At 50.9% G+C, this 115,343-nt stretch carries 102 protein-coding genes, 2 pseudogenes and 1 other annotated feature (2 of these 105 cut by a window edge); of the genes and pseudogenes, 43 read left to right on the plus strand and 61 right to left on the minus strand.

All coding sequences use genetic code 11. From position 1 onward, the window contains the following. The 3 genes from ACFQ88_RS34335 to ACFQ88_RS34345 form a co-directional block, all read right to left on the minus strand. Nucleotides 1-346, minus strand: partial view of a YhgE/Pip family protein gene (locus ACFQ88_RS34335; RefSeq protein WP_379461728.1) — the start only. 2,330 nt of this gene lie to the left of the window's left edge; 346 of the gene's 2,676 nt are visible here — the first part of the coding sequence; it begins with the start codon at nucleotides 344-346; its stop codon lies off the left edge, out of view. A gap of 171 nt (nucleotides 347-517) precedes the next feature. Beyond that, entirely contained in the window at nucleotides 518-2,431 is a 1,914-nt protein-coding gene (locus ACFQ88_RS34340; RefSeq protein WP_379461730.1) for a putative bifunctional diguanylate cyclase/phosphodiesterase, read from the minus strand. A gap of 150 nt (nucleotides 2,432-2,581) precedes the next feature. Beyond that, nucleotides 2,582-3,628: a hypothetical protein gene (locus tag ACFQ88_RS34345; protein ID WP_379461732.1), complete on the minus strand. Its 1,047-nt coding sequence runs from the start codon at nucleotides 3,626-3,628 to the stop codon at nucleotides 2,582-2,584. 200 nt (nucleotides 3,629-3,828) lie between these two features. Here ACFQ88_RS34345 and ACFQ88_RS34350 point away from each other — a divergent pair, with 200 nt between their 5' ends. Continuing rightward, entirely contained in the window at nucleotides 3,829-5,052 is a 1,224-nt protein-coding gene (locus tag ACFQ88_RS34350; RefSeq protein ID WP_239629924.1) for an MFS transporter, read from the plus strand. A 99-nt stretch (nucleotides 5,053-5,151) separates the two neighbouring features. Here ACFQ88_RS34350 and ACFQ88_RS34355 read toward each other — a convergent pair whose 3' ends face one another. From ACFQ88_RS34355 to ACFQ88_RS34365, 3 genes are all read right to left on the minus strand, one after another. Further along, complete coding sequence (locus ACFQ88_RS34355) at nucleotides 5,152-6,051, minus strand: metallophosphoesterase family protein (RefSeq protein ID WP_379461734.1); 900 nt, start codon at nucleotides 6,049-6,051, stop codon at nucleotides 5,152-5,154. 137 nt (nucleotides 6,052-6,188) lie between these two features. Further along, nucleotides 6,189-7,385, minus strand: coding sequence for an MFS transporter (locus tag ACFQ88_RS34360; protein WP_379461736.1), 1,197 nt, complete (start codon nucleotides 7,383-7,385; stop codon nucleotides 6,189-6,191). A 26-nt stretch (nucleotides 7,386-7,411) separates the two neighbouring features. Then, entirely contained in the window at nucleotides 7,412-7,849 is a 438-nt protein-coding gene (locus tag ACFQ88_RS34365) for a MerR family transcriptional regulator (protein ID WP_379461742.1), read from the minus strand. A gap of 229 nt (nucleotides 7,850-8,078) precedes the next feature. Between ACFQ88_RS34365 and ACFQ88_RS34370 the strand changes: the two genes are divergently transcribed. Together ACFQ88_RS34370 and ACFQ88_RS34375 are read left to right on the plus strand one after the other, a co-directional pair. Further along, nucleotides 8,079-9,209 (plus strand): DUF4062 domain-containing protein, encoded by a 1,131-nt coding sequence (locus ACFQ88_RS34370; protein WP_379461964.1) that lies wholly within the window; start codon nucleotides 8,079-8,081, stop codon nucleotides 9,207-9,209. Continuing rightward, a complete protein-coding gene (locus ACFQ88_RS34375; RefSeq protein WP_239629928.1) occupies nucleotides 9,206-9,391 on the plus strand; it encodes a hypothetical protein in 186 nt (61 codons plus the stop codon). Before ACFQ88_RS34370 ends, ACFQ88_RS34375 begins: the two co-directional genes overlap by 4 nt. 140 nt (nucleotides 9,392-9,531) lie before the next feature. Here ACFQ88_RS34375 and ACFQ88_RS34380 read toward each other — a convergent pair whose 3' ends face one another. Both ACFQ88_RS34380 and ACFQ88_RS34385 read right to left on the minus strand, forming a co-directional pair. Continuing rightward, nucleotides 9,532-10,272, minus strand: coding sequence for a class I SAM-dependent methyltransferase (locus ACFQ88_RS34380; protein ID WP_239629929.1), 741 nt, complete (start codon nucleotides 10,270-10,272; stop codon nucleotides 9,532-9,534). 213 nt (nucleotides 10,273-10,485) lie between these two features. Continuing rightward, on the minus strand, nucleotides 10,486-14,280 hold the full coding sequence (locus ACFQ88_RS34385; RefSeq protein ID WP_379461745.1) for an S-layer homology domain-containing protein: 3,795 nt from the start codon (nucleotides 14,278-14,280) through the stop codon (nucleotides 10,486-10,488). Nucleotides 14,281-14,668: 388 nt separating this feature from the next. Here ACFQ88_RS34385 and ACFQ88_RS34390 point away from each other — a divergent pair, with 388 nt between their 5' ends. Then, the gene (locus ACFQ88_RS34390; RefSeq protein ID WP_379461747.1) at nucleotides 14,669-15,256 is read left to right on the plus strand and encodes an MSMEG_1061 family FMN-dependent PPOX-type flavoprotein; all 588 of its coding nucleotides are present in this window, start codon (nucleotides 14,669-14,671) and stop codon (nucleotides 15,254-15,256) included. A 531-nt stretch (nucleotides 15,257-15,787) separates the two neighbouring features. Here ACFQ88_RS34390 and ACFQ88_RS34395 read toward each other — a convergent pair. Both ACFQ88_RS34395 and ACFQ88_RS34400 read right to left on the minus strand, forming a co-directional pair. Next, nucleotides 15,788-16,669: an arylamine N-acetyltransferase family protein gene (locus ACFQ88_RS34395; RefSeq protein ID WP_239635574.1), complete on the minus strand. Its 882-nt coding sequence runs from the start codon at nucleotides 16,667-16,669 to the stop codon at nucleotides 15,788-15,790. A 122-nt stretch (nucleotides 16,670-16,791) separates the two neighbouring features. Then, complete coding sequence (locus ACFQ88_RS34400) at nucleotides 16,792-16,992, minus strand: hypothetical protein (RefSeq protein ID WP_379461749.1); 201 nt, start codon at nucleotides 16,990-16,992, stop codon at nucleotides 16,792-16,794. Nucleotides 16,993-17,206: 214 nt separating this feature from the next. On the opposite strand from ACFQ88_RS34400, the gene cls reads away from it, so the two are divergent. Next, nucleotides 17,207-18,655: a cardiolipin synthase gene (gene cls / locus ACFQ88_RS34405; RefSeq protein WP_379461966.1), complete on the plus strand. Its 1,449-nt coding sequence runs from the start codon at nucleotides 17,207-17,209 to the stop codon at nucleotides 18,653-18,655. Between the two features lie 113 nt (nucleotides 18,656-18,768). On the opposite strand, the gene ACFQ88_RS34410 is transcribed toward cls, so the two are convergent. Further along, nucleotides 18,769-19,257, minus strand: coding sequence for a hypothetical protein (locus tag ACFQ88_RS34410; protein WP_379461751.1), 489 nt, complete (start codon nucleotides 19,255-19,257; stop codon nucleotides 18,769-18,771). Nucleotides 19,258-19,405: 148 nt separating this feature from the next. On the opposite strand from ACFQ88_RS34410, the gene ACFQ88_RS34415 reads away from it, so the two are divergent. Together ACFQ88_RS34415 and thiM are read left to right on the plus strand one after the other, a co-directional pair. Further along, nucleotides 19,406-19,843, plus strand: a complete 438-nt coding sequence (locus ACFQ88_RS34415) for a hypothetical protein (RefSeq protein WP_379461753.1) — start codon at nucleotides 19,406-19,408, stop codon at nucleotides 19,841-19,843. 122 nt (nucleotides 19,844-19,965) lie between these two features. Further along, complete coding sequence (gene thiM, locus ACFQ88_RS34420) at nucleotides 19,966-20,778, plus strand: hydroxyethylthiazole kinase (RefSeq protein ID WP_379461755.1); 813 nt, start codon at nucleotides 19,966-19,968, stop codon at nucleotides 20,776-20,778. A 265-nt stretch (nucleotides 20,779-21,043) separates the two neighbouring features. Here thiM and rpmG read toward each other — a convergent pair whose 3' ends face one another. Beyond that, the gene (gene rpmG / locus ACFQ88_RS34425; protein ID WP_379461763.1) at nucleotides 21,044-21,193 is read right to left on the minus strand and encodes a 50S ribosomal protein L33; all 150 of its coding nucleotides are present in this window, start codon (nucleotides 21,191-21,193) and stop codon (nucleotides 21,044-21,046) included. Nucleotides 21,194-21,517: 324 nt separating this feature from the next. On the opposite strand from rpmG, the gene ACFQ88_RS34430 reads away from it, so the two are divergent. After that, nucleotides 21,518-22,573 carry a hypothetical protein gene (locus ACFQ88_RS34430; protein WP_379461765.1) on the plus strand — a complete coding sequence of 352 codons (1,056 nt, stop codon included), beginning with the start codon at nucleotides 21,518-21,520 and terminating at the stop codon, nucleotides 22,571-22,573. A 215-nt stretch (nucleotides 22,574-22,788) separates the two neighbouring features. Here ACFQ88_RS34430 and ACFQ88_RS34435 read toward each other — a convergent pair whose 3' ends face one another. Together ACFQ88_RS34435 and ACFQ88_RS34440 are read right to left on the minus strand one after the other, a co-directional pair. Next, the gene (locus ACFQ88_RS34435; protein ID WP_379461767.1) at nucleotides 22,789-23,997 is read right to left on the minus strand and encodes an MFS transporter; all 1,209 of its coding nucleotides are present in this window, start codon (nucleotides 23,995-23,997) and stop codon (nucleotides 22,789-22,791) included. 285 nt (nucleotides 23,998-24,282) lie between these two features. Continuing rightward, nucleotides 24,283-25,146 (minus strand): SDR family oxidoreductase, encoded by an 864-nt coding sequence (locus ACFQ88_RS34440; RefSeq protein ID WP_379461968.1) that lies wholly within the window; start codon nucleotides 25,144-25,146, stop codon nucleotides 24,283-24,285. A gap of 219 nt (nucleotides 25,147-25,365) precedes the next feature. Here ACFQ88_RS34440 and pepT point away from each other — a divergent pair, with 219 nt between their 5' ends. Beyond that, nucleotides 25,366-26,598: a peptidase T gene (gene pepT, locus ACFQ88_RS34445; protein WP_379461769.1), complete on the plus strand. Its 1,233-nt coding sequence runs from the start codon at nucleotides 25,366-25,368 to the stop codon at nucleotides 26,596-26,598. Between the two features lie 549 nt (nucleotides 26,599-27,147). Then, nucleotides 27,148-27,894 carry a MerR family transcriptional regulator gene (locus tag ACFQ88_RS34450; protein WP_379461771.1) on the plus strand — a complete coding sequence of 249 codons (747 nt, stop codon included), beginning with the start codon at nucleotides 27,148-27,150 and terminating at the stop codon, nucleotides 27,892-27,894. 156 nt (nucleotides 27,895-28,050) lie between these two features. Here the strand turns inward: ACFQ88_RS34450 and ACFQ88_RS34455 are convergent, their stop codons facing one another. Both ACFQ88_RS34455 and ACFQ88_RS34460 read right to left on the minus strand, forming a co-directional pair. Then, complete coding sequence (locus ACFQ88_RS34455) at nucleotides 28,051-29,028, minus strand: SDR family NAD(P)-dependent oxidoreductase (RefSeq protein WP_379461773.1); 978 nt, start codon at nucleotides 29,026-29,028, stop codon at nucleotides 28,051-28,053. Between the two features lie 222 nt (nucleotides 29,029-29,250). After that, complete coding sequence (locus tag ACFQ88_RS34460; RefSeq protein ID WP_379461775.1) at nucleotides 29,251-30,414, minus strand: iron-containing alcohol dehydrogenase; 1,164 nt, start codon at nucleotides 30,412-30,414, stop codon at nucleotides 29,251-29,253. 489 nt (nucleotides 30,415-30,903) lie between these two features. On the opposite strand from ACFQ88_RS34460, the gene ACFQ88_RS34465 reads away from it, so the two are divergent. From ACFQ88_RS34465 to pdxA, 4 genes are all read left to right on the plus strand, one after another. Next, nucleotides 30,904-32,745, plus strand: coding sequence for a sigma-54-dependent Fis family transcriptional regulator (locus tag ACFQ88_RS34465; RefSeq protein WP_379461777.1), 1,842 nt, complete (start codon nucleotides 30,904-30,906; stop codon nucleotides 32,743-32,745). A 108-nt stretch (nucleotides 32,746-32,853) separates the two neighbouring features. Continuing rightward, on the plus strand, nucleotides 32,854-33,810 hold the full coding sequence (locus ACFQ88_RS34470) for a 2-keto-3-deoxygluconate permease (protein ID WP_239629943.1): 957 nt from the start codon (nucleotides 32,854-32,856) through the stop codon (nucleotides 33,808-33,810). Between the two features lie 65 nt (nucleotides 33,811-33,875). Beyond that, nucleotides 33,876-35,189, plus strand: coding sequence for a four-carbon acid sugar kinase family protein (locus ACFQ88_RS34475; protein WP_379461779.1), 1,314 nt, complete (start codon nucleotides 33,876-33,878; stop codon nucleotides 35,187-35,189). Beyond that, nucleotides 35,186-36,184 carry a 4-hydroxythreonine-4-phosphate dehydrogenase PdxA gene (gene pdxA / locus ACFQ88_RS34480; RefSeq protein WP_379461781.1) on the plus strand — a complete coding sequence of 333 codons (999 nt, stop codon included), beginning with the start codon at nucleotides 35,186-35,188 and terminating at the stop codon, nucleotides 36,182-36,184. The genes ACFQ88_RS34475 and pdxA overlap by 4 nt, the downstream gene beginning before the upstream one ends. 88 nt (nucleotides 36,185-36,272) lie before the next feature. Here the strand turns inward: pdxA and ACFQ88_RS34485 are convergent, their stop codons facing one another. The 11 genes from ACFQ88_RS34485 to ACFQ88_RS34535 form a co-directional block, all read right to left on the minus strand. Next, nucleotides 36,273-37,127 carry a protein phosphatase 2C domain-containing protein gene (locus ACFQ88_RS34485; protein ID WP_379461783.1) on the minus strand — a complete coding sequence of 285 codons (855 nt, stop codon included), beginning with the start codon at nucleotides 37,125-37,127 and terminating at the stop codon, nucleotides 36,273-36,275. A gap of 57 nt (nucleotides 37,128-37,184) precedes the next feature. Beyond that, nucleotides 37,185-38,345: an extracellular solute-binding protein gene (locus ACFQ88_RS34490; RefSeq protein ID WP_239629947.1), complete on the minus strand. Its 1,161-nt coding sequence runs from the start codon at nucleotides 38,343-38,345 to the stop codon at nucleotides 37,185-37,187. A 103-nt stretch (nucleotides 38,346-38,448) separates the two neighbouring features. Next, the gene (locus ACFQ88_RS34495; protein ID WP_239629948.1) at nucleotides 38,449-40,167 is read right to left on the minus strand and encodes an ABC transporter permease; all 1,719 of its coding nucleotides are present in this window, start codon (nucleotides 40,165-40,167) and stop codon (nucleotides 38,449-38,451) included. Beyond that, entirely contained in the window at nucleotides 40,154-41,254 is a 1,101-nt protein-coding gene (locus tag ACFQ88_RS34500; RefSeq protein ID WP_379461787.1) for an ABC transporter ATP-binding protein, read from the minus strand. Before ACFQ88_RS34500 ends, ACFQ88_RS34495 begins: the two co-directional genes overlap by 14 nt. A gap of 78 nt (nucleotides 41,255-41,332) precedes the next feature. After that, complete coding sequence (locus ACFQ88_RS34505) at nucleotides 41,333-42,388, minus strand: ABC transporter substrate-binding protein (protein ID WP_379461789.1); 1,056 nt, start codon at nucleotides 42,386-42,388, stop codon at nucleotides 41,333-41,335. Between the two features lie 161 nt (nucleotides 42,389-42,549). Continuing rightward, the gene (locus ACFQ88_RS34510; protein WP_239629951.1) at nucleotides 42,550-44,139 is read right to left on the minus strand and encodes a response regulator transcription factor; all 1,590 of its coding nucleotides are present in this window, start codon (nucleotides 44,137-44,139) and stop codon (nucleotides 42,550-42,552) included. Continuing rightward, nucleotides 44,132-45,952, minus strand: coding sequence for a sensor histidine kinase (locus ACFQ88_RS34515; protein ID WP_379461791.1), 1,821 nt, complete (start codon nucleotides 45,950-45,952; stop codon nucleotides 44,132-44,134). The genes ACFQ88_RS34510 and ACFQ88_RS34515 overlap by 8 nt, the downstream gene beginning before the upstream one ends. A 195-nt stretch (nucleotides 45,953-46,147) precedes the next feature. Next, the gene (locus ACFQ88_RS34520) at nucleotides 46,148-46,507 is read right to left on the minus strand and encodes a YolD-like family protein (RefSeq protein WP_239629953.1); all 360 of its coding nucleotides are present in this window, start codon (nucleotides 46,505-46,507) and stop codon (nucleotides 46,148-46,150) included. Between the two features lie 107 nt (nucleotides 46,508-46,614). Next, nucleotides 46,615-47,199, minus strand: coding sequence for a sulfite oxidase-like oxidoreductase (locus ACFQ88_RS34525; protein WP_379461794.1), 585 nt, complete (start codon nucleotides 47,197-47,199; stop codon nucleotides 46,615-46,617). A 50-nt stretch (nucleotides 47,200-47,249) separates the two neighbouring features. Then, on the minus strand, nucleotides 47,250-49,439 hold the full coding sequence (locus ACFQ88_RS34530) for a PAS domain S-box protein (RefSeq protein WP_379461796.1): 2,190 nt from the start codon (nucleotides 49,437-49,439) through the stop codon (nucleotides 47,250-47,252). A 60-nt stretch (nucleotides 49,440-49,499) separates the two neighbouring features. Continuing rightward, nucleotides 49,500-50,474 carry a Gfo/Idh/MocA family protein gene (locus ACFQ88_RS34535; protein ID WP_379461798.1) on the minus strand — a complete coding sequence of 325 codons (975 nt, stop codon included), beginning with the start codon at nucleotides 50,472-50,474 and terminating at the stop codon, nucleotides 49,500-49,502. Nucleotides 50,475-50,651: 177 nt separating this feature from the next. Between ACFQ88_RS34535 and ACFQ88_RS34540 the strand changes: the two genes are divergently transcribed. Next, nucleotides 50,652-51,215 carry a hypothetical protein gene (locus tag ACFQ88_RS34540; RefSeq protein WP_379461800.1) on the plus strand — a complete coding sequence of 188 codons (564 nt, stop codon included), beginning with the start codon at nucleotides 50,652-50,654 and terminating at the stop codon, nucleotides 51,213-51,215. Between the two features lie 221 nt (nucleotides 51,216-51,436). Here ACFQ88_RS34540 and ACFQ88_RS34545 read toward each other — a convergent pair whose 3' ends face one another. The 4 genes from ACFQ88_RS34545 to ACFQ88_RS34560 form a co-directional block, all read right to left on the minus strand. Beyond that, on the minus strand, nucleotides 51,437-52,453 hold the full coding sequence (locus ACFQ88_RS34545) for an aldo/keto reductase (RefSeq protein ID WP_379461802.1): 1,017 nt from the start codon (nucleotides 52,451-52,453) through the stop codon (nucleotides 51,437-51,439). A gap of 259 nt (nucleotides 52,454-52,712) precedes the next feature. Continuing rightward, a complete protein-coding gene (locus ACFQ88_RS34550; RefSeq protein WP_379461804.1) occupies nucleotides 52,713-54,296 on the minus strand; it encodes an anti-sigma-I factor RsgI family protein in 1,584 nt (527 codons plus the stop codon). After that, nucleotides 54,289-55,098: an RNA polymerase sigma factor SigI gene (gene sigI, locus ACFQ88_RS34555; protein WP_239629959.1), complete on the minus strand. Its 810-nt coding sequence runs from the start codon at nucleotides 55,096-55,098 to the stop codon at nucleotides 54,289-54,291. The genes ACFQ88_RS34550 and sigI overlap by 8 nt, the downstream gene beginning before the upstream one ends. Before the next feature lie 186 nt (nucleotides 55,099-55,284). Further along, on the minus strand, nucleotides 55,285-55,713 hold the full coding sequence (locus ACFQ88_RS34560; protein ID WP_239629960.1) for a hypothetical protein: 429 nt from the start codon (nucleotides 55,711-55,713) through the stop codon (nucleotides 55,285-55,287). 643 nt (nucleotides 55,714-56,356) lie between these two features. On the opposite strand from ACFQ88_RS34560, the gene ACFQ88_RS34565 reads away from it, so the two are divergent. Together ACFQ88_RS34565 and ACFQ88_RS34570 are read left to right on the plus strand one after the other, a co-directional pair. Then, entirely contained in the window at nucleotides 56,357-56,572 is a 216-nt protein-coding gene (locus ACFQ88_RS34565; protein WP_239629961.1) for a hypothetical protein, read from the plus strand. Nucleotides 56,573-56,894: 322 nt separating this feature from the next. Next, nucleotides 56,895-58,856, plus strand: coding sequence for a glycoside hydrolase family 15 protein (locus ACFQ88_RS34570; RefSeq protein WP_379461807.1), 1,962 nt, complete (start codon nucleotides 56,895-56,897; stop codon nucleotides 58,854-58,856). 80 nt (nucleotides 58,857-58,936) lie between these two features. Here ACFQ88_RS34570 and ACFQ88_RS34575 read toward each other — a convergent pair whose 3' ends face one another. The 4 genes from ACFQ88_RS34575 to leuB form a co-directional block, all read right to left on the minus strand. After that, entirely contained in the window at nucleotides 58,937-59,662 is a 726-nt protein-coding gene (locus ACFQ88_RS34575) for a bactofilin (protein ID WP_379461809.1), read from the minus strand. A gap of 386 nt (nucleotides 59,663-60,048) precedes the next feature. Beyond that, the gene (gcvH, locus tag ACFQ88_RS34580; RefSeq protein ID WP_239629964.1) at nucleotides 60,049-60,432 is read right to left on the minus strand and encodes a glycine cleavage system protein GcvH; all 384 of its coding nucleotides are present in this window, start codon (nucleotides 60,430-60,432) and stop codon (nucleotides 60,049-60,051) included. A gap of 91 nt (nucleotides 60,433-60,523) precedes the next feature. Continuing rightward, nucleotides 60,524-61,072, minus strand: coding sequence for a peroxiredoxin (locus ACFQ88_RS34585; protein WP_239629965.1), 549 nt, complete (start codon nucleotides 61,070-61,072; stop codon nucleotides 60,524-60,526). Nucleotides 61,073-61,301: 229 nt separating this feature from the next. Further along, nucleotides 61,302-62,381, minus strand: a complete 1,080-nt coding sequence (leuB, locus tag ACFQ88_RS34590) for a 3-isopropylmalate dehydrogenase (protein WP_379461812.1) — start codon at nucleotides 62,379-62,381, stop codon at nucleotides 61,302-61,304. Nucleotides 62,382-62,575: 194 nt separating this feature from the next. Here leuB and ACFQ88_RS34595 point away from each other — a divergent pair, with 194 nt between their 5' ends. Then, nucleotides 62,576-63,763 carry an aminotransferase-like domain-containing protein gene (locus tag ACFQ88_RS34595; protein ID WP_239629967.1) on the plus strand — a complete coding sequence of 396 codons (1,188 nt, stop codon included), beginning with the start codon at nucleotides 62,576-62,578 and terminating at the stop codon, nucleotides 63,761-63,763. A 508-nt stretch (nucleotides 63,764-64,271) separates the two neighbouring features. On the opposite strand, the gene ilvC is transcribed toward ACFQ88_RS34595, so the two are convergent. From ilvC to ACFQ88_RS34635, 8 genes are all read right to left on the minus strand, one after another. Next, on the minus strand, nucleotides 64,272-65,264 hold the full coding sequence (gene ilvC, locus ACFQ88_RS34600; protein ID WP_239629969.1) for a ketol-acid reductoisomerase: 993 nt from the start codon (nucleotides 65,262-65,264) through the stop codon (nucleotides 64,272-64,274). 197 nt (nucleotides 65,265-65,461) lie between these two features. Then, nucleotides 65,462-65,950 carry an acetolactate synthase small subunit gene (gene ilvN, locus ACFQ88_RS34605; protein ID WP_239629970.1) on the minus strand — a complete coding sequence of 163 codons (489 nt, stop codon included), beginning with the start codon at nucleotides 65,948-65,950 and terminating at the stop codon, nucleotides 65,462-65,464. Further along, nucleotides 65,947-67,689, minus strand: coding sequence for a biosynthetic-type acetolactate synthase large subunit (gene ilvB, locus ACFQ88_RS34610; RefSeq protein ID WP_239629971.1), 1,743 nt, complete (start codon nucleotides 67,687-67,689; stop codon nucleotides 65,947-65,949). The genes ilvN and ilvB overlap by 4 nt, the downstream gene beginning before the upstream one ends. Nucleotides 67,690-68,395: 706 nt before the next feature. Next, complete coding sequence (rplT, locus tag ACFQ88_RS34615; RefSeq protein WP_239629972.1) at nucleotides 68,396-68,755, minus strand: 50S ribosomal protein L20; 360 nt, start codon at nucleotides 68,753-68,755, stop codon at nucleotides 68,396-68,398. Nucleotides 68,756-68,800: 45 nt separating this feature from the next. Next, nucleotides 68,801-69,004, minus strand: coding sequence for a 50S ribosomal protein L35 (gene rpmI, locus ACFQ88_RS34620; RefSeq protein ID WP_079913557.1), 204 nt, complete (start codon nucleotides 69,002-69,004; stop codon nucleotides 68,801-68,803). Nucleotides 69,005-69,026: 22 nt separating this feature from the next. Then, nucleotides 69,027-69,542, minus strand: coding sequence for a translation initiation factor IF-3 (gene infC, locus ACFQ88_RS34625; RefSeq protein ID WP_239635578.1), 516 nt, complete (start codon nucleotides 69,540-69,542; stop codon nucleotides 69,027-69,029). An 88-nt stretch (nucleotides 69,543-69,630) separates the two neighbouring features. Further along, nucleotides 69,631-69,769: a sequence feature (ribosomal protein L20 leader region), on the minus strand. Nucleotides 69,770-69,824: 55 nt separating this feature from the next. Then, complete coding sequence (locus tag ACFQ88_RS34630; protein ID WP_239635579.1) at nucleotides 69,825-71,060, minus strand: glycosyltransferase family 2 protein; 1,236 nt, start codon at nucleotides 71,058-71,060, stop codon at nucleotides 69,825-69,827. Nucleotides 71,061-71,299: 239 nt separating this feature from the next. Continuing rightward, the gene (locus tag ACFQ88_RS34635) at nucleotides 71,300-72,484 is read right to left on the minus strand and encodes a glycosyltransferase family 4 protein (RefSeq protein WP_379461863.1); all 1,185 of its coding nucleotides are present in this window, start codon (nucleotides 72,482-72,484) and stop codon (nucleotides 71,300-71,302) included. Nucleotides 72,485-72,832: 348 nt separating this feature from the next. Here ACFQ88_RS34635 and ACFQ88_RS34640 point away from each other — a divergent pair, with 348 nt between their 5' ends. Beyond that, nucleotides 72,833-73,360, plus strand: a complete 528-nt coding sequence (locus ACFQ88_RS34640) for a phosphatase PAP2 family protein (protein ID WP_379461865.1) — start codon at nucleotides 72,833-72,835, stop codon at nucleotides 73,358-73,360. 73 nt (nucleotides 73,361-73,433) lie between these two features. Next, nucleotides 73,434-74,552, plus strand: coding sequence for an MGDG synthase family glycosyltransferase (locus tag ACFQ88_RS34645; protein ID WP_379461867.1), 1,119 nt, complete (start codon nucleotides 73,434-73,436; stop codon nucleotides 74,550-74,552). A 94-nt stretch (nucleotides 74,553-74,646) separates the two neighbouring features. On the opposite strand, the gene trmB is transcribed toward ACFQ88_RS34645, so the two are convergent. The 3 genes from trmB to ACFQ88_RS34660 form a co-directional block, all read right to left on the minus strand. Beyond that, nucleotides 74,647-75,393 carry a tRNA (guanosine(46)-N7)-methyltransferase TrmB gene (gene trmB / locus ACFQ88_RS34650; protein ID WP_239629976.1) on the minus strand — a complete coding sequence of 249 codons (747 nt, stop codon included), beginning with the start codon at nucleotides 75,391-75,393 and terminating at the stop codon, nucleotides 74,647-74,649. Between the two features lie 127 nt (nucleotides 75,394-75,520). Continuing rightward, entirely contained in the window at nucleotides 75,521-75,724 is a 204-nt protein-coding gene (locus tag ACFQ88_RS34655; RefSeq protein WP_239629977.1) for a hypothetical protein, read from the minus strand. Nucleotides 75,725-75,736: 12 nt separating this feature from the next. Further along, nucleotides 75,737-76,348, minus strand: coding sequence for a WGxxGxxG-CTERM domain-containing protein (locus ACFQ88_RS34660; protein ID WP_239629978.1), 612 nt, complete (start codon nucleotides 76,346-76,348; stop codon nucleotides 75,737-75,739). Between the two features lie 287 nt (nucleotides 76,349-76,635). Here ACFQ88_RS34660 and mnmL point away from each other — a divergent pair, with 287 nt between their 5' ends. The 4 genes from mnmL to ACFQ88_RS34680 all read left to right on the plus strand — a co-directional run bounded on the left by mnmL (nucleotide 76,636) and on the right by ACFQ88_RS34680 (nucleotide 79,847). Next, nucleotides 76,636-77,592 (plus strand): tRNA modification radical SAM protein MnmL/YtqA, encoded by a 957-nt coding sequence (gene mnmL / locus ACFQ88_RS34665; RefSeq protein WP_239629979.1) that lies wholly within the window; start codon nucleotides 76,636-76,638, stop codon nucleotides 77,590-77,592. Nucleotides 77,593-77,899: 307 nt separating this feature from the next. Continuing rightward, a complete protein-coding gene (locus ACFQ88_RS34670; protein ID WP_379461871.1) occupies nucleotides 77,900-78,115 on the plus strand; it encodes a hypothetical protein in 216 nt (71 codons plus the stop codon). Between the two features lie 98 nt (nucleotides 78,116-78,213). After that, nucleotides 78,214-78,789: a tRNA 5-(aminomethyl)-2-thiouridylate-methyltransferase MnmM gene (mnmM, locus tag ACFQ88_RS34675; protein WP_379461873.1), complete on the plus strand. Its 576-nt coding sequence runs from the start codon at nucleotides 78,214-78,216 to the stop codon at nucleotides 78,787-78,789. Nucleotides 78,790-78,881: 92 nt separating this feature from the next. Further along, nucleotides 78,882-79,847, plus strand: a complete 966-nt coding sequence (locus tag ACFQ88_RS34680) for a type I phosphomannose isomerase catalytic subunit (protein WP_379461875.1) — start codon at nucleotides 78,882-78,884, stop codon at nucleotides 79,845-79,847. Nucleotides 79,848-80,507: 660 nt separating this feature from the next. Here ACFQ88_RS34680 and ACFQ88_RS34685 read toward each other — a convergent pair. From ACFQ88_RS34685 to ACFQ88_RS34700, 4 genes are all read right to left on the minus strand, one after another. Beyond that, the gene (locus ACFQ88_RS34685; protein WP_379461877.1) at nucleotides 80,508-80,705 is read right to left on the minus strand and encodes a hypothetical protein; all 198 of its coding nucleotides are present in this window, start codon (nucleotides 80,703-80,705) and stop codon (nucleotides 80,508-80,510) included. 20 nt (nucleotides 80,706-80,725) lie between these two features. Then, on the minus strand, nucleotides 80,726-80,896 hold the full coding sequence (locus ACFQ88_RS34690) for a hypothetical protein (RefSeq protein WP_379461879.1): 171 nt from the start codon (nucleotides 80,894-80,896) through the stop codon (nucleotides 80,726-80,728). A gap of 446 nt (nucleotides 80,897-81,342) precedes the next feature. Continuing rightward, nucleotides 81,343-83,112, minus strand: coding sequence for a B12-binding domain-containing radical SAM protein (locus ACFQ88_RS34695; protein WP_379461881.1), 1,770 nt, complete (start codon nucleotides 83,110-83,112; stop codon nucleotides 81,343-81,345). Between the two features lie 107 nt (nucleotides 83,113-83,219). Further along, nucleotides 83,220-83,450: a hypothetical protein gene (locus ACFQ88_RS34700; RefSeq protein ID WP_379461883.1), complete on the minus strand. Its 231-nt coding sequence runs from the start codon at nucleotides 83,448-83,450 to the stop codon at nucleotides 83,220-83,222. A 302-nt stretch (nucleotides 83,451-83,752) separates the two neighbouring features. On the opposite strand from ACFQ88_RS34700, the gene rlmD reads away from it, so the two are divergent. The 4 genes and pseudogenes from rlmD to ACFQ88_RS34720 all read left to right on the plus strand — a co-directional run bounded on the left by rlmD (nucleotide 83,753) and on the right by ACFQ88_RS34720 (nucleotide 88,652). Beyond that, nucleotides 83,753-85,195: a 23S rRNA (uracil(1939)-C(5))-methyltransferase RlmD gene (rlmD, locus tag ACFQ88_RS34705; protein WP_379461885.1), complete on the plus strand. Its 1,443-nt coding sequence runs from the start codon at nucleotides 83,753-83,755 to the stop codon at nucleotides 85,193-85,195. Between the two features lie 236 nt (nucleotides 85,196-85,431). Then, nucleotides 85,432-86,339 (plus strand): annotated as a pseudogene (locus ACFQ88_RS34710) (SDR family oxidoreductase). Nucleotides 86,340-86,835: 496 nt separating this feature from the next. Next, nucleotides 86,836-88,017, plus strand: a complete 1,182-nt coding sequence (locus ACFQ88_RS34715; RefSeq protein WP_379461887.1) for a glycosyltransferase WbsX family protein — start codon at nucleotides 86,836-86,838, stop codon at nucleotides 88,015-88,017. 173 nt (nucleotides 88,018-88,190) lie between these two features. After that, complete coding sequence (locus ACFQ88_RS34720; protein ID WP_379461889.1) at nucleotides 88,191-88,652, plus strand: hypothetical protein; 462 nt, start codon at nucleotides 88,191-88,193, stop codon at nucleotides 88,650-88,652. Nucleotides 88,653-89,066: 414 nt separating this feature from the next. Here ACFQ88_RS34720 and ACFQ88_RS34725 read toward each other — a convergent pair. Next, nucleotides 89,067-89,363 (minus strand): annotated as a pseudogene (locus tag ACFQ88_RS34725) (winged helix-turn-helix transcriptional regulator); the annotation flags it as partial. Between the two features lie 146 nt (nucleotides 89,364-89,509). On the opposite strand from ACFQ88_RS34725, the gene ACFQ88_RS34730 reads away from it, so the two are divergent. Beyond that, nucleotides 89,510-90,019 (plus strand): dihydrofolate reductase family protein, encoded by a 510-nt coding sequence (locus tag ACFQ88_RS34730; protein WP_379461891.1) that lies wholly within the window; start codon nucleotides 89,510-89,512, stop codon nucleotides 90,017-90,019. 123 nt (nucleotides 90,020-90,142) lie between these two features. Here the strand turns inward: ACFQ88_RS34730 and ACFQ88_RS34735 are convergent, their stop codons facing one another. Genes ACFQ88_RS34735 through ACFQ88_RS34745 form a run of 3 tightly spaced genes read right to left on the minus strand, consistent with a single transcriptional unit; the run spans nucleotide 90,143 to nucleotide 95,456 of the window. Continuing rightward, nucleotides 90,143-90,367, minus strand: a complete 225-nt coding sequence (locus ACFQ88_RS34735; protein WP_239629991.1) for a hypothetical protein — start codon at nucleotides 90,365-90,367, stop codon at nucleotides 90,143-90,145. Nucleotides 90,368-90,395: 28 nt separating this feature from the next. Further along, a complete protein-coding gene (locus ACFQ88_RS34740) occupies nucleotides 90,396-90,659 on the minus strand; it encodes a DUF5132 domain-containing protein (RefSeq protein ID WP_379461894.1) in 264 nt (87 codons plus the stop codon). A 57-nt stretch (nucleotides 90,660-90,716) separates the two neighbouring features. After that, a complete protein-coding gene (locus tag ACFQ88_RS34745; protein WP_379461896.1) occupies nucleotides 90,717-95,456 on the minus strand; it encodes a cation-translocating P-type ATPase in 4,740 nt (1,579 codons plus the stop codon). 181 nt (nucleotides 95,457-95,637) lie between these two features. On the opposite strand from ACFQ88_RS34745, the gene ACFQ88_RS34750 reads away from it, so the two are divergent. The 3 genes from ACFQ88_RS34750 to ppk1 all read left to right on the plus strand — a co-directional run bounded on the left by ACFQ88_RS34750 (nucleotide 95,638) and on the right by ppk1 (nucleotide 98,683). Beyond that, a complete protein-coding gene (locus ACFQ88_RS34750) occupies nucleotides 95,638-95,847 on the plus strand; it encodes a hypothetical protein (RefSeq protein WP_379461898.1) in 210 nt (69 codons plus the stop codon). An 88-nt stretch (nucleotides 95,848-95,935) separates the two neighbouring features. Then, nucleotides 95,936-96,298: a glycine zipper domain-containing protein gene (locus tag ACFQ88_RS34755; RefSeq protein WP_379461900.1), complete on the plus strand. Its 363-nt coding sequence runs from the start codon at nucleotides 95,936-95,938 to the stop codon at nucleotides 96,296-96,298. Nucleotides 96,299-96,511: 213 nt separating this feature from the next. After that, nucleotides 96,512-98,683, plus strand: coding sequence for a polyphosphate kinase 1 (gene ppk1 / locus ACFQ88_RS34760; RefSeq protein WP_379461902.1), 2,172 nt, complete (start codon nucleotides 96,512-96,514; stop codon nucleotides 98,681-98,683). Here ppk1 and ytfJ read toward each other — a convergent pair. Continuing rightward, on the minus strand, nucleotides 98,670-99,083 hold the full coding sequence (gene ytfJ, locus ACFQ88_RS34765; RefSeq protein WP_379461905.1) for a GerW family sporulation protein: 414 nt from the start codon (nucleotides 99,081-99,083) through the stop codon (nucleotides 98,670-98,672). The genes ppk1 and ytfJ overlap by 14 nt on opposite strands. A 335-nt stretch (nucleotides 99,084-99,418) precedes the next feature. On the opposite strand from ytfJ, the gene ACFQ88_RS34770 reads away from it, so the two are divergent. Then, nucleotides 99,419-100,072 carry a FusB/FusC family EF-G-binding protein gene (locus ACFQ88_RS34770; RefSeq protein WP_239629997.1) on the plus strand — a complete coding sequence of 218 codons (654 nt, stop codon included), beginning with the start codon at nucleotides 99,419-99,421 and terminating at the stop codon, nucleotides 100,070-100,072. Between the two features lie 179 nt (nucleotides 100,073-100,251). Beyond that, complete coding sequence (locus ACFQ88_RS34775) at nucleotides 100,252-100,794, plus strand: histidine phosphatase family protein (RefSeq protein ID WP_379461907.1); 543 nt, start codon at nucleotides 100,252-100,254, stop codon at nucleotides 100,792-100,794. A gap of 13 nt (nucleotides 100,795-100,807) precedes the next feature. Here the strand turns inward: ACFQ88_RS34775 and ACFQ88_RS34780 are convergent, their stop codons facing one another. Continuing rightward, nucleotides 100,808-101,539, minus strand: a complete 732-nt coding sequence (locus tag ACFQ88_RS34780) for an aminoglycoside 3'-phosphotransferase (protein ID WP_379461909.1) — start codon at nucleotides 101,537-101,539, stop codon at nucleotides 100,808-100,810. Between the two features lie 209 nt (nucleotides 101,540-101,748). Between ACFQ88_RS34780 and ACFQ88_RS34785 the strand changes: the two genes are divergently transcribed. The 8 genes from ACFQ88_RS34785 (at nucleotide 101,749) to ACFQ88_RS34820 (ending at nucleotide 111,291) form a co-directional block, all read left to right on the plus strand. Further along, nucleotides 101,749-102,663, plus strand: coding sequence for a Rossmann-fold NAD(P)-binding domain-containing protein (locus ACFQ88_RS34785; protein ID WP_379461911.1), 915 nt, complete (start codon nucleotides 101,749-101,751; stop codon nucleotides 102,661-102,663). 271 nt (nucleotides 102,664-102,934) lie between these two features. Next, nucleotides 102,935-103,537, plus strand: coding sequence for a DUF2087 domain-containing protein (locus ACFQ88_RS34790; RefSeq protein WP_239630001.1), 603 nt, complete (start codon nucleotides 102,935-102,937; stop codon nucleotides 103,535-103,537). Between the two features lie 416 nt (nucleotides 103,538-103,953). Continuing rightward, nucleotides 103,954-105,492 (plus strand): ABC-F family ATP-binding cassette domain-containing protein, encoded by a 1,539-nt coding sequence (locus ACFQ88_RS34795; protein WP_379461914.1) that lies wholly within the window; start codon nucleotides 103,954-103,956, stop codon nucleotides 105,490-105,492. A gap of 262 nt (nucleotides 105,493-105,754) precedes the next feature. Continuing rightward, nucleotides 105,755-106,951: a YecA family protein gene (locus ACFQ88_RS34800; protein WP_379461916.1), complete on the plus strand. Its 1,197-nt coding sequence runs from the start codon at nucleotides 105,755-105,757 to the stop codon at nucleotides 106,949-106,951. A gap of 207 nt (nucleotides 106,952-107,158) precedes the next feature. Next, nucleotides 107,159-108,748 carry a spore germination protein gene (locus tag ACFQ88_RS34805; protein WP_379461918.1) on the plus strand — a complete coding sequence of 530 codons (1,590 nt, stop codon included), beginning with the start codon at nucleotides 107,159-107,161 and terminating at the stop codon, nucleotides 108,746-108,748. Further along, a complete protein-coding gene (locus tag ACFQ88_RS34810) occupies nucleotides 108,745-109,935 on the plus strand; it encodes a Ger(x)C family spore germination protein (RefSeq protein WP_379461920.1) in 1,191 nt (396 codons plus the stop codon). The genes ACFQ88_RS34805 and ACFQ88_RS34810 overlap by 4 nt, the downstream gene beginning before the upstream one ends. Then, nucleotides 109,936-110,163: a hypothetical protein gene (locus ACFQ88_RS34815; RefSeq protein ID WP_379461922.1), complete on the plus strand. Its 228-nt coding sequence runs from the start codon at nucleotides 109,936-109,938 to the stop codon at nucleotides 110,161-110,163. 15 nt (nucleotides 110,164-110,178) lie between these two features. Continuing rightward, nucleotides 110,179-111,291: a GerAB/ArcD/ProY family transporter gene (locus ACFQ88_RS34820; protein WP_379461924.1), complete on the plus strand. Its 1,113-nt coding sequence runs from the start codon at nucleotides 110,179-110,181 to the stop codon at nucleotides 111,289-111,291. A 54-nt stretch (nucleotides 111,292-111,345) separates the two neighbouring features. Here ACFQ88_RS34820 and ACFQ88_RS34825 read toward each other — a convergent pair whose 3' ends face one another. The 5 genes from ACFQ88_RS34825 to ACFQ88_RS34845 form a co-directional block, all read right to left on the minus strand. Beyond that, the gene (locus tag ACFQ88_RS34825) at nucleotides 111,346-111,630 is read right to left on the minus strand and encodes a hypothetical protein (RefSeq protein ID WP_379461926.1); all 285 of its coding nucleotides are present in this window, start codon (nucleotides 111,628-111,630) and stop codon (nucleotides 111,346-111,348) included. 144 nt (nucleotides 111,631-111,774) lie between these two features. Then, nucleotides 111,775-111,999, minus strand: coding sequence for a DUF1128 domain-containing protein (locus ACFQ88_RS34830; RefSeq protein ID WP_379461928.1), 225 nt, complete (start codon nucleotides 111,997-111,999; stop codon nucleotides 111,775-111,777). A gap of 282 nt (nucleotides 112,000-112,281) precedes the next feature. Beyond that, nucleotides 112,282-112,926: a TetR/AcrR family transcriptional regulator gene (locus tag ACFQ88_RS34835; RefSeq protein WP_239630010.1), complete on the minus strand. Its 645-nt coding sequence runs from the start codon at nucleotides 112,924-112,926 to the stop codon at nucleotides 112,282-112,284. A 129-nt stretch (nucleotides 112,927-113,055) separates the two neighbouring features. Further along, the gene (locus ACFQ88_RS34840) at nucleotides 113,056-113,694 is read right to left on the minus strand and encodes a YigZ family protein (protein WP_239635583.1); all 639 of its coding nucleotides are present in this window, start codon (nucleotides 113,692-113,694) and stop codon (nucleotides 113,056-113,058) included. Nucleotides 113,695-113,824: 130 nt separating this feature from the next. Continuing rightward, entirely contained in the window at nucleotides 113,825-115,180 is a 1,356-nt protein-coding gene (locus tag ACFQ88_RS34845) for a glucose-6-phosphate isomerase (protein ID WP_379461931.1), read from the minus strand. Nucleotides 115,181-115,220: 40 nt separating this feature from the next. On the opposite strand from ACFQ88_RS34845, the gene ACFQ88_RS34850 reads away from it, so the two are divergent. Continuing rightward, a protein-coding gene (locus tag ACFQ88_RS34850; RefSeq protein ID WP_379461933.1) for an NAD(P)-binding domain-containing protein crosses the window boundary here: on the plus strand, nucleotides 115,221-115,343 show its 5' portion. The gene runs 1,224 nt beyond the window's last position; 123 of the gene's 1,347 nt are visible here — the first part of the coding sequence; its start codon is at nucleotides 115,221-115,223; its stop codon lies off the right edge, out of view.

A 115,343-nucleotide genomic window follows, 5' to 3' on the forward strand; every position in this document is an offset into this window, starting at 1 on the left:
AATCGGCCGGAATGAGCAGGCTCGCATAATAGCGGCCGCGCTCGACGCCCTTAAGCGCCTCCTCCTCATCGACGAAAATCCAGCCGAGCTGATGGTTGTCCTTCAGGCTCTTCACCACCTCGTCGCCGATATTGAACGGCTTATCTCTCACCGTCGCCCCTTGGTCGAGGCTGGTCACGGCAATTTTAATGCCGGATGTATTCGAATACGGATCCCACATCGCTTTCAAATTTATCCACGCATAAACAGACGGTAATATAGCTATCGCGATCATAAGCAGAAGGCCTGTTGGCACTTTGGCGATGTTGCGCAAGTCGGTAACATAAATATTCCATATTTTTTTCATTGGCCAACCACCCAATTGTAGTCATTTGTGTTTAATTTCTCCTTGTATCTCCATTTCCATTCCACAAGAGCCGTAGGGAGAAAAAAGGGCCGCCCCATGACGGCGACCTGACTGCACCGCATGAGTCAACCCTTGTAAACCGGCCGTGCTCCGCCTCCCGTTTCACCGCACCTACCTTAAAGGAACGAAGAAGGCTGATTCGACCTCATCGGCAGATAACGGACGGCTGAAGTAATATCCTTGAATTTCACGGCAATCATTCGCCGTTAGGATGTCGAGCTGATCCTTCGTCTCGATGCCCTCGGCGATGACATCCATTTTCAAATGCTGAGCCATCGCAATAATCGTCGCTACAATAGCCTTGTCGTTATCGTTGACGGTGATGTCGGTAATGAACGACCGGTCGATTTTGAGCTTGTCGATCGGCAGCATTTTCAAGTAGCTGAGCGAGCTGTAGCCTGTCCCGAAATCATCCAGACTGATGCGGATTCCCAGCTCATTGAGCTTATTCAAAATAACGGTGGAAACCGAGGCGTCCATCATCATGCTCTCTGTAATCTCCAGCTCCAGATATTGCGGCTCCAGCCCGGTTTCCTCCAAAATGCTCTTAATGTAATCTACCAGGTTCGATTGATGGAACTGATGCGACGACAAATTGACGGATACCGGGATCAGCGGCCCCCCTTGAAGGTGCCATTCCCTCATTTGTCTGCAAGCCTCCCGCAGCACCCAGGTTCCGATCTCCGTGATCATGCCCGTCTCCTCCGCAATCGGAATAAACATGCCCGGCGATAGTACCCCCTTGGTCGGGTGATTCCACCTTACCAAGGCTTCCACGCCGACCATCCGGCTGTCGCCGGTACGGATTTGAGGCTGGTAGTACAGCATCAGCTCGTTTTTCGCAATCGCCTTCCGCAGGTAGCCTTCCAGCTCAATCTTCTCCATCAGCTGCACGTCGAGCTCGTTCGTGTAAAACTGATATCCGTTTTTTCCGCCTTTCTTCACTTCGTACATGGCGGTATCGGCATTTTTGAGCAGCTGCACCGCGTCCAAGCCGTGATCGGGATAGATGGCGATTCCAATGCTGGCCGTTACATAGAAATCGTTATCCTTCAAATGATAGGGCTGCCCGATAGCCGAAATAATGCTGCGTGCCAAACGGGATACTTTATCCTCGACGAAATCGCCGCTGCAAATGAGCGTGAACTCGTCCCCCCCCATCCGGGCCAGCATCACCTGATCGTCATCGATACTATCACGTATTCTCGTGCTCATTTCTTTAAGAAAAATATCGCCGTATGTATGTCCCAGGGAGTCGTTGATCATCTTGAACCGGTCGATGTCGAGCATCATCACGGCAAATTCCGTTTGACTGTCGCGGTTCGCCTCAATACGCTGAGACAGCACCTGATTGAACATCCTCCGGTTCGGCAGACCCGTCAATTCGTCATGATCGGCCTGATGCTGAATTTTGCTCTCGTAGGCTTCCAATACAAGCTGCTGCTCGAAGCTTAACAGCTTCGTAACGGCTTGGCCCAAATTTATCGTATCTATCCGCTCATCAAGCTCTCGAATGATATCGAGCAGCGTATTTTGCAAATTTTGAAACGCTCCCATATACCACTTGGGAGACAAGCCGATACGCTGATGAGCCGCCGCAATCCGAAGCCTTTTTTCAATAAATGTTGGATTGATCCGACAGTTGAACATTTCGATCAAATGGTTCGATAACGTCTGGCGCAGCCGTTCCACGGTGCTGTGCTGAATGATGATTTGCTCCAAGGAATCGACTCGCCCGACGGAGTCGTAAAAGGATGCCGTAACCCGCTCGATTTGCGATGAAATGACCGGACCGAATGATGCGATCAGCTTAAGATCTTCTTCCGTCAAGCCGATCATATGCATTTGCGCCAATACCTCGGTATGGTCGTCCAGCTGGATCCATGGCTCGTTCAAGGCTTCGGAATCCAGAGCTGCAGGCTCGATGGTCTCAGGAGCTGCGGCCTTGCCGCTCAATCCTTCTCTTCCTCCAAGTGCAGTCAGGGCGTGATAGGGGCACTGGTTCGACTGACTTCGATGATTCATGATGTCTTCCCTCCTTTGTACTGGGAGAAACGGAATAGTAATTAGAGCCTACTTTTTCCTGCGAAATCGTAGTCTACCTCAAAAATACCTCAAATTGGCAATAAATGAAATAGATTTTCTTCAATAACACACGCTTGACACAATTAAAAGCTACTTTGGCCTGTTCCACAGTCTTCGAAGTCTGAAATAGACGGCAAGCACCACGAGTCCCATGAACAAATCTACTGCTCCTACAAAAATAAAATTGAAGGGATACCCCCCGATTTTGCGTATATAGAACACGGTAAATCCTATAATGGCCGCAGCACCGGACGCATAGATCCATCTGCTTCTCCAATACGAGGAAGCCGCAGCCACGATGAGAAGCATAGCGAGTGAAGCAAGCAAAATATAGCTGTTATGAGCCGTCTGCATATTGGTTGGATACAAAAGTCCGCTCGTACTCGTGAAGGAAAAGTACCATTCCGTATCGGGCAGTCCATCCAGTCTCGCCTGATAGGTCGTTGTATCCTTCCGCACAAGCGGCACATTCGAGCTCACCTTGTATCGTGAATCCCGAAAACGCACTTCCAGCTCCGCTTCAGGTGCCCCCTTCCAGAACGCTGCCGGGGACAAATAATACAGATGGGAATAAACGGGATTGATGACCCCTTTATCATACAAACCGCCTTCATCTCTATATCGCATCGTAACGGATCGAGTTTCGCCAGGCTCGAAGGCCAGCGTAAAACGGGTCCCTGCCGTACGAGCCTCGCTCCAACCGTACCGGGACAGATTCAGCAGCTCTCCGCTGACCGGCTCCGTAACATCCGTTCTGCGCTTTGGCTGCCAATTGACCGGTGCTGCTTCAGGCACCGAATCGCTCTTAAGCGCTCCTTCCTCCGAACTGACTTGCACAGGTTGCGGCGAAGGGGTGACGAACAGGATGCTGACGCTCCGCTTCTCGGCGCTGTCGTTTCTTAACCGGTAGTGGACAGACACGTCAGCACTTTTCCCGTAGGAACTATCTGCCGCTTCGTCGCCGATGGCAAAAATGACTTTTTCATAGACCAGGCTTATTTGTGATCCGGTATCGAATTGTAACGGACCGTTGCCTTCGGCCGGATAGCGAAGCGGTCCTCCATTGGCTGATGCGGGGATCGGCGAGAGAAGGAACAGCAGTGCTGCAAGCAGCATGATTCCTTTTAACAGCGGCAAGGAAGGGCCCCCTTCTAACGTTTTTTCTATACTTTACCATATTCGTACCGCCATGCAGCGGATAAATTTTTTGAGGATTTCATTGCAACTGATTGCGTATTCATTAGAACATTTTATCATCCTAAAAAAACGTTCTATCAGGAGCCCAAATGTATTAATGGTATGATAGAAGGCAAACGAAGAAAAGGGAGTGCTTCTTGTTGGATAATTCCTGGAAACGCAATCTTTTCGTATTGTGGTTAGGAACTTTCCTCGTCAGTATGGCCTATTCGGTATCCATTCCGTTTATGTCTATTTTCCTGCAGGACGATCTCGGGGTTCAAAGCCATCTGGAGCTGTGGACGGGCGTCGTCTTTGCCATCACGTTTTTGGCTGCGGCTTTGATAGCTCCATTCTGGGGCTCCATGGCCGACAAATACGGCCGTAAGCCGATGATGCTGCGAGCCGCTATCTGTTTGTCTATCGCGTATTTCCTATATTACGTCGTGCAAAATCCGTATGAGCTGCTGCTCGTCAGGGTGATGGAGGGATTGCTGGCAGGGTATATTCCGTCCGCCATTGCTCTGGTAGCAACCAATACACCGGAAAAACATGTCGGGTATGCGCTCGGCGTTATTTCCACGTCCAGCGCTACCGCCTCGATTCTTGGTCCATTGCTGGGCGGTGTCGTCAGTCATTTAGTCGGTCCGCGCGATACGTTCCTGCTTGCGGGCATCATGGTGCTCATCGCTTTTGTTATCGCGCTCGCGTGGGTGAAGGAGCCTTCCTTCGTCAAAACGGATAAGAAACGTTCGTCGGTCCTTAACGACCTTAAGGAAGCAGCGTCGAACCGGACGCTCATGTCCGCTCTGTTCATCGTCTTCATAACATCCACGTCAATCATGCTATTGGAGCCGCTGTTAACCATCTATGTATTGAAGCTCGGTGCGAGCCAATCGGATGCATCGCTTCATGCGGGTATTATTTTCTCGGCGGTAGGAATCTCCACCTTGATCGCCGCGCCCCGATGGGGCAAAATGGGCGGCAAGCTTGGCTACGAGAAGGTGCTGTTCATCGGGCTCATCGGCGGGGGAATCGGGAATTTGCTGCAAATCCTGTTCCACGACTTGGTCGGATTCGGGACGCTGCGGTTTGTGTACGGACTCTTCTTCGCAGCGGTGTTCCCGGCGCTTAACGCGTTCATCGCCACCCATACGGAGCCGGGCTTCCGCAGCCGCGCGTTCAGCCTGAACCAATCGGCCAATCAGATGGGCTTACTGCTAGGGCCGCTCATCGGCGGGTTTCTCGCTACGCAGCTGTCGATTCCCGTGGTCTTCGTCATCAATGGCTGTATGCTGCTGCTGGTCGCCGTCATGCTGAAGCTGCCGAAATTTTCTTTCCAGCCGAGCGCGTCCACTTTGAAGGAGACGTCCAAGACGGGATAGGGATGCGAAGCTGAGGCTTGTGGAAGCTCCAAGAGCTTCAAGCTATCCGGCAGCTTGTCACATTCAATCTCCGATACAACGATAAAGAGATCATGGAGCCTACTCTGTGCGAGTACGGTCTCTATGATCTCTTTGTTTTAGCCGTTCCATGAAAATAGGGAAGTCGAAATGTTTATCGAGCTGCGCAAACCAGTCGTCTTGGACAACTTGCAGTTCTTTCGTTGCCGTGTCAAGCACCGCCATACTGCCTGGCTGCACTCTTCTGCGCTCTCCATCATCCCGAAGGTCGACCAGCACGTTCAAACCCAAATAGGTCGTTCGCCCGCAGGCTTTGGGCCCGATCACATGATGATAATGTCCGGCAATGAGATAGTTCGGCTCGATGGTTTCGATGAGCTTGGAGAGCAGCGCCGATCCTTGCGTTTGTCCGTGAAAGCTCCTCCCGATTCCATAAGGGGCGTCATGCGTGATCAGAATATCAATCTCACCCGGTTTGCATTGGAGCAACCGCTCATAAGCCGCGGGATCGATAGATTTTCGTTTCGGCTTCGGCGTCTCGATGCCGCCAAGAAAAGCGATTCGAGTACCATCATAGTTCAACACCGTACCGTCCTTAACGTAATGGAACAAATCAAACGAGTCTACAGGCACCGTTCCTTGATCTATGTCACAGCTTTGGCTGTCGAGCCAGTCGAAATCCTCATGGTTACCGCGGATAAATAAAATCGGGCCAACGTGATGGCGCCGCAAATAACGGAGATCGTCCGCGAGCTTTCCGTCCGCCTCTTCCTTAACTAACCGGCTAAAATCCAGTTCAGCAGCGTCCAGCTGTACATACTTCTCATTCAAAAGCGATTCCGTTGGCTCGGGATAAGCTCCCAAATCCCCTACCTGAATGACCAGGTCAAGCTTTCGTCCGCTGCGTCGCTGCCTGGTCTCGATCAAAGCCAGCGTATGGAACACCCTGCCGTGAATATCGCCGATAAAAGCGATGAGCATTTGTTGTCACCTCCTTTCTTCAATAGAAGATAGTATACAATATTTTCCTTAATTTAGAGACTGAAAATTCCTTTTATATAAAAAAACGCCCAGCCTGTTATCCAGACTGAGCGCTCGTGCGCCGGACTCTTCCATCATCAATGCGCCGAACCGGCACGGTCAATATGCTGCAAATGCTTGCGGTTCAGCAGCACGAACAATACCGACACCAGGACAAAGGCGCCGCCGACAAGAAAAGGAACGTGCGGATTGAACCATTCCGCCAGCTTGCCGGCGAACCATGGAGCAATGGCCCCGCCCAAAAACCGCAGGAAGCTGTACGCGGCCGATGCGGTCGAGCGTTCTACCGGAGCCGCCTGCATGACGGCAGTCGTAATCAGCGTATTGTTGTTGCCGAGGAAGGCTCCGGCGATAATAACCGAAATGATGATAACGGCTTTGCTCGACGTCCAGATGCCCATCGCGAATAGCGTCAAAGCGAACAACGTGAGCATGGCGCACATCGAGGCGATGGTACCGAACCGCTTTTCCAGCTTCGGTGCTACGAATACGGAAGTAATCGCGAGCAGCAGCCCCCAGCCGAGAAAGACGTAACCTAGACCGCGTTCATTCAAATGCATGACGAACGGCGAATAAGCGAGCAGTGTAAAAAATCCGAAATTGTATAAAAGTGCGGTAATCCCAAGAGTAGAAAGGCCGCGAAATTTCAATGCCCGAAACGGATCAAGCAGGGAAGTTTTGGCCTTGGTGACCTGCTGCGTTTTGGGCATCATGATGGATAACGAGATAAAAGCGATAATCATCAATACGCTCACGCCGTAGAACGGACCGCGCCAAGAGATCGATCCGAGCTCCCCGCCGAGCAGCGGTCCTACGGAAATGCCCAGCCCGATAGCCGCTTCGTACAAAATAATGGCTTGCGCCGTTCCTGCTGTCGATAAGGATACGATCGCCGACAGCGCCGTAGCTACAAAGAGCGCATTGCCTAGCCCCCAGCCTCCGCGCAGCTCGACCAGCGACCAGATGCTATTGGACGCGCCGCCGAGCGCCGCGAATACAGCAATGATCAAGATGCCGCACAGCAGCGTCCCTTTGATGCCGAGCCGCGACGATACGACGCCGGTAATCAGCATCGCAATCGCCATCACGAGGTTGTAGCTCGTAAACAAGAGTGTAACCTGGCTGTGCGACGCATTCATTTTCTCCGCAATGGCGGGCAAAATAGGATCGACCAGACCGATCCCCATAAAAGCGATAATACAAGCAAAACCGACGGCCCATACAGCTTTTGGCTGGCTTAACAAGCTTGATTTCTCTGTTGATGCCGACTGCATTACAACTCCATCTCCTTTATTTTGTTCTAGTTCCCTTGTCCATTCATCCTGTCAATGGCAGCCTGGACTCGCTCATGGAACTGTTGAATCTCGTCTCGCATCTGAATCATTTTCTCCAGCTTCTCATTCAGAATCTCCAGCTGGTTTCGCACTACAGGCTCCAGCTCGAGCAGCTTCTGCTTCTTGTCCGCTTCTTCGGACAATTGCCGATACCCGTGCCTGTGACTTTCGAGCTCCTCGGTGATCGTCACATAACGCTGCAGCTCCTGCAACGAAAAGCCCAGCACATCGCGGGCGTTAATCAGCCGCTTCAGCCGGTCTATATGCTCCTGCGTATATAAACGAATGCCGCCCTCGCTTCGTTCAGGTGCGGACAATAGCCCAAGCTCCTCATAATAACGCAGCGTCCGCTTGGTGAGCCCGACCTCCTTGGCTACATCGTCGATTTTGAATTTTTCCGTCATCCGTGCGTTTCCCTCCTTTTGCCTCTACTATCATACTCCTTAGTTAACGTTAACGTCAACGGTAACTTTATTGTTTACTCGGAAGCCGCTTTTATACAATGGAGGAGGCTATTTTCAAAAAAATAGGACCCTCCCCAGCAAAAATTCCTATTCTATTCGTCGCCGATTTGCGCTACAATATACCAAATAAAGGGAGGGGGGAGTCGCGCTGGCGAAAGCATCTATATTTATAAGCTCCGTCGGGCAGGACGATCTGCGTCCTATCCGTAATGCCGTCTTCGAAGAGCTGTCTGCGATGGGACATGCCCCCCTCATGTACGAACGGAACTTCGGACCATGGGACTCCCACCGGGATTCCGTCGTCCGATGCCTGGAGAAGGTAGAGCAGTCCGACATCTTCCTGCTGTTTATTAAGGATAAGGGCGGAACCTTTTACCCCGATTACGACCGGACGATCACTCATCTGGAATACATGCAGGCCGCCCGCCTGAACAAAACGATTCTCGTCTTCGTCGAAACGAGCGTGAAAAATGCTTTTTTCGGAACGGTCAAGCCGATCCTCGAGGACATCACAAACCGGCATGTGGAGCGGACCGGCGGGTATCCGAAAGCGGCGGACGTGACGGCTGCCTTGAAAGGACATCATCAGATTCCCCCGTATGTGGATCCGTACGTATGGTTCCTGATTGACGATTTGGTCAAAAAAGGCGTCTACTTCGAAGACTTGTCGCTCGGCGTCGCCATCAATTGGAGAGATTACTTCAGTGATCTGCTGCGCCGCGGGGTTCTGCTTCTGCCTTTGGAAATGACCTTTGAAGCCTATATAAAGCAAATTCAAATTTACGAGGAGTTTCAGCTGTTCATCGACCTAAGCATCCCCGTGTTCCAACAGCTGCCTATCCAGAATACGGCTTCGCTGTTCCGCATATTTATGAATCATCTGAAGGGCGGCGTGATCAGGCACCGATATGGCAACCTGTTCTCGGAGGACATCGGCACCTTCGCGGATTGCTCGGCCATTACCGTCTACGGGCGCAGCGACGACAAGATGACCCTTGCCTTCCAGCTCGGGGCGACGACAAGCGAGCCCCATTTCCAGATTGATGACGACCAGTCCTACGTGTCGATAACGGCGAAGCGCGACAGCCAGGAGCAGCTTTTTTTCAAAGAAGGAAAGAAAACGCTGTACTTGACCGTCAAGTGCCGAGACCGTGTGATGACCTGTCACTTCCGCGCCGATTCCAGCTGGGATTCCAAGAAGTTTGTCACTTTTCGGGATGATATTTTGTATGCTATAATGAATCAAAATCCTATGATTTTTGAATTCGCCCGTAAATTGATTGGAGGGATGCAGCTATGACAACCGTATATGTATCCAAGAACGGAGAAGTTACCGTCGCCGTAGGCGAGCAGCCCAAAGACGCTCTTCTGTTCGTATCCCCTTTGAAGAGCTTTCAGGATTTGCTGAAGGAGCAAAAGGAAGAAAGCGCGAAGGCGCTGGAGCTGATCCGCAGCCGGTTTGCCGCGGCCAAACGAGGATAGATTCCGAGTGGGTCTTTTATGATATTCATTATTCATGATACTGATCTTTCATGTTATTGATCTTTTAGGAGATTACACAAAACCCGGCTTATCGAAGCCGGGTTCTTTATTTTGCTCATCGCATAGTTCGAGATTGCACTTTACGCCAAATTCTTGTCCGCCGAGATAATAAGAAACATCGGTCTCCGGTTTTCATCGGCCATGCCGGGCACGTTCTTTACCATCTCTTCGGTAGGTCTCGGCTCTTTGACGGCTCTAATGGCAAATCCGGCACCGATCAGATCATTCATATAGGTCGAGATCGTGCGATGGTATTTCACCACATTATCCGTCAAAAAAGAGGTCTTCCGCAACCCTTCGTCTTGATAACCGTCAACCGGCCAGTACAGACGATTCCCCTGGTCATCGATAGCCCAATCCTGCTGCTCCCTGGAAGTAAAGATCGGGTGCTCGACAGAGAACACGAACGATCCTCCAGGCCGTAAACAAGCATATACCTTTCTGCAGATGGCATCGAACGATTCGATATAGTGGAAAGCCAGCGAGCTGATAGCCACGTCGAACGAAGAGTCTGCAAAGTCGATGTCTTCAATCGGCATTTGAATATAGGAAATCATCGGATCCTCGGTCGCTTCGCGGGCTTTTTGCAGCATATTCCCGGATATGTCTACGCCTATAACGGAGCTCGCCTGCTGCTCGCGGGCATACCGGCAGTGCCATCCGAACCCGCAGCCCAAATCCAGCACCCTTTTATCGCGCAGCTCCGGCAATAGCGCTTTTAATACATGCCACTCCCCTGCAGCTTCGAGTCCCTGGACAGACCGCGGCATTTGTTCGTAAGCCGAAAAGAACTTCGGATCGTCGTATTTGTTTTGTTTCATGTTTAACATCTCCTATTATTGTAAGATAGCCTCCCAAAATCTGCACCGCATTCCATTTCGGGAGGCACGCTATCTTCTTCTCACCATTGTTTTCACCTCGTACACAGGAGTCTTCCACCTGCTTTATGATAACATAGGATACTGCTAAAAAAACAAAGAAGCCTCCTATTCGCATCCCGGTTCAGCGGTTAGGAGACTTCTTCTTCGTTCTGATTATTTCAAGCTATCTAATAATGTCTTGATCTGCGCATTTAAATTGAGCGCATTCAGGATGATTGTCAACGATTCCGCTCTGGTGGAAGGAGCTTCCGGATCGAATCGGTTCTCCCCTTTGCCCGTAACAATACCTGCTTTGGCTGCATCGCGGATTGAACCGGCTGCAAAAGTAGCGTCAATGTCGGAAAACGCTCCGGCTGCTTGATCTTTTTTCAAAGCATCCATATTGACGATCCGGCTAATGATAGCGACCATCTCCGCACGGGTGATCGTGTTGTCCGGACGGAACTCTTCGCCGTAGCCATTTACGATCCCGGCATTGGCAAGCTTCTCGATAACCTCTTTAGCCCAATGGTTACCGATATCGTTCAGTACAACCGATTGCTTCTGCTCCCTGCTGATAGGGAACACTCTGGCGATAATGGCTGCGAATTCGGCACGTGTAATATTCCCGTTCGGTTTAAAAGTACCGTCTGCGTATCCTTCGATCAAATTCAATCGAATGAATGTAGCGATCGTTTGTTGTGCCCAGTGCTGCTGCGTGTCGGCAAAAGAAGTTGGAGCTCCCGAGTTTTGCGCCGCTTCGATTCTGGACTGAATATTTTTCACTACATTACCGTCGGCCTGTACCGCCTTGTTATTGAAAACATCCGATTGCGCCGCAGGATTCTGGGTGTCCGACGGCTTGTTCGTGTCAGACGGTTTGTTCGTGTCCACAGGCTTCTCCGTTTCGACAGGAGTCGTCGGAGCGGAAGAAGCTGTGTCGCGGTCTCTCCGTCCAGGTACATAAATCGAAACGGTTTGTGACACACCATCGATAGTAATCGTAATATCGGCGGTACCATAGCCTGTCGCTTTAATTAAGCCTGACGGGCTTACGGTAGCGACATTCTCGTCAGAGCTTCCATATTGGGCCGTTGCTGTTACATCAGCGGTTGTTCCATTGCTGTACGCTGCCGTAACGGCAAGCTGTTTGATTTCACCGTAGTAGATCGTCGCTCTGGTTGTATTAACCGAAAGCGAGGATACACTCACAGGCTGAGGCTTTGAAGTTACCGCAACCACAATGGATACGCTATGTCCTTCCAGCGTTCCCGTGATAGTAGCGGAACCGGCTGAATGAGCTGTAATGACACCATTGCTGGAGACGGAAGCAACGGCTTCATTGTCCGAAACCCAATTTAGCAGATGGGTTACGACAGCGCTGGCATGATTGGAATAAGTAGCCGTTACTACCGTAGCTGCGGTTCCGCCAACCTCTAGGGAAGTCGCGATCGGGCTTACAGAAAGCCCTGTAATCGTCACAGGCACAGATACATCAGCTGTTGTAATTCGTACCGTGACACCAGAGGATTCTGCATTCCAATCGTCCAGGACAATAATCTTATAGGTATACTCCATGCTAGGAGTCAGCCCCGTAAACGTGTAGGTGGAAGCCGTCACCGTTCCCGTTGCAACGCCTTTTCCGTCTACAATTTTGATACCGTTCATAGCGATGGACGGATTAGTCCAATTCAATGTAATGCTGGTAGGTGTAGTCGAGTAGGCAACACTCCCTACGTTGGGTACTACCGGCACGAATGCGAGTGTTTGGACCGTGATGGTTTTCACAGCTTGACTGCCGCCTGCCTTGTTGATTTGTACCGTCACATCACCGCTTACTGGTATTCGTGAATAAGTAATGGTTCCGTTATTCGCCACACCAGGACGGGCGGATACCAGCGTCAGCGTAACTCCCGTATCTCCCATTCCCGGCAATCCGTTCAGATAGGTTAGCAGATTCGTATGCGTTCCTTCCGCAGCCGTTAACGTTGACGGGATTAGCGCCTTGGCCGCGCTGATCGACGCATTGGCCAGTTCCTCCTGTGTAGGAGTATGTGCTGGTACGGTGATCGGAATGATTTTTGTTTCCGTTACGCCCGGTGCTTTGCTGATCTGTACAGTGACATTTCCAGATACGGCTGTGTCTGTATAGTGGATTGTCCCATCAGAGTCTATGTTAGCATTGAAAGACAGCAGCGTCAGGGTAACTCCCGTATCTCCCATTCCCGGCAATCCGTTCAGATAGGTCAACAAATTCGTGTAAGTTCCCTCGGTAACCGTAACGCTTGAAGGCACAATCGCCTTGGCCGCACTGATCGACGCATTCGCCAACTCTTCCGGCGTAGGAGTATGTGCTGGTACGGTTACCGAAATCACTTTTGTGCTCGTAGTGCCCGGTGCTTTACTGATCTTCACGGTGACATTTCCGGTTACGGCTGTGTCTGTATAATGGATCGTCCCGTCGGAGTCTACGTTAGCATTGGAAGACTGCAGCGTCAGCGTAACTCCCGTATCTCCCATTCCTGGAAATCCGTTCAGATAGGTTAGCAGATTCGTATGCGTTCCTTCCGCAGCCGTAAACGTTGCAGGGATCAGTGCTTTGGCCGCACTGATCGACGCATTCGCCAACTCTTCCGGCGTAGGAGTATGTGCTGGTACGGTTACCGAAATCATTTTTGTGCTCGTAGTGCCCGGTGCTTTGCTAATCTGTACGGTGACACTTCCGGTTACGGCTGTGTCTGTATAATGGATCGTCCCGTCGGAGTCTACGTTAGCATTAGTAGACTGCAGAGTCAGGGTAACTCCCGTATCTCCCATTCCCGGCAATCCGTTCAGATAGGTTAGCAGATTCGTATGCGTTCCTTCTACCGCTGTAAACGTTGATGGGATCAGCGCCTTGGCCGCACTGATCGACGAACTGGCCAGCTCCTCCTGCGTAGGAGTATGTGCTGGTATGGTCACCGAAATGATCTTTGAATCCGTAACGCCGGACTTGCTGATTTGCACGGTTACGTTTCCGGTTACTGCTGTCCCTGTATAACGGATGGTCCCGTTAGTGATTACGTTAGCATTGGAAGACTGCAGCGTTAATGTTACTCCGGTTTCCGCCATACCTGGCAATCCGTTCAGGTAGTTTAGCAGACTCGTATGCGTTCCTTCCACAGCTGTAAACGTTGTTGGGATCAGCGCTTTGGCGGCGCCTATGGCAGCACCGGCAAATTCATGCTTAAAAACTTTGCCAGATGATAAGCTCGAAATATAGTGAGTTCCATCCGGAAGGAAAACGATTCCGTTTCCGTTAACGGTTTCTAGCTGCTGATATTTCGTCGGATCCTGTGCCGTTTTCCCTGTCAAATCGGCCTGATTGATCCTGTTCCCCTTGTACGAGTTGTCGATAAAATAAAGATCGCCGTTCAGACTGAATCCAATACCATATATTGAACTCACTAAGCCAGTAATGATTGGTTCCGAAATGCTTTGGCCTTGAGCCAGCTTGTAAATGCCTTTCGTTACATTATCGACCATATACAAATTGTCATTCGAATCGAAGGTTAATCCGTATATATAGTTAAGGTTTCCTGTAAAAAAAGGCTGGCTTTTGCTTGTAATAGTCGCATCATTTAGGGGCAAACTCGCCAACGATGCCGCCGGAATCTTAAAGACCGTTTTATTACTATCCTTAGTGTAGAATAAGTCGCCTTGACTGTTCATAGCTACTGCCATAGGGGAGCTGCCTACACTCATTTCCAAAACGCTACTTACTTGACCCGTCGTTGTTGAAATGCGTGAAATTTTCCCTAGACCTCGCTGGGCCACATAAATGTACCCGTCATGATAGGCCATCGATCTCGGATCGGTAATAGTTATGGGATCGGGAAGACCTGTGCTCGCGCCCGCAAATGCCGCAGGGAACATGCTGAATACTAAGGAAAGGATCATGCAAATAATCAGTGACTTCTTGCCTTGCATAAGATAGGACAACCTCCGTTTAGTAAATTTGTAAAATATCGTTGAAAAGTATGTAGAAAGATATTTCATAGCCCCTCTCGGGACAAGCAAAGCCTAAACCAAGACCACAGACCTAACGATGACAAAATTCAACAATAATTTACACTTTATACTAGCCTATTAGCTCTAAACAAATAATAAACATTTGGGTTGTAAGACAAATGGTACGGTCTAAAAAAGTAAAAAGCAGCCCTGCTGCGGTAACTCACCGCATTAGGACTACTTTGATTTAGTCTTTTCTCGATAGGGGGTTCTTAGCCATACTATTACCCATATGATAATATTAGATTTGGTAACCATCGGCTTCTCTCTGCTATTTTAAGACTTTACATAGAAAGAAGGTTTATAAATGAAGGGGATTTATGAGGATCAAGTTACGTCTGTGGAGGCACTGCGCCAGTTGATCGGCGTTCCGAATGAGGCGGTTGTTAAAAAATCGATTGCGCAAATGGATGACCATATCCGGAATTATTTGAACAAATCCCCCTTGTTCTTCCTCTCTACCGCAAACGCAGAAGGCCACTGCGACGTCTCGCCTCGGGGAGACGCTCCGGGATCGGTTCACGTGCTTGACGATCACAGGCTGATTTATGCAGAGCGTCCGGGCAACAAGCGGATTGACTCCTTGCTGAATATCCTCTCCAACCCGCAGGTGGGCATGTTGTTTATCATTCCAGGGCAAGAACAAGTGCTTCGAATCAACGGCAAGGCATGGATTACGCAAAATCAAGAGCTGCTTCAGCCGCTACAGTGGAACGGTACCGTCCCTAAGCTCGGCGTCATCGTAGAGGTTCAGGAGGCCTTCGTCCATTGCCCGAGAGCGTTGAAGCAGGCCGGCATTTGGAATAAAGAAACATGGCTTCCGGAGAATGAACTGCCGTCTATTCAAGAAATGTTTCAAGCTCATCTTAAAATCAACGGCATGACATTGAAGTAGTAGTCCATATGCAAGCTCGCGGTCAAATTGAAAAAGGACATCGCCTTAATTCAAGCGGTGTCCTTGGATTTGTTGAGGAATAAAAGGAAATTAAATTTTGTTTGCATACGAAGCACCTGCTCGATACATAGATCGGACAGGAGATCCGTTATTTCTTGAAATGAAGCTGCTTTCCGAGTGCGATCGGACCGTGAGTCCGTTATTTGCTCTTTTTACAGAGAAAAAGGGTGTATTTTTGCAAAATAAAGGATCTGTTGTCCGATCACCCTTAAAATCGAACCATTTTTGGTTAAATAACGGATCTACGGTCCGTACCAGCTTGGGAAATGGTCTCCAGCGAACGAGTACTGTAGCGAATTGGATTCTGCTATGAAACGGAACAAAGGTACAGTTGTATCCCAACGATGAGCTACCTTTTCGGAACATGGTGTTTCATTTGCAGCTTTCAAGCGCCCAATTTCCAGATAACAATTGAGACCTGTTTGGCTAAACCAGTTTTTTAACAACCTGAGGCTGCCAATTGGCAGCCTTTTATGGTTTGGCCTCCGCTTGCTTGAAGGCTTTCCACTCGATATGCGCTGCCTCTACCCTTTTCCACAGGTCGTCACGTTCCAGGCTGCTGTAATTCACCAGATGCTCCCCGAAGACATCCCCCAATACGTCAAACCATTGCGATTTGTTCTCCAGCTCGACCTTTGTCACTCCGTCGTTCCCGATCCTGTTCCATATGCATCCCCGAAGCTCGTTTCTGGCATCCGCATCTCTTTGCCTTAGCAGAAAGATGTTCATCCATGGCGATTCCGGTGAGCGGCTGTAAAAGTCATGCTTCGGCAAAAATTCCTCCAAACCTCCCAATACGGCAGCATCAAAATCTACGCCTGTAAAAGAAGCCCGAGGATCATGCTCCAACCGCCAGCCATCCTTCACTACACTAGACCCCGTCACCTTATAGTGCAGAGGCCCCTGCTCATATAAGCCGTGGCGCAGCGGCATAGGCTCGTAGGGCATATCCCCCAGACCGACATCGACAATCCACCGTTCCTCTTCACCCCGATCATTCATGAGGTTCACGCTCAGACCCAAATGGAACGAATTGATACGAGGCTCAGTTCCCGTTGGCTGCACGCCGGCCCGGTGCAAATTCACCCGGTAGCCCAAGGAATGAAGCAGGGCGCTGAATGCTCCATTCAGGTGGAAGCAGTACCCGCTTCGGTTATGGAGAATAAGCTGGACAGAAGGCTCGAACCCCATGGGTGCCGGATTACGGGCAAAAATATCTACGGTTTGCCACGAAAGAGTCTTCACATGCGCTTGGTGCAGCGCAAACAAATAGTCCTTGGTAGGCGGCTCTATCTCCGCAATACCGATTCTATGCAAGTAAGCCTTTATTTCTTCTCTCGTCATTACATACATGGGAGTCACCTCTACTTCTGAATCGCTCATCACCGTCATTTTCCTGCGGCTGCGTAGTCCCATTGTATAAGGAGAGGCCGTGCTCCAGCAATCTATAGTTGGCAGAACTGTACCGGTACAGTTTAGCTCATTCTTAACTCCTTGCCCCGGCTACAATCGCCTGTTCCTTTTTCGTCCAAATAAATATCCAATGCATCGATTCCCCGGAGCGCGAGTTTAATGAACAAATAAAGGCAATACATGCCAAGCAGCAGGAATAACCCCCAAAAAATGAACATAACCGTAGGAAACAGTCCAAACAACGAAAATTCATTAGCAGCCATTTTCGCCACCTCCTTTCAATACATATTTTACCATTTGGTCCGCAGGGTTACATCCTTCTGCATTCCCCACTTAAAAAAGCGCCGCAGAACTCGCATCCTTCCAAGCCGCGCAGCCACCAGTTAGGGAATTTTAACTTTTCAAGGTGGATAATGATTCCAGAAGGGGTTATGCTTAAGAAAGACGAGTCGGAAAGCCGGCAGGAGGTGACGTTCGCTGTTCGAATTTCAAAACATTTATAATTTGCTCACGCTGCTCAATTATCTTTTTGCTTTGGCCATCATTTTTTTGGAGCGGCGCAATGTGGCGGCCACATGGGCATGGCTGATGGTTCTCCTCTTTTTGCCCGGAATCGGCTTTATCCTTTACTTGCTTATCGGCAAAACGTTGAACGGCCGCCGGATCAAGGCGATGAAGGATGAGACCCGGGAGGAGTTCAATGCGGTTTCGCGCCAGCAGACGGAGCAAATTGAGCTCGGCGTGATGCACTATGTCGATCCGGCCATGGAAGCTTACCACGATATGATGCATATGAACCTGATGAGCGGCCGCTATTCCGTTCTGACCCAGGATAATCAGGTCGAAATTTTCACGGATGGAAGAAGCAAGTTCAACTCGCTATTCGCGGCCATTCGGGAGGCGAAGCGTTACATTCATCTGCAGTACTACATTGTACGTGCGGACTCCTTAGGCCAGGAGCTGATCCACCTGCTGACGCAAAAAGCACAGGAGGGCGTCGAGGTCAGACTGCTGTATGACGATGTCGGAAGCTATGGTTTGCACAAACCGCTGCTGCAGCCTCTGATCGATGCGGGCGGCATGGCGGCGGCTTTTTTCCCGTCAAGGATCCGTTATTTGAACCTGAGGCTGAACTACCGCAACCATCGCAAAGTAGCCATTATCGACGGCAAATGGGGATTTATCGGCGGCTTCAATGTCGGAGATGAATACTTGGGATTGGATCCCAGGCTCGGTTCGTGGAGGGATACGCATTTGAAGCTGGAGGGCAGCGCCGTCAAAGTGCTGCAGGTGCATTTTATAATGGATTGGAACCGAACCTATGCGCCTGCTATCCGCTACGAGACTCAATATTTTCCCGTCGATGTGCACCCGCAAGGCGTCGGTATGCAGATCGTATCGAGCGGCCCCCACTCCGGCCGGCAGCAGATCAAGAACGCCTACATCAAAATGATCCATTCCGCCAAACGCAGCGTCTGTATCCAATCCCCCTATTTCGTGCCTGACGAGAGCTTGCTGAATGCGCTGAAAATGGCCGCTTTATCCGGCGTCGACGTTAAAGTAATGATTCCGGACCGCCCGGACCACTTCTTCGTCTTCTGGGCTTCGCGCTCATACTTGGGAGAGCTGCTGGAGAACGGGGTGCGCTGTTATTTGTATGAAGACGGCTTTCTCCATGCCAAGACGCTTGTGATCGACGGCAAGGTCGCCTCGGTCGGCACGGCCAATATCGATATCCGCAGCTTCAAGCTGAATTTTGAAATTAACGCTTTTATCTACGATACAACGACGGCGGGCAAGCTGGAGGAGCTGTTCGCGGCCGATCTGCTACATTCCCGCGAGCTGACACTGGATTCGTACAGAAAGAGATCGTATATAAGCCAAATGAAGGAATCGGTCGCCCGGCTGCTCTCGCCCCTGCTGTAACCAACGGAATTCGGCAAGCTAAAGCCGGGATATACTTGAACTGTGCTGCTGAACGACCTAAATAATCTTACTTTTGCAAAATGCCGATTGAAAATAAAAAAAGCAGCCGGCGCCTAAGCGCCGCTGCGGGTGAATCCTTCTTCCTGAAGATACTCTTCAGCTTCTTCATACGTTTCAAAGGCCGACTCCAAATTCTGCCTGTCATACAAATACCACAGCTCGTCTTCGTAAAAAAGACGCAGGATGTGGCCGTCCGGACCGGTCCACAGCTCCTCGCTGCCCTCAGCGGGCGAAGGTGCGGACGGCTTCGAAGCCCCGGCCGCATCCGGCGAGAGCGAGCGGATAGAATCGGCCAGCAAGCGGCGAAGCTCCTCCTCGGTGAAGTCACGAATGTTAACGAGCCCTTTCTCGTCGGTCGGATAGCCTCGCAGATGGCCGGCATAGACGAAGCCGTTGCCGTTCTTGTGCAGATGGTAGACGACATTTTTCCGGTCGAAGCCGCTGTCCTCATATTGAAAGTTGACCCGCCCCAAGGAAACGTCCTTGCGCTGCAGCTCCGGGAACGATTCGATAATTTCCAGCTTTTGTTCAAAAGTAAGCATGCTCTTTCCTCCGGTGCCCCTGTATTGAGGGATGTTTTGTAGATTATAGCACAGGATCGTACGAAGACCAATAAAGCCACCGTTTCTCTTAGCGGAGGGTAAAAATTCGGAGCAGCAGCGGCTGCAGCTTCGTTGTTGAGAGGGAAAAATGAAGGATTTGATACGAAATAAATCTATTTCTATTTTGATAGGTTCATTATTAGTCTTGTTAAGCTTTCTGGCCATTAACAATTTCTACTTTCAAACTACTAAAGAACATTGCGGTACGGAAGAAGCCTATTCCTTTAATTTTAAGGGAAGGGTTTGTTTGTGGAATGGTTACAAGCTTAATCAGCCTGCACAATTTACATTCGTGAAGCCATCTATCGATAGCGGACCTGTTACTTATGAAGTTAAAATCGGTGCTAAGCAAAATATAGCAATCATAAGAGACAGTACTTTGGACGGGATGAGCAACAGGAGCGTTGACAGCGTTAGCTGCAGCCGTATGGAAAGGAAGCATTGGTTTTCCTATCAGTTTGTTTTTAAACATTGCGCCCAAGAGGGCCTTCACGACAAACCGTTTGATCTAGAAATAGGACTTTAACCAAGCAAAAATAAACGGATCTGAAGAAGATTCGCCGTATTTACGGTTTGGCGAGCGGCTTCGATTGGTTTATTATTAGCACATACCCAGTTTATTGGACAATGAAGGATGGATGACAAGCGATGGAAAATCAACATATCGCCGCTTTATGGCGGCAGGTTAAGGAAACGAAGCCCTTGGTCCATAACATTACCAACGTGGTAGTGACCAATTTCACAGCCAACGGGCTGCTCGCGCTGGGAGCTTCGCCGGTGATGGCCTATGCGAAGGAAGAGGTCGCCGATATGGCCGCTATCGCCGGAGCCCTGGTATTGAACATCGGGACGCTGAACGCCGCGGAAGTCGAAGCGATGATCCTCGCCGGCCAATCGGCTAACCAGCATGGCGTCCCGGTTATTTTTGACCCGGTCGGCGCCGGAGCGACCGCGTACCGGACCGAAACGTCGCAGCGCCTATTGCGCGAGGTGAAGGTCGCCGTGCTGCGGGGCAACGCAGCGGAAATCGCCAATGTGGTCGGCGAGAGCCGGACCATCAAGGGCGTCGATGCCGGCGGCGACGGCGGCGACACGGTTGCTCTCGCGCAGCGCGCGGCGCAGCAGCTCGGCTGCATCGTCGTCGTCACCGGCGAGGAAGACGTGGCGACTGACGGCGCCACGACCTACGTGGTGGCCGGAGGCCACCCGATCTTGACGCGCGTGACCGGCACGGGCTGCCTGCTCACGAGCGTGATCGGCGCGTTCGCCGCCGCAGCCGCAGGTTCCTCGCGCCCGCTGCTGGAGGGCGCGGTTGCCGCGCTGGCCGGCTACAGCGTTGCCGCCGAGCGGGCCGCAGGCGAGCGCCCGGCACCGGGCAGCTTCGCCGTGCGCTTCCTCGACGAGCTCGCGGAGCTGAGCAGCGAGGCGATCGAGCGCGCCGCCCGGGTGCGGCGCGTATAACCGCCAGCCGCATACGCTGGCGTGAACATGAATGGGCTTGGCCGCAGGAAAGCGGCCAAGCCTTTTTGCGTTCAAGCGAATACAGCCTGCAAAGGATCACAGAGGACTGCTTCCTTCTATGTGAGGCTTTCGCTTGAGGTCCCGATTCCCCTGCGTCCCGGCGGATGCTCCGGAAGCTGCGATTCCAGCAGTCGTCTGGAAGCTGTGTGCTTCGTTGAGCGCATTTCTTGAGCAAAGACGGACTTGGCAGCCCGCCTACAATGAATTATCTTGTCTCACGGTGCAGTGTGTATTTCTTAAGACGCGGGCAATATTTCATTAGCTCCATGCGGCCCGGATGCGTCTTTTTGTTTTTCGTCGTTGTATAGTTGCGGTCGCCCGTTTCCGTGCAAGCCAGCGTTACGAATACGCGCATGCAATTCCCCCCTTTCGAATAGTAGAGCCGGGTAGATCGCCCGCCTCTCTTCCTCCACCTTTTGTTAATGGAGAAAAAAATGACAAGACCCACTATATAGTAATTATTACGATTTGTAAATAGTAATATTTACTCTTTTGTGTAACCGCTTAATCTGTAGATGGTCATGTTATCGCAGCATAAATCTAGACTAAAGTCTGGATATAAGTCTGGACCCGAGGACATTACCACAAAATCCCTGCGCCTATACAATGTAGAAGTAAGCTTAATCGACCGCTTCTGATAGAGAAAAGCGATAAATAAAGAGATAGGTGGAGAGAAACTATGAAAAGAAACAGAAAATGGGTGGCTATGGTATTGACGGCGGCTTTCGTATTTGGAGGAGCAATGGCTGCGGCTCCCAAAGCTTTTGCGGATGACGATGAGGAAAGCTACGTAAGCAAGGTTAAAGCTTCATTAAATAAGTCACAGTTCACGGCCGATTGGCAGAAGCAGCTGATTAACAATACGTCTATTGTTGCGGATAAAGATTACAGCGAGATCAGAGACATTTTGGATGATAACGGGACCCTGATTCAAGCTTCCGGTCTGAGCGGGGCTGCTTTGTTCGAAGGTCTCCGCGACAAATTGGATCAAGAGATAGCATCGGCATCGCAAGCTTATCTCATTGACGACCAACAGCTGTCGGTGCTCCGATCCGATTTATACTCCTTGACCCAGTCGGCAATTAATACACCAGGGTTCAAGCCTCAAACCGCTTCGAAAAACACCTTTCATTTCAAGGCAATCTTAAAAGAACAGCTCGCCGGCCTGTCCTCTGCGGCGTCCAGCTTCTCAAGCGAGGATTCTCTCGACGTGAAAGATAGATTACTAGCGGGAGAAACCATCGTAGAAGCAACCCGAATGGACGCCTCGCTGCTGCTGAACAACCTGCTGACATCGATCAACGGACAAATTCAAGCCGCACAGAACTCCGGCGCTATTACAAGTGAAGATGCAGACCAATACCGTAATGAGGCCAAAAATGCCTTTTCCGCCGCTATTACGGCACCAGGCGGAGTAAAACCGGAAGACAAAGCCGCAGCCTCTAAAGCTCAGTTTGACGCTCTTATTCAAGGAAAGCTGGAGTCTATCGCCAGCACAGCGTACCTTGTATCCGGTCTTGAGGATGAAGGCAACGATTTCCTGAGCGATTATAACAATGGCAGCAGCCTGGTACGCTTGACGGGGCTTTCCGCCGATGAGCTAGCCCAACGCATCGCCAAAGTTTGGGAGCAAGACACCGATGCCTGGTCCGCATCCGCCGGTCTGACCGCCGAGGACAAAGAAGAACTGGAGCAGCAGGTGCTGAATCAAATCAGAGCGGCGCTAAATCAATAATGCTTTTAACATAATGAGAAAAACGTCTATCGACGTCCTTTCACAGAGGAGCGACCGCGTTAAGAGGTTGTTTTTATCGCCAAATAGAATTTTTACATCCGATGACCTCGGAATCTTTATAAATTCTATTGTGGTAAAATAACGGGCATTGCCCTTAAGACATAAAAGGCCACCGGTACCAGCCGGCGGCCTTTTTTGATATTTTGCAATTCGTTTTACTTTATGCCAATCCGGGAAAATTTGGAGTAAATGAACACACCAATGAATAAAATAACAATCCCCGACCATAGAAACCACATTTGCACCCCGTACTTATCGGCAACAGGTCCCGCCAGTGAGAGTCCGATCGGCGAGGAAAGCATCGTAATGCTCGTTACGAACGAAATTACGCGCCCCAGGCTTTCAGGCTCATAAGCTCTCTGGATCATCGCCATATAAGGCCCGTTAAACAGCGGCGCTGCCGCACCCATGATCAACGACATAATAACGAATATTATAAAAGCTTCGCTGGGAATCACACCGCTGGCGATACTGGTCGCGCCTATCAATACCAGACTCCAGCTCATATAAGTAGTGTCCTTGAATTTCGAGGCCAAGACGGACAATGCGGCTCCTCCAAGAATCATACCTATACCGAATACGGCTTCCACAACACTTGCACTATACCCCCCGCGGCCAAAATGCGACAGTGTCATAAGAGGGAACAGCATGGCTAACGGCATAAACACAATGCCGAAAATAGCCGTTGCAATGGTAATAATGACTATCGGCTTCACGGTGACGAAGGTCTCCCAGCCCAGCTTAAACTCCGAAAAAAACGAGGACTTTCGGATGGTCTCCGCTTTCGGTTGATGAATGGCGACCAGCATCAGCATGCCATTGGCGAGCAAAGCTCCGGCCACATCCAAAAACAGTACCGTTCCAAGGGATGTCGCTGAGTAGACGGCGATCCCTAGCGCCGGTCCGATGACATTGGAGCAGGAAAAGACCATCTGGTGCCATCCGGCCACTCGCGTCAATTGGTCTTCAGGCGCAATAAGCGGAATAGCCGCTTGGAATGCCGGTGCATGAAATGCAGAAGCTGCAGAGCGTACCATCAGGATCAAATAAACAAATCCTAAGCTTGGTTCCCCAAAGTAAAAATAAACGCCGAGAATGAAGCTGAATAGCGCAATGGTGCTGTCCGCTATGATCATCGTCTTTTTACGGTTCCATCGATCCAGCCAGACTCCAATGAACGGTCCAAGTAATGCTTGAGGCAAAAAGGCGAAAAGTCCGGCAAGCATCAGCACTTCAGCCGAGTTCGCCGTTTCCGTCAAATGCCATATAATAGAAAACTGGACCATCGATGAGGTCAAAATTGAAAATATTTGCCCGCTAAATATTATCGCAAATGTTTTTTTCCATTGATTTTGATTGTGCATGATAAAAGTCTCCTTTTGAAGCGTCCTTCGGGACGCATGTTATGTGCCGCTGTTTATGAACAGCACAAAAAACCCAATCCTTCGTTTTGGTAATTAAAAAGACACATTACAAATAAACCCGCGACCCCTTTTCCAAAAAAAGGGTTGAGTCGATTCGCATGCGCCAAATTACCATAAACGGATAGAGTGAGTCAAAAGGAGCACCTCCCACGTTGTTCGTTTACATAGTATCAAACTTAACTTAGGAGGTGCAATAGAAACCCTTTATTTTACTCTCCTCGTCTGTTACCCGTTGATCACATTGCCGCCATTCATATGCAAAAATTGCCCTGACATATAGGAGGAATCTTCGGAAGCCAAGAAAACATACGCCGGCCCAAGCTCTTCAGGCTGTCCCGGACGCTTCATCGGGGTATCCGCACCGAACTTGCTCACCTTGTCCGCTTCAAAGGTAGACGGAATAAGCGGGGTCCATATAGGTCCGGGCGCCACACCGTTGACCCGTATCCCCTTATCCGCAAGATTGAGGGACAGCGAACGCGTGAAAGCGACAATGGCTCCTTTCGTCGAAGAATAATCCAGCAGCATCGGATTCCCCTTATAGGCCGTAACGGATGCGGTATTAATAATCGCCGACCCTTCACTCAAATAGGGCAGCGCAGCCTTGGTCATATAAAAGTAAGAAAAAATATTCGTTCGGAACGTCTGCTCCAGCTGCTCCTGCGTAATATCTTCAATACTTGGCTGCGGGTGCTGCTCCGCCGCGTTGTTAACCAGAATGTCAAGCCGGCCGAGCTTGTCTATGGTTTGCTGCACTACGTCCCGGCAAAAGGCTTCTTCGCCGATATCGCCGGCTATCAGCAGACAGCGGCGGCCCTCCTGCTCGATGAGCTGCTTCGTAGTTTCGGCGTCCTTGTCCTCGTTGAGGTAAACGATAGCGACATCGGCGCCTTCGGCAGCAAAACAAATCGCAGCGGCTTTGCCGATTCCGCTGTCTCCACCGGTAATAATGGCTGTCTTACCCGCCAGCTTCCCGCTTCCTTTATATTTATAATCAACCGATTGCGGCCTCGGTACCATCTCTGTTTCCACTCCCGGCTGCCGGTCCTGATGCTGAGGGGGCATCGTTTGCTTCCTCACTTTTGCCATAGTCATGTTCCAACACTCCTTCGATTAGAATTAAACCATCCAGTGGCGAAGCCATGGTCTACTAGCTCAACCTCCTTCCTTGCTATTACTTAGCCTATCTTTCCTGATTCGAATCAATAGACCGTGTTAATGACTGACAGACTTCTTTTTAAGAAACAACGATATTTTTGTCCAGGCTCGGAATTGCTTTATAATGGAAGCAAAGGAGATGAGAATGCAATGAAACAACAACTCATTCAACGTTTATCCGCCTATGTCCAAGTCGATACGCAGTCTAACATGGACAGCGAGACATGCCCTTCTACACCGGGCCAGCTGACGCTTGCAGGCATGCTTGTGGAGGAGCTGAAGAGCATCGGGATGGAGGAAGTGACGATGGATGCCAACGGCTATGTGATGGCGACCCTCCCTTCCAACACGGACAAAGAGGTGCCTACGATCGGGTTCATGGCCCATCTGGATACGGCGACGGATTTTACAGGAAAAGGAGTCAAGCCTCAAGTCGTTGACCCCTACGACGGCGGGGACATTGTCTTGAATCCAGGGCAGCAAATCGTGCTTTCACCGAAGGACTTTCCGGCACTGGCCAACTATGTCGGGCACACTCTGGTGACCACAGACGGAACCACTCTGCTCGGCGCCGACAACAAGGCGGGGATTGCCGAGATTATGACCGCGATGGATACGCTCCTGCGGCATCCGGAGATCAAGCACGGCCGAGTGCGCGTAGCCTTCACCCCTGATGAAGAGATCGGCAGAGGGCCGCATCGTTTCGACGTGGCTGCTTTTGATGCCTCCTACGCTTATACGGTGGACGGAGGGCCTCTGGGCGAGCTCCAATACGAGAGCTTCAATGCGGCGCGGGCACTGGTTACGTGCAAGGGCAAAATCGTCCATCCCGGTACCGCCAAAGGCAAAATGGTGAACTCGGCCAAAATTGCCATGGACTTCAACGGGAAGTTGCCTGCGCAAGAAGCGCCGGAGCATACCGAAGGGTATGAAGGCTTTTTCCATCTCATCTCGATGCAGGGGGATGTGGAAGAGACGAAGCTGCATTACTTGATCAGAGACTTCGACAAGACGTCGTTCCACAACCGAAAACTACTGATGCAGCATATAGCGACACAGCTTGAAGCCCAATACGGCGAAGGGCGCGTCACGGTCGAAATCCACGACCAATATTTCAACATGCGCGAGAAAATCGAACCGGTTCGCCACATCGTGGATATTGCCCATGAAGCGATGACCAGCCTGGGCATCGAGCCTGTCTTAGAACCGATCCGCGGCGGAACGGACGGGTCGCAGCTGTCGTACATGGGGCTGCCTACCCCGAATGTTTTTACGGGCGGCGAGAACTATCACGGCCGATATGAATTCGTCTCCGCAGACAACATGGTGAAAGCAACGAACGTAGTGATCGAGATTATCAAGCGGTTCGAGCAGCGCGCTTAAGGCTTAGGCTTGTCCGCCGGTTTTCATGAGAAAAACGTCTATCGACGTCCTTTCACAGAGGAGCGACCGCGTTAAGAGGTTGTTTTTATCGCCAAATAGAATTTTTACATCCGATGACCTCGGAATCTTATAAATTCTATTGTGGTAATAAAAAACCCGCGCTCCAAAACGGATTGGAGTGCGGGCTATTTGAAGTTACAGGAAGCCTGGGAATATGATGAATAAAAGAATAAAAAGCACCAATACGATACCGGCTGCCATGCCGCCCACACCTAGTCCGCTCATCGGGAATTCTCCCTTCAATATAAGTTGTAATAGAGGATCTAACCCCGAATACAGATTATGCACTGGAGCTCTGAATGGATTGGACGGATGTCCTTATGCATAATCCCCTATTTCGATCCCCATCCCTCCCGCCGGAAATCAGCGTCCGCATAATCCCTTCCCTATAAGGAGAGTCCGCCTTTGCTCCTTCTCCTTTTTTCTCTGACAAATGGACTTGACTCTGACCCAAGAGGAGGCTCTAGAATCAAAAACGAGGTGAACAACATGCTGCATACCGTTAAAGAAGTGTCTGAGCTCACGAAAGTCACAATCAAAACCCTTCATCATTATCACAAAATCGGCCTGTTGCTTCCTCATTCGGTGACGGACGCCGGTTACCGCCTTTACGGCATGAAGGAGCTGGAGCGGCTGCAGCAAATCTTGTTCTACCGGGAGCTCGACTTTTCCCTGGATCAGATCAAAGAAATACTCGATCAAGACCCGGATCGGTTGTCTATTTTGTCCGGCCAGAAGGAGCTTCTGCTGGCACGGATGAGCAGACTCGGACGATTGATCGAGACGCTGGACGAATCGATTCAACACACTTCCAAAGGAGAGATGATGGAGATGGCGGATATGTTTAAAGGCTTTGCTAGTGAACAAGAGTGGCTGGATGCGATGGCTGAACAAAATGAATATGTAAAAGAAACGTATGGCTACGACATCTTGGATAACAATCCGATTGATGTTGAAGCGATGAACGAAATGGCTGTGGAGGCGAAGCATTTCATGGATGGGATGGCAGATGCGCTGAAGGATGGATTGAGAGTTGACGATGCTGTGGTCCAAACGCTGATCGAGGAGCATATTCAATTTTTAAATAAGCATGGGCACGAGCTCCAAAAAGATAGCTTTGCCGCACAAACCCGCTTCTTTTTGAACGACGACTTCCACCGAACGATGCTGGAGTCCCGGCAAACCGGCCTTTCGTATTATCTCTGCATTGCCGCAGATACGTTTGCTTCAAAATAAGCCATGATGCCGCAGGATCAGGCGTGCCGGTGCTGTGATCGGGCCGGCTTGCCTGCCCTGCGAATTTTTCCATTAAAGCTGTCGGAGCCAAGCCGTTCTCTCCTCGGCGGTCGAGGAAGGGATCGAGTCGAGGAATAATTATTGATTAATTACTAACTAATTGGCCGCAAAAAGGAATCCATTTCTTCTTTGCAGCTCGCGAACCGTAAGCGAAATCCCCTTTTCAAAAGCAGTAGCCCGCACAGGTCCGATCCAACGCTTGTATTTGTCACCGCTTAATATTACCGGCTCTTCGGTCAAGTAAAGCATCTCCACGATCTCCTTCATTACCGGCACGCCCATCCCGATCAAAGACAGTCCGACTCTTCCTAACGGAATGACCGCCTTGGCGGTACCGCTAGCCTCCCGGGCTATTCGAGCAATCTCCCGACCCGAGATGACACCGGCACCCGGAATGTTCCAGTTTTGCCCATAAGCCTCTTCCCTTCCCGCGAGCTCCGCGATCATGAACGCTGCGTCCGGCAAGTAGACATATTCCCGCGGAACATGCATATTGCCGATGAAAAAGGCCATCTTCCCTGCCGCTATCGCTTCCAGCGTGGAGCCCAGATAAGAAGCCTCGTTGGCCGTGGGCCCGTAGTAGTCCGGCAACCGGACGATCATCACCTTGGCCCGGCTCCACCGCCGATCGAACAGCATGGTCTCGTAAGCAAGCCGGGTCTTGCCCTTCTTCGTATGCGGCTGCTTCGGATGCTCCTCTGTTACCCGGTCCGTTTGTCTTCTTCCATAAGGATAGATGCCGTCAATAGCAACGACCTTGATGCCCAGCCGCTCAGCGGCCGCCATTACGGATTCGCCCAGCGGAATCAGCTTGCTGACCATCTCGTGGTACGGCACGTTCGCGCAATGGAACAGAACGTCCGCTCCCGCTGCTGCGGAAACAATGTTATCGGGACGCATAGCATCGCCTACGGCAATCGTCAATTGTTCGGGATTGCCCAATCTAGCCCTCAGCTGCTCCAGCTTCGAGTGAGATCGTCCGAATGCGATAGTCTGAATCCCTCTTCCAACCAGCTCCTCCACAATCGAAGCGCCCGTACCTCCTGTTGCTCCCACTACTATTGCTTTTTCCATAAGGAATCACCTCATCGTTTATTTTGTGATTGATCAATTACTATCTTCTGAAATCAATATACCATCCCGTTAGTGATTGGTCAATAACCAATTTGAATGATCGTACCGTTTTTTTCTCAAAACCATTCGCTTCTGCTTTTACCCTGGTAGGCCGAAAGGCCAAAAAGGGCTGAACCCGGCAGCTTGCCTGCTGCGGCTCAACCCTTTCTCACCGTACTACAATTATAACGAATCGCGGTAAATCTGAACTACGTCTTCGCGCTGCAGCTTTTTGAAGTTGCCGAAAGGACCGTTGACCATCGCCTTATCGGTCATCAATTCGATGCTGTCTTCTCCGATTCCATAATCGGACAATCTGCTCGGAGCTCCGATGGAGGTCCAGAACGATCTCAATGCCTCGATTCCCTCCAGGGCGACTTCACGGTCCGAACGATTGTCCGGATTCACTCCGAAGACGCGAACCGCTAATTGCACGAACCGGGACAAGTCTGTATCCATAACATGTCTCATCCAATGCGGGAACAAGATAGCCAGCCCGCCGCCATGAGGAATATCGTGCACAGCGCTTACCGCATGCTCGATATTATGAGTCGCCCAATCGCCGCGCGTCCCCATCGCCAGTGTTCCGTTCAATGCCATCGTGCCGCTATACAGAATCGTTTCGCGGTATTCGTAATGATCCAGCTGCTCGATCAGCTTCGGCGCCGTCTCGATCACCGTGCGGAGAATCGTCTCACAAAACCCGTCCTGTACAGGAGACTGCCCGCTTTGGTGGAAATATTGCTCGAAGACGTGGGACATAATATCCACCATTCCGTACACCGTCTGATCCTTCGGAACCGTGAACGTGTACTGCGGATCCAGAATAGAGAAGCGCGGAAACACCAGCGGGCTGCCCCATCCGTACTTTTCCTTCGTCTCCCAATTGGTGATGACGGACCCCGAATTCATCTCCGAACCGGTCGCCGCCAGCGTAAGAACGGTTCCGAACGGCAGCGCTTGATCAGCCGAGGCTTTGCGGGTAATAATATCCCACACATTGCCTTCGAATTTGGCGCCGATAGCAATTGCTTTCACGCAGTCGATAACGCTGCCGCCCCCAACCGCAAGAATGAAATCGATGCCCTCCTGCTTGCACACATCGATCCCTCGTTGCACCGTCGTTAACCGCGGATTCGGCTCTACACCGCTGACCTCGTGAACTTTGACACCGAGCTTGTCCAGTTGTGCCATGACTTGATCGTACAGACCGTTTCGTTTGATGCTGCCTCCGCCGTAAACAAGCAGCACATTGCTTCCGTACAACGGAATTTGCGTTTGAAGGTGCTCAAGCGTCTCTTTACCGAACAAAAGACGAGTTGGATTGTGATATGCAAATGGAATCATGGAACCTCTCCCTTTTTTTAATATAGCTACGTTATAAATTGGGCTTTCTACCTTAATCTTATTCAATCGAAGCTGCGTTGTCCAAACGGTGCCGGATCGGCTTGAAACAGCTGCGGCTTTTTGCAACACTATTAAGTGTACTTCTACCCGCTGCTTCTGTGAAGAATGCACTTTTACGTACGGAGCTTACCTGCAGGTTACCGTTGGCATCGGGATAAGAACCATTAGGCGCAGAGCACAGCATTCGTTTATAAGTGCAGCATCTGGATATAGTAAAGTGGAGGAGCACTGTACAGCGCATGGCCGACACCTTAAGGACAGAATTTGGAAAAGATTATTAACAGCGATTTAAGGCTCCACATGGCGTTCCTGTGCAAGCTTTTTCTTTGTTGACGGCCGTTAGCCGTATCGCAGGCTTTCTTGCTTCCGGCATTTATATTATAATTCGATAAAAACGTTTCATTTTGAAACAATTTATGAGGTGTCGTGATGAAAATCAATGTATTGGCTATAGCTCCCTATGTCGGATTGAGAGATCTTTTGCTTGAAATGGTACGTGATGAACCGTCGATCCGCATGGATGTGGAGGTGGCGGACTTGCAGGAGGCATTGCCGATCGTGAGATTTGCCGAGGAGCGCGGATACAATATCATCGTAAGCCGCGGCGGTACCGCCACGATGATTCGCCAGCATACTTCCCTGCCGGTAGTGGATATTCCGGTATCCGGCTACGATATTTTGCGGGTGCTGACCCTTGTCCGAAAGGCGAATTCCAAAGTCGCGATCATCGGCTTTCCCAACATATGCAAAGCGGTGTCCGAGGTATCCAGCCTGCTGGAGTTCACCATTCCTACGTTCTCCATCGAAGATCCGTCGGAGGTTCGAAGCGCGCTGTGGCAAGCGTTCCAATCCGATGTGCAGATCGTCCTCGGCGACGCCGTAACGGTACGGGCCACGCAGGAAATGGGTTATCACGGCATTCTAATTACTTCAGGCCGCGAATCGGTCAGCGACATGTTCCAGGAAGTTCGCCGGGTGTTCGACGTCTACCGCCAGGGTCAGGAGCAGGTCTTGTTTTACCGCGATCTATTGGATAGCGACAAACGGGCTATTTTTGCCATGGACTCGGACAAGAACGTGTTGTTTCTGAACAAGGCGGCGAGCCGGATGATCGGTTCATTGGGAGAGGAAATCGTGCGCGGCACCAGCATTCGACTGGCGTTTCCCGCCTTGCACAAAGTCATCGAGCAGGTGGAGGATACACCGGCATCCCGGGATTTGCTGCATTTTCTGCAAGTCAACGATCAGCAGTATAAAGTCAGCGTGACGATCCGCGGCGCATCGGACCGCGCCCATTATCTGGTCAGCTTGGACTCTATAGAAAATTGGCGCAATGAGCGAAGATTCGCCGCTTATGTCCCTCCGAGACTGACAACCTTTCATCAGCTGGTCGGCTCGAGCACGATTCTCAAAAAGACGATCTCTCGCGCGCAAAAATACGCCCAGTCTGACCGTAACGTATGGATATCGGGGGAGAAGGGCGCCGGCAAGTCGATGTTCGCCCAAGCGATTCATTCGGCGAGCAAGCGGCATGATCAAGGCTTCTATATGATCTCGTGCGAGGAATTGAGCGAGCAGGATCTCGACGCTCTGCTGATCGGCTCTCTCAAGGAGCTCAGCTTACCGGAGACGGGCTTCTCAGGGACGCTCTACTTGAACAACGTAGACCGGTTGGACCGCGTCATGCAGGAGAAATGGCTTCAGGTCATTAAGCATCATAAAAGCATCCGCTTCCTCGTATCCTCCTCGACCACGTTAACGCGGCTGAAGAGCAAGGCGGATTTCAACCACGATCTTATTATGGCTCTAAGCGAGCTGCATATTACCATTCCCCCGCTGCGGGAGCGCATGGAAGATTTGGACGAAATCGTAAGAGTGATCATCGCCTCCTACAATTCTGAGTCCGGCAAGCAAATCGTGGGCTTCCGCGATACCGCCATTGATGAGTTAATGAAATACGAATGGCCCGGAAATTTACGAGAGCTGGAAAATGCGATCCAGGAAATGCTTATTTTGACCAAAGGAAACTATGTCGAGCTGAAGGATGCCGCTTTGGTTATCGACCGCTATAAACAATCGGTGAACCCGAACCTGGCGACCGCGCCTGCACAAATCGATTTAAGAGGCTCGCTGGAAGAAATTGAGCAGCGGATTATTATGCAGGTGCTTCAGGAGGAAGGCATGAACCAATCCAGAACCTGTGAGCGTCTGGGCATCAACCGGACGACGTTATGGAGAAAGCTTAACAAAATGTTGAATAATGAAACATAATTGCAATTGAAACCTCTCTCACGACCACCTATAATAAACAACGTAGCGCTTACATCCATGGCCAATATGTTTCAAATTAAAACAACTACGACTTAGGGGGCGCATCTTGTGAGAATCAAGGCAACCATAGAACGAATTCCCGGCGGTATGATGATTATCCCTCTGCTTATCGGAGCTATTGTAAATACGTTGTTTCCTACGATTCCAAAAACATTCGGCTCGTTCACAGGCGCACTGATGACCGGTTCGCTGCCGATGCTGGCTGTATTTTACGTATGTATGGGTTCTACGATCGATTTCAAGGCAACTCCATATATTTTGAAAAAAGGCGGCACCCTGCTGATTACCAAAATCGGTATTGCCATGATCGTCGGCTTCATTGCAGGGAAATTCCTCGGCAACGGCATGGTGGAAGGCGGCTTGTTCGCGGGCCTTTCCGTACTGGCCATCGTTGCTGCAATGAACGATACTAACGGCGGATTGTACATGGCGCTCATGGGACAGTTCGGCAAAAAAGAAGATGTCGGCGCGTATTCGATTATGAGCTTGGAGTCCGGTCCATTCCTGACCATGGTTACGCTGGGCGTAGCCGGTTTGGCCGCATTCCCTTGGCAAACGCTGGTCGGAGCTATTCTGCCGCTTGTGCTTGGGATGATCCTCGGCAATTTGGACCGTGAGATGCGTGAGTTTTTATCCAAGGCGGTTCCTGTGCTTGTACCGTTCTTCGCCTTTGCCCTTGGCGCCGGGTTGAACCTCGGCAATGTATGGCAAGCCGGCATTCTCGGCGTGCTGCTGGGAGTTGCGGTAGTTGTCATTACAGGCTTGGCGCTCATGTTCACCGACAAACTGACAGGAGGCAACGGCATCGCAGGCTTGTCGGCAGCTACTACCGCAGGGAATGCCGCAGGCGTTCCGGCAGCCGTAGCGGCGGCGAACTCGGTCTACGCTCCGCTTGTTCCATCCGCTACTGCACTGGTAGCATCATGCGTTATCGTAACGGCTGTTTTGGCGCCGATCGTTACTGCTTGGTGGGCCAAACGTATAGGGGTTACAGCAGCAAAATAATACGGGAGAACCCCAAGTCCCGGTCCTGCCGGGACTTCTCCTTTTCTTAGCAGGAGGAATGAACCGTGGAACGGATATCCATTATTGCAGACGATTTGACAGGCGCATCCGACTCCGGCGTCCAATTCGCCCGAAACGGGCTGAAGACGCAGGTGATCTTCGACTGGACGTCGATCCCTGATGAGCATCATGATGTGGTAGTTATTGATACCGACAGCCGCTCCATCGCAGGAGAGGCGGCATACGAGCGCGCGAAAAGCGCAGCGCTTGCGCTGAAGGAGAAGGGAATCCGTCTCATTTACAAAAAGATGGACTCTACGCTGCGCGGCAACCTTGGTCAAGAAATCAACGGCGTCCTGGACGCCTTTCACTTTGATGCTGCTTTCATCGCTCCCGCCTTTCCGAGAATCGGCCGGACGACGGTTAACGGCATTCATTATTTAAACGGTACACCGATCCATGAGACGGAGGTCGCCAAAGATCCGAAAACCCCGGTTCCGGACTCGGTTATCGCCAATATATTCAGCAAGCAGTCCGGGAAGCCATGTGCGAATATCGATCTCTCGTTATTGCGCAAAGGACCGGATTCGGTTATTTCCTTCATCACTGACGAGCTGAAGAAGCAGACGAAATGTTTCATTTTCGATGCCGAAGCCGACGAAGATTTGCAGCAGATTGCCGCACTTATTACATCTTACGGTTCCAAAGTGCTCTGGGCGGGTTCTGCCGGGCTGGCGGAGTTTTTGTTAAAGCCGCAGCAGCCGTCGGAATCATCCGCACCGGAGAATACGGACGATATGCCATCATCCCAAGGTCCCGTTATGCTGGTGGCGGGCAGCATTTCCAACATTACCCGAGAGCAGGTTGCGGAAGTGAACCGTCAGGACAACGTGATTGCACTGGAGCTGGACCCTCTGGCAGCCATCGGCTCCGATGAAGCAAGAAGCAAGGAAATGGAGCGCTGCGCCGCTGCATTATGGTCTGCTCTATCCGCCGGGAAGGACGTTTCCCTGTATGCGGGCTCGTCCCCGGAGCAGGTCCGTGCGGCTAAGGAGCTGGGCGCCCAGCAAGGCATGTCGTCATCCGACGTATCCAACCGCATTGCGGATACGCTGGGAGCCATTACGAGCCAGGTCATTGGCAAAACACCGGTCAAAGGACTCGTCCTTACCGGCGGCGATACGGCCAAGGCGGTATGCCGATACTTGGGCGTCCACGGCATTGCGCTGCGCAACGAGGTGGAGCCGGGAATTCCTTACGGCACACTGCTCGGTGAGACCCGCTTGCCGGCGGTAACCAAGGCAGGCGCCTTTGGCAACAAAATGTCTTTGTGGAATGCGATGCAATGCATTCATCTTGAGAAGGGAGCGGAACAATGATGACGAAACCGGTTATTGGCATTACGATGGGGGACGGAGCAGGCGTCGGTCCCGAAATTATTATGAAGGCTCTGGGGGATTCGGCTGTGTATGACAGCTGCCGCCCTTTTGTGATCGGGGATGCCAAACTATTGGAAAGAGCAGGCCGCGTCGTCGGCAGCCAGCTGCACATTCGTGCGATCTCGTCTCTATCGGACGCGGAATATGCTTACGGGACGGTTGATTGCCTCGATCTGAATCTGCTGCCGGCCGATCTTCCCTTCGGCCAAGTATCCGCCGAGGCGGGTCATGCCGCTTTTATGTACTTGAAGCAAGCGATCGAGCTAGCCAATGATGGCCAAATCGACGCCATATGTACGGCTCCGTTGAATAAGGAAGCTCTTCATAAGGGAGGCCATATGTATCCGGGCCACACCGAGATCCTGGCCGAGCTGACCGGCACGAAGGATTTCTCCATGATGCTATCGGCGCCGAAGCTGAAGGTCATTCATGTGACGACGCACGTAGGAATTATCGACGCGGTCAAAATGATCGAGCCGCAGCGCGTCTACAATGTGATCCGCATGGCTCACGAGACGCTGCAAAAAGCCGGCTACGCCACTCCGCGCATTGCCGTTTGCGGCATCAATCCGCATGCTGGTGAAAACGGCTTGTTCGGCTACGGCGAAGAAGAGGAGAAGATCATTCCTGCTGTGCAACGCGCGCAGCAAGAAGGCATCCAGGTGCAGGGCCCGCTCCCTGCCGATACGCTGTTCTTCCGCACGACACGCGGAGACTTCGACATCGTAGTCGCCATGTATCACGATCAGGGGCACGGCCCTGTCAAGGCGCTCGGGCTTGAAGCCGGAGTCAACATTACGGTAGGCCTACCGATTATTCGTACCAGCGTCGACCACGGAACGGCCTTCGATATTGCCGGCAAAGGGATCGCCGACGAGCAAAGCATCAAGGAAGCTTTGCGTCAGGCTGTCGAGCTGGCGCCGAAACGCCAATAAATCTATGAAAATAAAGCCCAGTGCGATTCAGGCACTGGGCTTTTTGCTGGTGTATAGATGAGACCGGTAATTTACAGCACCTCACGAATCAAAATTGAATCCATATTCCCGTCTTGTCATCGGAAATTTTAAATCTCGGATACTTCTGGCACTCTTTATCGTCCTGCTCAAGACGGGTCAGCCAATCCGTATAGCTGGCAAGCGTTTGCTTCTCGACCATGGCGACCAGATTGGCACAATCGTCCGACGCTTCTGCCCCCGCCTCCTTCGGCAGAAACAACCCGTCGGTCACCAGAAGCAGGGACCGCAAACGGATGCGGTTGATCGTCCCGTACTCCAGAAGCTCCGCAGCTTCCGGCTCGCCGCTCAGAACCGAATAGCCTTCGAGCGTGTTCATCTTCGATTTATTTTGCATAATGACCGGCTTGACCATACTCCATAGCTGCTCCCGTGAGGTGATCCCGCTTTGGATGCCATCCTGCCAAATTTTCTTGGATTGCTGATCGATATGATCCACCTGATCGCGAGAAATCGTACGAACCGTACCGTCCTCATACTTGGCGGCAATCATGCAGTCACCCGCCTGCACGTAATCGATCGAATGCTCGCGAACGCGGATGAGAGCCAGCGAGCTGGTCCATAAAGACGCTTTATCCGTGAGATCGATCCCCGCTTCCTTCATGTCCTCCCTCAATCGGACGTTGGCCTGGATGACCAGATGCTTGAGGCTGGCATCCGCCACGTCTTCTTCCCGAAGCGATTCCAGGTAGTTCTTGATCGTCCGGGAAGCCAAATATCCTCCCGTCTCCCCTCCCGCTCCCCGGTAAGGGTGAAGAGATGTGGCACCGTCAAGCACCCCGAACAACCGCAGCCTGTCATTAACGACCAGCGCATCTTCGTTCCATTGGGCGGTACCCTGTTTTGAAATGGTTTCTATCATCATACGAACTCCCTCCTCGATGCCGTCCTGCTCCTATCCTGCTCTTGATAAAGACGAATCCTATTTCGATTGCTGTTCCAGCAGTTCGAGCTTCTCCGTAATCCTCATCCATTGATCGTAGTCGTCCACTGCAGGCTTGCGTCCGCTTAATGACCGAATAGCATCGAATATCGTCCATTGCCGGGCTAATGCGGCCGATTGTTCGGCCAATTGCATGACTACATCCGTTTTGGCGGGTATGTAGCCCATGTGCGTCCACATCAGAGACTGCGCCGTGTTATCCATCATAAATTCTAACAATCTCTGAGCCGCCGTTTCCTTGGCAGGAATCGAATGGATTTGAACCAGACCGTTAACAGCCGGTACGATCCCTACCGAATCGGACTCCGGCAGCCTCATAATATCGAATTGAAATTTTCCGCCTATATAACGTTCAATGACAGGAAGCTTGCTGGAAGAGCTGAGAAGCACTCCGACCTTGCCGTTAATAAAATCGCTGACCGCCATCCGATGGCTTAACGGCTCCAATATACCGAGCGCGTGCACCCAGCGCTCCCATAAGTCGAACGCGTGCTCCGAAGCCGTACCGCCTCCTATATTTTGGGCGTACCATGGAAGCTCATTATCGATAGCCAGCCTCCATCGGTCGCCGGGCGACGCAAGCCCCTCCTTGATCGGCAGCGCGGCGGCTTTCTCTACGTCGTTCCAGCTGCGAAAGCCGTTCGGCGGAAGCTCCGCCCTGCTTACCAATTCCCCCCGGTAATATAACAGCGGGATGCTGCCTCCAATGGGCAGAGCCCACAGCTTGCCATCGTAGCGAAACGGCTCTTCAAAAGCAGCTGAAAGTTGGGCGGCCTCCGTCTTCTGATTGTCGATTGGAGTTATGGAGCCGGTAGCAGCCAACGGGGCGATGCCATAGAAGCTTCCGATTTCGGCCAATTGCGGAGCCACGTTGGCCGAAATCGACGGCAGCAGCTCATGATACAGCTGTTCTGCCGAACGAAACGTGCGAACATCTATGTTGATTTGCGGATATTGCTTCTGAAATTCCGCAAGAGGAGTGTCCCACCCTCTACTGAACACCCATACGGACAACGTTACCGTATCCTGCGGCTGATCGTTACCACCGCCCGAAGGCAGACGCTTGGCCCTGATCCACATGACCGTGCCTGCGAGCAGAAAGCAAGCTGTTATGATGAAAATCCATTTGCGCCGATTCATGAATGCCTCCTTGAAAGCACCGGTTTGCCAACCTTTCGGGGTTTCTTCCGAACTCATTGTACCATGGCTCATCGAAGGCGGCATTATGCTCCGGCTTTCCTGCTTAGAGCTGCAATCCTTTTTTGCTCAGCTTGTTGGCAATCAGTAAGGAAACGAGGGTCGATACGGATAAGATAGAGGCTAGTGCAGCTCCCGTCCCGTAGTTGGATGTAAACACCTCGCTGTAAATCGTGACGGAGATTGTTGCCGTCGCTCCGTAATACAGCACTATCGTAGAGCTGAGCTCGTTAATGGTCGTGATCCAGCTTAGAATCGCACCGGACAATACGCCCGGAGCCATCAAACGGCCGGTGGTTTTGAAAAACGTCTTCATCGGAGGAACGCCCAAGCTGATGGACGCCTCCTCGACACTTCGGTCGAGCTGATGCAAGATCGCCGTGCTGGAACGAATCGTGTAAGGCAGCTTCCGTACGATGTAAGCTATAACCAGAATGACCCACGTCCCTGTCAAGACGACCGGCGGCTTGTTAAAAGCGATGATCATACTGATACCGAGTACCGTACCCGGCATAACGTAAGGAATCATGATTAACCCGTCCAGCATTGCGGTCAGCTTCGATTTGCGGCGGACAAGCACATAAGCGACGAGCATGCCCATAATCACCATAATGACGATAGAGACCGCCGAAAAGCTGTACGTATTGGCAATTGCTTTTGGAACTCGGAACAATACTTCCTTGTAGCTGTTTAAGCTGAAGCCGGAGTGGAATACCGGTCCTTTCGTTTTGATGAACGACGTGATAATGACCGTAGCCTGCGGAATCAGAGATATACATGCTATGAGCAAAGCACCTGCGGTCAGCAGCGCTTTAGGCAGCGGCCTCAGCAATTCCACCTTGGGCGTTCGCATGCCCGTCATGGTGTAATTTTTCCGCGAAACGAAGTAACGCTGCAAGAACAGAATGCTCGTCGAGCAAGCGATCAGAATGACGCTGAGTGTGCTCGCCATCGCCGGATTCCCGCCCATTTCGCTTATAAATTGCTCGTAGGCTAGAATCGGCAGCACCTTGAAGCCTTGACCGAGCAGCATCGGGGTCCCGAAGTCGGCGAAAGCGGCCATGAACACCATCAGCGCTCCGGCAGACAAGGTCGGGAAGATGAGCGGCAGCGTGATCGTCATAAGCCGATGAAATGCGGAGCGCCCGAGACTTTCCGCCGCTTCCTCCAACGACGTATCGATCGTGCGCAGCGCCCCGGACACATATAGGAAAATGTGCGGGTAAAACTGCAGAGTAAATACGAACACAATCCCTTTCCACCCGTAGACTGACGAGAACGGTATGCCGATGTCGTGGAAAAACCGCGTTAGAAACCCGTTGTTCCCGAGCATCAGAATCCACGAATACGCGCCGATGAACGGCGGCGACAGCAAGGACATGATGACCATAATCTGAATCAAGCCTTTGAACCTGATGTTGTAGCGCGTCATCACGTAAGCGAGCGGTACCCCGATCAAGATGGAGAACACGGTCGTCAGCGCCGACACCTTGAAGCTGTTCCAAAGGGCGATATAGTAATATTTCAGCTTCAGGAAGTTCGCATAGTTTTCCAACGAAAACACGCCTTTATCGTTAAAGAAGCTGTTGATCAGCAAGGAAAAGAGAGGATACACGATGAAGGCCAGCAAAAACAAATAGACGAAGCAAGTGACCCACGACCAGAAGTCCCACTGCTTGATATTCAGCCTTCCATACCGTCCAGGCTGCTTCCTGACCGCTGTGCCGCCCATAGCCGTTTCTGCCGCTAGTTTAGAAGGCTGCACGGTAGAGCACCTCCCGGCCGGAATGATCGAACATCGTCGTTCTATCCAGCTGAAGATTGACCAGAACCGATGCTTTCTCCCGTCTTAGACGATGCGGCTGAACCGCATGCTCCTGAACATCGATCAAGGTGCCGTCGTTCAGTCGAATGAGGTAGCTCACCTTTTCTCCCAGAAACGTAACGGTCTCGATCGTGCCGGGAATAAGCGGGGACCCGGAGTTGGCATCCTCCAGCTTCACGCGTTCGGGTCTAAGCGCAAACAGGACCTTACCCTCATAGTCGTTCTGGAGCGGCAGCCGGAAATCCGTTCCGAACAGCTTCACCACGGCTTCGCCGGAATGGCTGCTGTAGGAGTCGCATTCGCCGGTAATAAAATTGGACGTCCCGATAAAATTGGCGACGAATTGGTTGGACGGATACGCATAGATATCCCCAGGGGAGGCAATTTGCTGCACTCTCCCCTCACTCATGACGGCAATCCGGTCAGAAACCGCCAATGCTTCCTCCTGATCATGCGTAACGTAAATCGTTGTGATGTGAAGCTCCTTTTGCAGCCGGCGAATGTCCGATCTCATCTTCACTCTCAGCTTAGCGTCGAGATTGGATAACGGCTCATCCATCAACAGCAGTCCCGGACGAATGACGATGGCGCGGGCCAGGGCGATCCGCTGCTGCTGACCGCCGCTCATGTTGGACGGTACGCGGTCGCGCAGGTGGGACAACTCTACCATTTCGAGCGCTTCCATCACTCGGGTTTCGATCTCTTTCTTCGATACGCTGCGGGCTTTGAGGCCGTAGGCGACATTCTCGAATACCGTCATGTGCGGAAAAATGGCGTAGTTTTGAAACACCATCCCGATATTTCTCTCGTGCGTCGGCACGTCATTCATCTTTTTATCACCGAAGTAGATGTCGCCTTCCTCCTGCCGGTAAAACCCGGCAATCGTCCGCAGCAGCGTCGTTTTACCGCATCCGCTTGGGCCGAGCAGCGTGAAAAACTCCCCGGCTTCTATAGTGAAATGAGCATCATTAACCGCCTTATTCGTTCCGAAATATTTGGTTACATGATCGAACACAACTTTTTGCATGGCACTGACCTCCTGTTAGATTTGCCGTTTAAAAAAAGGTGCCTTAACCTCGAAGTAAGGCACCTTGGGATTCGTATTTTATTCTTGGCCGGTTACGATTTTGCCGAAACGTTTAATGTTCTCGTCTTTTTTAGCAGCGGCGAAATCAAAGTCGTATTGCACCAGCTTGATGTCCTTCGTCTGCGCGACGCCTTGAATCGTTTCCGCATCCTTGCGCACCGAGCGGCGCTTGAATTCTTTTTGAATCAGCGTTTGCACGTCTTTGCTGACTAGGAAATCGATGAATTGCTTGGCCTGCTCCGGATTTTTCGCTCCCTTGATGATAGCCGCTCCGTCAGGAACCGCAGAGGTGCCTTCGGAAGGATAGATGATGCCGACCTTGGCTCCGCCCTCTACGTAGCGAAGCGCCGCTTCCTCCAGGGTTACGCCAAGAGCGAATTCTTTATCGGCAACGCCTTTATATACAAGTCCCGATCCGGATAGCACTTTGCCGTCCAGGTTTTTAACGAATCTTTTAACGAAATCCCATCCCTGTTCATTTTTGCCGAAGGCCGTGAGCATGGTGATGAGCTGAGTATAGGAGGACCCGGATTTGGCCGGATCGGCGAATGCAATTTTCCCCTTCCATTTCGGATCGACCAGATCGTTCCAGCTCTTGGGCTCCTCGCCCGCTTTCACGAGCTCTTTATTGTACATGATGACCATCGGCAGCGCCGCAAACGGTGTCCATACATTGTTTTTGTCCACATATTGCGGTTCCAGATTGTCGTACTCTTTCGTTTTATACGGTTCAAAATATTGTTTATACGCCTCAAGCGAATCGGCGCCGCCGGCCCAGAAAATATCTCCAAGCGGATTGGCAGCCTCGGCTTGAACGCGCTTCAGCAAATCTCCCGTTCCGCCGGAAATCAGCTGGACCTCAATGCCCGTACGCTCCTGGAATTCCTTGATGATCGGGTTATTCACTTCCGCTGCATTCGGCGAGTACAGCGTAACTGTACCTGCTTTTTTCGCCGTGCCCGACTGCGCTCCCGCTCCATCCGCTTTTTTATCGGTTGCAGGTGATTGCCCGCAGCCCGTAATAGAGACAGCCACCAGCATGGCAGCCATAATACCGAATACCGTTTTTTTCATGTTCTTATACCCCCCGTATAATTTTAGTTTCGTCCTCGGACTCCCTGTCGATGCAGCAGCTGCAGCGATTACACTCAAAATATATCTTTTTGGTGAAACGCTTTCAATGCGACAAAATTTCATGTTTGTTGAATTTTCTGCTTCAAATAAAAAATCCCGCTTCACAGCGGGATAAACTCAATACCGAGACGCTTGCGAAACTCCGTCGGCGTCTCGCCGGTATATTTGCGGTAAATTTGGCTGAAGTACCGCGAATCCTGATACCCTACGCTGACCGCGACTTCATAGATTTTGAGCTTCGGATTCACCAGCAGCTCCTTCGCTTTCTGTACGCGCACGTTCGTCAAATATTCAAGGAAGCTGCTTCCTACATGCTGCTTGAACAGCCGGCTGAAATGGCTTTCGCTCATATGATGGCGATCGGCGATTTCCTGCAATGTAATGTCCTCGCTGTAGTGCTGGCGAATGAAAGCCTCGATCTGCTCGAAGCCTCCGCCGTCCCGGCCTTGTCCCTTGTACCGCCGCTGCCATTCGATCAGCATCCCGCGCAGCCTCGTTAATTGCCGATCGGGAGACTCGGACTCCTCGAGGGGGGACAACAGCAGCTGCGGGTCCAGGCCGATATGCTTCAGCTCCTCGTCTTTAAGCAGACTGGAATACAACGCGACAAGCCATTCGAAAAATCGTGAGCGCTCCTGTATGTCCTGGCTCAGCTGCAGCAGCCAATGGGACTTCCAGCGGGCTATGTGTTCTTCAATCGACTCCTGCGTCCCGCGTTTAATTAATTCAGTTAACGATATGTCTATCGGAGAAGGAGCTGCCGTAATCAACGAAGGTGATTCCCTATCCAGCTCATCGTACCATACCAGCGGGCTACCTCCGCTCCAGAGCGTGCCGTAAATCGCTTGCAGCGCTTCCTCATAAGCTTGAGCAATCGTTGCCGCTCCATCGTGCAGGGTGCTGACACCAACGGAAACGTGCCCTTCCCACATCCGGGCCAAATCGGTCAATAGGCTGAGAACCGGAGTCATATCCGTCCGCTCTGTCGACCGGTTAGCCAGAAGAGCATAGACGGATTTTCCGATTCTCACCATCGGGAACGATGTCAGCCTTTCCACCGCGGCCGAAGCGGTCAGCCATTGCTCCGTACGGCTCGTCTTCGCCCGCTCCGCTTCGGGGATAGCCGCATTCAACAGCACAATACGGTAAGCTCCGACCGTCTTGTTATCCTGAAGGCAATATTCCTCGAACAGCTCGAATTCAAAAGTGCCCGCATGCTCCAGCATCATATCGTACAGCAGCTTTTCCATAATAAACGGTTGTCCTATCACCAGGCTTAGCTCCAGACGCTCCGATTGCTCGCGGTTAGCCCGCTCCTCATCCAGCTTGGCCTTGATTCGGCCGAACACTTCCATGAGCTCGTCCGGATTCGTCGGTTTCAGTATAAAATCCGCAGCCCCGAGCTTAATCGCCTTCTGCGCGATAACAAAATCGTCAAACCCGGTCAAAAATACGATCTTCAGCTTTGGCAGCCGCTCTGTAATCCGCTGAGCCAATTCAATTCCGCTTAGCCCCGGCATGCGAATGTCGGACAGCAAAATATCGGGCTGCAAGCTCTCAATCCGTTCCAATGCGGTAATTCCGTCGCCGGCTTCCCCTACCAGCTCGCAGCCGACCTGCTCCCATGGGATGGTCTGCTTTAATCCTTCCCGTACCAGCCATTCATCCTCCACAATCATCACTTTATACATGGGTTTCCCCTCCTGGTGTCTCCATTGCCGGTATGTTGATCGTTATTATCGTGCCTGATTGCGCTTCGCTCTCTATCGAGAACCAGCCCTGCTCGCCAAAATACAGCTGTATTCTCTTAATTAAGTTTTCCAGCCCGATCCCTGTCTTTTGCTCGTTTGACGATGCGAAGCTCCCGGCCTTCATACGCTCCAATATGTCTTCGGGCATTCCGACTCCATTATCCCTTACGTGAAAAATAACCCGGTCGCCTTCAAGCAATCCTTGGATGTGAAGTATGCCTTTGCCCGGCTTCATTTCAAGCCCATGGGTAATCGCATTTTCTACAACGGGCTGCAGCAGCAGCTTCAGCGTATACAGCCGTTCCACTTCCGGCGCGATATCGATTATCGCTTCAAACTTGTCGCCGTAGCGCATTTTTTGAATAAATAAATAATTGCGGATTTGCTGCATATCCTCGCGAATAGTGATAAAAGGGTTCCCTTTGCGGATGCTGAACCGGAGAAGCTCTCCTAGCGAAATCGCCGTGCGGCTGATGTCGTCGAGCTTATGAATCCGGGCCATCCAATTGATCGAATCCAGCGCATTGTATAGAAAATGCGGGTTAAATTGAGCCTGAATCGCTTTAATCTCCGCCTGCTGAACCATCAGCTGCTTATGATACACCTCATCGATCAGCTGCTTGATCCGTTGGACCATAGCGTTAAAGCTCCGGCCAAGCTGCCCTACCTCATCTCTATATTTGGAGGTAAAGGAAACATTCAAATTGCCGCTCTCCACTAAGTACATTAACGACTTCAGCTTTCTTAGCGGACCTGTTATCGTGACGGACAACACAAACGCAAGCCAGCATGTAACGAGAACGCCGATGGCCATTACCCAGAAGGTCAAGTCGCGGATGCTCGTGCTTTCTTTGGTCAACACCGCAGTAGGAACAACGCTAATCAGCTTGAAGCCGGTGCTCTCGGAAGTATCGTAAATGACCATGGACGGCGCTCCGCCGCCTTCCGACCCTTGCTTGAAGAACCCTTTACTTCCCGAAAGCACTGCATTCACATAAGGCTCCGCCAGCTTCGTCCCGACTTTATGCTTGGAGGGAGTGCTGGAAATAATATAGCCGTTGCGGTCGAGAAGGAATACTTGTCCGCCTTCAGCCAATCGCGCTTTGTTATATTTGTCCGCTAACCCGCTTTCCATAATGTCGATAACGATATACCCCAGCTGCTGATTGGTGTTGATGTTCTTCAGCATTCGGCCGCTGCTCAGCACGATGCCGAAATCGTCGGTTTTTTTCATACTGTAGTGGGTATCCCAGACGACATTGCCGTCGGCGAATCTCATTTTGCGAAACAAGCCCCAATTGGGGTTGTAATCGTCGTATTGACCAGGAAGCAAATCCCCTGAGAAATACCGGTCTCCGTTCTCGCCGAGCAAATAGATCGCGATTTCCCAGCCTTTGAATCCTAAAAACGTTTCCAAAATGTCGCCTATCCGCTTTTGATCCTGATGCTTTTCCGCAAGCGGACGGTTAGGGTCCTTAGCCAGAACCTCTTGGATTTCGCGATTGCTGTACACATACATCGACAGCTGTTCGATATCTTTGACAAAATAGCTCATGCTGTAATTGACTTGAGACAAGTTTTCCAGTATGGTCCTGCATACCTGATCCCGGACGACCTGTGACGATTTGTAATACGAAAAGGCACCCAACACCGCTAGCGGCACTACGGCCAAGGGTAAAAATAACAGCAGCAATCTCTTCTGCAGGCTTGCGCCTAGTAAAGCGCCGCGCAGCTTTTGGATACCGGACTTCACTCAGGTTCACTCCTTTAGCTGTATCGTTCATGTTGCAATGACGTCCTGAATACGGTTTCATTTTGCCGAACTTTATTAAACATCAATTTATTATTAACTTGGCTGCCTGTCAATAAAGAAGATGCTATCCCAGCATTTACCGCAAATAAAAAAAATGGACTTCGAGATATATCGAAGCCAATTTCATAGGGAGAATCATGATTTAAGAACCTCAATAACATCTGAAAAGTTGAATAGCTGCCAGTCTCCCTTTGCTTCTATCTTAACGAGGTATTGATCCAGCAGTCCAGGGTAATTATCCAGTCCCGTGACGATTCCCGTTATATTTCTAGTTTCATGCTCACCATAAACCCTTACACAGACTTCAACTGCCTTTGCCTTGGAATCCCTCAGTCGCCTAAACATTTCCTGCTGCTCTTCTTCGGTCAGCACTGGCTTTCTCCACTTTTCATCCTGATCATAATAAAATACATTCTCTTCACGATACTCTGGGAGCATCATACCGGAAGATTCCCTGATTACGTTTGCTTCTGAAGTCCATTTGGCTGGTTTCATGACTTCCTCCTCATTGAAATTCGATATTACTAATATACGAACAAACGTTCTATTTTTCAAGTATAAAAAAAAGCCCAGATTTATTCATCTGAGCTTTCCTTAGTAACCTAGTCAAAATCGTACCTCTGCTCTTTGAACGGATCTCCATACATGTGATAGCCGTTTCGCTCCCAAAAGCCCGGCTTATCCTTCTCCATAAACTCAATGCCGCGAACCCATTTCGCGCTCTTCCAGAAATACAAATGCGGCACGACCGCCCGTACCGGATAGCCATGATCAGGGGTCAGCGGCTGCCCGTTATGCTTCAGACCGAAGAATGAAGTATCCCGCATAAAGTCATCCAGCGGCAGATTCGTCGTCCAGCCGTGCTCGGCGTGAAGCATGACGTATTGGGCTTCCGGCTTCAGCTTAACCCGTTTCAAGACCTCGCTGACCGCGATGCCCTCCCACTCGTTATCGAGCTTGGACCATGTCGTCACGCAATGAATGTCGTTCGTGAACTGCTTCCGCGGCAGCTCCATGAATTGGTCGTAGCTAAGAGTAACCTCTTCCTCCACAAGCCCGAACAGGCGAAAATCCCACTTGCTCAAATCGCTGTAATACGGCACGCTGCCGTAATGCAGAACCGGAAACCCCTGAGTCAAGGTTTGCCCCGGCGGTACTCGATGCTCAATGTCCTTCATCATACTCATAAGCAACCTGCCTCCTTCGACTGGCTGTAATAGATGCCTTTATTCCCTTATTATGCCCGAACCGCTCGCCGTTCTTCCAGCTGGATATCTGACGTAGGGAAGCAGACCTCCACCGTCGTACCAACGTTTAATTGGCTGTAGATCGACATCGTCCCGCCGTGATGCTCGATGATTTTTTGGCTGATCATCAAGCCAAGGCCCGTTCCGCCCTCCTTGGTCGTAAAAAACGGCTCACCCAATCTCGGGAGCTTGTCTTCAGGTATACCGCAGCCTTCATCTATGATTTGCACTCGGGTAAAGCACTCGGAATCATCGGATAGATGGATCCGGATAACGCCTTCCTGATTCATCGCTTCAATGCCGTTTTTAATAAAATTGATGAACACCTGCTTGATTTGATTCGGATCGCAGTATACCGGGAACAAGTCGCCCTCCGCATCCAGCTGAATGTCGATGTTTTTCATGATGGCCTGCGTCCCTATTAGAGCCTGGACCTCCTCCAGCACTTCTTTCAAATTCATGCAGCGCAAATTGGTGGTCTGAGGCTTCGACAGCATCAACAGCTCGCTGACGATCAGCTCGATCCGCTCGAGCTCTTCCTTCATAATCGCCAAATACCTTGGAAATGAATGCTCCGAATACATCATCAGCTTCACGAAGCCCTTCAGAGCTGTCAGAGGATTGCGGATTTCATGAGCTACACCTGCGGCCAGCTGCCCAACGACTGACAGCTTCTCCGACTGCCGCAGCAGCTCGTCCGTCTTCTTTTGATCGGTAATATCCTTTACTACGATGTAACAACCGACGATTTGCTGCCTGATAATGATCGGAGCAGGAGTAATTAACAGATTAATAAATCGGCCGTCCTTGTGCTTAATGCTCAGGTCTTCGCGTTCGGTCATTTCCCCCTGTAAAAATTGCTCGTACCACGCCAAGGCGCGGATCATATCATCCGGATGCAGCAAATCGGTAAAATGAAGCTGCACCAGCTCCTGTGCGCTGTAGCCCGATATGGTCTGAGCCGCCGGATTGGCGGACACGATATAGCCTTGTTTGTCCAAGGAGATGATGCCGTCCGGATTGTACTTTTTCAAGGAAGTATACCGGTCGATCGTTTCTTCCAGCAGCTGCTGCATTTTATAGCGTTCGGTAATATCCTGCACGGTTCCGTGCATTTTGTAAGGCTTATTATGTGAATCGTATATTACGATACCTTGAATATGTACGTATTTATCGGTTGATGTGGATGTCAGGATGCGGCATTCCAGGTTATACGGCTGCCCTTCCCGCGCCCGTTTTATATTATGAAGCACCATGTCCAAGTCATCGGGATGGATATACGTAATCAACTTTTCGAATTTGCCGCAGAATACTTCGGGCTCGATGTCGCAAATACGCATCAGCTCTTCCGACCAAACCACATCGTTGGTGAGCAAATCCCATTCCCAGCTGCCGATGGATGCGATTTTTTGTGCCTCGGCCAAATTCCTTCTGCTATTTTCCAAGGCCTGCTCGGTCTTAATACGCTCGGAGATGTCGCGTCCTATGGCCAGAGTCGTTTCTACCTTGCCTTGTGCATCGCGGATAAATTTCATCGTGGTCTCGAACCAGACATAATGTCCGTCGGCATGGCGATAGCGGTAAGTGATCTTATCCGTATCGCTGTACGTTCGCCCCATCAGGTAGGCCTTATCCTCGGGATGAACATAATCCAGGTGCTGCTTCCCGACTAGCTCCTCCGGATAGTAACCGAGCAAATAGCGAACGGCAGGTGAGATGTACAGACAAACTCCCTCCGGCGAATTAAAAGAAATGATGTCCAGAGAGTGCTCGGTTATAACGGAATACAGCTGATTCGACTGCCGCTGCCGGGTCATATCCGTAAAGTGAATATAGAAGCATTGAGGATTGCCTATCTCATCACGGATTAACGACATATGCTGCGAAATCCATACCGTTCGCCCGGATTTGTGCCAATAGCGAACTTCCAGGGAGCAGGAAGTGCTCCCTCCCTCCAGCATGTCCTGAACAAGCTGATCGGCAATTAACAGGTCCTCCCGGCGGGCTATCGTTCGATAATCCAACGAACTAAGCTCATCCTCATCATATCCGAGCATGTTGCAAAGTGCCCGGTTCACCTTGGCCCATTCACCATGGACGGATGCAATAGCGATACCGATAGGTGCATGCAAGAACGCATTTGCATAAAAAGAAGGGTGATCCGGATGCAATGAACACATAAAGCATGACGCCTCCTTAGCTTATCCAACAGTTACCAGTAATCGGTATTCGAAATGCGATCATTGCGTATGTAAGTTTAACCTTTCTACCAGCTTATGAGAAGGAAGCGTCAGATCCGCTTTTATCGTGCAAGACAAAGGCTCGCTCAAGCTATCGAGAAAATGAGCGATCACGCCGGCAAAGCCGCGCCGATGAAGAATCGTATCCCAGCTGCCGAATCCGCCTGCCCTCGGCTGAGCCTCTTTCTCCATCCATACGGCCGATTCCATATTGACCACCTCGGCCGAACGCCCGGCTCCATGCAGCTCGAGCTTCTCCAAGTCCGCTCCTGCACGCCGCGACATGCTGAATTGCCCGGTACGAGCAGTCTCCCTAGCCACTGCCCCGCCTTCGGCTCCCGCTCCAGCTCCGTCAAACACGAGGCTCCCGGAGCCCAAAATCAGCCTGCCTTCCTCGTCGGCCTGCTCAACGTAATGCAAATCCTTATACGAAGTGCCGCCCAGCCACAGCAGCAGATCGAGCATATGGATCAGGTCGTCGTACAGCGTATGCTTGGCGCTATGCAGCTGCAGCTTGGTCCGGTGCTTGACGACCGTGCACAGGTCGAAGCCCCCTGCCTCCTCGACCCATCGTTTGGCCTGCTGATACAGCGGCGCAAAACGGCGGTTGAAGCCTACCGCAAGCAGCAGTCCCCGCTCCAGCGCGAGCTGCGCCATAGCCTCGGACTCCCTGTAGTCGTACGATAACGGCTTGTCCACATAGACGGGAACACCATGACGCAAGCAGTCCATGACAATCTCATAGTGAGTTTCCGTAGGGCTATGAACGAACACCGCGTCGGGCTCTTCCGCCAGTAATGCTGTCAATGTATCGTATCTTCCTTTGATCCGGTACTGGTCCGCCACCGCCTCCACGGTAGACAGCCTCCGGCTGCAAAGCCCTACTATATCCACACGGCTGTCGGCGGACAGCATCGGCAAGTATACTTTTTGCGCTATATCGCCGAGCCCGATGATGCCTATACGTCTCTTCAAGCGGATGAACCTCCTCGGCTGTAGTAAATATTCGGTTCCGGCCGATGTCTCTACAAAAATTTGACATACCGGCGACTAGCAAAGCGCTTTAATTTGACATCGCCCTTATGGTAGAATAGGAATATTGCAAAATGTGTTCGCTTCATCATTTTTCTTTCCATCTGGGGGATGGCTAACTTGTCGAAAAAAAACATATGGATGTTTGTAACTTCCATCATCCTTTTTGCCGTATTACTGGGACTATCGGCCCTGCTGCAGGAAGAAATGCTGATTTACGCGGCTAGTGCTGTGCCCATACTGATTGTTTTATTTTTGCCCGATGCCAAAAGATATCAATATATTCGCGGCCGCAACCGTAACGTCTCGATATATAAACAAGGCGACGGAGAAGAAGCGATTCTGGTCATTGCGTTTCAACCCGGCTTCCTGCGCTGGAAAACAGGCATGGCGTACTTCCATCTGAAAGACATTGCCTCCGAGCCGCAGCATGGAGGAGCCGCGCAGCAGCATGCAGCGACGATCCCCGTCCTCGCGTTTGACTTGTCGGCGCATCACCGCAAGACCGGCTGGATCGGTATTAATCTGACACAGCTGGCGTCGAGAACCGCTAATATGTCCTTCACAACGGACGAAGTGAACCGTCTTGTCATTCCAATGAAAGACCTTGAGGAAACAGCGCTTACGATGATGTCATCGTCGGCAACCGCTTCCCAAAACAAGAGTAAGAGCATCTCCGCATAATTTCGGCATCATCCTTTGCCTTTCCTGCTGCCCGCGCTTCATGCGCGAGGCAGCATTTTATTTTATACGACTCCCATGTAAGACGGCACCATGATGATATCCCGCGTTACTGTATTGCAGCAATACAGTAATTTAGCGTGTGGCCTTGCAGTAAAAGACAAATGCCAAATCCTTAAATTTATCGTAGCTAGAGAGAATGTCCGAGATATCTGTCATCAAGCTTATGCAAAATAGGACGCCGCTTCTTGTACCACTTTCTGCATAGGCAAGTGATACGGGCATTTCTCCTCACAAAGCGGCTTCTCTCTACAGGGCTCATAGTCGGCACACGACATAATAGGCTCTTTCATCCGCTGATAGAAGCCGTCGCCTTTCGGCAGCAGTCCCAAGCTTTTGCGTACTTGGCTCGATATCATGATGTCCGGGATCGTAACTCCGATCGGACAGGAACAGTAATTGCATCTGCGGCAGTTGTGGGTTCCGAGCTCCAGAGCCATCGCTTCCAGCTCCTTGCGTTCCTCCGCCTCTACCTCAAGCTCCATGGCTGCAAGGTTCTGCTTCACCTCGTCGACGCTCACCATGCCCGAAATGATGACATTTACATCCTGGCTGTATGGATAGCGGATCGCCTTCTCAACCGGCTGGATGAATCCTCCGGACAAAGGCTTCATAGCTACCTTGCCCATCCCCATTTTCGTAGCCATCGGAATCAGCTCGTCCAGAGCGAACGGCTGCGCCAGGTTCAAGTGGAACAAGACTTGATCGAAATCGCCCTTGCTGACCCATTTAGCCAGCAGCTCCGGACGATGTCCCGTAATCCCTATAAATCGCACCTTGCCCGCTTCTTTCATTTCCAACGCCGCGCGGTACGATCCGTTCTCTTCCATTGCCAGCTTATATTCGCTTACATAGTTGACATAGTGTATTTGCAGCAGGTCGATGACATCGGTTTTCATCCTGGCCAGACTGCGTTCTATCTCTTCCTTAGCCGAAGCATAGTCCCGCTTCCCCGTCTTCGTAGCCAGAAAAAACTCCGAACGCCGATGAGATATCGTCTCGCCGATAATTTCCTCGCTGTTGCGGTAGCCGGCGGCGGTATCAATGTAGTTAATCCCGTGGTCCAGCGCGTAATTCAAGGCATCTCCCGCCTGCTGCAGCGGCACTCCTGGCAAATTCATTGCTCCAAATCCTAAGGCGGACACCCGATGGCCGGTTTGCCCAAATTGGCTGTACCTCATTGTTATTTCTCCCCTCGTCCCATGAAAGTTTATAATTATCAAAAAGCCTCTGATCGAAGCTGGAAAGAACTTATTTCAAGTACCTATTTTATCATAACCCCGCGGCCCCGTCATGACAGCGTTTTAAAAATTCACAAGAAAAACGCACGGTTACGCCTCTTTGTAAATAATGGATTCATTTTCCAATTAATATATTACGGGAAATCCGCTCGAAGCTATGAGAAAAACACGGAAGCCGTATGGCAACCGTGTTCAAGTATTAACGACGTCTGTCATTGTTGTCGTTATCGTTTCTATCGTTACTGTCTCTTTGGTTATCGGACGATTTCTTGCCGTTGTCGTCCTTCGAGTCCTCTTTCTTGTTGTCCTCGGCTTTCTTCTCTTGTTCCTTCTTGCGCTCTTCCTCTTTCTTCTTCTCGGCCAGATTCTTCTGTTCTTCTACTCGCTTGGCTTCTTCCCGCAAGCGCTCCTCTTCGGCTCGCTTGCGGTCATCCTCCTTTTTGGCGTCATCCTTTTTTGGAGGCGGAGTTGGAGTGACCTTCGGAGGGACGTCATTTTTTTTGGTGTCGTTATTCTTGCTGTCGTCCCGCTTGTTGTCGTCCTCTTTATTCCGGTCGTCACCGCGATCGTTCTTGTTGTCGCTGCCCGGACGGGAAGTGCCGGGAGTTGGGGTTCCCGGCTTCGAAGGAGGCGTACTTGCTCCAGGCCTTACAACCGGAACGGATGTGCCGGGCCTGTTCGTACTGTTGGAAGATGACGGCTTCTTGTCGTCCTTGCGGTCGCTGTCCTTGTCATCATCGTCTTTATCGTTTCTATTGTTCTTATCGTTATCTCTGCTGTTCGTACCGGTGTTATTTCTGCTGTTATTGTTGTTATTGTTGTTATTGCCATTGTTGCTGATGCTTGACGTGGTTGGCGAGCCGTTCGTTCCCGGCTTTTTCGCATCGTTCTTGCTGCTGCTGGCCGATTTGGTATCCTGCTCCTTTTTCTTTTCCTGGAGCTTCTTATCCAATTCTCCGGACCGCTCTTCCTCGATCCATTTCCGGATATCCGACTTTGTAGGCGTCTTGTCGGGCTGTACGACCGCGGTCTTGTTTTCCGGATTGTTTTTGACGATCTGGTGGATCGACTCCTTTTTCAGGTCATCGATTTTCACATCGATCCCGTTGCTCTTCGCATTCAGATAGACCGTGTATTTCCCCATGGATACGCCGCTTTTGCTCGCTTCCTCACGCACCTCCTGAGGCGCAGCGAAAGCTTCGACCTGATACGAGCTTACTTGTTCGGGATGTGTCAGCTTAATATGGTCGGTTACTTGCTGCCGCAGCTTCTCGGCGATTTGCGCATCGTTCACGCTGCTCTTCTCTGTTACTACGGAGCTTGCAATGACAATGCTCGCTTCACCTTTGGCTAGCGACTTCTGTTCCGCCTTATCCAGTAGCGACGCTGTCACATTCTCCAATGTTTTCCCCTTGTAGTTTACCTCTTGTATTAATGCCGATCCATCATCATTTAGTCCTCGAAGCTCAAGCACTTGCTTCTTTTCATCGATTCCCATCTCAACGGAAGGATTGATGTCCAGCGATACATAGGCAACGACTTCGGAGCTGCCCAGTCTGCCGGCGAAGCTGGCAAACAAGACTAGGCAGAACACGACCGCCGCGACAAATGCGGATCGGCCGGCTACGGACGGACTGCGCCAGTTTACACCGCTCTGGGCGTAAATGATTTCCTCACCGATTTCGCAAGAGCGATTTTTCCGGGAAATCTTGTCAAACTTGCCATCCTGGCGCATTACGATAATGCTTCTATCCGTCATCTCCATGACGATGCCTTTATTCATTGACTATCCCCCCTTCGACTGCATCATCTTTAATATGTAAGTAATCACGGAGATATGGATAAGGCCCGTTATAAATTAATGCCACAGCAATGATGAATTTGCGGTTACGTTCCAATGTCTTCCGGGACACCTCCACCATGTCCAAAAGTTCCTTGATAGGCAGCATTCGCTTCGACAGCATCGTTCTCATTAAATCCGGATCTTCCGAAAGCTGCTTGCCAATACCGAATAGCGCTTGCCTGGAGTCGTCATGCTTTGGGGACGCATCTACCAAATCCGCAAATTGAATGCCAAAATCAGCCAGGCATCGGTTTAAATCCAATATTTCGCTGCGGCGCTCCTCCATTCCTTTTTGCTTTTCGTACTGCTCGATCGCCTGGTGAATTTCCACCGGGTTCACGACGTTATCCTCCTCGTCCTCCACCTCAAACATGCTGTAAGGGATTTGCTGCGAGAAGCGCTGCTCCTTACGGACATAGTCAATTAAACGGCGCCGGATGACTTGCTCGGCAAAACCGAGAAAAGACCGACCCGCCTGGGGAGAGAACTGGTTAACGGCTTCGTTGAATGCACCCAGAGCAATGCTGAATTCATCATCTCTTGCCGGGTCAACATATCTTTTGCAAAAACGGCTTGTCACCTTCGCAACATACGGCTGGTAGTCCGTAATGAACTGATTGCGCAGGCGCAAGTCACCCTCTTGAATACGAATCACAAGTTGCTCAGGCGATTGCGAATCCGATGTTTCAGGGTGGTGAGACTGGCGTTTTCCGAGAAATCTCTTAAATAAAACGAGCAGCAATCGTTCCACCTCACACTATATTTTTTCGCTATTATCATCAGTATTTACGGGGGTCGGCAGTTGCCTCCCCACACATTATATCACAGGTAATTAGAGGGAAGCCTTCTTTGTCGAAAAAAGTCTATTTTATAGACCCTCGGACAATAAAAAAACGTCTCTAAAGAATAGAGACGTTGTCATGTTCGATTAAGTTAAGCCGCGCATAGACTTTTTGTTCTTGAGCTTGTTTTTGCGCTGGCTAAGGATATTCAGCCGACGCTTCAGCTGCTCCTCCCACTCGACATCGCCCCATGCCTTGGCCACCATCAGGAGGTCCAATGACATATCGATTTGACTGCGCACAACCTCTAGCGGGTCTTCGTTCTCGTTATTCACGCAGTTCTCATATAATTCCGCTTGGCTGCGGTTTTCTACGTAATCTTGAAAATCCACTTCCGGCGCTCCGTCGCCATGTGCATATTCGGCGAGAATATCGTATTCGCTCTCTACCAAATGGTGCACTTCAACACGGTGGCAAACCGGGCAAAACAACAGAGGTACGTTATGAATTTGCGTTCTTATATGTTTAAGCGTTCCTTTGGTTCCTATCATACTGGCGCCACAGCAAAAGCTCATGTTTATGCCTCCTAAGAGTTTTCCTGAAGGGAAAACTTGCATCGTAAGAATAAGCTTTGAGTTTCCGTTAGGAAACTTGCTTCGTAAGAATAAGCTTTGAGTTTCCGTTAGGAAACTTGCTTCGTAAGAATCAAAACTTCCCTATGAATGGTCGTATCACTACAATAAATGAAATCGAATGGCCGCCATGCCTAAACGACTTTACCGTCTATTATACCAGCAGGTAGCTTTTATGAACAAGCGATTGCGGATTATTACCAATTTGCCATTTGCCGGTATCAGGGCATACTACCCAATAATCCATTGTATGAAACCCTTTTGCCTTTTCATAACTGAACATTTATGATCCTCATTCGCCAAAAGCCTGTTTCAACAAGGCATCCGGTTGGGTAATCATTCTTTGGAGCAGGAGCTTCGCCCCTTCGACCCGATTTATACAGATTGAACGGATTCTGGACGAGTCCCTTCAAGCATGTCTAGTAATTCAGCTCGCCTGCCGGACAAGCAGGTGCTAATGATTATCGTTAGCCTATTCTAAACGGCGTTTCATAGGCATAAGCTGAATTAATTCGACCTTTCCGCTGCCGCCTTTTTATGGTGAGCTGACTAATTTCCATTCTTATTTCCGAAGGGAGAGAGCGTATTGAAGTACAGCATTCCAATCGGATCCAAACAAATTTCTTTCGTGCAATATGATGACCAGTCATCGCAAATGCACATCCAATATCATACGGGAAAGACGCAAGTGTGCAATGGGATCGGCCACGATCAAGTGCAACGGCTGCTGCAATCGGATAATCCTTACGATCTCATCGTTCGGCTGACCCAAGTCCCGCAGACGGCCGCGCAGCATACTTGATGACTAATCGTCCGCTTTGACATTAATTCGGACTCATCCCTATCCCCCTCCCGGGCCGAATGACATCCGTTCCTGCTCTCGGGGCTCCCCGCATCTCCGCTTTCGGGTGGAGATTTATTTTTGCCTATTTTCTTAAATCCAAGTATAGTTCTCGCAATTTCGGAAATAGTAGAGTGATAGAGAAGCCATTATTGTTGAAAATATTTTCATTTTTAGCACGGGGTATCCGTTTTCATGAGGTGGAACGGGATTGACCGCCTTGGCAGAAAAAGGTACTCTAATTGAAGAAGTACACTCCAGATATAGAAAGGATGTGGGTGAATTGCCAAGACATTTAGTCATCGGAAACGGGAAATTTCTGATCAACTTAGACCGTCATACTTACATGAGAGATTTATATTATCCCTATGTAGGGCAATTAAACCACGTCGGCGGCTATCAGTGCAGAGTGGGATTATGGGTGGATGGCACTTTTTCGTGGTTGAACGACCAGGAATGGAATTTTCACCTGTCATATGCTGAGGATTCCCTGATTACGGAAGTAACCGCCGTTCATTCTTACTTGGGTATCTCGTTATTGATTAACGATGGTGTTCATCAGCGTGAGGATATTTATATCAAACGGGTGCAAATCCATAACCACTGGGATACCGTACGGGAAGTCCGCATCTTTTTCAATCAGGATCTGGTGATTAATGAGACCGAAGTCGGCGATACTGCCGCTTATTATCCTTTGAACAATACGGTGTTTCATTATAAAAAAGACCGGTACTTCATGTTTAGCGGCAGCACGGGGCCTGAAGGCATTTATCAATATACGACCGGCGTCAAACGGTTCTATAATGCTGAAGGGACATGGCGGGACGCCGAGGACGGGCATTTGATGGGCAATGCGATAGCGCAAGGCTCCGTCGACAGCACGATCAGCTTCCGGCTGCATGTGCCGCCCAATGCCGACGAGACGATGTATTATTGGATGTCCGCAGGCAAAAATCTCGAGGAAGTCAAGAAGCTTGACTCCTATGTAAAAGAAAGCCACCCGGGCAAGCTGCTCGAGCGGATCAAAATATACTGGCAGCGGTGGGTTAACAAGTCTGAGCGGGATTACGGGGACTTGAGCCCCGAAGTCATCCGACTATATAAGCAAAGCCTGCTGATTGTCAGGACGCAGACCGACGTCAATGGCGCGATTATCGCGGCGAACGACTCCGACATCATGCAGAGCAACCGCGATCATTACAGCTATATGTGGCCGCGGGACGGCGCCTTGATCGCCTACGCCATGTCGATGGCCGGCTACCAGGGCATGATTACGCCGTTCTTCCATTTCTGTGCGAATGTGCTGTCACCCGAAGGCTACCTGCATCATAAGTATAATCCGGACGGTACTGTGGGCTCCAGTTGGCATCCCTACATCCTTGCCGGCAAAACGCAGCTGCCGATCCAGGAGGACGAAACGGCCCTGGTGCTGTTCGCCTTATGGCAGGATTTCCTGAAGCATGGCGTCATCGAGCTGCCTCAGTCGCTGTACAGGACGTTAATCCGCAGAGCGGCCCGCTTCATGTCCAGCTACATAGATCAAGATTTGAATTTGCCGAAGCCAAGTTATGACTTATGGGAAGAACGATACGGCATCTATACGTTCACGGCCTCTGCGGTATACGGCGGCCTTGTTGCGGCTGCCAACTTCTGCAACCTGTTCGGCGATGAGGAGCGCAGCAGCCGCTACCGTCATACGGCCGAAAGGATTAAGTCCGGCATCATGAAGCATTTATGGGACGATGAGGAACAACGGTTTGTCCGCGGACTCTACCTGGAGAACGGCGAATGGGTCAAAGACCGGACGTACGAGAGCAGCGTGTACGGCATCTTCGAGTTCGGCGTACTGCCTGCAGACGACGAGCATGTAGTGCGTACGATGGAAGCCAATCGCGCCCGTCTAACCATTAAAACGGATGTAGGCGGCGTAGCGCGCTACTACCACGACTATTATTTCCAGCGCTCCTCGGATATCGAGAATATCCCCGGCAACCCATGGATCATCTGTACGTTATGGATCGCCGAATGGGAGATCGAGTGTGCGAAGACCGTAGCCGATCTGGCATCGCCGCGCCGGACGCTTGAATGGGTAGTGAAGCACGCCATGGAGAGCGGCATCCTGCCGGAGCAGCTGGATCCGTTCGACGGAAGTCCGGTTTCCGTAGCCCCGTTAACGTGGTCGCACGCTACCTTCGTATTGGCTGTCGTGAAATATATGGAGAAGTTTAAGAAACTGACGGGCTAGCAAGTAGGGCCTGTAATAAAACGTTGAAAAAGCCCGGTGACGAAGTTCCACTCGTCCCGGGCTTATCGTTATGCCGTCGCTCACATTTGTCTGGATTCTTTAACCTTGGCCGATTTGTCAGCCTCGAAATGCTGCTTGTATTCAACCAGGTTCACCTCGCATCCGGGGCCAAGGGTTACGCGATTGCCGCGAACGATATGAGCTGTCGTATGCTCCAAATAAATTTCATCGCCTTCAATCGTCTCCGCATTCAAGTGCTTTGAGGCAAACTTGGGGAGGAACGGATTCCACAGCGACGCTAGGCCGCTTTTTCTCACTATAATCTTCTCACCGCCGATTTCCTGCGCCTTGCACGCCCAAAACATCGTAATGTCGATGACGCCGGCGTTCAATAGTCCTCCGACCTGGAATCCGCCGTTGGCTACGAACGTTTCCGCGGCGCAGTCTCCATCCACTTGGAGCCCCCCCTCCAGCTCGAACGAATCTCCGGTCATATTGCCCTTTACCACCATGGACCCTTTGCCGTTAAATTCACGGTAAGTGACATGTCCTTCTACTTTGGCATCGCCTTTGACCTCGAGCACTCCGGCATCGAGATTCCCATACAGCTTGGAAGAACCGTTCACTTCGACCTTCTCCCCGCGGGTATGCCCGCGCACCTCGCTTCGGCCGTTCGATTGAAATTCCTCACATTCCACATAGCTTAATATTTTCCCGAAGCCGTCGATGCGGATGTGGCGAAAGCTGCCTCCTCCCGAAGAACCGCTTCCTGCTATGATCAGATCCCTATGATTTCCGTTATCCATATTCGTCCCTCCATATTGACCATTTTCGCCTTCTATTGCCGGTTAGATACTATAAATGATTCGTAAGTGTTCGTTTTTACATAACAATGTTTCGTTCAAAAAAGGCCGCGTGACCGCCCACCGTCCTAAAGTGCGACACCACGCACTCCCGGAGCTTGTGCACAGGGGCTTCTCCTGCCTGCTTAAGCAAGCCTTGTACCGCATCCAGCTCCACATCCCGCGCCTACATTCGGCAGGCTTTTCATAGATTTATCTCAATGAGCTGCTTCGTTTGCGTCTGAAAACATCGTAACATAACACTGTTACGTTGTAAACATAAAAAATAAAAAACGGCACTCGCGTACCGTTCTTTTCATTGCTGCTCTTATAAAGGTGTTCACGGCCGCTTATTCATGACCGTACGTTGCTTCATATTTGTCCGCATCCCACAGCTTGTCCAGCTGCGCCGCATCGGTAATCTCAAGCACGATCATCCAGCCGTTATCATATGGGGACATATTAATGACCCCCGGATTGTCCTGCAGCTTCCGGTTCACATCGATCACTTTGCCGGAAATCGGGGCGTACATTTCGGATACGGTTTTGACCGACTCCATGCTTCCGAACGGCTCTCCCGCCTTCAGCTCGTCTCCTACTTCCGGCAGCTCCGCGAATACGATCATGCCGAGCTCCTCCTGTGCGAAGTCGGTCATGCCGATAACCGCTTTATTGCCCTCTACACGGACCCACTCATGGTTTTCGCTGTATTTCAGGTGCTTCACAACTTCCACTGATCTTCCTCCTGCTCACAAATAAAATCCCTCTAGCTGCAGTATAGCAGACTAAAGGGATTTTTTGAAATCCGTTTACGGGAACGGGAGCTTATTTCGCAGTCACGTGCTGATCGCCTTTTCTCCAGTTCATCGGGCATAGGCCGCCGGATTGCAAAGCTTCCAGTACGCGGAACGTTTCATCTACGCTGCGGCCTACATCGTTATGGTTGACCACTTGGTATTTCAATTCGCCTGTCGGGCTGATGATGAACAAGCCGCGAAGCGCGATCCCTTCTTCTTCGATCAATACGCCATAATCGCGTGCCGCTTTCTTGGTCAGGTCAGCGCCCAGCGGGAAGTTCAGCTTACCCAAGCCGTTGCTCTCAACAGGAGTATTGATCCATGCACGGTGAGAATGGACGCTGTCGGTAGACACGCCGAGCACTTCGGTATTCAGCTTCTGGAAATCGGAGTACGCTTCGCTTAAAGCGATAATTTCGGTAGGGCAAACAAAAGTGAAATCCAGCGGATAGAAGAACAGTACCAGCCATTTGCCTTTGTAGTCGGACAAAGATACTTTTCCGAAGTCTTGGCCATTGCCAAGTGCGGTTTCCAATGTGAAATCCGGCGCTTGCTTCCCTACCAAACGTTCCGCCATCTCCCTAATCCTCCTATTGCCCTCATATTTTACATGTAGAAAAGGTATTATCCGGATCAGCCAAATCAAATTTAAAATAATTATTACTTTAAAATTATTATAATGTAGTGCAAGCTCTGATATGCAACGATCTTTACTATTAAATATGTAAAAAACGGCATTATATGAACAATGAGGGCTCTTAACTATCCCATCGGATAGAAGAGCCCTCATAAACCTGTTTATATGGTTACTTTCTAATAGCGTTAACGATCAGATCGCCCATCGCCGTAGTACCGATAGCTTTGCTCTTATCTACCGCGATATCGCCTGTGCGGTGTCCTGCGTCAAGCACTTCTTTCACTGCGCGCTCGATAGCTTCAGCCGCATCATGATAGCCGAACGTCAGGCGGAACATCAGAGCAACGGACAAAATCGTAGCGATCGGGTTGGCTACGCCTTGACCAGCAATGTCAGGAGCGGAGCCGTGTACCGGCTCGTACAGGCCAAATGCGCCTTCGCCAAGAGATGCGGAGGACAGCATGCCGATGGAGCCTGTAAGCATTGCGGCTTCGTCGCTAAGGATGTCGCCGAACATGTTCTCCGTTACGATAACGTCGAAGCTGGATGGGCGGCGCAGAAGCTGCATTGCGCAGTTGTCGACCAGTACGTGCTCCAGCTCAACATCCGGATAATCCGGAGCAATACGGTTTACAGTCTCTCTCCACAAGCGGGATGTTTCCAATACGTTCGCTTTGTCGACGGAAGCCAGCTTCTTGCTGCGTGTGCGGGCAATTTCGAAAGCTTGGCGAACGATGCGTTCCACTTCCTGTACGTTGTACACGCAAGTATCGACCGCTTCTTGTCCGTTGGCCCCTTCACGGCGGAATTTCTCACCGAAGTAAATGCCGCCTGTCAGCTCGCGGACTACGATCAGATCCGTGCCTTCCAGAACTTCCGGCTTCAAAGTGGATGCGTCCTTCAAGCAGTCGAAAATAACCGCCGGACGAATGTTGGAGAACAAGCCCAATGCTTTGCGGATGCCCAAAAGTCCTGTTTCCGGACGGAGCTCCTTCGAGTTGTTATCCCATTTCGGTCCGCCTACAGCGCCCAGCAATACGGCATCGGAGTTTTTACACATGTCCAATGTTTCTTGCGGAAGCGGAGTTCCTTTCTCGTCGATGGCAATGCCCCCGAACAAGCCGTGCTCGGTTTCAAAACGGAATCCGAACACCTCTTCGGTTTTTTTCAATACTTTCTCAGCTTCGGCAACAACCTCGGGTCCGATTCCGTCGCCTGCGATGACTGCGATTTTTTTAACGTCTGCCATTAGGTTCACTCCTACAATTCTAGTATTATATTCTTTGTACCATATTTAGCCCCGCATGACAAAGATATAAAAGCTATCATCGTCATAGGTATTTACTATAAGCAATCCTTTGTTGTTTTCTCCCTTTTAAAGGATTAAAATAATCGATAATACATCGCACAACATTCAATCGTTTAATCCAAAGGAGCCTGTTTATGAACTATCGATTCTCCAACACCATCAACAGCTTCAAATCATCGGCCGTCCGCGAAATTTTAAAGCTGACGCAAGGTCAATCCATCATCTCCTTGGCAGGCGGATTGCCCAACGAGCAGTATTTCCCTATCGATGCGGTAAAGGACGCCTTCGCCCGCGTCTTCGACGAAGGCAAGCAAGTGCTCCAGTACGGCTTAACCGAAGGCTTCACGCCGCTGCGCCACAGCATAGCCAAGCATCTGGAGCGCAAAAACATTCACGTCGGCATCGACGACATGCTGCTCACTACCGGCTCTCAGCAAGCTATCGATCTGCTGACCCGCGTCTATATCGATCCGGGCGATGTCATCCTCGTCGAGCGCCCGACCTATCTGGCCGCGCTGCAAATCTTCCAGTCGCGCGACGCGCGAATCGTATCGGTCGACTGTGATGCGGACGGGATGAGCTTGTCCGATCTGGAAAGCAAGATCAAGGAGTACAATCCGAAGCTCGCCTACGTGATTCCGACGTTCTCCAACCCTTCGGGCAAAGCCTGGAGCCTGGAACGCCGCAAAGGCCTGCTGGAGCTCTGTAAGCGCAGCGGCGTGCTTATCCTTGAGGACGATCCTTACGGCGAATTGCGATTTGGTCAGGGCGAAGCTCTTCCTTCGATCTTTTCGCTGGATGGCGGCGCCAACGGCAACGGTGTCGTCTATACGAGCACGTTCTCCAAAATTGTCGCTCCCGCCCTGCGTACCGGCTGGGCTATCGGTGATCCGGAGATCATCCGCCATATGACCCGCGCTAAGCAGGCGGCCGACCTGCACTCCAGCTCTATGGACCAGCAGGCGCTGCACCAGCTGTTCCTTCATTTTGACATTTACGCCCATATCGATCTCGTTCGCAGCGAATATGAGAGCCGGATGCGGCAAATGGTCGGCCTTCTGGAGCAGCAAAACTGGCCTGGCGTCCACTGGATCGAGCCGAAGGGCGGCATGTTCGTCTGGGTTGAGATGCCGGAGCATGTACAAACGGAGCAGCTATTAAAGCTGGCCGTAGAGGAAGGCGTCGCCTTCGTGCCGGGCTCGAGCTTCTATGCAAGCGAGCCGCAGTTCAACACGATGCGCCTGAACTTCACGCATACCGACAGCGAGCAGATGATCGAAGGCATCGCACGGCTGGACCGCGCCATTCGCAAAGTGCTGTAATTACTGCGCTTACTATATTGAAACAGAGCAGCCCGTTGGGGCTGCTCTGTTTGTTTATGAGCCGCGCCGGTCTTGAAGGAGAGCCGGCAGCTTTATTTACTAGTAAAGAAAACCTCTAGTGATGATTACCAACAAAATAAACAGAACCAGAATGATAGCAGAGCTTGTGAAAAGACCGCCTACTCCTGTTCCGCATCCGCAGCCTACACCGCCTAATCCGTATCCCATACATCTCATCCTCCCTTCTTAAAGGATATGTTGTATGGTATGTGGCTTCGACTAATTAAGAGTGGGCTTTTAAAGGAATAGGGCATCTCCCCAGATGAGACAATTGCCGGATAACATAATACACCCCGCATGCATCCGCCTGAAGCAGCGCCTGGGGGTGTTTGGAATTAAAAAAGGACGGCTCGAAGACGGGAGCATCGGGTGACACTCACCCCAGCATTCCCTGTAACTTCAAGCCGACCTCATTCATACCCTCTATATTACCTCAAGAAGGCAATTATTATTTCTTGATCCAGTGCATCATTTCACGCAGCTGGGAACCTACTTGCTCCAATGGATGCTCGGATTCCAGACGGCGGGTAGCTGTCAAGAAAGCACGGCCGGATTGGTTTTCCAAGATAAAGTCGCGAGCGAATTTACCTTGTTGAATATCGGAAAGCACTTCTTTCATAGCTTTCTTCGTTTCTTCCGTGATGATGCGAGGACCTGTTACATAGTCGCCGTACTCAGCGGTGTTGGAGATGGAATGTCTCATTGTAGCCAATCCGCCTTCATACATCAGGTCAACGATCAATTTCAACTCGTGCAAGCACTCGAAGTAAGCCATTTCAGGCGCATAGCCAGCTTCAACCAAAGTTTCGAAGCCTGCTTTAACCAATGCGGAAGCACCGCCGCAAAGAACTGCTTGCTCACCGAACAAGTCGGTTTCTGTTTCTTCACGGAATGTTGTTTCGATAACGCCCGCACGTGTGCAGCCGATACCTTTAGCGTAAGCCAAGCCGATTTCTTGAGCTTTGCCTGTAGCGTTTTGATGAATAGCGATCAAGCCAGGAACGCCGAAGCCTTCTACGTATACGCGGCGAACCATGTGACCAGGGGATTTAGGAGCTACCAGCAATACGTCTTTATCGGAAGACGGATTGATTTGCCCGAAATGAACGTTGAAGCCGTGGGAGAACATGATGGTTGCGCCTTGCTTCAGGTTCGGTTCGATTTCGTTATGGTATACGCTTGCTTGCGTTTCGTCCGGCATCAGGATTTGTACTACATCCGCCAATTTTGTAGCTTCAGCAACGGAGAATACTTCGAAGCCGTCGTTTTTCGCTTGCTCGAAAGATTTACCTTGGCGAAGACCAACGATAACTTTCAAACCGCTGTCGCGCAGGTTTTGCGCTTGAGCATGGCCTTGGCTGCCATAACCGATGATTGCGATTGTCTTACCTTTGAGTACGCTTAGATCAGCATCTTTTTCATAATACGTAGTAACTGCCATGGATAATAGCTCCTCCTTTAATTTAAAACCCTGTGAGTGGGCGATACGGCGGACAACCATCGAGGGGTTCAAGCGCATCCGCTGCCTGCAAGCAGCAAGAGCTCTCAGGTCATCGGCTCTATCACCCACTCACAAAGTATGGTATCGTAGTTGATCGTTTGGTTACAACCGATAAAAGTTGGTTAATGAAAGATGACTTATTTCACGGACCCGCGAATCATCGCGGTTACGCCGGTTCTGGACAGCTCGCGGATGCCGTACGGCTTCAGCAGCTCGACCATGGCGTCGATTTTCTCGGAATCGCCGACTACCTGTACGATGAGCGAGGATGGGCCGATATCGACTACCGCTGCGCGGAACGTTTCGACCACGCCCAAAATTTCCGGACGTGCGCTCGGCTCCGCACTGACTTTGATCAGAGCCAGCTCGCGTGCGACCATAGGATTGGAGCTCAAGTCTATGACCTTGATTACATCGATCAGCTTATACAGCTGCTTCGACACCTGCTCCAGCGTCTTTTCGTCGCCGGTCGTTACGATGACCATACGGGACAAGCCCGCTTCCTCGGACTCTCCTACCGTAATGCTCTCAATGTTAAAGCCTCTGCGTCCGAACAAGCCGGATACACGCTGTAGGACACCTGGTTGGTTGTTTACTAATACGGAAATGGTATGTTTGTAAGTCATTCCGAATCCCCCATTATCATTTCATCTATCGTCGATCCTTGTGTAACCATCGGATACACGTTCTCACCTTTGCGGACTACGAATTCGACGAGTACCGGACCTGGGGTGTCCAAAGCTTCCTGCCATGCACGGTGTGCTTCCTCTTTGTTGGTCGCTCTCAAGCCTTTAACACCATAAGCTTCAGCTAGCTTCACGAAATCAGGGCTTCCCGCCAAATCGATGTGACTGTAGCGGTTGTCATAAATGATTTCCTGCCATTGACGCACCATTCCAAGCACCTGGTTGTTGATAACGACAATTTTGACCGGAATTTTGTTAATGGCACAGATCGCCAGCTCTTGAGAGCACATTTGCATTCCGCCGTCGCCATTGATCGAAACGACCAGACGATCCGGATTCGCAATTTGCGCTCCGATGGCAGATGGGAATCCGAAGCCCATTGTGCCAAGTCCGCCGGAAGTGATAAAGGAACGAGGATGATTGAACTTGTAGTATTGCGCCGCCCACATCTGGTGCTGGCCTACGTCCGTCGATACGATTGCTTCGCCCTTCGTCGTTTCATGGATCATTTCAATAACGTACTGCGGCTTCAGTTCCGTCTCGGAATCCTTGTAGCGCAGAGGACGGTTTTTCTTGTTCTCTTGAACAGCCTTGATCCACTCTTCCGAATTCGCAGGTTTTGCTTTTTGCAGAGCCATCTGCAGCACCGCTTTGACATCGCCGACGCATGGGATCGTCGCTTCGATGATTTTGCCGATTTCCGCAGGGTCGACATCGATATGAACGATCTTCTTCGCCATTGGAGCAAAACCGTTCACCTTCATCGTTACCCGGTCGTCGAAGCGAGCGCCGATGCTGATCAGCAAATCACAGCTTTGCAAAGCCTTGTTAGCCGCATACGCCCCGTGCATCCCCGGCATGCCGAGCCACAGCTCGTGCGCGCTTGGGAATCCGCCCAGTCCGAGCAAAGTCGTCGTTACGGGAATCCGCGTCTTCTCTACGAATTCCAGCAGCTCCTTGGAAGCATTGGAATATACAACTCCGCCGCCGGCAAGGATCAGAGGGCGCTCCGATTCGGCGATCGCTTCCAGCATACGGTCCACTTGAAGCTTATTCGGCTGGACCGTCGGATTGTAGCCGCGAATTTCCACGCTTTCCGGATAGTAGAATGCGGATTTGTCGTTGGACACATCCTTCGGAATGTCGATCAATACCGGTCCTTTACGGCCTGTCGATGCGATGTGGAACGCTTCTTTGATGATCCGCGGCAAATCCTTCACATCGCGCACCAGATAGCTGTGCTTCGTAATCGGCATCGTGATGCCTGTAATGTCAGCCTCTTGGAAAGCGTCCGTTCCGATCACCGATGTCGCTACGTTCCCTGTGATGACTACCAATGGTACCGAGTCCATATAAGCTGTTGCAATGCCTGTAACGAGGTTCGTCGCTCCTGGTCCGGATGTTGCAATACATACGCCGACTTTGCCAGTCGAACGCGCATAGCCGTCCGCCGCATGAATGGCTCCTTGCTCGTGTCGAGTCAAGAGGTGTTTGAAATCCGGGTTGCCGTGCATCGCATCGTAAATATATAAAACCGCTCCCCCTGGGTACCCAAAGACGCAATCCACGTCCTCCAGCAGCAAACTACGCAGTAACATTTCCGATCCCGTGATGACATCCGGCTGCAGCAGCTCTTTACGCAATTGTTCTTTTGACTTTTGAGTGGTTTGAACGATCATTGATTTTTCCTCCTCTCGAAAAATAAACAAGCAAAAAACCCCTCTCATCCCAAACGCCGCAAAAAGAGCGTCTGAAGGGACGAAAGGGGTTCTAATCTTCCGTGGTACCACCCAGAGTTTGTTATCTGCCTCACAGCAAATAACCTTAGCAGGTACGAAGCAATCATGTTGCCAGCATACCTTCAGCACGGTAACGTGTGCTATTCCGATTCCCCCTACTAGCTAGGCCGATCAAACCAGCTTACTTTTCAGGGAAACAGCTCCGAGGTGAGCTCGTACATAAGGGATTAAGGCATCGGTTTCAGCTTATCCTCTGCTCTCTGAACATAAGAGCCCTTATAACTTCGTCCTCATCATTGCCGTTTTCAACAGTTGTACTTTTAAAGTATTATATTCCTAATCGAAAGAAGAGTCAAGCGTAAATCCGTCCGATATCTTTCTTCGCCGTTCCGCAGCAAACGCAACCTCCCATGCACAATGGACCAAGTCACGGCATATCGAGAATATAGCCTGTTTTAAAACAAAGCACGCCGCAATTCCACAAATGCCCGTCTTATATATAATGCAAGGCGTCCTTTACGGATGGCATCTCGCAAAACTGTTTTTTAAAAAAATGGTTTGATTCGTATTTTTTACAAAAAAAACAAAAAAAATCGCCTGCCCCGGATGTTTCCATCCAAAGGACAAGCGATTTATAAGCTGTTACTTAAGCATTCACTTTTTGCTTAGCTGCAGTAGCCAAATCGTTGAATGCGCTGATGTCGTTTACAGCCAAGTCAGCCAGCATTTTACGGTTTACTTCGATGCCGGACAGCTTCAAGCCGTGCATGAATTTGCTGTAAGACAAGCCGTTCATGCGAGCCGCAGCGTTGATACGAGTGATCCACAATTTGCGGAAATCACGTTTTTTCTGACGGCGGTCACGGTATGCGTACAGCAAGGATTTCATTACTTGCGCGTTAGCTGTTTTAAATAAGCGGTGTTTGGAACCGAAATAACCTTTTGCCAATTTCAAAATCTTTTTATGACGACGACGAGTTACGAACCCGCCTTTGACTCTTGCCATGATCCATTACCTCCAAAATTTAAGTAGAATGATTAACGAAACGAATTAACCTTTGATGTTAGCCAGTTGCTGCTTCAAACGTCTTACGTCGCCTGCAGCCATAACCGGATTGGTAGCCAATACGCGCTTTTGGCGAGCGGACTTGCCGGACAACAGGTGGTTTTTGTAAGCTTTGTAGCGTTTTACTTTGCCTGTTCCAGTAATCTTGAAGCGGCCTTTCAGGCTGCTATGTGTTTTCATTTTTGGCATGACGTGTAGTCCTCCTTAATAATTATGCTTGCTGTTTCGGCGATAAAATCATGATCATGCTGCGGCCTTCCAGCTTCGGTCTGCGCTCTACGATGCACAGCTCCTCCACTTCGGCAGCCATACGCTCAAGCACCTTTTGACCGATGCTCGCATGAGCGATCTCACGACCGCGGAAACGCACGCTCAGCTTAACCTTGTCGCCGTCATTCAAAAACTTCACGACGTTGCGCTGCTTCGTTTGGAAGTCATGCTCATCAATCGTGGCGCTGAGGCGAACTTCTTTAAGTTCGATGACTTTCTGGTTCTTACGGGCTTCCTTTTCTTTCTTTTGCATTTCGTAGCGGTATTTCCCGTAATCCATAATCCGGCACACCGGTGGCTTTGCCGTCGGGGCAACGTTAACCAAGTCCAAGTTGGCATCTCCAGCAATCTGAAGCGCTTCGCGAATCGGCTTGATCCCGAGCTGCTCTCCATCTGCACCGATCAGACGAACTTCCTTCGCCCGGATCTCATCGTTAATTAAATGCTCTGTACTAATAACCTGCCACCTCCAAATGGATTGTGTTTGTTGCTTCTATCGAGATCTTGCGACCACGTTAGCGTTGGTTTATTCGCATTTCCATGCGACAATGAAGAAAGGACGCGGGCACAATACGCCCACGTCCATGAAAGTTCAAGTGATCCATTCCGATTCACATTCACTCTAGTTCATAACCAGCCAACCGTTGTCGGACAGGTGAGAAGCGGGCGCTTCTTCTTTTGCACTAAAGGATCATATCACAATTAGTATATTAAAGTCAAGCATCGGCTTGTAACGAGCTTAGCTGACTTGTTTGCTCTGCACTTCTTCCAAACGAATGACACGCGTATGCTCCGTATGGCTCCACTGCTTGTTGTTTTGCGTGAAGAACGCATACACTGTAATCGGCCACCAGGAAAGCATAAATACCGGGAACGTAATCAGGTACAGCCAAGTTTTCCAGGAAGCTTTCTCGATAATCAGCGCCAGCGGGAACTGAATGTAGCTGAAGATCCCTACGATCAAGAAGAAGGTCGGCGAATAATCAAACAACGACCGCAGCGAGGCTCCTCCAGGGATCATCATGTCGATCCACAAAGCTAGCGTTACTACGGACCCGATCAATACGACGTACACGTTCAAAGCGTAAACGGCGGTATCGATCTTCGCCCAGCTTCCTTCCTTCAGTCCTTTCCAGAACAGCGGGAAGAAATAGCGGCGGGCTACGTCAAAATGACCTTGCATCCATCTCAGACGCTGTCTTGCGGATGCTTTGAACGTCAAAGGCTTCTCGTCATACACTCTTGCATCGTAGTTGAAGGTCGGGTTAATGCCGCGCTGTACGCAGCGCATCGTGAACTCCAAGTCCTCAACCAGACTGGTTGCGCCCCAGCCGATTTCTTTCAGCAATGCCGTTTCAAAGCACATACCTGTACCGCCCAAGAAGTTGGCCAGCCCTAGGTTTTCGCGCGGCAGCTGCCACAGACGGTTGCAATACCAGTACGTTACGGCATAAGCCGCCGTAATCCAGGAGTCGTTCGGATTTTTCGTGTCCAGATAAGCCTGAATCACTCTGGAACCATTGCACAAGTCGTTGTTCATATGCTTCAAATAGTCCGGATTCACCAGGTTGTCGGCGTCGAACATCACGACCGCGTCGTAGCTGCGAGGCATTTTCCAAAGCTCCTTCAGCATCCATTCGATCGCATAGCCTTTACCCCGAAGCTTCGGATTGTTCCGCTCGCAGGCGTACACTCCCATGCTCCGCGCAATATGTGCGGTTTTGTCCGTACAGTTATCGCAAATAACGAAAATATCGTACATTTCTTTCGGATAATCCAAGTTTTTCAAGTTGTCGATCAGCGCTCCGACCACTTGCTCTTCGTTATGGGCCGCAACCAGTATGGCAAAGGACTTTTGCGGCTCATGCTGCGCTTTCGGTTTACGTCGGTACCAGCCGAATAAGGTAAGGAACAGCTGATATCCCCCGACTACAGCCAAGACAATTTGAATACCTAGCAATACATTGTCCAGCATCATAAATCCCCCTTTTTTATGTACCCCAAAGTCTCTCTCTCTACTCTATAGTTATGAACTTCGATGGTCTCTTTTGGATTTGTGTGGGTAGCCGAATATGATTTTCCTCTCTTTAACCCGTTTTGTCAAAAGCTCCTATGAGCCCCAATAAGTCAGATCCCGCAAATATGACGTGAAATTCCGGTAAATACCTGCAAAGCTCGCCGCCATCCAGTCATTTTCACCCTGTTTTCATCGATTTACAGCATTTTTACATCAGCCGCAGCCGGACAACTCCGAACCATCGGACCGGATTCGTGAAGAACGGCCAGATAGCTTTCGTACAAGCCGTTAAAAATGTGCTCCCATGATTGCTGCAGACTATACTGGCGGCCTGCCATCGAAATATTGGAACGGTATTCCTCATTATGATACAACAATTCCACTGCATGTACAAATTCGGAAATATCTCCCGGTTTGCAGAGCATTCCCGTCTCGCAATGGACTATATTATCCTTTACCCCGCCTGCGGCCGATCCAATCACCGCCGTTCCGGAAGCCATGGCCTCCAGTACGACATTGCCGAAGGTTTCCGTTGACGAAGGGAATAAAAACACGTCTGCAGCCGCATACAAATCGGCCAAATCCTTGCCCTGCTTGAACCCTGTGAAGGTCACATCCGGCATTGCGCCGCACTGCTCCAGCAGCGGCTTGTATAAAGGGCCATCCCCTGTAATTACCAAATGGGAGCTCGCTCTAACATCTTCCGATAATGCGGCGAACGTGTCCATAAGCATATCGACGCTTTTTTCGGGAGCGAGCCTTCCGACAAAAAGAATGACAAATTTCCCAGGTGAAATGTCATATTGCTGCCATATTCGAGTCCGGTCGACAACCGGCTGAAACTGCTTTGCCTCCACGCCCCGCGACCAAATTTCCAAATTTTTGAGACCTTTCTCCTGCAAATGGTTCATCGTCGACCGGGACGGCACGTAGATCTTTTGACACTCCTGATGGAACCAGAGCATGTACTTCCAAAGCATCGGCTCCATCCACTGCAGCTTGTAATAAGATAAGTATTGATCGAAATGAGTGTGGTAAGAGGCAACCAGCGGAACCCGGTTTTTTTTGGCGTAATGGAGTCCAACGAGTCCGAGATTAAACGGAGTGGCAACGTGGATAAGATCCGGCGAAAAGGCGGCCAGCTTCTTTTTCAGCTGGATGGGATTAGGGATAGCCATACGGCATTCAGGATATAATAAAAAGGGTATACTGTAAAATCTTTCCACTCTTTTCAAGCTCGAAGCGTCACCCGAATCCCCGTCAGGAGCAAATACTTTGCACTCCGCCCCTTTAGATTCCAAAAAGTGGATCCATCGCCCTAATGTTTTCGCTACTCCATTCACGTCCGGCAAAAAGGTGTCAGTAAATAAAGCTACCTTCATTTGCTTCCCCTCCTAAGAGCTTTTGCGATAGCAAAAACTTGCTCCGTAAGCATAGGCGTTGAAGTTTTTGCGCAGCAAAAACTTACTCCGTAAGCGTAGGCTCTGAAGTTTTTGCGCAGCAAAAACTTTTTTCGTGCTTCCCGAGTATGAATCCATTTTGGAACCGTCTGCGTAAATGACTTTTGGATCCATTGTAATCGGGGAGTGTTATCGGAGCATCAAAGGAACATTAATTCTGTCTAATTTGTAATTTATTATTCATTTGATACTCCATTAACAAAAGGGAATTACAATATGTATATGTAACACTCATACAGCTTATCCCACTTTTTTAAGGAGGCGAGGTCGGTGAGCCGAGTCGTTTCATGGCTTCAGCATCACGAGAACCGCATGTTTTGTTGGGTAAACCAACGTCTTCAGCACAGCATCCTCGATCATCTTTTTAATTTGATAACCCACCTAGGCGGGGCAACGATGACGATCCTCATCGCGCTTTGTCTGTATTTCTTTGGCCAAGGCAGCTGGAAGCTGGCCGGCCTGCACTGCTGCGTCGCACTGGCTTTGAGCCATATACCGGTCGCTATTATGAAGCGCGTTTATCCGCGCCTTCGTCCTTATCTTGTTCTCCCTGACACCAATACATGCAAAAAGCCGTTGACAGACCATTCATTCCCATCGGGACATACGACGGCTTTCTTTTCCATCGCGCTCCCGCTGGTTTATTCGCAGCCGTGGCTAAGTCCTATTTTGCTTCCGCTTGCATTCTTTGTAGCCATTTCGCGTATATATTTAGGACTCCATTATCCTTCCGACTGTCTGGTTGGATCGCTGATCGCAACTACCGCCGTTTTCGCAACCGCTCCGTTATTCGGATAGTTATTTTTTGGGTATACTATGAATAATGTTAATTTATTGTAAATCCATTGGTACAAGGTATGGTGAAACGCATATGCGAAAAAAAAGGGTCTTGTTATTATCCGAAGGCTTCGGTGCCGGACATACCCAGGCCGCTCACGCTCTTGCCGTTGGTCTGCGTATGCTCTCGCCTGACATTCAGACACGTGTTCTGGAGCTGGGAACGTTCCTGCATCCGACACTGGCATCCTGGATTTTGACGGCGTACCGCAAGACGGTAACCACGCAACCAAAGCTTTATGGCCTTATGTACCGGTATCAATATAAGCGATCGTTAAACCGTTTCACCCAATTGGCTTTACACCGGATTTTTTACGCCCATGCCGCAGAAGTGATCCAGCAGCTTCGACCCGATACGATCGTCTGCACCCACCCTTTCCCGAATGCTGTCATCTCCCGCCTCAAACGTTCCGGCCTGAATGTTCCCTTATGTACGGTCATTACCGATTACGACGCGCATGGAACGTGGGTAAGCCGGGAAGTGAACAAATATTTGGTATCCACCTCCGATGTACGGGAAAAGCTGTTGAATCGCGGCATTTCGTCGGACGCTATCGAGGTGACCGGCATCCCCGTCCACCCCAACTTCTGGGAGCAGAACAACCGCGACGAGCTGCGAACCCGCTTTCAATTGAAAGCGATGCCCACCGTTCTGGTGATGGGAGGCGGCTGGGGACTCATTAACAACGAGGAATTTCTTCAGTATATGATGGACTGGCGCGAGCAAATCCAGCTGATCCTCTGCATGGGCAACAACGAAAAAGCGCTCCAGCTGCTGTCGGCAGACAAACGCTTCCATCATGAAAATATCCGGCTTCTCGGCTTTACGAGGGAAGTCGACAAATGGATGGACATAGCCGACCTGCTGATTACTAAGCCAGGCGGTATGACCTGCACCGAAGGATTGGCCAAAGGCATTCCGATGCTGTTCTACAAGCCGATTCCGGGCCAGGAGGAGGAGAATGTGCAGTATTTCACTCAGCACGGGTTCGGGGAGCAGATCAAATCGGCGGAAACGATCGATCATTGGTTCCAGCTGCTGGTCGACCAGTATCCGGAAGTGCAAGAGCGCCGCGCCTATCTGCATAAGCAAGCGAACAGCTATAAGCCCGCCGACTGCACGAACGCCATTATGGAGATGCTGTTGCAATAAAAGCGGCTATCCCCTATAAAAAATAGAAAGCATGTCTGTCCGAGTCGAATTCGGGCAGCATGCTTTTTTCGTGTTTCTACTATATATAAGTAAGTTAATCATTTTCCGTTTCGGATTGGGCTTGTTCAGCTTCTTTCTTTTCCTTAAGCTGCAGCTGAGTCAGATGTTGGTCCAGCGCCTGCTGTCCGATAACTACCTCGACCCGGTGAATATTGACACCCTTCTCGTGAAACTTCATCTCATATTCAGTCATCACAAGATCGGTCCGGACTTCCTCCGCATGAAGATCGAGAGAAATATTGCGCATACGCAGGCCCATATCGGCGAATGAATTTAAAGAAAACTCGAATAGGGAACGGGAATCGGTTTTAAAATGAATCTCTCCGCGCTCATTGAGCACATCGATATATTTGCGGACAAAGCCCGAATGGGTCAGCCGGCGGCGGGCGTGGCGCTTTTTCGGCCACGGATCGCTAAAATTCAAATAAACGCGTTCCAGCTCGTTTGTATCGAAAATATTTTCGATTTTCTCAATATTGAACAGCGCCAGCTTCAAGTTGGCCAGCGTCCCTCCGTTTTCTTCCCGGGACAGCTGTGCTTTCTCTGCAGCTCTGCGCAGCAGCTCGTCGTACATATCGACGCCTATGTAATTCGTATCGGGATTCAGCGAGCTTAACTGGCTGATAAAACGGCCCTTTCCCATTCCCAGCTCGACATGAATGGGCTTGTCGTTGCCAAATACTTCCTTCCAATTGCCTTTATAATCCGCCGGATTTAGTATAATAAGATCCGGTTGCGCCTCTAATGCTTCCCTGATACCCTTCCTGCCGCGTAATCGCATAGTCATCCTCCAAAACAACTGCATATCGTTATAGTTCAGTGACGATTATACTCCGAATCGCAAATAAAGAAAAGGTCGGCTTTAGCCCGGAGAGAAGGCTAAAGCCGAATTATAAAGAGGAGAACAGCTATACTTCGAGCAGATGGTATTGAAGCTGGATGCTCTGCGGCATCAATAGGCTGTCCATTTGTTCTCTTACTTTTTTGCGAGCCTCGGCAGCAAGCCTCGGATTTTCTCTAAAATGGACCCCGCTGCTGATCGCCATAGCTTCCTTCACCGTCAGCTCTACGGTCAGCTTCTGATTTCCTTTAGGAATATACAGATAGCTCATAATGACGCAGCCTTAGCGGTTGTCAACGTGACGTTCGTTACGATTGCGAAGTCCCGCCAAGCCTAACAAACCAAGCAGACCCAGCCATCCCCAACCGGAACCGTTTCTAGTTGTCGTATCGGCATTGGCACGGTAGCTGTACGTATCGTAATTGCCGCCGTATCCGTACGGTCTATATTTGTGCCCGTCGGTACCATACGTTCTGTATTTGTGTCCGTCAGTACCGTACGTGTTCATACGGTTCAACAGGTTGTTACCATAGTTACGAGTCGTTGTGTCGGTCGTTCTATCGGTAACTCCCGTAGAGCCATACGTACCGGTGGTTCCAGCCGTTCCGGTCGTATCCATCGTTGTGCCTGGCGTTGTTGTTCCGGTTGTTGTTCCGGTCGTCGTGCCGGTTGTCGTTGTGCCGGTTGTTCCAGTCGTTGCGGCACCTGGTGTACCGGTAGTGGAATATCCGGTGGTGTTGGTAGTATCTACATTATAAGTGCCGTAAGTCCCTGTCGTCGTACCGGTAGCTCCAGCGGTGCCGGAAGTACCTGATTCGGCGAAAGCCCCCTGCGCGCCAAGTCCCAACGAAGCAGTCAAAGCCAGAGCAACAACGGTTTTACCAAGCTTGTTCATGTAGATGTAGTCTCCCTTCGTCGCTTTGAATTGTTGGTGCACTTATAGCATGGTCGCATGGAGAAGCAAATATCCTCTTCGCTTCGTAGGAGCTTTTGTCAAGGAAAAATTCGCAAAACACCGGGTTTTACGGTAAAATAGAGAGATCGGCAGCCGACGAATTTCCTTAACTCATCCAACCCTTCCGATTCGGTTCGCTGGCTCAAAGGGTAAGGAATGGAAGCTGAGCAAGTTACTATACACATATGGATGGATATACTGAGCAATCAAAAAGGAGTTCTATATAGATGAAGCAACTCGAGCATGCACCTGTTCCCGCGACATGGGGGGACAAACGTTTCCATACTTGGAATGTGGAAATGCGCCGGCAGTTCGGCACGAAAGTGTTCAAAGTCATGCTGGACGCAGGATTCACTTGCCCTAACCGCGACGGAGCTATAGCTACCGGAGGCTGCACCTTCTGCAGCGCCCGCGGATCGGGCGATTTCGCCGGAAGCCGCCGCGACGATCTGGTGACACAATTTAACAAAATTCGCGATCTGCAGCATAAAAAATGGCCTGAAGCCCAGTATATCGGCTATTTCCAGGCTTATACTAACACCTACGCCCCGGTTGAGGAGCTTCGTGAATATTTCGAGGTTATTCTCGAGCAGCCCGGCGTAGTGGGCTTGTCGATCGCCACCAGACCGGATTGTCTGCCGGACGACGTTGTCGAATATTTGGCCGATTTGAATAAAAGAACGTATTTATGGGTGGAGATGGGTCTGCAAACGATCCATGAATCTACATCCACGCTCATCAACCGCGCTCATGACACCCAATGCTATTTGGATGCCGTAGCCAAGCTTCGCAAGCATAACATCCGGACCTGCGCCCACATTATTTACGGCCTGCCGGGCGAAACGCACGAGATGATGCTGGATACCGGACGCGCCGTTGCGGACATGGACGTACAGGGGATCAAAATTCATCTGCTGCATTTGATGCGCAAAACGCCCATGGTTAAGCAGTATGAAGCCGGTCTGCTGAAATTTCTGGAGAAGGATGAATACATCAAGCTGGTGGTAGATACGCTGGAGCTGCTGCCGCCGGAGATGATCGTACATCGCCTGACCGGAGACGCGCCGAGAGACTTGCTGATCGGGCCGATGTGGAGCCTGAAGAAATGGGAAGTGCTGAACGCTATCGACCAAGAACTGGTCAACCGAAATACATGGCAAGGAAAATACCGCAACCAAAGATAACGACATGGAAGGAGTGTAAGCCTTCATGAATCGATACTGGATGGCGTCCGTGCTCGCCATCGTGCTGCTGGCGGGCTGCGGCACGAAAATGACGGAGCAGCCCGAACCTGCGCCCGCGAAGCCGGATGCGGGCAGCGTCCTGCTCCCACCGTCCAAAGAAGGATCGGACGCGAAGCGGTTCGACTTCGTCCCTGGCGGTGAGACCGCTGCCGCCGCGGACACTCCCGCGGCGGAGGAAAAGGCGGCTGTGCCGGAGGAGAAAGCGAAGCTCTCCGACCCGGCGCCCGTAACCGGCACGCCGGCCAGCGTGCCGAAGGAGCCCGCTACGGCGGCTACACCGCCGCCGGCTGCGAAGCCGACGGAGCCGCCGATGCAGGCTCCGGAACCGTCGGCACCCGTGGTGCCGACCCCGACGATGCAGGATCCGCCGAAGGCTCCTGCATCGTCGGCAACGCCGTCGCCGACGCCCAAGCCGGCGGAGCAGGATCTGCTGACGCCGCCTATGGCGGGCGGCGGGAAATAGAGCAGCGCCGGGCGGGGACGCCCGCGGCGCTTAGGAATCTCGGCTGATGAGCCATGCCGCATCTGCAATTATACATTCATTGAAATCCGGAGGCTCCAATGGGGTTTTTATCGATTTTAAGCTATGCTCATAAGCTAATTGAAGAACGTGTCGCCCCGGGGGATACGGTAGTGGACGCCACTGCCGGCAATGGGGTCGACACGGTTTTTTTGAGTAAATGTGTCGGCATGCAAGGTACCGTTCACGCCTTCGACATTCAGGAGGAGGCCCTCCTCCAGACGCACAAGCGGATGGCTAAAGAACTTCCGGAGCACGACAAAGTGTTCCTTCATTTGCGCAGCCATGCCGAAATCAAGGAAACGCTGCCGGCTGAAGCACAGGGCCAAGTAGCTGCCGTCATGTTCAATTTGGGCTATTTGCCCGGCGCGGATCCGGCAACCATAACGGTGCCGTCTTCGACCTTACCGGCCCTGCAGGGCGCATCGGAGCTGCTGCGCAGAGGCGGCGTGCTGACGATTGCGCTTTACACCGGCCATGAGGGCGGCGAGCAGGAAGCCGCTATAGTGCGGGATTGGGCAGAGCAGCTGCCGCAGCGGCAGTTCCAGGTGATGGAATACCGTTTCATCAACCGGCACAATCATCCTCCCTATTTGATTGCGATAGAAAAGCAATGATACCAAACCATGCCGCAACAGTGATTTTGCATTAGCGAAGCATGCCGGTTGCAGGCGTATTTTCTAATTCTGATGAGAAAGCAGGGATTGTTTTGAAACCTTATCCTCTATTATTTCAGCCTGAAATGAAAGAACGCGTATGGGGAGGCCGCGCATTGGAGCAATTCGGTTTAAAACTGCCGGAAGGCCCTATCGGCGAAGGCTGGATGATCGGAGACCATCCGAATGGAACTACCAAGGTCGTTAACGGAGAGCTTGCCGGTCTTGGCCTGAACGAAATCCGCGAACAGTACGGCAAAGCATTTTTTGGAAGCAAAGGCTTTTCGGAGAAAAACGGCCGTTTTCCTTTATTGATCAAGCTGCTGGACTGCCAGGACGACCTGTCCGTGCAGGTGCATCCAAATGATCATTATGACCGTCTTCCGGAAGGTGAGCTGGGCAAGACCGAGATGTGGTATGTGCTCGATGCCAAGCCGGGGGCCAAAATCATTTACGGATTGAACGATGGGGTTACCCGCGAGCAGCTCGCCCAAGCCATTGAGGAAGATCGCATTATGGACTGTCTGCGCGAAGTTTCCGTAACGGCGGGGGATTCCTTCTACATTCCGGCCGGAACGGTTCATGCATTAGGCGCTGGCATTATCGTTGCCGAAATTCAGCAAAACTCCGACAGTACCTATCGTCTCTACGACTATAACCGGAAGGGACTCGACGGCAAGCCGCGCGAGCTGCACATCGAGGATTCGTTGAATGTTATCGCCTATGAGGGCTCCGGCTCCACGTTTATGAAGACCGATCTGGCTTCTTCCAATGAGTGGCTGACGCTCGCCAATTCTCCTTTCTTTATTACCGAAAAAGGCAAGGTCGAGCAGGAATGGAAGCTGCAAACGACCGGCGAAAGCTTCGTCATTCACATCATTTGCGATGGTACAGGGACGATTCAATGGGCCGATGGAGAGCAGCCCGTCAAGACTGGGGAATGCTATTTGATCCCCGCGAACCTGGGCTCCTACACATTGACGGGCTCTATGACCGTGCTTCGCAGCTACCTGCCTTAATTATGCTCTTGCAAAAAAACAAAAAAACAACCACCCTTTTTCATTTTCGGGGTGGTTGTTTGCTTGTTGAGCAAGATGTGCAAAACGAAATTGTTAATTTCCCCTGATGGGCATACCATCTCCAGTTGACGCGGACAACAGATCCTTTATTTGAGCAAAATTGGCTCCATTTGCGGTGCGATCGGACAACAGATCCTTTATTTGGCCAAAATGGACCGGTTTCATTGGAAAAATCAGCGAATAACGGATCCTCTGTCCGATCACCCTCCAAAACCGGCAATTTGGGGGACAATAACGGATCTGCTGTCCGAAACTCCCTCCTACCAAATACGATGCCCATTTTTTTAGTGTACCTCTTAAGGCATAAGCGTTTCATGAATAGTACCCATGGCAACAGTCAGATGGTATCGATTATGCTTCGCTTGGTCCAAGAATCATCTTTGCTGGGTGTATGCAAACCCTACTGGGTACTGAAGCTCCGGAATGAGACTTACGGTGAGTAGTCCCTACACTTATCCCGCTCCTGTTCCTATTCCTGCCCCTCTGCTTCTGCTCTTGCTCCTGCCCCTCTGCTTCTGCTCTTGCTCCTGCCCCTCTGCTCCTGCTCTTGCTCCTCTGCTCTTGCTCCTGCTCCTACTCTTGCTCCTGCCGCTTCTGCTCCTACTCTTGCTCCTGCCGCTTCTGCTCCTGCTCTTGCTCCTCTGCTCTTGCTCCTGCTCTTGCTCCTCTGCTCTTGCTCCTGCTCTTGCTCCTGCTCTTGCTCCCCTGCTCTTGCTCCTCTGCTCTTGCCGCTTCTGCTCCTGCTCTTGCTCCTCTGCTCCCGCTCCTGCTCTTGCTCCTCTGCTCTTGCTCCTGCACTTGCTCCTCTGCTCCTGCTCTTACTCCTCTGCCCCTGCTCCTGCTCCTGCTCCTGTTCCTATTCCTGCTCCTACTCCCGTTTCCGCTCTTGCTTTTGCTCCTGCTCTTGCTCCTGCTCTTGCTCTTGCTCCTGCTCTTGCTCCTGCTCTTGCTCCTGACGCTTCTGCTCCTGCTCCGCCTCTGGTCAGCATCCGCTGCTGCTCTTACTCCTCTGCTCTCGCTCCTCTGCTCTTGCTCCTCTGCTCTTGCTCCTCTGCTCTTGCTCCTCTGCTCTTGCTCCTGCTCTTGCTCCTCTGCTCTTGCTCCTGCTCTTGCTCCTCTGCTCGTGCTCTTGCTCCTCTGCTCGTGCTCCTCTGCTCTTGCTCCTACTCTTCCTCCTACTCTTGCTCCTCTGCTCTTGCTCCTCTGCTCTTGCTCCTCTGCTCTTGCTCCTCTGCTCTTGCTCCTCTGCTCTTGCTCCTGCTCTTGCTCCGCCTCTGGTCAGTATCCGCTGCTGCTCTTACTCCGCTTCCTCTCCTGTATTCGCACCCTCTATCCTGCCCTATGCCGTACATCAACCTAAACTACGACCCGCCATGCCAAAAAAGCCCCGGAATCCCTGCATAGCAAGCAAGGATTCGGGGCTTTCCATCATGCGTCATGAAGTGGTCAAAGGCATTGACTTCATTGACATGGTAAAATATTGCGGTCGTGCCGAAGCGTCAGGCGGGAAGTACATAATTAGCAGATGCTCCTCCTCCGTCTTCATCTCCCCTGCAGCCAAATAATGCTCCAAGTGGAAAGGAAGCACCTCCAGCATCACATGCTTGTGCAAATCCTTCTCTTGGATGCCTAGCGATGCGAAAGCTTCAGAGACCGATTCCGGACGGTCGGCCAATAGACGAAAATAATGGGATTGAGCTGATTTATCAAGCTTGAAGTCCCACCAAATTTTCCGCGGCTTGTACTTATGATTAAGGAAGTAATCGAGCTTCATCAAGCCCTCGATCCAATTCAGGCGGCCGGTTCCTCTATCCACAAGGAACGCATGCAGGCGGGTGAACAGATCCTCGAGCTGATGGCCGATTTTTTGCCAGCCGCGGCTCTCCCAGTAATCGCCGAATTGTTGGAAGAAGTCGAAAGCCGAAGAAAACTCTTCACGGATCAAATATTTCACGGTATGATCCATCCGATGGGCGTTCCAGTATTTTTCCAGCACGTCCTCTACCCGCTTAATTCTAACAAGGTCGGAAAAGGGCAAAATATCGTTGCCCAAAATCTCGTATGGCGAATGATCCATGAAACGATAGCCGTACTTCTCGGCATCGGCTCTCATGCCGGTTCCGCGAAGCATTTTCAAAAAGCCGAGCTGCAGTTCCTCCGGGCCCAGTTCGAAAACGTCATTGAACGTTTTGCGGAACGATTGGTAATCCTCCTCCGGCAGGCCGGCTATCAGATCAAGATGCTGATCGATTTTACCGCTTTCTTTCACCTTGGTCACCGTACGGGTCAACTTGGCGAAGTTTTGCCGGCGTTTTACCAGACTATTGGTTAGATCGTTCGTAGACTGAACCCCGATTTCAAAACGGAATACCCCCGGCGGGGCATTCTCGGCCAAATAGTCCAGCACTTCGGGACGCATAATGTCTGCGGTAATCTCAAATTGAAACACGGTGCCGCGGTGATTTTGGATAAGAAATTCGAAAATTTCCATCGCATAATCCCGCTTGATGTTAAAGGTCCGGTCAACGAATTTGATTAACTTCGCTCCGGATTCGATCAAATACAGCAGATCCTGCTTCGTCCGCTCCATATCGAAATAACGTACGCCTACCTCAATGGACGATAAGCAAAACTGGCAGCTGAACGGGCAGCCGCGGCTCGTCTCGAAATAGACGACGCGATTGGCGAGGCTTGGAACGTCTTCGGGAAAATGATGCGGCGACGGGATATCGTCGAGCTGCAGCTTCGGCCGCGGAGGATTGATGATAACTCTGCCCTCTTTCCGGTAAGCCGCTCCAAATACGCTGTACATTTTGCGATCCCCATGCAGCTCCTGCAGCAGATGATGGAAGGTCTCCTCCCCTTCTCCCATGACGATGTAATCGACATCTTGCAGCCGGTTCATCCAATATTCCGTGTCATAGGAAACCTCTGGACCTCCCAGCACGATGATGAGCTCAGGATTGATCTTTTTCAGCATGCTGATGACCGTTATCGTCTCTTCAATGTTCCAAATGTAACAGGAAAAACCGATCAGATCGGGCTGCTTTTGATACAAGTCGGACACGATATTCATGGCCGGATCTTTTATCGTATATTCCACAATGTCGATGTCAAAATCGTTTTGACTAAACGCCTTCAAATATCGTAACGCCAGCGATGTATGAATATACTTCGCATTGAGCGTGGACAAGACTACCTTCATTTGTTTACCCTCATTTTTTTCGCGAAATCTATAGTATCTTTTATTTTACACGGAATCGAGAATGAACACAAAAAAAAGAAAATGGAACGGCTTCTTCCATTTTCTCGTTAAAGCAAGCTTGGTTGATTCGATTCGGTCCACAATGCTTCCGGAATCCATGCATTCAGCTGAAACTCGTCGTTGCCGGATTCTTTCCACAGATGAGCTTGGGACATAAGCTGCTCTTCCACCTGCTCCTTTTGCACGATAAGCTGCTCCGTGTTTCCTTCCGACTGTTTAATCGTTCTATGCAGATGCTGACGCTGCTCCATCCGTTTGGCCATTTGATATAAAATCATGCTGTAAACTCCCCTTCTTCTTATCATTCATTACAATTAGAATACGGTACGAAGATTAAGACAAGATTAGCGGAACATAAACGGATCGTTAAAAAATGGGTTCTGTTTAAACGTATTGTATCCCGGAATGTCGTCCATTATGTAAGTCCCAGGTAAAAAAAGCGGCAGCATTTGCGGCCGGCACGGACGATAAGCGATTTTACATAAGTAAAGGCCTCGTTTTCTCCTGCCAGGCGAACGTGGTATAGTAGTATCATTCAACCGCAACACTTTACATTGAAAATAACGGAGCGATTTTATATATGACTGAACGTGCATTCAAATCATCAAAACCCGCACCCCAAGGAAAGCCTGGGGCCAACCGCCGCCCTGTTCAAGGCAATGGCGAGGATGTGAAGCCGGGCGACCGCATTATCGTCACGATCAAACGAATCGGGATCAACGGGGAAGGCGTAGGCTACTACAAACGAAAGGCCGTGTTCGTTGACGGCGCGCTGCCGGATGAAGTCATCAAAGCCCAAGTGACCAAAGTTGAGGCCAATTATATTAACGCCAAGCTGACGGAAATCGAGAAAAAATCCCCTGACCGGCAAAAGCCCCCCTGTCCTGTCTACGACGAGTGCGGGGGCTGCCAGCTGCAGCATATGACCTACCCTGCCCAACTGCGTGCCAAGGAGGAGCTTGTTCGCGAAGCGTTTCGCCGGTATGCCAAGCTGGAGGATGTACCGCTGCGTCCTATTCTGGGCATGGACGATCCTTGGGGCTACCGCAATAAAGCCCAGCTGCAAGCAGGCTTGCACAACGATCAAATGATAACGGGTCTGTATTCCGCCGGATCGCATCGGCTGATCGATATTTCCGGCTGTCCGATTCAGCATCCGGTCATTAATGAAGTTACTGCCCAAGTGAAAGATATTTTGACGCGGCTGCATATCAAGCCGTATCAGGAGCGTACCCGCAAAGGCACGGTGCGCACGGTAGTTACGCGGGTCAGCAAGCAAACCGGCAGTGTGCAGCTGACCCTAATTACGGCCACCCGCTCCCTTCCGGAGAAGGAGCGGCTGATTCAGGCGATTCGCCGGGAGCTGCCGATTGTCACCACCATCGCCCAAAATATCAACCATGCGGATACACCGCTTGTTTTCGGCGATGAGACGATCGTGCTCTGGGGCGGCGAAAGACTGGACGAGCAGCTGGGCGAGCTTCGCTTCTCGTTATCGCCGCGCGCGTTCTTCCAGCTGAACCCGGAGCAGACTGTGAAGCTGTACAATGCTGCGAAGGAAGCCGCCTGTCTGAGCGGCCGGGAGCTTGTCGTCGACGCGTACTGCGGTACGGGTACAATCGGGCTGTGGCTCGCGCCGCTGGCGAAGGAAGTGCGCGGCATCGAGATCATCCCCGAGGCGGTCGAGGATGCCCGCCGCAATGCGCAGTTGAGCGGAGCCGCGAACGCGTCCTTTTTCGTCGGGCGCGCAGAGACGCTGCTGCCCGAATGGGTGAAGCGCGGCATCCGCCCCGACGTCGTCGTCGTGGATCCGCCGCGCACCGGCTGCGATCGCGCGCTGCTTAGCGCCATCGCAGCCGCGAAGCCGGCACGACTCGTCTACGTGTCGTGCAATCCGTCCACCCTGGCTAAGGATTGCCAGGTGCTGCTCCAGAGCGGTTACCGGCTGGAGTGGCTTCAGCCGGTGGACATGTTTCCACAGACGGCACATGTGGAATGCTGTGCGTTGCTGATAAAAAAATAATACTACATACAGCACCCAGCTTAGTCGGCTTGGGTGCTGTATTTCTTTTTAAAGCATGACATACCAGAAGGGTTAAGGAATTGGTCGCCTCACTGTCCTTAAAAGGAATATTTTACGCGATGGCCTTCTATAACATGATTCTAGTCATATTTTAAAGTTAGATCTGGATACTAATCACCTGCACAAGAAGTACCCTACGCAAAATAGGACTATTTAGCTTTTCTGGGAGGAGAATCATGAACCCATCTTATCCTGTTTATCCTTACATCGGCATGGTGCAACGGACAGTAACGACCCCGATAACATTCCCGCCGCAGCATCAGAATCGAGTGCCTGGCTTGGAATGGATGATGCATCCACGGCCTATTTTCGATTATGCAGGCTATGTAGGGAGCGGTAAACTTAAGGGGAAAGCTGCAATTATAACGGGTGGAGACAGTGGCATCGGCCGGGCGGTAGCCGTTGCATTTGCCAAAGAAGGCGCCGACTTAACCATTGTCTACTTTGATGAGCATCATGATGCACAAGAGACTAAACAATACGTGGAGGCACTGGGAGCACACTGCTTACTCCTGTCCGGAGACCTACGGATTCCTGATGTCTCTATTCAGGCAGTGAAGCTTACCATCAGCACGTATGGGCGTTTGGATATTGTAGTGAACAATGCTGCCGTACAGCCCTACACAAGAAGCATCCTCGACGTTTCGGACGAACAATTGGAGAACACGTTCCGCACCAATATCTTCCCCTTGTTTTACATAACCAAAGCGGCATTGCCTTATTTATTACCGGGGAGTTCAATCATCAGCACCGCATCCAGGGTAGCTTATGAAGGAGATAAAGATGTGATTGACTACTCTGCAACCAAGGGAGCTATCGTCTCCTTTACCCGAAGCATGTCGCTATCGCTCGCCGATCAGTGGATCCGGGTAAATGGGGTGGCTCCCGGACCTGCCTGGACTCCACTCACAGTAAGCACATACCCTGCCGAGCATCAATTGACCTTCGGGACTGACAATCCGATGGGCGAGCAGTTCAACCCTTCGAACTGGCCCCCGCCTATGTTTATCTAGCCTCCAATGACTCCGCCTTTGTTACAGGTCAAATCCTTCATGTTAACGGAGGCGAAATCCGTTATACATAGACCTCCTTCCTGCTGGATTTTGAGCTTGCAGCTTCGCTTATTGAGCGAACATGGAGCCGTTGGTCCATACCACAACGTTAAAAGGAGACACGGCTTTGTCTCCTGCTAGCAAGCAAGGGAACCATAACGCGGCGGCTTCTTCGCCGGCAAGGAACGCTGCTCTAATTATTGGAACCGCTCAGCGGACGTCATTCTGGCGCCATCGTCAGGATGGCGATTTTTTTTGCCATAAAATCAATCGCTGCGGTGACAGCTAACCAAACAAAGCAAGAAAGGTGGACATATAGTAGAAGAGTATGCTTTTGTGAAATGAACTGAAACATTAAAGAATCGAGGAGTGGAAGGCATGGTAAAAACCTCACCGAAGCGAAAATCTCCTGTCCGACCTAAAACAAACAGCAGCCGGCATTCAACGAAGCCTCGAACCTATGCTCAATCACGCTCAAACCAGAAGCGTAAACAAATAAAATCTGTAGTCAAGCAACCCAAAACACCGATGAAGTCGACGCAAATAAAGCCGAAAATTATTGCATTTTATCTCCCGCAATTTCATCGGATTCCCGAGAACGACCTTTGGTGGGGTGAAGGCTTTTCGGAATGGACGAATACGCGCAAAGCGAAGCCGCTCTTCCCAGGACATTATCAGCCAAGGGAGCCTCAAGGCGACCACTATTATGATCTGATCAATCCTAAAACAAAAAGCTGGCAAGCCGAATTAGCCCGGCACTTCGGCATTTACGGCTTCTGCTATTATCACTACTGGTTTAAAGGGAAGCTGTTACTGGAGACTCCGCTGCAGCAGATGCTTGAATCGGGCAAGCCGGACTTCCCGTTTTGTTTATCTTGGGCGAACGAGTCATGGACCAGGGGATGGGACGGCGCGGACCACGAAGTCCTAATGCCTCAGCAGTACGGTAACAAAGACGATTGGAAGCGGCACTTCGAATACTTATTGAGGGCTTTTAAGGATCCGCGCTACATTCGAGTGAACAATAAACCGCTATTCGCCATTTATCGTCCGGCTACTATTGAACATTGCACGGCTATGATGAACTATTGGCAGCAGTTGGCCAGACAGCACGGCCTAAAAGGCATTCATTTTGTCGAGACGCTGAGCGGATTCCCCCGCAAGCCTATGGACGGTTTTCAAGCAAGCTTGCAGTTTGAGCCGTTATATACCACAACCCACGATCTTCCGGAGAACGCCTTCTCAGAGATCGTTATTAGAGAGAACTCGATGGAAACTGACGAGAAAAAGCTGAGGTTGTACAGCTATGACAACATATGGAACCGGATAATAGCCCGCGAAATCCCCTCTTCCGGCAAGCCGTCATACTTGGGGGCTTTTATAGACTGGGATAATTCCCCGAGAAAAGGGGAAAATGCCTCCTTTATTTACAATGGAGCCACGCCTGCAAAATTCGGAGCCTATCTACAGCAGCAGCTCGGAAGGGCTAAGCGATCAGGAACTGAATTTGTGTTTATCAACGCATGGAACGAATGGGCGGAAGGAACCTACCTGGAGCCGGATAAAATATTCGGACTCCAATATTTGGAGGCGGTAAAGCATGCATTGGAGAGTGAGTCGGTATGGCCCTTGAAACGTTCTTCTCAACCTCAGAAACGCAGACCCAAGATGCGGACAAGGAAAACACCGCTAAGTAACAAACATAAATAAAGACCAGCATCGCAAGATAACCTATTCTCTATTGCTGTTTACAACCTGAATAAAAATTGGGGTCTTTTTTTATTGCCATTTTTTCAAAAACCACTTATATACCTAAGAACTATCAAATGGGTTCGCATATTCTATTATTGGAAGTCAATCTAGCAAAGAAAGGATGGATAGATATGCCGACTTTTGATAGTATCAACGTAACCGGAAATGCAGAAGTTCAGGGTGATTTTCAAGTTGACGGTAACCAGACAGTTCAAGGCGACTTTCAAGTTAATGGGAGTCAAACGACACAGCAACACTTAGGTGTAGGAGGAAGCTTAGCAGTAGACGGTACCACTATATTAGGCGCCGGAAGTACACCAATTGTTGGTCATTTAAGTTCTACTCAAGTAATACCTGGTGTCAATTTTGGAACGGTTAATGCTCTTACCACAAGTACTGTAACTATTTTTATTAGTGGTGTAAATTTTGGTGATAATGTATATGCTTCTGCAGATGGAGGATTATTCCCTCAGTTCGTATGGGTTGCCTTTGTAGCAGCTCCCAACTTTGTTGCTATCCGGGTTGCAAATATTTCAAATATAAATTTAGCAGTTCCTACTACAACTTGGCATGTTGATGTGTGGAAACATTAAAGCAAGCTAATGGTCATTTCTCAAACGCCAATACTAGGCATTTTTTTAGGTCAACCGTAGCCTTACGGTTGACTTATTTTATTTAGGTCAGTTCCCTCCATGTATTTAGGCTTTTTTTCCTTTCCAATGGCGCCTTTTTAAGGAGTGAACCTTCTCTTATGCAGAGGTGCTTCTCTGTATCCTCACCATATGGCCTTCACGAATAGAAATTACGTCGTCCTGCTCGGAATGAAGTTGTATTGAACAATGAGGCCCGGGACTCCATTCGTATATCCCCCCGATCCACGTGTGCCCGAATTTCACTTCCATGTAACAGCCGTGGCGGACCGGCTCGCCTCCGACGACATGCACCGGCTCCTCCCCTTCGCTTCCATGGCCCAGCTCGATGGGAGCTTCAACAATATCGTTACCAGGCTCCAGCCAAGCCTTCATTGCAGCAAATATCGGCTGCAGACGCTGCCCTCGCTCGGTTAGATCGTACTCGACGTGCAGAGGCACCTCCGTGAAGAGAGTCCGCGTCAAAATGCCCTGCTCTTCCAGCATTCGCAAACGATCGGTAAGTGTTTTCGGGCTAATCGGATCCAAGGCGCGGCGCAGCTCCCCGAATCGTTTTACCCCATTGAATAATTCGCGAAGGAGAAGCAGCGTCCATTTCCCCTCCAGCATTTCCAGCACCGGCTCAATAGAGTCTGAGCATTCCTCGTTAATCATCCGTTTATCCCCCTTAGTTCATTTTTTGAAACTATTGCACTTTAATGTAACTACTTTTCAAATATACCATGGGGGATTATTCTTGTGGAAGGAGCTACAAGAAAATAAGCAGCTTGCAAATCAATAGTAAAATGGAGGAATATACAATGAAAACGATTCTATGGGCAACATTAACCGCTAACGGTAACTATGCGCAGTCTAGTCCTGACAACCCGCCAAAAAAAGAAGCTCTGGGCGATTTCGCAATCCAGGCCAAAGCCGCCGGTAATTTCATCGTCGGCCGCCGGACATTCGAGAGCATGCTGGCAAGCGGCGGAGGCTCCGGCTTCGAAGGGATAGACATCGTGGTCTTATCCCGGAAGACTCACGATATTTCAGGCGTAACGTTCGCGGGGTCTCCGCAGGAAGCGCTTCGCTGCTTGCAAAATAAAGGCCATCATACCGCTCTGCTTGCGGGCGGCGCAGATCTGCACAATGCTTTTTTGAAGGAGAGGCTTGTGGATGAAATCTTGTTTAATGTCGCACCCGTTCTGGAAGGAAAAGGACTTCAACTGCTGATTGACACAGATCGCTATCAATACAAACAGGTTGAGCTGCTGGATTCCAAATCCCTTGGAGGCGGCGTGATCCAGCTGCGCTACGCAGTAGGCAAGTAATGGGCGAACCAACGCAAACAAGGAACTCTTGTCCGTCCCAGCAGTAAAGCTGCAGACAGCAAGCAGTTCCTTATTCCGGTGCATGATGAAACAAGTGTTCCATCCGACAGGCCCCTCGGCTGCTTATCGGATACGCGGGAACGTAATCCAACCGAGCAGGTTGATTCTCGACTTCTTTCCTTTTTCCCGGACTTGGCTTATAAATTCGCCGAGAAAGCTTTCCCATTTCAAGCCGATTTCTTTTTTGGCGCTGTCGTTTTCCAGAACGGTTCTCACGCTCAGATTTAATGCCGTTTCCAGATGCGCCAGAGCTTCGCGCAAATGGAAATCGATATTTTGCTCCGTCATGACAAAATACTCCTCACCTATCATGTGTTCATTGCTCGTCGGAATCCAGCTGCGCAATTTCCTTATCCAGCTGCCGCTTCATTCTTTCGAACTGCGCTTCCGCGAATATATCTTCGACCTCTTCTCTTGCCATCTGAAGCATCGATTTGGCGCGATCCAGTAATCCCGCTTCGCCCGGATTACCTCCGGGAACGAGCGGCCGCAAGGCCGACTTGGCGATCGGCAGCAGGGCGGAAGCGGCGAACGCAAGCGAAGCGCCGATAATGATTTTCTCGAGATTTCTTTCCAGCATTAGTCATCCCTCCGGTAATAGCGCTATGTACAGACCAGCATACATGTGCTGCCTATATTAAGCGGCTGCATGAGCAAAGCCCGGCGCGGTGCGGATCTTATCGTCTCCTTGCTTGCTTCGCAGAAGAGCCAGCACCGGCTTCGATAGCAGCGATACGGAGCCCGCTACCCCCAACACAGGGATCCAATGCCTCAATGCAAGCGGCGCCGTATGGAAAAACCCTGCCAAAGACGGGATATACAAGGCTCCAAGGAGTGCGATCCAGGAGACTCCCAGCGCGCCCAGCAAAAACCGGTCTTTGGTCCAATCGCGAACCGTTTCTTGCGAGCCCTCCTGGCGCCACGAAAAGGTTTGGAACAATTGTCCGGCGACCAAGGTGGCGAAAGCGATACTTTGAGCAACAGGCAAAGGCACACCTGAAGCAAGGCTCACGGCAAACAAGCCGACGCCCCCTACGCCGAGGAGCACTCCTCGGGTCACTACTTTCTTGTACAGCTCTTTATCGACGATATCCTGGCGTTTCGTCTGCTTGGTTTTGTTACCGGGATTGACCGCCAAAATCATCGCAGGCAAAGCATCCGTGATCAAATTCATCAGCAAAATCTGAATTGGCACCAGAGGGATAGGAAGTCCTGCCATAACTGCGGCGCTGGTGACGATAATCTCGGCCAAATTGCCGGTTAGCAAGCAGCCCAGCGCTTTGCGGATGTTGCTGATAATGGTCCGGCCTTCTTTGACGCCATCCACAATCGTCCCGAAATGGTCCTCGGTCAGAACCATATCCGCCGTTTCCTTGGTCACTTCCGTCCCGGTTCTGCCCATCGCAATCCCGACGTTGGCCTGCTTGATGGCCGGAGTATCGTTGATTCCGTCCCCGGTCATAGCAACGATGTGACCGCGCTGCTGCAAAGCTTTCACAATGCGCAGCTTATGCTCCGGTGTAACCCGCGCAAAGATGGAGATCTGCTCCACCGTCCGGGTCAGCTCCTCGTCCTGCATCCGGTCCAGCTCGTGACCGGACAAGACGCTGCCGGCTCCAGTGGCGATCCCCAGCTGCTTCGCGATAGCTATCGCCGTAATCGGATGGTCGCCGGTAATCATCACCGGCTTGACCCCCAATGCCAGCGCTTCACGGATGCTGTTCTGCACATCCGCCTTGGGAGGATCCATCATCCCCGCCATACCGATATAGATCAAGTCGTTCTCATCTATTCCTTGCTCACCGGCGTCCTCGTCGACCTCACGGTAGGCAAAGGCAAGCACGCGAAGCGCGTCGGCCGATAGCTGCTCGTTTTGCTTCAAAATATGCTGCTTCTGTTCATCCGTCAGAGGGTAGACGTTTCCGTCCTTTTGATATCTGCTGCAGTGACGGACAATCGTCTCCACCGCGCCTTTGGAGAATACATAGCATTCCTTCTCCGTTCGAGTATCTTTGCAGACGACGCTCATTTTTGCCGTCCCCGAGTCGAACGGAATTTCAAGCCCGCGATGCCAGTGGGACAAGTCCTTCTCCCATAAGCCGCTCTTCGCAGCCAGCGTCAGCAGCGCCCCTTCCGTAGGGTCGCCCTTGGCCGTCCATCGGCCATCCTCCTGCTCCAGCCGGCTGTTGTTGCACAGAACGCAAATTTCCAGCAGCCGCCGCAAATCAGGGTTATTGCGGCTGCCGGCATCATCGCTTACGGCAGCCAAGGCTGCGGCCGTTTCCGGGATGCGCTCCTCCAGCGTTCCGGTCGGATCGTACCCGTCTCCGGTTATCGCCCAGCTGCGATTGACCGTGGACAGCACCTTCACGGTCATTTCATTTTTTGTTAACGTACCGGTTTTGTCCGTACAGATGACGGTGGTTCTGCCCAATGTTTCCAAGGAAGACAGCTTGCGAATCAGGGCTTTTTTCTTGGCCATACGATAAATGCCTGCGCTCAAAGCGATGGTGATCGTAACCGGAAGCCCTTCGGGAATGGCTGAAGCAGCCAATGCGATGGAGGTCGATACCATTTGGGTAACCGGGATGCCGCGCAAAAGCCCTGTGACAAAGACAAGGCCTCCTGCTACTAGAGCCCCTTTCATAAACTTTTTGCTGATAGACGTTACTTTTTCCTGTAAAGGCGTGACTTCTTTTTCTTGGGTCTTCAATAAGGACATCAAATGGCCCATTTCCGTATTCATCCCGGTGTTGACCACGATGCCGGTTCCTTTGCCTCCGCACACGTCGCTGCCCATAAAGAGCATATTGCTTCTCTCGGCCAGAGGGCAGTCCTCCTGCAGCGGAGCTTCCTGCTTTTCTGCGGGAAGCGATTCTCCGGTCAGCGCAGCTTCGTTGACTCTTAAGCTCCAGGAACGGAGCAGGCGGATATCCGCAGGAACGCGGTCCCCAGCTTCCAGGCATACGATATCTCCCGGCACCAGCTCGGCGGCGGACATTTCGACTTGCTGGCCGTCACGGATCGTTTTGCATGCCGGAGACTGGAACTGGTTCAGCCCTTCTACGACCTTCTCCGCTTTGCGTTCCTGTATCGTTCCTACAGCCGCGTTAGCAAGCAAAATGGCCCCCATGGCCAAACCGTCGAACAAGCCTCCGGTAAATAAAGCAAGAACAGAGGTGCCGAGCAATATTAACGTGGTAAATTCCTTGAATTGGCCTAAGTAAGACAGGAGCCACGGAGTCGGCTTCCTGCCGTCTAAGCGGTTCCAGCCGTAGAGGCTTCTCTGTGCGGCAATTTGCTCCTGACTCAACCCTTGCAGCGGGTTAACACGAAGCTCTCCTGTGATTGTGTCGGCCGGTAATGCATGCCATGCTGCAGCTTCCGCCGTCGCGGCAATTTCTGCGAATACCGAGGATCGTGGCAGCAAAGGCTGCGATTCGCTTACTTTTTTCGTTCTAGACATAAATACCAGCGACAGCGCATCGGCCGTCAAATTTACAATGGGGGCGCTTAACACGCCGAAGGTAGCCAGTGCGCCTCCCACCCAATTCCACTTCTTGGTTAGCTGCACATGCTGATGGACCGTACGGTCGATTCGCTCAGCGAACCGGGCGCTTTCCTCCAGCCCCTTCAGCTCGTGGACGGCAATGGACGGAATTCCCGCTTCCTTCAAAACAGAGCGGTTCTCCGGCTCCGATCCGGTAACCAACAGCACCTCGTCGCCCTGCTGCTGCATGACGGCGATTCTTTCAATCCATTCCCCGGGCTCCAGCTTGCTCCAGCCAGTATCCCAATGATACTCGGACAGGACCGCGTCACTTAAGCCTGAGCTGTTGCGCAGAAGACCGATACGCCAGCCGTTTCCGCTTAACGAAGCGGCGGCAAGGCCGTATTCATTCGGGTCTGCTTCCTGATGCCGGACGATCAGTCCGAGACATTGTCCTTGCTTCTGATCATGCTTGCCGACAAAAAGAACGCCGCAGCCTTTGCGCAGCAGCCTTCGTGCCTTCAACTCAAACGGAGTGCAGTCGATGCCGTTCTCCTGCAAATATTTGTAGCTGCCGAGCAGAACTCGGCTGTCGTTAATTTTACCTTGAATCCCCTGCTCGTCCTCCGTCACATGAAAAGCGGTTCGGATCGTCCGGCAGGTTTGCTTTGCTTTATTCCATATCTCTTCTCTCCACGGATGGTTCATTTTCTCCATCAACGAAGCTGCATAGCAAATAATTTTGTCCGAGTCTTCCTCCTCCGCAGTCAGGCATTCGATCTCTTCCACCTGCGGTCTATGTAATAGGAGAGAAGCGTCTTCTATTAGTAATGTTCGCGTTCTTGCAAGCTGAGCCAATGAGCCTTTGGCCGGAATGACATAATTTCGCTCGTTCGAAACCTGCTCCGCTTGCTTCCAGGCGCATTGGGCGGGAATCGTCATCGGCCGCGGATTTGCTGCCAGCAGCACGGCGATAGCCCGCAGCGGATTGCGGGTGACGGCCCAAGTAATTCCTGCAGCGATCATCCCCCATTTGCCCGCTTTTTCGCTGTATCGTTGAATGTCGGGCGACAACGCAATCTCTTTGCCCTGGAGCAGCGATTGGCTCCGCCTCCAGTTTACATACTGCAGGATGCTCAGCCCGGCCAGCACCACCAGATTTTCACGCACAAGCGCCAAGGCGAGAGCGCTTGTTCCCAAGACGAGATCCGAATTGATTTGTTTCTTGTCCGCCAAAGCCTGTACTCCCCTCTTAAGGAAGGGATAGCCCGTGACGACAGATACTAGAGCCGACATATAAAAGGGAGCCGGGCTTCGGGCCAATGCGGATCGTCCCGTAATAAGCTGCTTGACTCCCAGAGCCGCCAAACCGCCCATGGATAAAGCCAATGGAAGAGGAAGCTTCGCTTGAGGAGATTGAGCCGTAGAGTCCGGCGGCTGAGGGAGTGTTCTTAAATCTTCCGGAAGCTCGTGCTCCACGGCAGCGGCTGCTTCCTGCTCTGCAGGCTGCTCCATTTCCAGGACCGCCTGTTCCCGCTCTGCAGGTTGCTCCATTTCCAGAACCGCTTGTTCCCGCTCCGAACCGGAAAGCTCCCGCTCAGACCCGCACAGTTTAACCATTGAAGCCGAAGCCTCCTGCACCGGCTGCCCGCTTTCCAGTTCACGAATCAGCTGAAATATATGCTGGACCGCGATTTGCTTTTCATCATATACAACAAGCAATCTGCCGGAAATGATGCAGGGCTCGGCTTTCAAAATCCCCTTGCACCAATGAAACGCGGTACCGATCCTTTCTGCAACCGCCCGATTCCCCTTTAAGCCGCAGATTTCTATTCGAATTCTGCCGGGCAATATTCTCAGAAATCTGTCTTTACTATTAGAAGACATCCTTTACTCTCCTTATCCAAAAAACGTCAAGCAAAATTTAGTGATTGGACTAGTATTTTTCGCTCCAGACCGAATTATGCATCGTTGGTACGATAAATTTCGACAGGAATAGAAATTGCATTTTTATGGAAGCCTGATTAGAAATTGCATTGAGACAAAATGATGGAAAGGTGAGTTTTCTATGGCTAAATTACTTCCATATGGTATCGCGCTGGCGGCAGCCGGAGTGCTTTTCGCAATTTCACCGGAGGCGAGAAAGGCCGCACGTAAGCTTGCGGTAAAAGGGGCTGGTGCCCTGCTTGAGATAACGGATCAAATCAAGGAAGCTTCGTCCCTTCTGCAAACTAAGAGCACAGAAAACGACAAACCGACGGAGCATTGGTTAGGATAATTCTCCTTGATTATTCCAGTTATAGTTTGCAAAAACGGTGGCACAATTTTAATCACAATCTTATTTATAACTTAAGGAGACGATGGATATGTGGCAAGGCGGATCCCTTTGGACAGGGCTTATCTCTGGGGGACTGACTCAACTCCAAGACACCAGAAGCTTAACCAGCGGAGATATGGACAAGAAGCAATATGCGGTGAAAACATCCGGTAACGTAACCGGCGCTTTAGGCGTTATGGCCGGAGTGGAGTATGGAGCCATTCTCGGAACGAGTGTGATGCCGGGTGTAGGCACAGTAGTCGGCTCGATTGTCGGGGGTTTGCTTGGCAACAGCCTTGGACAAACTATCGGTCAACAAGCGGGACAGGCTCTTGTAAACAATCCTTTAGTGAATAATATGGCAAGGTCCGCGGTCCATACAACAGAGGAAGTATTGCCTAACCAGCAATAACGGGCTGAATTTATACAGCTTTCATAATAACTCGCTAGGTCGTATAGCGGGTTATTTCACTTCTTTTTACATTCCGTATAGGAGCTGTTGGCTATGTTAAATCAGGATCAAGAGGAATCGGTAATTTCGTTTCGCTGCAGCGCAACCTGGCAGCTGTTTCAAAAGCTCAGATCGATCTTGTTTCGAAAATAAGTTTGGGCGGTGTTGGCTATAGTGGAAACCATAACAGACCTGACGATAGCGGATAACCGCTATATGAACCGCGAGCTCAGCTGGCTGCAGTTCAACCGGCGCGTTCTTCAGGAAGCGGAACATCATAGCACGCCGCTGTTGGAAAAAATGAAGTTTCTATCCATCGTGTCAACCAATTTGGATGAGTTCGTCAGCATTCGTGTGGCGGGAATCATGGATAAAGTGAAATCAGGTGATCGTACCGCCGATTTTACAGGCTATGTGCCGGAAGCGCTGCTGCGCAAAAGTATCGCAATGATAAATACGTTGGTCGAGGATCAATATAAGTCGTTTCATCAGGTTTGCGGGCAGCTTAAGGATAACGGAATAATGTTTACGGATATGGAGGCATTGGATTCTGCCGAGCTGCAGCAGCTGGAGGAGTATTATATGGAGAGCATTTTGCCGGTGCTGACTCCTTTGGCGGTGGACCGCAGCCGTCCTTTTCCATTGCTCCGCTCCAAGAGCATCTATATCGCAGTCATTTTAAAGCAGCGGAAGACGGATCCGGATTCGGAAGCCCATCTCGCACTGGTCGAAATCCCGGCGAATCTGCCTCGCTATATCGAGGTTTCCTCCACGGAAGGTCATCCTGAGAGACGGTTTATTCTCATAGAAGCACTGATCAAACAACATATTCATAGGCTGTTTACGCAATATGTGCCGGTCTCCCTCCATGCATTCCGCCTGACCCGAAATGCGGATTTGACGCTGGATGAGGAAGGCGCAGAGGATTTGCTGGATGAAATGGAAAGAGCGCTGCAAACCCGAAGATGGGGAGCGCCGGTGCGTCTGGAATTGGAAAACAGCTTTAATCCTCATGTGCTGAAGCTGCTGGAAGCGGAGCTGGAAATCGACGACGATCATCTCTTGCTGACAAGCAGCGGGCCTATTGATTTAAGCTTTCTGATGGATTTCTCCTTCTCGTTATCCGGATACGATCATTTGAAATACCCGGCATTCAACCCGATCTATCCGCAGGAGCTGAGCCATGCCGATTTCTTCTCGGTGCTGCGCAGCCGGGATGTCATGGTATTTCATCCGTATGAATCGTTTGACTGCGTGAATGATTTTGTGCAGCAGGCCGCTAACGACCCGTCCGTTCTGGCTATCAAAATGACCTTGTACCGCTCCAATGGCGATTCCCATATTATTCAGGCGCTGAGCCGCGCGGCGGAAATGGGCAAACAGGTGACCGTCGTCGTAGAGCTCAAAGCGCGCTTCGATGAAGCGAGAAACATTGAATGGGCCCGCAAATTGGAGCAAGCCGGCTGCCACGTCGTATTCGGGCTGGCGGGCTTGAAGATTCATGCCAAGATGACGCTAGTAGTACGCCGGGAAGCCGGATCCTTGCAGCGTTATGTGCACGTGGCGACCGGCAATTACAATGAGGTCAGCGCCCGTATTTTTACGGATATCGGCCTTTTCACCTCCAATCCGCAGATCGGAGAAGACGTAGCCAATTTATTTAACAAAATTACGGGATTCGCCGTTCCGAGCTGGAACTGCCTGAGCGTCGCTCCTACGCATCTAAAGCAGCAGCTGTTCCAATGCATACAACGGGAAGCGGAGCATGCTTCCGCAGGCAAGCCGGCTCGCATGATCGCCAAAATGAATGCATTATCCAACCGTGAAATGATTGATATGCTCTACTCCGCTTCGCAGGCCGGTGTGCATATCGATCTGATCGTCCGCGGCATCTGCTGCTTGCGGCCGGGAATTCCCGGCTTAAGCGAGAACATTACGGTACGCAGCATCGTAGACCGGTTTCTTGAGCATTCGCGAATCTTTTATTTCGAAAATGACGGCAGTCCGCAAATTTGGCTGTCCAGCGCAGATATGATGACGCGAAATCTAGACCGTCGGATTGAATTGATGTGTCCTGTTAGCGACACGGAGCAGAAGTCCCTTCTCTTCCAATTGCTTTCGCTGCTGCTGGAGGACAATGTAAGAGCTCGGCAGCTGCTTTCCGACGGGCAATATCGAATGGTGGACAACGAAGCCCCCCGCGTCCGAAGCCAATCCGACGCCAAGCTGCTGATCGACAAGAAAAACCGGCTCGCCGACCGTCCTCAAGACGAGTCATCGGCTGCCGGCTTCCCATTCGAAACCTATGCGGATGAGCAACAGCCCGGATCCGTTATGTATCACTAGCTGCTCCCGGCTTCTCTGTATATTGAAGAAGGATAGCCTGAAGCTTATCCAATAGCTGTGGGGCCAAATCGAGCATTTTGCCGTACAGGCTGTTTCCTTGCTCCAGCGAAACCGTCTGCACCCCGTTCTTTCCTATGATCAAAAAAGCCAGCGGCGTTACGGACACTCCTCCCCCGGTACCGCCGCCAAACGGCTTTCCCGCCTCAAGGTGCTCCCGAGAATACATTCCTAGCTCGCTCCCTCCCGCAACAAAGCCATAGCTCACTTTGCACACCGGAATAATGATGCTTCCGTCCGGGGCGACAACCGGATCCCCCACGGCCGTATTGACACTGACCGTTTCCTTCAATTGCTGCATCGCCGTTTGGACAAACGAATGTAATGGATGCTCTGATGGCATATTGGCTGTACCTCTCGATATCGTTCTCGATAAGCTTTACAAGCCAGTGTAGTCATCCTCCATACAGATTAAACGAATAAACAACTAAAAAACAAAAATGACCATTGTAATCAAAGGGCAAATAATTTATAGTTTTGGGGTAAAGGGGAGGTGGTAAGCATGGCAATTCGAGATTGCTGTAACCATATCGGCTCATGCAAAGCCTAAGAATTAGAGGCGATTCTTTGCATGGGGCGGCTTCTTAAATATCGCCCGAATGAGCTTATTATCGTTTCTAATATTCGGCTTTGCACCTTATTTGGCTTGTTTTAACATAAATAAGGAGTGAAGCTCACATGACACAACCATATATTAGAAACCATCAATATAACTTTATTAAACGCCACGTAGGGATTCTGGAGCAAGCTTGCCGAACGGCTGCCGACCCGAAAGTAGTGGAGTCCGTAAGATACAGCACCATAACCAAAATTATGGAGTTGTTCCCAGAGTTGACGGACGAACAGAAGCTAAGGTTCGAGGCAATAGAGGGATTGCAGACCGCGGAGCAGTTTCATAAGTATTTGAGCTCTCTGGAACCATATATGACTTCGTTTCCTCAGGTCACGGAGAAACAAATTACGAAGCTGTTTCCGAAGAACAAGAAGCTCAAGCTTCCCGATTTACATTCGATAGATAACCGGTACGCCACCTATCTTGGCTGGATCGATATTTCCACCAATAAATTGTTCATAGTCTATCCTTATCAGGGGCAGACGGTGGGGATCGAAGGCAAATTTTCGCCAACCAACAAGAAGGGCTATTGCTTCTTATGCAACCGCAGCAGTAACGTCACCTTATTTACAGCGACGACCAAATCGCGCCCGGCCAATGCTTCCCCCGACTATTACAAAGCAATAGGCAACTACTTGTGCATAGATAGTCACGAATGCAACCGCAACATTACGGATACTGCGAGCTTGGAAGCTTTTATACAAAATGTAATAGGCTAGCCGATCGATGACTGACTGACCGGCAAGGTCACATTTCGACATACTTCATGACTAAACCTAGAGGGGCTTCGGCTCCTCTTGTTTATTAGTTCCGTTTTGTACAGCCCCGGTCAGACACACTGGTAAAGGGACTCTCTCACGTTCATCTCGTTCACCTTAACTAAAAGGAGCTGAAGCTGTTGACGACCATTTACATAGTACGCCATTGCAAAGCCGAGGGACAGGCTGCCGATGCCCCGCTTACCGGGCTTGGGATGAATCAAGCTAGACAGCTCGTCGATTTCTTCTCGGATAAGCAAGTAGATTACATGGTTTCAAGCCCTTTTGTAAGGGCTTACCGAACGATTGCTCCTTTGGCGGAATCACTCGGCATGGACATGGTCTTGGATGACCGGTTACAGGAACGAATCCTTTCGGGTCACCATCATCCCGAATGGCGCGATATGCTACGCAGAACGTACGATGAACCGGATTTATGCTTCGAGGGCGGGGAATCCAGCAGAGCGGCCACGTCACGGATCGTCGGCGTAGTAACGGACATTCTGGCCGGGAAGTATGCCAATGCCGTTCTCGTCTCCCACGGCAACCTGATCTCGCTCCTACTGAACTATTACGACAGCCGCTTCGGCTTCAAGGAATGGGAAGCATTGTCCAATCCCGATGTATTTCAGCTTACTTTTGCACATGGTACCCCCGCCCTGACACGATTGTGGAAGGACTAGTCAAGCGTCTAGTCTAGTCCGACAGCTGAACCAGCTTGGTGAAATAGTCCAACCCTTCGGCGTCCACATCCTGCCTGCCGTAAGCATCCAAGAAAATATCGTGATACCGGTCTGTCTTTACATTGTACAGGAGCGTCCAGAGCCCCCAATACAAATCGTAATGCTTGTCGCCGATGCCTCCAAAGCCAACGTCAATAAATCCTTTGAAGGCGTACCGGTCCATAATGATATTAGGCAGGCAGTAGTCCCCGTGAATGATGACGTCGTCCTTGGGCTGATACCCGGACTCGAATAAGATGTCGGCGCTGTCCCTCTTCCGCTTGATGTCTTCGATCATTTCAGCCGTCCTGTCCGGGTACGGGCACCCCTTTGCAGGCAGCGTATGAAGCATCCGCAAAGATTCGCCGAATACGGCAGCGAGCTTAGCGGGGTTTTCCAAATGAACAGCTTCTGTTCCATCCTCGCCCGGGACCGCTTCCGTCAGCAAATAGTCGTTGGCCGAATCCGTCTCATAGGCAATCACCTTCGGTGCGATCTTATGGCCGTTCAAAAACCGCATCATCGCCGACTCCCGCTCCAGAGCGCCTTTCGCGCCGATCTTCAAGAACGTCCGCTCCGCGCCCATGGCCAGGTAGGTTCTTGCAAGCTCGGAGCAGCTGCTGTCATACATCACAGCGCCTTCAATATGCTGCCTTACCGCCGCAGGTACCGTATGGATATCGAAGGAAACCTCGGTTCGTTTCATAAGCTCACCCCACCATGACTTCTTTACCCAATTTTACCACAACCATGCCGGCGGATTGATGGAATAAATCGTTTCTAACCAATCTTGCTCGATTAGATACTCAAGTGAAATGATAAGATGGATGTGTTGACAAAACACGGCTCGCCAAGCTAAATTGAATTTATATTCATTATTTTGCATAAATATACTAATCATAGGCGGGTGACCTCATGCAACATCTGTTGTCTTTAAAAGAGCTGGATAAGCCTGCTCTTCTTTCCATTATTCAAAAAGGATTAGAGATAAAGAAGCATCCTGAGTCTTTTTACCATGCGTGTGAAAGAAAGGGCCTCCTGATGCTGTTTCAAAAAACATCGACCCGAACAAGCCTATCGTTTCAATCCGGTATGAATCAAATGGGAGGATACGCTGTCCCTATGGATTGGGATTCTAGTAATTTCAGCATTTCCCCGATTCAGTATGAAGCCCGTTATGCTTCCAGGAACTGCGATGTCATCATGGCGCGGCTAAAACATCACTCCGATCTGCTGGAATTGGCCAAATACTCCACTGTCCCGGTGATCAACGGATGCTGCGACAAATACCATCCGTGCCAGGCATTAGCCGATTTCATGACCATCTACGAAACAGCGGGAACTTTCTCGGGAATAACCGTTACTTATGTCGGAATTCATAACAATGTTGCCAACTCTTTGGTAGCAGGATGCGTCTCGCTGGGAATCAAGCTTCTGCTAGTCACCCCCATCGTTAACAGCCCGGCATGGGATGACGAGCTGATGCAGCTTGCTTATCAAAGCGGGCTTGTAGAAAACGCACACGAGCTGTCTCAAGCCGTTTCGAGATCTGATTTTGTCTATACGGATACATGGATCGACATGGAATTTTTCCGCGACCCTCGTTATGAAACAGAGCGAAATCGAAGAATCGAGCAGATGCTCCCTTATCAGTTGAACAGGAAGAATCTTAACGGATATTCCCCTTACATTATGCATGATATGCCTATACATCCCGGCTTTGAAATCGAAGAGGAGCTCGTTGAATCGGAGCGTTCGATAATATACCGGCAAGCAGAGAACCGGATGCACGTTCAAAAGTCACTGCTGCTGCATTTGCTCCAGCCTTAACAGCCCCTTGTCTATGCCATCCTCCCTCCTGAATCAGCCGTGTTGACTCAAGTGGATTTCATTCTCGGGTGGGATCCGCTTCTTCTGTTCTTATGACGTTGTCGGTCCGGGCAGCCGCAGTCCACTAGCATCCAGACTCCTTCCTCCTTACATGCATAAAAGCTCCGTTGACAGCAGCAATATTTTCCAGTAATATGTTATTAGATATTTGTTAAATTAGATAATGATTAAATTTATTGATTGTTATATTTAATTTGAAGGAGGTATTATTGTGCAGCTGGATAAAATCGTCCTCTACCATAAAGCGCTGGCCGACCCGACACGCATCAAAATGCTGGTCCTGCTTGCCGAAGGAGAGCTGAACGGCCAAATATTGGCCGAGAAATTATTCGTCACTCCCGCTACGATCACTCATCATGCCGCCAAGCTGCGGGAAGCCAGTTTAATTAACGAACGCAGGGATAAGAATACGATCTTTTTTTCCTTGAACCATTACTTTATCAAGAACAATTCCACCGCCACGTCCGATTTCATCTATCGGAAAGGCACTCCGGGAGGAATGGACATGCTGGACGAACAGCATAAGCTATTGGAGCATTCCGTTATCAAAAACTTTTTTACGGCCGACGGTGCCTTAAAGCATCTCCCTTCCCAGCTGAAAAAAAAATTGATCGTCCTCGAGCGTCTCGTCTCGCAGCTGGATAAAGGCAGGAAGTACACCGAGAAGGAGCTGAATGAATTCATCTCCGGCTTCCATGAAGACTACGCCACGATCCGCAGGGAATTCATTATGCACCAGTTTATGTACAGAGAAAACGAGGTTTATGAAGTGAATCCGGAGGAGCTTTGGGCGCGCTGGGAGTCGCTATCGTGACGGCCTCTCCTTGACATGATCCGGAACCGCTAAGTATACTGTTAGCGTATGACTCCAAATTACTTTTAACGAGGTGGAAAGGAATGCTAATTTTATCGACTGTTCTTCAACGGGTTTTGGCGTAAACGGGAGAAGTCTGCCCATTTTCAGCTATAAGCCAACCGAAGAGCAGTTAGATAAAGAACCTATTCCTTTCTTACAAATCGTATTTGTATGGGTAAGGCGTTTGTTCGCCTTGCCCATTTTTTGTGACGCCAGAATGCGGTGTGAACCGAATATGCCTTTATCTATGCGAGCTGCTGCGAGCTGCTGCGAACTACTGCAGCCTATTGCAATCCATTGCAGTCCAGCGGCGCTGTTAAGCTGTTCTCCCGGTTGGCTTTGAACCCTCAAAGCGCAAAAAGGAGAGAACGAATATGAGTATGTTACATGTTGAGCAAGTGACCCATTCTTACGGAGATAAAATCGTTTTTCATCAAATTGGCTTCCGGCTGGTTCGAGGCGAGCATGCAGGACTTGTCGGAAGCAACGGAGCCGGCAAATCAACGCTGCTGCGGATCTTGGCAGGAGAATTGATCCCTGATGCGGGACGAATCGATTGGCTGCCCCATATCCAAATCGGCTATTTGCAGCAGCATACCGACTTGGAGTCGGGCACTACGATTTTGCAATATTTGCAAACCGCCTTCGCCCATCTGTACGAGATCGAGCAAGCGATGATGGAGGCGGCGGAACGGATGGCGGCGGCCGACGGCAGGCTGGAGCACTGGCTGACCCGCTACGGCGAGCTGCAAAACCGGCTGGAGCTGGCCGGCTTTTATGGCTTGAATGCCAAAATCGAGCAGGTTGCGGCCGGATTAGGTCTTGCCGAGCTGGGGCTCGACAGAGATGTCGGACAGCTGAGCGGCGGGCAGCGCACGAAGCTGCTGCTAGGAAGACTGCTGCTGGAGGAGCCGGATGTGCTGCTGCTCGACGAGCCGACGAATTATTTGGACGACTCGCACATCGACTGGCTCATTGAGTATTTACAAAGCTACGAGCACGCTTATCTCGTAATCTCGCATGACGAACGGTTTCTGAATGTAATTACGTCTTCGATTTATCATCTGGAGCACCGGACTATCCAGCGGTACGCAGGGAATTATGCCAATTTCCTCAAGACTTATGAGCAGAACAAGGAGCAGCTGCACAACGCCTATATTCGGCAGCAAAAAGAGATCGACCGGCTGGAGAGCTTTATTCAAAAGAACAAAATCCGTAAAGCAAAGCAAGCGAAAAGCCGCGAGAAAGCACTGGATAAAATGGAACGGATCGAAAGACCGAATGCGGCGCCGCGGCCCCGCTTCTCGTTCTCCGTTCATGCCGAGCCCGTGACCCGCGTGATGGAGGCCAGCGGGCTAACGATCGGCTACCGTGAACCGCTGCTCGCCCCGATGGAGCTTCAAATCCGCCGCGGAGACAAAATCGCCGTCATCGGCTATAACGGCGTCGGCAAATCGACGCTGCTAAGAACGCTGCTCGGTTACTTGCAGCCGATAGACGGCGTCGTATTGTGGGGCGAGCGGGTTGCGAAGGCGTATTACGCGCAGGAGGAGCTGGCGCCGGAGGAGACGCCTTTGGAGCTGCTGCTGTCGTACCGTACGGACCTTACGCAGAAGGACATCCGCCAGGCGCTGGCGATGTCCGGTCTGACGGAGCAGCATATCCGGCAGCGTATCAGCTCCTTGAGCGGTGGCGAGCAGGCCAAGGTCCGGTTGTGCAGGCTGATGCTGACTGCCTGCAATGTACTCGTGCTCGACGAGCCGACGAATCATCTCGATGCTCGGGCCAAAGAAGCATTCAAGCAATCGCTGCAGCAGTATAAAGGGACGATTGTGCTCGTATCGCATGAGCCGGACTTCTATGCCGATTGGGTAACCCAGGTGTGGAATGTGCAGGATTGGAGCCGCAAATAACCGGTCCATCTCCCCCCTTCACTGTAACCACGAACGTGTCACAGGGGCCTCTACGGCTCCTTGACACGGTATTTCAACCTTGGATTACGAGCAAATGATATAATCGGTGCGATCTATGTTATAATGTCCAATGAGCAGTTAGACGCGGCAGACGTCTATCTTCAAACTGTACGGATGGATTCCGATAAAATCTCATAGTATGGACAACTACCCCCTAGTAACCCACGGGGGCTTTTACCTGCTCAGAAAGGGAGAGAACATAATGGACAAGCAGCTGAGCGCAAAAGAAGAGACAAAGCTGTCAAACGCCTTGGGACAGACCAAGGAACCGCGCAAAAAAACGGTAGAGAAAGAGACGGATAAGCGTTGGAGCGACATCAGCATCCCGTTTACGCTAGCCGAGTATTTCAACACCTTAACGAAAAACGAATTATCCGAGATTCGCGCCCAATGGGATATTAAAGGCATAAGCTCGTTGAAAAAGCAAGAGCTCGCCGCCGTTCTGGCCGAGAAAATTCCGGCCTTGCTGGCACTGCAGGTGCACCAGTGGGACGAAACGCGCTACAAAATATTCAAGCATTTGGCTGATCGCGGAGGACTGGCTATGATGCCGCTGGAGCTTCATCAGCTTGATTATTTTAAAAACAGAGGGCTGATTTACTCCGGCACGTACCAAGGGAAAAGAACGCTGGTCATTCCGAAGGAAATCATGGCAAGCTACAAACAGCTGGATTCCAGCCAAATTCAGGAGTCAGTACGGAGCAATACGGAGCTGATACAGCTTACGCAGGGCCTGCTGCACTACTACGGCGTTCTCAGTACCGATGAATGGTCGGCTATGATCGAGCGCCATACCGGCGTTAAGCCGCTGTATTACCAATCACACTCTGTCTTGATGGAAGCGGCTCATTTCCATTTGCAGCTGTATTTCACATCCAAAGGCTTGGCCTACGGGAAAGTGCGTGCCGCCGAACAGCTGCATGCCGAGCATGAAGCGCGCAAGGATCTGCCTTATTGCCCGTTTACCAAGGCGCAGCTGCTTCAGGCAGGAGAGCCGGATTTCGTCGACCGGAATCCAAGCTATCAGTCGTTCATTACCTTTTTGCGCAAAACCTTCACGATTTCGCCTGAAGAAGCGGATCATCTCGTGGAGCAATGCGTATACGGCATCCGGCTCGGGCACTCCCCGAACGACCTGTTCAAATTTTTGCAGAGCGTCCTGCAAATCAATGAACTGGATTTGGTCAAGTCTTTCATGAGCCACATAATCACGCTGCACAACAATACGAAGCAATGGTCTATCAAAGGCTATGCTCCAAGCGAGCTTTCCGCGAGCAAGAATGGCGAGACGGCGCCAAAAGCCGACGTAATCAATTTCTCTACTGGGAAAAAAGTTGGACGTAACGATCCTTGTCCATGCGGCAGCGGCAAAAAATTCAAGAAATGCTGCGGAATGTAGCTTCCGGATAAGTCAGTAAAATTTATATTTCCCCCAGCAAAAGCCATCTCTATCCATTACGGTAAGAGATGGCTTTTCTATGTTCACCCAGATGAACGTCATGACGGCCTCGCTCCGAAAACTGGGTTGATTTCCATATTAAGAATAATAAAACGAGCTTTGGCAAACCCTTAAACAAACGAAGACTCCACTCAAGAGGTATAAGCGATGTCGGTTTACTCATGGTTCAGGCGCAAAATCAAGACATCCCCCCGACAGGAACGGCAGCCGCAGCCCTCTACCCAACTGTTAGAGGAAGAAGCTTCCGTATCCGTTCATATAGAAGACAGGCTGAGCTGGCTTCAAAGCAAGCTGTACAACAATGCCGATATCGTGTACCGTACGTTTACGGCAGCCGCCGATCAGCCGTGCGCTCTGGTGTTTATTCGCGGCATGGTTAATCAGGAAACATTGCAGCAGGACGTGCTGAAGGCCGTCTTGTATATTTCTGCGTCCGATGGAGCTGACTTGCGGCGGCAGCTGTTTGACTACGGCCGTTTTCCCGTCACGTCGCTTCAAGTGGAAACCTCGATGCAGCAAGGGCTGCAGGCGATTTTGGACGGACACGCCCTGCTCCTTGTCGAAGGCGACGTCCGCATGCTGAATTTCCCCGTCACCTCCTACGAAAAACGGGCGATTGATGAAGCCCCTAACGAATCCGTCATTCGCGGCCCGAGAGAATCGTTCGTGGAATCCTTGCAAACGAATACGACGCTGATTCGCCGCAGAATCAAGACGGCGGAATTGAAGATGGAATTTCTGAAAATAGGGCGGCGGACGAAAACCGATGTCGTCGTCACCTATATAGAAGGAATATGCAAGCCCGAGCTTGTGCAGGAGCTGATGAAGCGGCTGTCGGAGATCGATATCGACGGAGTCATGGGCAGCAACTATTTGGAGGAGTTCATTGAGGATAACCCTTATTCGCCGTTTCCTCAGCTGCAGTATACGGAACGGCCCGACATCGTTGTCGCCTCGCTGCTGGAAGGCCGCATAGCCGTCGTAACGGACGGTACGCCGATCGTTCTGATTGCGCCGGTCACCTTCTTCATGCTGATGCAATCCGCCGAGGATTATTACCAGCGTTACATTTCGTCGACCTGGATTCGCTGGATCCGGTTTGTGTTTATTTTCATCTCGCTGCTGCTTCCGTCGACATATATTGCGGTTACTACCGTTCATCCCGAGATTATCCCGAAGCGGCTGCTTATTACCATCACCTCGTCCAGGGAGATCGTGCCCTTTCCGGCTCTGGTGGAAGCCTTCCTTATGGAGCTGGCGTTCGAGGCGCTGCGCGAAGCGGCTATCCGCATCCCTAAGTCCATAGGCCAAGCCGTGTCGATCATCGGCGCCTTGATCATCGGTACCGCTGCAGTCCAAGCGGGGATCGTATCGGCAGCCATGGTCATTATCGTCTCCTTGACGGGTATTGCTTCCTTCATAATCCCGCACTACGACCTAGGGCTTGCCTTCCGCCTGCTCCGTTTTCCCATTATGCTACTGGCGGGAATATTCGGGCTATTCGGCATTGCCTGCGGCTTAATCCTGGTCTATTTGCACCTGCTTTCGCTCCGTTCCTTCGGCACCCCGTATTTATCGCCGATTACGCCATTAGTTCCCGGCGATTTGAAGGATACGCTCGTTAGATCGCCCTGGTGGCTGATGAAGCGCAGGCCGTCCTTGCAAGGCCCGGGAACCCGGCGGCAAGGTCAGCAAACCCGCAGATGGGTGCGTGAAGAGGAGGAGGACGAGGATTGAGAACGAGGACCTTGATCAAGCGTATCGTGATTATCCTTGGAGCCTTCTCGATCCTTATTCCGTTGACCGGCTGCTGGTCTACCGTTGAATTGAACGACCGCGCCTTTGCACGGCTGCTCATTTTCGATAAAGGCAAGAAAGGCATCGAGCTGACCGTCGGGTTTCCGCTGCCTAACCGGATGATCCCCGGCATGACCAGCGGAGGCCAGCAAAAAGGAGCCCCCTATACGTTTGTTTCCAAGGAAGGCATCGATGTGGAGCAGGCTCTTCGCAACATCCAGATTGATTTGTCGCGTAAAATCACATTAGGGCAAACCAGTGTCGTGATTATTGGGAAAGAGCTGGCCCAGGAGGGAATTGGACAAGTGCTGCAGTTTCTGGCCAGAGAACCGCGGATCCATATTAACGCCAGCATGTTTGTAACCGAAGGGCAAGGGAAAGAGCTCTCTCGCATCCCCGTGGTCTTCGAACGGTTTCCTATTGATATATTGACCGCCTATGTTCGGCAGCATGAAACCATTAATACTACCGTAAAGGACTTTCTGATGGCTGATGTCACCGGCGGCGGAGACATGGTATTGCCGCTGCTCTCGTTTACCCCGAAAGCCATTCAAAGCGAGCCGGGCAAAATACAAGATTGGATGGGAGTCGGCGGAGCCGCGATTTTCCGTCAGACCAAACTGGCGGCAACCGTCGGCGTAAAGGGCATGCGGGGGGCCTTATGGGTATTGGGGCAGCTGGAAAATGCGGAAATGACGGTAGCCTCCCCTTCGAATGAAGGCACAGTTAGCTTTTATGTCGAGCACAGCTTTACCAAAATCAAGCCTTACCTCCAAAACGATCAAGTCCATATCGGAATTGAATGCAGCGGAGTGGCCAGAATCTTGGCCTCGAATACGGATTTGAACGTGGAAGACCCCAGTCAATTAAACATTCTCGAGGGCCTTCTCGAAGCGGCGGTTCAAAAGCGAATCATGGATATGATTAATAAGACCATCGAAATGAAGGCGGATGCTTTTCAGTTCGGCCAGCACGTTTCGTGGCGTTACCCGAAGCATTGGCAAGCAATGAAGTCCCGTTGGATCGAGCTCTATGGGGACAAGCAGGTTCCTGTCAACGTCAATGCCGACATCCATATCAAATACCTGGGAACCCAGCAGCAGACCAACTGGATCGGAGGGAACTAAATGACGGTCATGGCGGTCATTTTGTACGGACTCATCGCATGCTACGAATGGCGGTATTTGCGTTCCAAACGGCGCAAGCAAAGAACGATCCTTATCGTACTGGGCTATACGGCGTTTTGTTTGCTTTGTCTTGAAGTGCTCTACTTTATCAGGGAACAATGGACAATCACCGACGGGATCCAGGCCGTCTTCAGCCCCGTTCAGCAATGGATAAAAATAGGTCCCTGAAAGGAGGCGGCCGTAGTGAGGCAAATCACTCAATTACAGCTGTACATGATGTTTTCCATCTATTTATTTACAAGCACACTCGGGTTGTACGCCAATTACGTCGTCAAGTCGTCTCTCTACATGACCTGGATCAGCATTATTCTGGGAGGATGCCTGTCCCTGGTGATCAGCTGTATGTCGATTCGTCTCGCCCGCAGACGCCCGGATCAATACTTTGGCGATTATGGCAAAACGATTGTAGGCAAATGGGTGCATTATCCGCTGTTGATTTTTCTGATCGTCGGCTTGATGTTCACCACAGGCTTTATTATGCATGACTTGGAGGATTTCATCATTCAAGTGTACTTGCCGGGGACGCCGAATTGGGCGATCGGAGCCTTGTTCAGCTTATGCTTCGTTGCCGCCGTCCGCTGCGGAATCGAGACGATTTTCCGAAGCGCTCAGGGCATCTTTTTCATCAGCGTTCTGGGCGTACTCATCACTCCTTTTTTCGTCAAGGAAGAAATGAACACGGAAATGCTGCTAGCTCTGGTGAACCGGTTTGATTTTCGGCAGACATGGAACGGCATGTGGGCCAACGCTTCTCTTTTTGGAGAAACGGCTTTTCTGCTGTACATTTTTCCTAAAATCTCGAATTTCGAAAAGACCATGAAAACGGTCATATGGGCCACCTTTTCGGCCGCTCTCATCATATTGACCAACATCGTTCCGGCCATACTCATCTTCGGCCCCGAGCTCATGAGCTACCTCTCCTATCCCGAGCTGGAGCTGATCCGGTATATTCATGCCAGCGCTTTCTTCGAAAATTTGGATCCCGTTCTTATCGCCCTGTGGATCACCGGCCTGTTCATAAAAATCAGCTTCCTGTTCTATCTTGTCATCATCAACCTGTCGCATCTGTTTTCGCTAAAAGACCATAGGCCCTTAACGCTCTCTACTGTTCTGCTCGTCACCTGCGTCTCCCTGTTTATAGTAGAATCTACCGCCGAAACCAATCAGGTGATCATAAGCAGTCTGATCGCACTTGTCATTACCCTAGAGCTGATTCCCGTATTGTATCTGCTCGTCGATCGAATTCGCTCGGGACGAAAAAAAGCTCACCCGCAGGCCGACGAAGGGCGCGGATAAGCTTAGGTTACTGCAGGCTAGACTGCTATTGCGGTGAATCCGAGGTCCTGCGGCTTACCAGAAGCCGCCGTAAAATCCGCCGTATGGATAACCGAAGCCGCCGCCATATCCATAACCGCCGTAGGCATAAGGGGCCGTTCCGATAGCCAGCAAGTCAAACAAAACAAGAGGTACTATTGCCGACGTTTTGACTTGTTTGCCTTTTTGCGGCGCAAGGACAAGCTGGTTGCCGCTTACACGAACAAGCTTTCCGCTGACTTGAGTACCGTCTTTTTTCATTGCGTAAATCGTTTTTCCGATCAACTTCTGGACGTCCTTTTTAAGAACTGACTTCTGCACGGTATGTCCACCTCCATCAATATAAGCGCAGGACAAATGTCCTGATTCATTGAACTACGCTATATAGTACGGAGGGAGACAAACGATTGCTTGTTCAGTTGTCCCTACTCGGCCAAATATAGAAGATTAGCCCGGTTACTCTCGCTATGCTTTGCGTAACCGCCCGAGCTCCGAAGTAATCGCTTCGATTTCGCTGATACTGAAGTTCGACTTGCTGGCTACCATTTCATAAATGTCCCGCAAATCCTCATATTGCTCGTCATTCAGCACCGTAGCCTTCAATGCGGCTCCTGTAGCCATGCGAAGCTTCTTTTTGATTTCCTCGATCATAAACTCCGTATTTTCCAACGAATTCTGAGATAAGTTCATCCGTGTCCCTGTCCTTTCCGCAGCAAGAGGCTCAACAGCCGTCCGACCGAAGGACGCGCGTCCCCGGCGCACCTCCTGCGCCACATGTTATCCGGCTGGCTTATCTCATTGTACCACGATTCGGACAACTTCGCGCACAAGCCTTTCATGCAGCTCAGCTCCTATGCCGACGGTCCAGACGTATTGAGCCAGCGGGTTCCGACAGACCGGCCGCCTTGCTGTACATCAACATGTGTCCGTGACGGATCATGAGGAAGCAGTCTGTACTGCCATTCCAAGCGCTTACAAAGCTACGTGAACAAGCTGTGGCGATTGCTGAGGAACCGGCTGGGCAGCAGACGCAGGCGTCAAGCCGCTGCACAAATATTTGACATGCTGCTCCGCCAGCTTCTTCACGTCGGCAAAGCTTTGACGGTAGCGGATATTGTACGAGATAAAGCCGTGCATGGACATGAACAAGCTCCAAGGCATGCTGTACATCATCTGCTCGTTCCCCGGGTGGCGGGCAATAACGGAACGGATGACCGTCGCAAACAGCTCGAGGCATTGCGCCTGCTCGGTTCTTGCGTACAGCTGCAGATCGGAATCGTTAATCATGAACATAATTTCATAATGGTATGGATTCTCCAAGCCGAATCGAATAAACTCCAGCATCAGCCTCTCCAGCTGACCGAGGTCTCCCATCCGGGTACGGCTTAGCATCTCCTTCTGTCTGTCCAGCAGCATTTGAAAGTCTTGATTGACTAAAGCATAAAACAGCTCCGCTTTTTCTTTAAAATGATAATACAACGCGCCATGGCTGTAACCCATTGCCTTTGCAATACTGCGCATTGTTAAAGTATGATAACCGTGTTCAGCGAACAGCTGCCTCGCTTCCTCCAGTATCCGTTCGCGGCTCAGTTCCTGTGCCACTGCTTTTCTGGCCAATGCGATTCAACTCGCTTTCCTATTGGAATAAGTCTTTCTTACTTCAATAGTTTATCACTTTCATGCAGCAAAGCAAGAGAAAATATCATTTTAGCCATAGAAAAAACAGTAAACAGCCATAAGTGTAAATTATGGCTGTTCCGTATGCTCAATATATCGTTCGGCTCCCGGAAGGATGATGCCCTGTCCCTGGGTCACGTCCGTCATCCAGGCGATGAACGAGTCCGCTTCCTCCGCCAAGGGAAGACAGGTCAGCGTCACCTTGTCGGTAAACAACGTTTCCCCCATCAGCATGTTCCGGTTGCGCAGCTCGTTGTCCACTTTGCCGTGCCACGTATAATCAATCTCGATCATGACTTCCTTATGGAGCACCTGGTACACAGGAACGGCCGCGGCCAAGCCCGCTACGGCTCCGTCCGTATAAGCCCGGATCAATCCGCCCGCTCCCAGCATAATGCCGCCGAAATAACGCGTGACGACCACGGCTACGTTCTTGAGCCCCTGGTTCTTGATGACCTCCAGAATCGGCTTACCGGCCGTGCCGCTAGGCTCCCCGTCATCGGACTGCTTCTGGATTTCATCCCGCTCCCCGATCATATAGGCCGAGCAGTTGTGCGTCGCCGACCAATGCTCCTTCTTGATGCTCTCAATGAATTGGATCGCTTCTTCCTCTGTCGCTACCGGCTTGGCATGACCGATAAAACGGGACTTCTTGATCACAATTTCGTCGATGCCGAATTGCTTGACCGTCTTGTACCGGTTCAGCATTCCGAAGCCCCCTTTGTTCATTATTGCTGCTGCTTGCGCTCTCATCCGTGCTTGCTGAGCACTCTACCCGCAAAGCTCGGGAAGGAAAAAAGCAGCACACCCGTGGGGTGAACCGCTTTTTCCGAGGCTATTACTTCGACAGCCTTGCTTCCAGCTCGGCTTTTTCCTTCTCATAGCCTGGTTTGCCCAGCAATGCGAACATGTTCTTCTTATATGCTTCAACGCCCGGCTGATCGAACGGATTGACGCCCAGCAAATAGCCGCTGATGCCGCATGCTTTTTCGAAGAAGTATACCATGTAGCCGAATGTATAAGCGCTCATATCCGGCAGCGTGACGATCAGGTTCGGTACTCCGCCGTCGGTATGCGCCAGCATCGTACCCTCGAACGCTTTTTTGTTGACGAAATCCATCGTCTTGCCGCTCAGGAAGTTGAGCCCGTCCAAATCGTCGGCATCCGTTCCGATCGTAATGTGATCAGCTACATCGGCTACCTGGATCACGGTTTCGAACAAGGTGCGGTTGCCTTCCTGAATGAATTGCCCCATCGAGTGAAGATCCGTAGAGAAGTCAACCGACGCCGGGTAAATCCCTTTGTTGTCCTTCCCTTCGCTCTCCCCGAACAACTGCTTCCACCACTCCGATACGAAGTGCAGCGAAGGCTCGTAGTTTACGAGAATTTCCGTCGTCTTGCCTTTGCGATACAGTGCGTTCCGCACCGCTGCATATTGGTAGCTCAGGTTTTCCGCCAGGTTCGGGCTCGAGAAGTCCTCACTCGCATCCGCTGCGCCTTTCATCATCGCTTCAATGTCGATGCCTGCCGTCGCGATCGGCAGCAGCCCTACCGCTGTCAGCACGGAATAGCGGCCGCCTACGTCGTCAGGAATGATGAAGGACTCGTAGCCTTCTTCCGTCGCCAGCTTTTTCAATGCGCCTTTGGAGCTGTCTGTCGTCGCATAAATCCGCTTGCGCGCCGCTTCCTTGCCGTACTTCTTCTCCAGCAGCTCACGGAAAATACGGAACGCAATCGCAGGCTCCGTCGTTGTGCCCGACTTGGAAATAACGTTGACTGAAATATCTTTGCCTTCAAGCAGCTGCAGCAAATGGGTTACATAGGTGGAGCTGATGTTGTTGCCCACGAAGTACACTTCCGGCGTCTTGCGCTGGCCTTTAGGCATCAGGTTGTAGAACGAATGGGACAGCATCTCGAGAGCGGCGCGCGCGCCCAAGTAAGATCCGCCGATTCCGATGACGACCAGCGCGTCCGAATCGGATTGAATTTGTTTGGCCGCTTGTTGAATGCGGGCGAATTCCTCTTTATCGTAATTGACCGGAAGGTCGATCCATCCAAGGTAATCGGAGCCTGCACCGGTTTTGTTATGTAATTGCTCGTGCGCGAGCCGGATCGGCCCAGCAAGGTAATCTACTTCATGCTGTTGAATGAATGGCAATGCTTTGCTGTAGTCAAAACTCAGTTTGGCGCTCATTTCTCATCCTCCTATAATTTCGCTTTCCAATCTGTTTAGTATGTTAAACCTTACTGTGCTTTCACTAGAATACTTTACTTTCCAGCGGAAAAGCAAGTGCGTCATTCACAGCCATTTAGCGAAGTGCTACAATAAAGGCAGAGGTGATTCGATGAAAAGGATA

It is taken from the genome of Paenibacillus sp. NPDC056579 (genome assembly GCF_042793215.1).
Taxonomy (GTDB): Bacteria; Bacillota; Bacilli; order Paenibacillales; family NBRC-103111; genus Paenibacillus_S.

Coding starts and splice junctions, on each gene's coding strand:
- ACFQ88_RS34340 (WP_379461730.1), bottom strand. CDS start 2,431: ATGAATCATCGAAGTCAGTCGAACCAGTGCCCCTATCACGCCCTGACT.
- ACFQ88_RS34355 (WP_379461734.1), bottom strand. CDS start 6,051: ATGCTCATCGCTTTTATCGGCGATATTCACGGCAGGGTGTTCCATACG.
- ACFQ88_RS34360 (WP_379461736.1), bottom strand. CDS start 7,385: ATGCAGTCGGCATCAACAGAGAAATCAAGCTTGTTAAGCCAGCCAAAA.
- ACFQ88_RS34365 (WP_379461742.1), bottom strand. CDS start 7,849: ATGACGGAAAAATTCAAAATCGACGATGTAGCCAAGGAGGTCGGGCTC.
- ACFQ88_RS34375 (WP_239629928.1), top strand. CDS start 9,206: ATGACAACCGTATATGTATCCAAGAACGGAGAAGTTACCGTCGCCGTA.
- ACFQ88_RS34380 (WP_239629929.1), bottom strand. CDS start 10,272: ATGAAACAAAACAAATACGACGATCCGAAGTTCTTTTCGGCTTACGAA.
- ACFQ88_RS34385 (WP_379461745.1), bottom strand. CDS start 14,280: ATGCAAGGCAAGAAGTCACTGATTATTTGCATGATCCTTTCCTTAGTA.
- ACFQ88_RS34390 (WP_379461747.1), top strand. CDS start 14,669: ATGAAGGGGATTTATGAGGATCAAGTTACGTCTGTGGAGGCACTGCGC.
- ACFQ88_RS34395 (WP_239635574.1), bottom strand. CDS start 16,669: ATGTATGTAATGACGAGAGAAGAAATAAAGGCTTACTTGCATAGAATC.
- ACFQ88_RS34400 (WP_379461749.1), bottom strand. CDS start 16,992: ATGGCTGCTAATGAATTTTCGTTGTTTGGACTGTTTCCTACGGTTATG.
- ACFQ88_RS34410 (WP_379461751.1), bottom strand. CDS start 19,257: ATGCTTACTTTTGAACAAAAGCTGGAAATTATCGAATCGTTCCCGGAG.
- ACFQ88_RS34415 (WP_379461753.1), top strand. CDS start 19,406: ATGAAGGATTTGATACGAAATAAATCTATTTCTATTTTGATAGGTTCA.
- thiM (WP_379461755.1), top strand. CDS start 19,966: ATGGAAAATCAACATATCGCCGCTTTATGGCGGCAGGTTAAGGAAACG.
- rpmG (WP_379461763.1), bottom strand. CDS start 21,193: ATGCGCGTATTCGTAACGCTGGCTTGCACGGAAACGGGCGACCGCAAC.
- ACFQ88_RS34430 (WP_379461765.1), top strand. CDS start 21,518: ATGAAAAGAAACAGAAAATGGGTGGCTATGGTATTGACGGCGGCTTTC.
- ACFQ88_RS34435 (WP_379461767.1), bottom strand. CDS start 23,997: ATGCACAATCAAAATCAATGGAAAAAAACATTTGCGATAATATTTAGC.
- ACFQ88_RS34440 (WP_379461968.1), bottom strand. CDS start 25,146: ATGGCAAAAGTGAGGAAGCAAACGATGCCCCCTCAGCATCAGGACCGG.
- pepT (WP_379461769.1), top strand. CDS start 25,366: ATGAAACAACAACTCATTCAACGTTTATCCGCCTATGTCCAAGTCGAT.
- ACFQ88_RS34450 (WP_379461771.1), top strand. CDS start 27,148: ATGCTGCATACCGTTAAAGAAGTGTCTGAGCTCACGAAAGTCACAATC.
- ACFQ88_RS34455 (WP_379461773.1), bottom strand. CDS start 29,028: ATGGAAAAAGCAATAGTAGTGGGAGCAACAGGAGGTACGGGCGCTTCG.
- ACFQ88_RS34460 (WP_379461775.1), bottom strand. CDS start 30,414: ATGATTCCATTTGCATATCACAATCCAACTCGTCTTTTGTTCGGTAAA.
- ACFQ88_RS34465 (WP_379461777.1), top strand. CDS start 30,904: ATGAAAATCAATGTATTGGCTATAGCTCCCTATGTCGGATTGAGAGAT.
- pdxA (WP_379461781.1), top strand. CDS start 35,186: ATGATGACGAAACCGGTTATTGGCATTACGATGGGGGACGGAGCAGGC.
- ACFQ88_RS34485 (WP_379461783.1), bottom strand. CDS start 37,127: ATGATGATAGAAACCATTTCAAAACAGGGTACCGCCCAATGGAACGAA.
- ACFQ88_RS34490 (WP_239629947.1), bottom strand. CDS start 38,345: ATGAATCGGCGCAAATGGATTTTCATCATAACAGCTTGCTTTCTGCTC.
- ACFQ88_RS34500 (WP_379461787.1), bottom strand. CDS start 41,254: ATGCAAAAAGTTGTGTTCGATCATGTAACCAAATATTTCGGAACGAAT.
- ACFQ88_RS34505 (WP_379461789.1), bottom strand. CDS start 42,388: ATGAAAAAAACGGTATTCGGTATTATGGCTGCCATGCTGGTGGCTGTC.
- ACFQ88_RS34510 (WP_239629951.1), bottom strand. CDS start 44,139: ATGTATAAAGTGATGATTGTGGAGGATGAATGGCTGGTACGGGAAGGA.
- ACFQ88_RS34520 (WP_239629953.1), bottom strand. CDS start 46,507: ATGAAACCAGCCAAATGGACTTCAGAAGCAAACGTAATCAGGGAATCT.
- ACFQ88_RS34525 (WP_379461794.1), bottom strand. CDS start 47,199: ATGAGTATGATGAAGGACATTGAGCATCGAGTACCGCCGGGGCAAACC.
- ACFQ88_RS34530 (WP_379461796.1), bottom strand. CDS start 49,439: ATGTGTTCATTGCATCCGGATCACCCTTCTTTTTATGCAAATGCGTTC.
- ACFQ88_RS34545 (WP_379461802.1), bottom strand. CDS start 52,453: ATGAGGTACAGCCAATTTGGGCAAACCGGCCATCGGGTGTCCGCCTTA.
- ACFQ88_RS34550 (WP_379461804.1), bottom strand. CDS start 54,296: ATGAATAAAGGCATCGTCATGGAGATGACGGATAGAAGCATTATCGTA.
- ACFQ88_RS34560 (WP_239629960.1), bottom strand. CDS start 55,713: ATGAGCTTTTGCTGTGGCGCCAGTATGATAGGAACCAAAGGAACGCTT.
- ACFQ88_RS34575 (WP_379461809.1), bottom strand. CDS start 59,662: ATGGATAACGGAAATCATAGGGATCTGATCATAGCAGGAAGCGGTTCT.
- ACFQ88_RS34585 (WP_239629965.1), bottom strand. CDS start 61,072: ATGGCGGAACGTTTGGTAGGGAAGCAAGCGCCGGATTTCACATTGGAA.
- leuB (WP_379461812.1), bottom strand. CDS start 62,381: ATGGCAGACGTTAAAAAAATCGCAGTCATCGCAGGCGACGGAATCGGA.
- ACFQ88_RS34595 (WP_239629967.1), top strand. CDS start 62,576: ATGAACTATCGATTCTCCAACACCATCAACAGCTTCAAATCATCGGCC.
- ilvC (WP_239629969.1), bottom strand. CDS start 65,264: ATGGCAGTTACTACGTATTATGAAAAAGATGCTGATCTAAGCGTACTC.
- ilvN (WP_239629970.1), bottom strand. CDS start 65,950: ATGACTTACAAACATACCATTTCCGTATTAGTAAACAACCAACCAGGT.
- ilvB (WP_239629971.1), bottom strand. CDS start 67,689: ATGATCGTTCAAACCACTCAAAAGTCAAAAGAACAATTGCGTAAAGAG.
- rplT (WP_239629972.1), bottom strand. CDS start 68,755: ATGGCAAGAGTCAAAGGCGGGTTCGTAACTCGTCGTCGTCATAAAAAG.
- rpmI (WP_079913557.1), bottom strand. CDS start 69,004: ATGCCAAAAATGAAAACACATAGCAGCCTGAAAGGCCGCTTCAAGATT.
- ACFQ88_RS34630 (WP_239635579.1), bottom strand. CDS start 71,060: ATGCTGGACAATGTATTGCTAGGTATTCAAATTGTCTTGGCTGTAGTC.
- ACFQ88_RS34635 (WP_379461863.1), bottom strand. CDS start 72,484: ATGAAGGTAGCTTTATTTACTGACACCTTTTTGCCGGACGTGAATGGA.
- ACFQ88_RS34645 (WP_379461867.1), top strand. CDS start 73,434: ATGCGAAAAAAAAGGGTCTTGTTATTATCCGAAGGCTTCGGTGCCGGA.
- trmB (WP_239629976.1), bottom strand. CDS start 75,393: ATGCGATTACGCGGCAGGAAGGGTATCAGGGAAGCATTAGAGGCGCAA.
- ACFQ88_RS34655 (WP_239629977.1), bottom strand. CDS start 75,724: ATGAGCTATCTGTATATTCCTAAAGGAAATCAGAAGCTGACCGTAGAG.
- ACFQ88_RS34660 (WP_239629978.1), bottom strand. CDS start 76,348: ATGAACAAGCTTGGTAAAACCGTTGTTGCTCTGGCTTTGACTGCTTCG.
- mnmL (WP_239629979.1), top strand. CDS start 76,636: ATGAAGCAACTCGAGCATGCACCTGTTCCCGCGACATGGGGGGACAAA.
- mnmM (WP_379461873.1), top strand. CDS start 78,214: ATGGGGTTTTTATCGATTTTAAGCTATGCTCATAAGCTAATTGAAGAA.
- ACFQ88_RS34690 (WP_379461879.1), bottom strand. CDS start 80,896: ATGCTGACCAGAGGCGGAGCAGGAGCAGAAGCGTCAGGAGCAAGAGCA.
- ACFQ88_RS34695 (WP_379461881.1), bottom strand. CDS start 83,112: ATGAAGGTAGTCTTGTCCACGCTCAATGCGAAGTATATTCATACATCG.
- ACFQ88_RS34700 (WP_379461883.1), bottom strand. CDS start 83,450: ATGATTTTATATCAAATGGCCAAACGGATGGAGCAGCGTCAGCATCTG.
- rlmD (WP_379461885.1), top strand. CDS start 83,753: ATGACTGAACGTGCATTCAAATCATCAAAACCCGCACCCCAAGGAAAG.
- ACFQ88_RS34715 (WP_379461887.1), top strand. CDS start 86,836: ATGAAGTCGACGCAAATAAAGCCGAAAATTATTGCATTTTATCTCCCG.
- ACFQ88_RS34720 (WP_379461889.1), top strand. CDS start 88,191: ATGCCGACTTTTGATAGTATCAACGTAACCGGAAATGCAGAAGTTCAG.
- ACFQ88_RS34730 (WP_379461891.1), top strand. CDS start 89,510: ATGAAAACGATTCTATGGGCAACATTAACCGCTAACGGTAACTATGCG.
- ACFQ88_RS34735 (WP_239629991.1), bottom strand. CDS start 90,367: ATGACGGAGCAAAATATCGATTTCCATTTGCGCGAAGCTCTGGCGCAT.
- ACFQ88_RS34740 (WP_379461894.1), bottom strand. CDS start 90,659: ATGCTGGAAAGAAATCTCGAGAAAATCATTATCGGCGCTTCGCTTGCG.
- ACFQ88_RS34745 (WP_379461896.1), bottom strand. CDS start 95,456: ATGTCTTCTAATAGTAAAGACAGATTTCTGAGAATATTGCCCGGCAGA.
- ACFQ88_RS34750 (WP_379461898.1), top strand. CDS start 95,638: ATGGCTAAATTACTTCCATATGGTATCGCGCTGGCGGCAGCCGGAGTG.
- ACFQ88_RS34755 (WP_379461900.1), top strand. CDS start 95,936: ATGTGGCAAGGCGGATCCCTTTGGACAGGGCTTATCTCTGGGGGACTG.
- ytfJ (WP_379461905.1), bottom strand. CDS start 99,083: ATGCCATCAGAGCATCCATTACATTCGTTTGTCCAAACGGCGATGCAG.
- ACFQ88_RS34770 (WP_239629997.1), top strand. CDS start 99,419: ATGACACAACCATATATTAGAAACCATCAATATAACTTTATTAAACGC.
- ACFQ88_RS34780 (WP_379461909.1), bottom strand. CDS start 101,539: ATGAAACGAACCGAGGTTTCCTTCGATATCCATACGGTACCTGCGGCG.
- ACFQ88_RS34785 (WP_379461911.1), top strand. CDS start 101,749: ATGCAACATCTGTTGTCTTTAAAAGAGCTGGATAAGCCTGCTCTTCTT.
- ACFQ88_RS34795 (WP_379461914.1), top strand. CDS start 103,954: ATGAGTATGTTACATGTTGAGCAAGTGACCCATTCTTACGGAGATAAA.
- ACFQ88_RS34800 (WP_379461916.1), top strand. CDS start 105,755: ATGGACAAGCAGCTGAGCGCAAAAGAAGAGACAAAGCTGTCAAACGCC.
- ACFQ88_RS34805 (WP_379461918.1), top strand. CDS start 107,159: ATGTCGGTTTACTCATGGTTCAGGCGCAAAATCAAGACATCCCCCCGA.
- ACFQ88_RS34815 (WP_379461922.1), top strand. CDS start 109,936: ATGACGGTCATGGCGGTCATTTTGTACGGACTCATCGCATGCTACGAA.
- ACFQ88_RS34830 (WP_379461928.1), bottom strand. CDS start 111,999: ATGAACTTATCTCAGAATTCGTTGGAAAATACGGAGTTTATGATCGAG.
- ACFQ88_RS34840 (WP_239635583.1), bottom strand. CDS start 113,694: ATGCTGAACCGGTACAAGACGGTCAAGCAATTCGGCATCGACGAAATT.
- ACFQ88_RS34845 (WP_379461931.1), bottom strand. CDS start 115,180: ATGAGCGCCAAACTGAGTTTTGACTACAGCAAAGCATTGCCATTCATT.